At 66.0% G+C, this 87967-nt stretch carries 83 protein-coding genes (1 of these 83 running past the window's edge); 38 read left to right on the forward strand and 45 right to left on the reverse strand.

Annotated elements, in window-relative coordinates; all coding sequences use genetic code 11:
* Positions 1 to 6 carry the 3' end of a histidine kinase gene (locus ACQR1F_RS10550; protein ID WP_434912978.1) on the forward strand. It extends 1353 nt beyond the left edge of the window, so the window shows 6 of its 1359 coding nt (coding positions 1354-1359); its start codon lies beyond the left edge, outside the window; its stop codon occupies positions 4 to 6.
* A gap of 10 nt (positions 7 to 16) precedes the next feature.
* The gene (locus ACQR1F_RS10555; protein ID WP_316183103.1) at positions 17 to 664 is read left to right on the forward strand and encodes a response regulator transcription factor; all 648 of its coding nucleotides are present in this window, start codon (positions 17 to 19) and stop codon (positions 662 to 664) included.
* Positions 665 to 749: 85 nt separating this feature from the next.
* Here the strand turns inward: ACQR1F_RS10555 and ACQR1F_RS10560 are convergent, their stop codons facing one another.
* Together ACQR1F_RS10560 and ACQR1F_RS10565 are read right to left on the reverse strand one after the other, a co-directional pair.
* Complete coding sequence (locus tag ACQR1F_RS10560; RefSeq protein WP_316183102.1) at positions 750 to 1337, reverse strand: TetR family transcriptional regulator; 588 nt, start codon at positions 1335 to 1337, stop codon at positions 750 to 752.
* Entirely contained in the window at positions 1334 to 1507 is a 174-nt protein-coding gene (locus ACQR1F_RS10565) for a hypothetical protein (RefSeq protein ID WP_315801167.1), read from the reverse strand. Before ACQR1F_RS10565 ends, ACQR1F_RS10560 begins: the two co-directional genes overlap by 4 nt.
* 281 nt (positions 1508 to 1788) lie before the next feature.
* Between ACQR1F_RS10565 and purB the strand changes: the two genes are divergently transcribed.
* Positions 1789 to 3096 (forward strand): adenylosuccinate lyase, encoded by a 1308-nt coding sequence (purB, locus tag ACQR1F_RS10570; protein ID WP_434886567.1) that lies wholly within the window; start codon positions 1789 to 1791, stop codon positions 3094 to 3096.
* Positions 3097 to 3123: 27 nt separating this feature from the next.
* Here purB and ACQR1F_RS10575 read toward each other — a convergent pair whose 3' ends face one another.
* Both ACQR1F_RS10575 and ACQR1F_RS10580 read right to left on the reverse strand, forming a co-directional pair.
* Complete coding sequence (locus tag ACQR1F_RS10575) at positions 3124 to 3888, reverse strand: hypothetical protein (protein WP_434912979.1); 765 nt, start codon at positions 3886 to 3888, stop codon at positions 3124 to 3126.
* A 132-nt stretch (positions 3889 to 4020) separates the two neighbouring features.
* Entirely contained in the window at positions 4021 to 6453 is a 2433-nt protein-coding gene (locus ACQR1F_RS10580) for a DUF2235 domain-containing protein (protein WP_434912980.1), read from the reverse strand.
* A 275-nt stretch (positions 6454 to 6728) separates the two neighbouring features.
* Here ACQR1F_RS10580 and ACQR1F_RS10585 point away from each other — a divergent pair, with 275 nt between their 5' ends.
* A complete protein-coding gene (locus ACQR1F_RS10585; protein WP_316183097.1) occupies positions 6729 to 7271 on the forward strand; it encodes a cytochrome b in 543 nt (180 codons plus the stop codon).
* Positions 7272 to 7352: 81 nt separating this feature from the next.
* Here ACQR1F_RS10585 and ftsH read toward each other — a convergent pair whose 3' ends face one another.
* Positions 7353 to 9200, reverse strand: a complete 1848-nt coding sequence (ftsH, locus tag ACQR1F_RS10590) for an ATP-dependent zinc metalloprotease FtsH (protein WP_434912981.1) — start codon at positions 9198 to 9200, stop codon at positions 7353 to 7355.
* A gap of 67 nt (positions 9201 to 9267) precedes the next feature.
* Positions 9268 to 10221: a lipid kinase gene (locus ACQR1F_RS10595; protein ID WP_434912982.1), complete on the reverse strand. Its 954-nt coding sequence runs from the start codon at positions 10219 to 10221 to the stop codon at positions 9268 to 9270.
* A gap of 573 nt (positions 10222 to 10794) precedes the next feature.
* On the opposite strand from ACQR1F_RS10595, the gene ACQR1F_RS10600 reads away from it, so the two are divergent.
* From ACQR1F_RS10600 to ACQR1F_RS10625, 6 genes are all read left to right on the forward strand, one after another.
* Positions 10795 to 11772 (forward strand): TerC family protein, encoded by a 978-nt coding sequence (locus ACQR1F_RS10600; protein ID WP_434912983.1) that lies wholly within the window; start codon positions 10795 to 10797, stop codon positions 11770 to 11772.
* Positions 11773 to 11800: 28 nt separating this feature from the next.
* The gene (locus tag ACQR1F_RS10605; protein WP_316183095.1) at positions 11801 to 12754 is read left to right on the forward strand and encodes an exopolysaccharide biosynthesis protein; all 954 of its coding nucleotides are present in this window, start codon (positions 11801 to 11803) and stop codon (positions 12752 to 12754) included.
* Between the two features lie 240 nt (positions 12755 to 12994).
* Positions 12995 to 14740, forward strand: a complete 1746-nt coding sequence (locus tag ACQR1F_RS10610; protein WP_434880720.1) for a CHAD domain-containing protein — start codon at positions 12995 to 12997, stop codon at positions 14738 to 14740.
* An 84-nt stretch (positions 14741 to 14824) separates the two neighbouring features.
* Entirely contained in the window at positions 14825 to 15037 is a 213-nt protein-coding gene (locus tag ACQR1F_RS10615; protein ID WP_315801177.1) for a hypothetical protein, read from the forward strand.
* A 193-nt stretch (positions 15038 to 15230) separates the two neighbouring features.
* Positions 15231 to 16403, forward strand: a complete 1173-nt coding sequence (locus ACQR1F_RS10620) for a M20 aminoacylase family protein (protein ID WP_434873131.1) — start codon at positions 15231 to 15233, stop codon at positions 16401 to 16403.
* 368 nt (positions 16404 to 16771) lie between these two features.
* The gene (locus ACQR1F_RS10625; RefSeq protein WP_434912984.1) at positions 16772 to 17686 is read left to right on the forward strand and encodes a DMT family transporter; all 915 of its coding nucleotides are present in this window, start codon (positions 16772 to 16774) and stop codon (positions 17684 to 17686) included.
* An 84-nt stretch (positions 17687 to 17770) separates the two neighbouring features.
* On the opposite strand, the gene ACQR1F_RS10630 is transcribed toward ACQR1F_RS10625, so the two are convergent.
* A complete protein-coding gene (locus tag ACQR1F_RS10630; RefSeq protein WP_434912985.1) occupies positions 17771 to 18784 on the reverse strand; it encodes a zinc-dependent alcohol dehydrogenase family protein in 1014 nt (337 codons plus the stop codon).
* Positions 18785 to 19123: 339 nt separating this feature from the next.
* Complete coding sequence (locus tag ACQR1F_RS10635) at positions 19124 to 20071, reverse strand: sensor histidine kinase (protein ID WP_315801181.1); 948 nt, start codon at positions 20069 to 20071, stop codon at positions 19124 to 19126.
* 409 nt (positions 20072 to 20480) lie between these two features.
* On the opposite strand from ACQR1F_RS10635, the gene ACQR1F_RS10640 reads away from it, so the two are divergent.
* From ACQR1F_RS10640 to ACQR1F_RS10655, 4 genes are all read left to right on the forward strand, one after another.
* Positions 20481 to 20894 (forward strand): hypothetical protein, encoded by a 414-nt coding sequence (locus ACQR1F_RS10640; protein ID WP_315801182.1) that lies wholly within the window; start codon positions 20481 to 20483, stop codon positions 20892 to 20894.
* 153 nt (positions 20895 to 21047) lie between these two features.
* Entirely contained in the window at positions 21048 to 21242 is a 195-nt protein-coding gene (locus ACQR1F_RS10645; RefSeq protein WP_316183092.1) for a hypothetical protein, read from the forward strand.
* Between the two features lie 152 nt (positions 21243 to 21394).
* Positions 21395 to 21931 (forward strand): thermonuclease family protein, encoded by a 537-nt coding sequence (locus ACQR1F_RS10650; protein WP_434913008.1) that lies wholly within the window; start codon positions 21395 to 21397, stop codon positions 21929 to 21931.
* 99 nt (positions 21932 to 22030) lie between these two features.
* Positions 22031 to 23128, forward strand: coding sequence for a D-alanine--D-alanine ligase family protein (locus tag ACQR1F_RS10655; protein WP_434912986.1), 1098 nt, complete (start codon positions 22031 to 22033; stop codon positions 23126 to 23128).
* 25 nt (positions 23129 to 23153) lie between these two features.
* Here ACQR1F_RS10655 and ACQR1F_RS10660 read toward each other — a convergent pair whose 3' ends face one another.
* The 8 genes from ACQR1F_RS10660 to ACQR1F_RS10695 form a co-directional block, all read right to left on the reverse strand.
* Complete coding sequence (locus ACQR1F_RS10660; protein WP_434912987.1) at positions 23154 to 24353, reverse strand: efflux RND transporter periplasmic adaptor subunit; 1200 nt, start codon at positions 24351 to 24353, stop codon at positions 23154 to 23156.
* 2 nt (positions 24354 to 24355) lie between these two features.
* Positions 24356 to 26722, reverse strand: coding sequence for an ABC transporter permease (locus tag ACQR1F_RS10665; protein ID WP_434912988.1), 2367 nt, complete (start codon positions 26720 to 26722; stop codon positions 24356 to 24358).
* On the reverse strand, positions 26716 to 27477 hold the full coding sequence (locus tag ACQR1F_RS10670; protein WP_315801187.1) for an ABC transporter ATP-binding protein: 762 nt from the start codon (positions 27475 to 27477) through the stop codon (positions 26716 to 26718). Before ACQR1F_RS10670 ends, ACQR1F_RS10665 begins: the two co-directional genes overlap by 7 nt.
* 164 nt (positions 27478 to 27641) lie before the next feature.
* Positions 27642 to 27920 (reverse strand): hypothetical protein, encoded by a 279-nt coding sequence (locus ACQR1F_RS10675; protein WP_315801380.1) that lies wholly within the window; start codon positions 27918 to 27920, stop codon positions 27642 to 27644.
* A gap of 20 nt (positions 27921 to 27940) precedes the next feature.
* A complete protein-coding gene (locus tag ACQR1F_RS10680; RefSeq protein ID WP_434840331.1) occupies positions 27941 to 28345 on the reverse strand; it encodes a thiol-disulfide oxidoreductase DCC family protein in 405 nt (134 codons plus the stop codon).
* 164 nt (positions 28346 to 28509) lie between these two features.
* A complete protein-coding gene (locus tag ACQR1F_RS10685; protein ID WP_315801189.1) occupies positions 28510 to 28923 on the reverse strand; it encodes a GFA family protein in 414 nt (137 codons plus the stop codon).
* A gap of 10 nt (positions 28924 to 28933) precedes the next feature.
* Positions 28934 to 29413, reverse strand: coding sequence for an SRPBCC family protein (locus ACQR1F_RS10690; RefSeq protein WP_434912989.1), 480 nt, complete (start codon positions 29411 to 29413; stop codon positions 28934 to 28936).
* On the reverse strand, positions 29410 to 29739 hold the full coding sequence (locus ACQR1F_RS10695) for an ArsR/SmtB family transcription factor (protein ID WP_434912990.1): 330 nt from the start codon (positions 29737 to 29739) through the stop codon (positions 29410 to 29412). Before ACQR1F_RS10695 ends, ACQR1F_RS10690 begins: the two co-directional genes overlap by 4 nt.
* A gap of 1014 nt (positions 29740 to 30753) precedes the next feature.
* On the opposite strand from ACQR1F_RS10695, the gene murI reads away from it, so the two are divergent.
* The 6 genes from murI to ACQR1F_RS10725 all read left to right on the forward strand — a co-directional run bounded on the left by murI (position 30754) and on the right by ACQR1F_RS10725 (position 36109).
* On the forward strand, positions 30754 to 31551 hold the full coding sequence (gene murI, locus ACQR1F_RS10700; RefSeq protein WP_434912991.1) for a glutamate racemase: 798 nt from the start codon (positions 30754 to 30756) through the stop codon (positions 31549 to 31551).
* 12 nt (positions 31552 to 31563) lie between these two features.
* Positions 31564 to 32337, forward strand: a complete 774-nt coding sequence (locus ACQR1F_RS10705; protein ID WP_434912992.1) for an HpcH/HpaI aldolase family protein — start codon at positions 31564 to 31566, stop codon at positions 32335 to 32337.
* Positions 32338 to 32554: 217 nt separating this feature from the next.
* The gene (locus ACQR1F_RS10710; protein WP_315801194.1) at positions 32555 to 33379 is read left to right on the forward strand and encodes an acyltransferase; all 825 of its coding nucleotides are present in this window, start codon (positions 32555 to 32557) and stop codon (positions 33377 to 33379) included.
* 217 nt (positions 33380 to 33596) lie between these two features.
* The gene (rpsD, locus tag ACQR1F_RS10715; RefSeq protein ID WP_315801195.1) at positions 33597 to 34214 is read left to right on the forward strand and encodes a 30S ribosomal protein S4; all 618 of its coding nucleotides are present in this window, start codon (positions 33597 to 33599) and stop codon (positions 34212 to 34214) included.
* 200 nt (positions 34215 to 34414) lie between these two features.
* Positions 34415 to 34969, forward strand: coding sequence for a hypothetical protein (locus ACQR1F_RS10720; RefSeq protein WP_316215933.1), 555 nt, complete (start codon positions 34415 to 34417; stop codon positions 34967 to 34969).
* A gap of 72 nt (positions 34970 to 35041) precedes the next feature.
* The gene (locus ACQR1F_RS10725; protein WP_434912993.1) at positions 35042 to 36109 is read left to right on the forward strand and encodes a threonine aldolase family protein; all 1068 of its coding nucleotides are present in this window, start codon (positions 35042 to 35044) and stop codon (positions 36107 to 36109) included.
* A 52-nt stretch (positions 36110 to 36161) separates the two neighbouring features.
* Here ACQR1F_RS10725 and ACQR1F_RS10730 read toward each other — a convergent pair whose 3' ends face one another.
* Both ACQR1F_RS10730 and grxD read right to left on the reverse strand, forming a co-directional pair.
* The gene (locus ACQR1F_RS10730) at positions 36162 to 36731 is read right to left on the reverse strand and encodes an O-acetyl-ADP-ribose deacetylase (protein ID WP_434913009.1); all 570 of its coding nucleotides are present in this window, start codon (positions 36729 to 36731) and stop codon (positions 36162 to 36164) included.
* Complete coding sequence (gene grxD, locus ACQR1F_RS10735; protein ID WP_006609190.1) at positions 36728 to 37066, reverse strand: Grx4 family monothiol glutaredoxin; 339 nt, start codon at positions 37064 to 37066, stop codon at positions 36728 to 36730. The genes ACQR1F_RS10730 and grxD overlap by 4 nt, the downstream gene beginning before the upstream one ends.
* 306 nt (positions 37067 to 37372) lie before the next feature.
* Between grxD and egtB the strand changes: the two genes are divergently transcribed.
* Together egtB and egtD are read left to right on the forward strand one after the other, a co-directional pair.
* On the forward strand, positions 37373 to 38623 hold the full coding sequence (egtB, locus tag ACQR1F_RS10740; RefSeq protein WP_315801198.1) for an ergothioneine biosynthesis protein EgtB: 1251 nt from the start codon (positions 37373 to 37375) through the stop codon (positions 38621 to 38623).
* A 54-nt stretch (positions 38624 to 38677) separates the two neighbouring features.
* On the forward strand, positions 38678 to 39649 hold the full coding sequence (gene egtD, locus ACQR1F_RS10745) for an L-histidine N(alpha)-methyltransferase (protein ID WP_434912994.1): 972 nt from the start codon (positions 38678 to 38680) through the stop codon (positions 39647 to 39649).
* Here the strand turns inward: egtD and ACQR1F_RS10750 are convergent.
* Together ACQR1F_RS10750 and ACQR1F_RS10755 are read right to left on the reverse strand one after the other, a co-directional pair.
* On the reverse strand, positions 39625 to 40827 hold the full coding sequence (locus tag ACQR1F_RS10750; RefSeq protein ID WP_315801200.1) for a low temperature requirement protein A: 1203 nt from the start codon (positions 40825 to 40827) through the stop codon (positions 39625 to 39627). The two genes, egtD and ACQR1F_RS10750, sit on opposite strands and share 25 nt — an antisense overlap.
* 39 nt (positions 40828 to 40866) lie before the next feature.
* Positions 40867 to 41106 carry a BolA family protein gene (locus tag ACQR1F_RS10755; RefSeq protein ID WP_315714834.1) on the reverse strand — a complete coding sequence of 80 codons (240 nt, stop codon included), beginning with the start codon at positions 41104 to 41106 and terminating at the stop codon, positions 40867 to 40869.
* Positions 41107 to 41361: 255 nt separating this feature from the next.
* On the opposite strand from ACQR1F_RS10755, the gene ACQR1F_RS10760 reads away from it, so the two are divergent.
* Positions 41362 to 41727, forward strand: coding sequence for a DUF427 domain-containing protein (locus tag ACQR1F_RS10760; protein ID WP_316238806.1), 366 nt, complete (start codon positions 41362 to 41364; stop codon positions 41725 to 41727).
* An 80-nt stretch (positions 41728 to 41807) separates the two neighbouring features.
* Here ACQR1F_RS10760 and ACQR1F_RS10765 read toward each other — a convergent pair whose 3' ends face one another.
* Positions 41808 to 41981, reverse strand: a complete 174-nt coding sequence (locus ACQR1F_RS10765; RefSeq protein WP_009031962.1) for a DUF1328 domain-containing protein — start codon at positions 41979 to 41981, stop codon at positions 41808 to 41810.
* A gap of 429 nt (positions 41982 to 42410) precedes the next feature.
* On the opposite strand from ACQR1F_RS10765, the gene ACQR1F_RS10770 reads away from it, so the two are divergent.
* Positions 42411 to 43607, forward strand: a complete 1197-nt coding sequence (locus tag ACQR1F_RS10770) for an acyltransferase family protein (protein ID WP_316183080.1) — start codon at positions 42411 to 42413, stop codon at positions 43605 to 43607.
* Between the two features lie 293 nt (positions 43608 to 43900).
* On the opposite strand, the gene purL is transcribed toward ACQR1F_RS10770, so the two are convergent.
* Positions 43901 to 46111, reverse strand: coding sequence for a phosphoribosylformylglycinamidine synthase subunit PurL (gene purL / locus ACQR1F_RS10775; protein ID WP_434846387.1), 2211 nt, complete (start codon positions 46109 to 46111; stop codon positions 43901 to 43903).
* A 198-nt stretch (positions 46112 to 46309) separates the two neighbouring features.
* Here purL and ACQR1F_RS10780 point away from each other — a divergent pair, with 198 nt between their 5' ends.
* Positions 46310 to 46792 carry a PaaI family thioesterase gene (locus ACQR1F_RS10780; protein ID WP_315801205.1) on the forward strand — a complete coding sequence of 161 codons (483 nt, stop codon included), beginning with the start codon at positions 46310 to 46312 and terminating at the stop codon, positions 46790 to 46792.
* A 100-nt stretch (positions 46793 to 46892) separates the two neighbouring features.
* Here the strand turns inward: ACQR1F_RS10780 and ACQR1F_RS10785 are convergent, their stop codons facing one another.
* The 6 genes from ACQR1F_RS10785 to purC all read right to left on the reverse strand — a co-directional run bounded on the left by ACQR1F_RS10785 (position 46893) and on the right by purC (position 51499).
* The gene (locus tag ACQR1F_RS10785; protein WP_434912995.1) at positions 46893 to 47630 is read right to left on the reverse strand and encodes a tetratricopeptide repeat protein; all 738 of its coding nucleotides are present in this window, start codon (positions 47628 to 47630) and stop codon (positions 46893 to 46895) included.
* A gap of 236 nt (positions 47631 to 47866) precedes the next feature.
* Entirely contained in the window at positions 47867 to 49198 is a 1332-nt protein-coding gene (locus ACQR1F_RS10790) for a DUF1236 domain-containing protein (protein ID WP_434912996.1), read from the reverse strand.
* Positions 49199 to 49310: 112 nt separating this feature from the next.
* Positions 49311 to 50012, reverse strand: a complete 702-nt coding sequence (purQ, locus tag ACQR1F_RS10795; protein ID WP_172131014.1) for a phosphoribosylformylglycinamidine synthase subunit PurQ — start codon at positions 50010 to 50012, stop codon at positions 49311 to 49313.
* Position 50013: 1 nt separating this feature from the next.
* Positions 50014 to 50472, reverse strand: coding sequence for a hypothetical protein (locus ACQR1F_RS10800; RefSeq protein WP_434846391.1), 459 nt, complete (start codon positions 50470 to 50472; stop codon positions 50014 to 50016).
* 3 nt (positions 50473 to 50475) lie between these two features.
* Positions 50476 to 50718, reverse strand: coding sequence for a phosphoribosylformylglycinamidine synthase subunit PurS (gene purS, locus ACQR1F_RS10805; RefSeq protein ID WP_006614499.1), 243 nt, complete (start codon positions 50716 to 50718; stop codon positions 50476 to 50478).
* Positions 50719 to 50731: 13 nt separating this feature from the next.
* Positions 50732 to 51499, reverse strand: a complete 768-nt coding sequence (gene purC, locus ACQR1F_RS10810; RefSeq protein ID WP_008974302.1) for a phosphoribosylaminoimidazolesuccinocarboxamide synthase — start codon at positions 51497 to 51499, stop codon at positions 50732 to 50734.
* Between the two features lie 310 nt (positions 51500 to 51809).
* On the opposite strand from purC, the gene ACQR1F_RS10815 reads away from it, so the two are divergent.
* Complete coding sequence (locus ACQR1F_RS10815) at positions 51810 to 52133, forward strand: DUF1476 domain-containing protein (RefSeq protein ID WP_316183078.1); 324 nt, start codon at positions 51810 to 51812, stop codon at positions 52131 to 52133.
* 67 nt (positions 52134 to 52200) lie between these two features.
* Here ACQR1F_RS10815 and cynS read toward each other — a convergent pair whose 3' ends face one another.
* The 7 genes from cynS to ACQR1F_RS10850 form a co-directional block, all read right to left on the reverse strand.
* Positions 52201 to 52689: a cyanase gene (gene cynS, locus ACQR1F_RS10820; RefSeq protein ID WP_315779742.1), complete on the reverse strand. Its 489-nt coding sequence runs from the start codon at positions 52687 to 52689 to the stop codon at positions 52201 to 52203.
* 47 nt (positions 52690 to 52736) lie between these two features.
* Positions 52737 to 53642: an ABC transporter ATP-binding protein gene (locus ACQR1F_RS10825; RefSeq protein WP_316215928.1), complete on the reverse strand. Its 906-nt coding sequence runs from the start codon at positions 53640 to 53642 to the stop codon at positions 52737 to 52739.
* A 246-nt stretch (positions 53643 to 53888) separates the two neighbouring features.
* Positions 53889 to 54728 carry a nitrate ABC transporter permease gene (ntrB, locus tag ACQR1F_RS10830; protein ID WP_316183076.1) on the reverse strand — a complete coding sequence of 280 codons (840 nt, stop codon included), beginning with the start codon at positions 54726 to 54728 and terminating at the stop codon, positions 53889 to 53891.
* A 178-nt stretch (positions 54729 to 54906) separates the two neighbouring features.
* Entirely contained in the window at positions 54907 to 56292 is a 1386-nt protein-coding gene (locus ACQR1F_RS10835) for a CmpA/NrtA family ABC transporter substrate-binding protein (protein WP_434912997.1), read from the reverse strand.
* Positions 56293 to 56388: 96 nt separating this feature from the next.
* A complete protein-coding gene (locus ACQR1F_RS10840) occupies positions 56389 to 57264 on the reverse strand; it encodes a sulfurtransferase (protein WP_434880736.1) in 876 nt (291 codons plus the stop codon).
* Positions 57265 to 57311: 47 nt separating this feature from the next.
* The gene (locus ACQR1F_RS10845) at positions 57312 to 58433 is read right to left on the reverse strand and encodes an acyl-CoA dehydrogenase family protein (RefSeq protein WP_434840338.1); all 1122 of its coding nucleotides are present in this window, start codon (positions 58431 to 58433) and stop codon (positions 57312 to 57314) included.
* Between the two features lie 33 nt (positions 58434 to 58466).
* The gene (locus ACQR1F_RS10850) at positions 58467 to 59009 is read right to left on the reverse strand and encodes an OsmC family protein (RefSeq protein WP_315801216.1); all 543 of its coding nucleotides are present in this window, start codon (positions 59007 to 59009) and stop codon (positions 58467 to 58469) included.
* A 257-nt stretch (positions 59010 to 59266) separates the two neighbouring features.
* Here ACQR1F_RS10850 and ACQR1F_RS10855 point away from each other — a divergent pair, with 257 nt between their 5' ends.
* On the forward strand, positions 59267 to 59947 hold the full coding sequence (locus tag ACQR1F_RS10855; RefSeq protein WP_315801217.1) for a TetR/AcrR family transcriptional regulator: 681 nt from the start codon (positions 59267 to 59269) through the stop codon (positions 59945 to 59947).
* A 30-nt stretch (positions 59948 to 59977) separates the two neighbouring features.
* Here the strand turns inward: ACQR1F_RS10855 and ACQR1F_RS10860 are convergent, their stop codons facing one another.
* From ACQR1F_RS10860 to ACQR1F_RS10875, 4 genes are all read right to left on the reverse strand, one after another.
* A complete protein-coding gene (locus ACQR1F_RS10860) occupies positions 59978 to 60202 on the reverse strand; it encodes a hypothetical protein (RefSeq protein WP_434912998.1) in 225 nt (74 codons plus the stop codon).
* Positions 60203 to 60232: 30 nt separating this feature from the next.
* Positions 60233 to 61351: a DUF2336 domain-containing protein gene (locus ACQR1F_RS10865; RefSeq protein ID WP_316183072.1), complete on the reverse strand. Its 1119-nt coding sequence runs from the start codon at positions 61349 to 61351 to the stop codon at positions 60233 to 60235.
* Between the two features lie 155 nt (positions 61352 to 61506).
* Positions 61507 to 62352, reverse strand: coding sequence for a hypothetical protein (locus ACQR1F_RS10870; protein WP_434890952.1), 846 nt, complete (start codon positions 62350 to 62352; stop codon positions 61507 to 61509).
* Positions 62353 to 62608: 256 nt separating this feature from the next.
* The gene (locus tag ACQR1F_RS10875) at positions 62609 to 63808 is read right to left on the reverse strand and encodes a TrmJ/YjtD family RNA methyltransferase (protein WP_434912999.1); all 1200 of its coding nucleotides are present in this window, start codon (positions 63806 to 63808) and stop codon (positions 62609 to 62611) included.
* Positions 63809 to 64110: 302 nt separating this feature from the next.
* Between ACQR1F_RS10875 and ACQR1F_RS10880 the strand changes: the two genes are divergently transcribed.
* Positions 64111 to 65325, forward strand: a complete 1215-nt coding sequence (locus ACQR1F_RS10880) for an NADP-dependent isocitrate dehydrogenase (RefSeq protein WP_316215922.1) — start codon at positions 64111 to 64113, stop codon at positions 65323 to 65325.
* Between the two features lie 99 nt (positions 65326 to 65424).
* A complete protein-coding gene (locus tag ACQR1F_RS10885) occupies positions 65425 to 65931 on the forward strand; it encodes a DUF3455 domain-containing protein (protein ID WP_316183068.1) in 507 nt (168 codons plus the stop codon).
* Positions 65932 to 65937: 6 nt separating this feature from the next.
* On the opposite strand, the gene ACQR1F_RS10890 is transcribed toward ACQR1F_RS10885, so the two are convergent.
* Together ACQR1F_RS10890 and ACQR1F_RS10895 are read right to left on the reverse strand one after the other, a co-directional pair.
* Positions 65938 to 67596 carry a copper resistance D family protein gene (locus tag ACQR1F_RS10890; protein WP_434913000.1) on the reverse strand — a complete coding sequence of 553 codons (1659 nt, stop codon included), beginning with the start codon at positions 67594 to 67596 and terminating at the stop codon, positions 65938 to 65940.
* 2 nt (positions 67597 to 67598) lie between these two features.
* Positions 67599 to 67964 carry a copper resistance CopC family protein gene (locus ACQR1F_RS10895; RefSeq protein ID WP_434913001.1) on the reverse strand — a complete coding sequence of 122 codons (366 nt, stop codon included), beginning with the start codon at positions 67962 to 67964 and terminating at the stop codon, positions 67599 to 67601.
* Between the two features lie 314 nt (positions 67965 to 68278).
* On the opposite strand from ACQR1F_RS10895, the gene ilvD reads away from it, so the two are divergent.
* Together ilvD and ACQR1F_RS10905 are read left to right on the forward strand one after the other, a co-directional pair.
* Positions 68279 to 70120, forward strand: a complete 1842-nt coding sequence (gene ilvD / locus ACQR1F_RS10900) for a dihydroxy-acid dehydratase (RefSeq protein ID WP_316183065.1) — start codon at positions 68279 to 68281, stop codon at positions 70118 to 70120.
* A gap of 286 nt (positions 70121 to 70406) precedes the next feature.
* Positions 70407 to 70910: a hypothetical protein gene (locus ACQR1F_RS10905; protein ID WP_316183064.1), complete on the forward strand. Its 504-nt coding sequence runs from the start codon at positions 70407 to 70409 to the stop codon at positions 70908 to 70910.
* A gap of 105 nt (positions 70911 to 71015) precedes the next feature.
* Here the strand turns inward: ACQR1F_RS10905 and ACQR1F_RS10910 are convergent, their stop codons facing one another.
* Together ACQR1F_RS10910 and ACQR1F_RS10915 are read right to left on the reverse strand one after the other, a co-directional pair.
* Positions 71016 to 72044 carry a fatty acid desaturase gene (locus ACQR1F_RS10910; protein WP_434913010.1) on the reverse strand — a complete coding sequence of 343 codons (1029 nt, stop codon included), beginning with the start codon at positions 72042 to 72044 and terminating at the stop codon, positions 71016 to 71018.
* 626 nt (positions 72045 to 72670) lie between these two features.
* Positions 72671 to 73753, reverse strand: coding sequence for an AI-2E family transporter (locus ACQR1F_RS10915; RefSeq protein WP_316238789.1), 1083 nt, complete (start codon positions 73751 to 73753; stop codon positions 72671 to 72673).
* Between the two features lie 1060 nt (positions 73754 to 74813).
* On the opposite strand from ACQR1F_RS10915, the gene ACQR1F_RS10920 reads away from it, so the two are divergent.
* The 7 genes from ACQR1F_RS10920 to ACQR1F_RS10950 all read left to right on the forward strand — a co-directional run bounded on the left by ACQR1F_RS10920 (position 74814) and on the right by ACQR1F_RS10950 (position 82357).
* Positions 74814 to 75989 carry a transporter substrate-binding domain-containing protein gene (locus tag ACQR1F_RS10920; protein WP_434913002.1) on the forward strand — a complete coding sequence of 392 codons (1176 nt, stop codon included), beginning with the start codon at positions 74814 to 74816 and terminating at the stop codon, positions 75987 to 75989.
* Between the two features lie 14 nt (positions 75990 to 76003).
* Complete coding sequence (locus ACQR1F_RS10925; RefSeq protein ID WP_172131072.1) at positions 76004 to 76627, forward strand: ANTAR domain-containing response regulator; 624 nt, start codon at positions 76004 to 76006, stop codon at positions 76625 to 76627.
* Positions 76628 to 76867: 240 nt separating this feature from the next.
* Positions 76868 to 77743, forward strand: coding sequence for a nitrilase family protein (locus ACQR1F_RS10930; RefSeq protein WP_434880746.1), 876 nt, complete (start codon positions 76868 to 76870; stop codon positions 77741 to 77743).
* A gap of 46 nt (positions 77744 to 77789) precedes the next feature.
* Positions 77790 to 78953: a substrate-binding protein gene (locus tag ACQR1F_RS10935; RefSeq protein WP_434913003.1), complete on the forward strand. Its 1164-nt coding sequence runs from the start codon at positions 77790 to 77792 to the stop codon at positions 78951 to 78953.
* Between the two features lie 62 nt (positions 78954 to 79015).
* Complete coding sequence (locus ACQR1F_RS10940; protein ID WP_434840350.1) at positions 79016 to 79852, forward strand: branched-chain amino acid ABC transporter permease; 837 nt, start codon at positions 79016 to 79018, stop codon at positions 79850 to 79852.
* 43 nt (positions 79853 to 79895) lie between these two features.
* Positions 79896 to 81659: a branched-chain amino acid ABC transporter ATP-binding protein/permease gene (locus ACQR1F_RS10945; protein ID WP_316183054.1), complete on the forward strand. Its 1764-nt coding sequence runs from the start codon at positions 79896 to 79898 to the stop codon at positions 81657 to 81659.
* On the forward strand, positions 81656 to 82357 hold the full coding sequence (locus ACQR1F_RS10950) for a branched-chain amino acid ABC transporter ATP-binding protein (RefSeq protein ID WP_315801237.1): 702 nt from the start codon (positions 81656 to 81658) through the stop codon (positions 82355 to 82357). Before ACQR1F_RS10945 ends, ACQR1F_RS10950 begins: the two co-directional genes overlap by 4 nt.
* On the opposite strand, the gene ACQR1F_RS10955 is transcribed toward ACQR1F_RS10950, so the two are convergent.
* Entirely contained in the window at positions 82354 to 85476 is a 3123-nt protein-coding gene (locus ACQR1F_RS10955; RefSeq protein ID WP_434913004.1) for an efflux RND transporter permease subunit, read from the reverse strand. The two genes, ACQR1F_RS10950 and ACQR1F_RS10955, sit on opposite strands and share 4 nt — an antisense overlap.
* Before the next feature lie 42 nt (positions 85477 to 85518).
* Positions 85519 to 86757, reverse strand: coding sequence for an efflux RND transporter periplasmic adaptor subunit (locus ACQR1F_RS10960; protein WP_434913005.1), 1239 nt, complete (start codon positions 86755 to 86757; stop codon positions 85519 to 85521).
* Between the last annotated feature and the right edge of the window lie 1210 nt (positions 86758 to 87967).

Raw genomic sequence — 87967 nt, forward strand, 5'->3', positions numbered from 1 at the left:
GCCTGAGATAACGCGGATGCCCGAGCGCACAGGCATTTCGATCCTGCTGGTCGACGACCACCCGGTGGTCCGCCAAGGCTATCGCCGCGTGCTGGAGAGCCAGGAGGGATTTCGCGTCATCGCCGAGGCCGACAGCGCCGCGGCGGCCTATGCCGCGTTCAAGGCGCATGCGCCCGACGTGGTCGTGCTCGACATCTCGATGAAGGGCGCCAGCGGGCTGGAGGCGATCCGCAACATCCGTGCCCGCGACAATCGCGCCTGCATCCTGGTGTTCTCGATGCATGGCGAGGCGCCGCTGGTGAAGGCAGCGTTCGCCGCCGGGGCCGGCGGCTTCGTTACCAAGAGCAGCGAGCCGTCGGCGCTGGTCCGCGCCATCCGCATGGTGATCAGCGGCGGGCGCGCGCTCAGCGACGACGTCGCCCATGTGCTGGCCGCCGACAGCCTCGATCCGCAGCAGACCGTGCTGGACCGGTTGGGCGAACGCGAGATCGAGATCCTGCGCCAGTTCGCCTCGGGCCTGACCACCGAGCAGATCGCCGCGAACCTGCACCTCAGCGTCAAGACGGTGCAGAACTATCATTATCTGGTGAAGGCCAAGACCGGACTGCAGACCGATGCGCAGCTCGTGCGGCTGGCGGTCACCAGCGGGCTGACGGATTTGTAGTCCGGATGAGCGCAACGATATCCGGGGTCTCACGCACTCCGCGTCTGAACCCGCATGTCGCTACGCTCATGCGGGCTACGCTTGGCTAACGCGCCGCAAGCCCGCGCAACAACAACGTCAGCACCGCATCGGCTCGGGCCGAGCAGGTGCACTCGCTCCACTCGTCGGCATGGGCCGGATGATGAAAACTTCTCGTCGCATCGAAGATCGCGGCGGCCGCAACTTTTGGATCGGCGACGTCGAACGCGCCCTGCGCGACGCCCTCCGCGATCATGCCCTCGACCTGGGCGATCAGGTTCTGCTTGTGCGCCTTGACCACCGAGCACGCCTCGCGCGCCAGGGTGAGATAGGTCGCGAACATCTCCGGATCTTCGCAGACCCGCTTCTGCTTGGCGCCGAACAGCTCGCGCAGCCAGCGCTCCAGCTTCGCCGGCGCGGGGCCCGGCTCCGCCGCGATCTGCGCCAGCGGCGCGCTGACCCGCTCGAGCCAGCGCTTGGCAACCGCCTCGCGCAGCGAGGCCTTGCTGGGAAAGTGACGATAAACGGAGCCGTGGCTGACATCGAGCGCTCTCGCGACGTCGACGACCGTCGCTTTGGCGAGCCCGTACCGGCGCAACACATCCTCGGTGACTTCGAGGATGCGCTCGGATGTCAGAACCACGGCCTCATTCATGCGTGCACCATATCGGCGTCGGACGTATGCGCCTTGATCTGGATCGTCTCAGCCCGATCGGCGGACGACGGCGCGCGGAACTTGGCGGCCTGGGCCTCCAGGTGACGCGCGACCTGGAGATTCAGCCAGTCCTGAAATTGTGAGTGCAACAATCGCTTTTCAATCTTCATCGAAGCGGTCCTTCGCAGTTGAAACCGCTGAACCCAAGGTCAGACAGTGCAGGTTGGTCTTAAGCACGGTGGCACAATCGATATACATCATCGCGCTGACAGATTTCAATATCTGTCAGCACGATTTTTGAGAAATGGTATTATAGTCTTGAATTGAGCCGCCAGCTCGCCGGAAAGACCGCCGTTTGTGTCGATCCGGCCGCTCTGGTAAAGCGCGGCGTAAAATGTCGGCGCGGACGCTTGGTCCCGCCCACCTTCCCTCCCGCCTCGGAGCGCCGTCGATGATCCCCCGCTATTCCCGTCCCGAAATGGCCTCGATCTGGGAGCCGCAGACCCGGTTCAAGATCTGGTTCGAGATCGAGGCGCATGCGGCGGACGCCCTGGCCGAGCTCGGCACGATCCCGAAGGACGCCGCCAAGACGATCTGGGCCAAAGCCAAGGACGCCACCTTCGACGTCGCCCGCATCGATGAGATCGAGCGCGAGACCAAGCACGACGTCATCGCCTTCCTGACCCATCTCGCCGAGATCGTCGGCCCCGAGGCGCGTTTCGTGCACCAGGGCATGACCTCCTCCGACGTGCTCGACACCTGCCTCAACGTCCAGCTCACCCGCGCCGCCGACCTGCTGCTCGCCGATCTCGACCGCGTGCTGGCGGCGCTGAAGACGCGCGCCTTCGAGCACAAGATGACGCCGACCATCGGCCGCTCGCACGGCATCCATGCCGAGCCGGTCACGTTCGGCCTCAAGCTCGCTTATGCCTATGCCGAATTCTCTCGCGCGCGCGAGCGCCTGGTCGCCGCCCGCAAGGAGGTCGCGACCTGCGCGATTTCCGGCGCCGTCGGCACCTTCGCCCAGATCGATCCGCGGGTGGAAGAGCACGTCGCCAAGGCGATGGGCCTGTCGCCAGAGCCGATCTCCACCCAGGTGATTCCGCGCGACCGCCACGCGATGTTCTTTGCGACCCTCGGCGTCATCGCTTCGTCCGTGGAGCGCCTGGCGACCGAAGTGCGCCATCTGCAGCGCACCGAGGTGCTCGAAGCCGAGGAGTTCTTCTCGGAGGGCCAGAAGGGCTCGTCGGCGATGCCGCACAAGCGCAACCCGGTGCTGTCGGAGAACCTTACCGGCCTCGCCCGCATGGTGCGCGCCTATGTGACCCCGGCGATGGAGAACGTCGTGCTGTGGCACGAGCGCGACATCTCGCACTCCTCCGTCGAGCGCATGATCGGCCCCGACGCCACCGTCACGCTCGACTTTGCGCTGATGCGCCTCGCCGGCCTGATCGAGAAGCTGCTGGTCTACCCGGCCAACATGGAGAAGAACCTCGACAAGCTCGGCGGCCTCGTGCACTCGCAGCGCGTGCTGATCGCGCTGACCCAGAAGGGGGCGAGCCGCGAGGACTCCTACAAGCTCGTCCAGCGCAACGCGATGCCGGTCTGGCGCGGCGAAGGCGACTTCCGCACCTTGCTCAAGGCCGATGCCGAGGTGAAGAAGTATCTCACAGATGCCGAGATCGACGAGCAGTTCGACCTCGGCTACCACCTCAAGCACGTCGACACGATCTTCAAGCGCGTGTTCGGGGAGGCGTGATCCCGTGTCGGGCAGGCGGACGTCGCGTCAGTCCGCCTCCTCGCACTTGTCCTGCTTGACCTTGAACATCTTCCGAAACTGAGTCTCGAGCGCGCTCCGCATCGCCTCCATCTTCTTGGCGCCGGTGTTGCGGAGGTTGTAGTTGACAGCGCAATTGGTCCAGCCGAAATTGACGAGGTAGATCCGCATGCGCTCCTGCCCGTCCACCTTCTGGGCTTCGGCAGAATAGCGGGCGTTGCAGGCCTGCGGGCTGGCGTTGTTGGCGCAGCCCTGCGCGACGGTCTGGCGAAACATCTGCTGCAGGTCGGTCTTGCCCGCGATCGCGTCGACGAAGCGTGCGCAGGCGGCGGCAGGCTGATAGTCGCGCAATGCCGAGGGCGTCTTGAAGCCGCGGGTCTGTGCCAGCTCGAAATCGCAGCTGTCCTTCAGCTCCGCCACCCTGGCGCGGCGATAGTCGTCGACGCCGGGCAGCGCGATGAACTCCAGCCGGGCGGCGACGTCGAGCGCAGCCTTGCAGGCGCGATCGATCTTATCGGGGTCGAGCGCGGCGACCGCCTTCGGCTCGAACGCCGGCAGCGTGCCGGGGGACTCGAAATCGGACGGGCCGAACAGCAGATGCACGGTATTGCGCAGCCGAATCTCGTCCTGCTTGGCGGGATCAAACCGGACCGTGAAACGGCAGCCGCTGTCCCAGGACATCGTTCGCTCGGCGGCATCCGCGCTGGCGCCGGCGAGCGTGACGGCGGTGAGCGCCAGGCTTGCGATCCATCCGGTCCAGCTTCGTCGGGTCATGGCACTCCTCGCAGGCGACCTTTGCCTGCATCCTACTCTGTCCCCGCGCCGACGCCAGTCCGTGCCGCACACATCCGCAGCGCGACGTCGTCACGCTCGACGTGGCGATGCCAGACCTGGCGGCGCGCGCAGCTACAGTTTCTTCAACGAGACGATCGCACTACCCTTGTTGTTGAAGTAGAATCGATACAACAGCCAAGGAAACAGGATGGACGTGTCGTTGACATAGACGAACACCTCCCCATCGCTGCGGGCCGTGAACCTGGCTGTCCAGCGGCGGCTGCCGGGCGTTTCCTGCTGGAAAGCCGGGAGATGCTCCTCGAGCCCCGTGCTCCCCACCCGCACGATCGGCGCGAACCAGTTCGACCAGATCAGACGCTTGAATGGTATCCCGGGTAGCTGGGTCCAGGTGCCGTAACCGAAGCCGGCCGGAGTCGCAGGGATGCCGCCGTCGCTCCATGCCTCCCCGACGTCGAGCACGATCTGATAGGTCTCGCCCTGCGCCACGGTCAGCGCCGTCGGATAGCAATGGTGCCGCGTCTCGAACACTGGCCGAATGCTTCCACCAGGGTATGCGCCGATCTCTGTCTGCTCGACCTCGGTCGGCCTCAACGTCTCCTTGCAGAACAGCCCGGCCGTATTGGCCGCGCCGAACCCCAGCCACCAGAACAGCCAGAACATGATGGCGAACGGGAATATCCACGTTTTGAGCAGATAGAAACCGGCAACATACCAGCCCTGGCGACGCAGCGAATAGACGGTCGCGCGCCAGCCGGTCACCCGCGTGTGCCGTGACGGATCGTTCCAGGCGATGCGTGCGGCGTCGCGGATCGTTCGCTGCAGGGAGGTGCCCCACGCCGTCAGGCCGAAGGCCACGGCTACTCCGATCAGCAGGAACCCTGGGGAATCCCGGAATGCGACGAACCAGGGATCGAGAAACTTTGGCAGGAACGCAGCGGCCGCGTTGACCACCGGATCGCCCACCACGTGCAGCGGTACGTAGAGGAATCGCGGCCAGTAGATGACGAAATAAGGGATCGCCGCGACGAACAGCAGCGCGAACATGGTCGTGAAATAGACCACGCGGCGCAGCCACACCCAACTCCAGACATCATCCTGGACACGTATCCGCGCGCATCCCTGATCGCACGGATGCAGACCATCGACTGATGTGCCCGAGTCGTCGGTCACGCGGTAGCTGGCCGGCACGACGACCGGTGCATAATGATCGGTGCCCGACCGGATGCGTTCGAACACGGTGTGGTGGATGACAGGCTTCACCGGCGGCAACGGCGGCTGTGGCAGGCTCGGATGCAGATCGCCGGCCAGAAGCTCCGTCTGCGGCTTGAACGGCGAATGCAGCAGCCATTTCATGCGCCTGATATCGTAACGCAGCGAGAGCTTGTACGGCGGCGCGTCGTAGATCTCGCGCAGATTGCGCGGCTTATAGCGGTAGTAGGCCGCAAGCCCCTTGCGGGAGTCGTTGAGCTTATCGAGCGGATCGATCTCTGGGTCGTAGAGCAGGCTGCGCCGCTCCTCGAGATAGACCAGGCCATAGGCCTGAGCCCGGTCCAGCATCCAGTCGAGCGTCACATAGGACAGACCATCCTGCGGATAGCCGCCGCCGATGTCGGAGTGCACGCCGGTGAACCACACCTGGCTGATGCGCTCGCGGTCACTGGCCGGCAGATCGGTGCGCAGATGCGGCGGCGGGTCGGCGCGTTTCGCGGCCTCGCTGCGTGGATCGTGATCGATGCCGAACAGCCAGTCCTTCTTGTCACTCCGGCCGGGCACCGCCTCGTCACGCCCCCACACGTAGCGCTCGTCCCAGATCACCGGGCGGAACGCATCGCGCTCCTCCTCGATCGCGAGCGCATGGCAGGCGCGATGGACCTTCGAGCTCATGAATTGGTCTGGCATCGACAGCGGCCAGATCCAATAATCGATGGCACGGGTCATCTCCTCGATCGGACCGCCATAGGCGTCGACCGTGTCCCAGATGCCGACGAAATGGATGCTCTCCACCTGAATGGGCGGCGGCTCGGGGGGCAGGTTACGCCAGCTGCGCAGCTTGCGGATTCCCCAATCGCGGATCCCGCGGAGATCGAGGCCGATCCTGCCGAGATAGCGGAGGATGCCGCTGTTGTAGCGCCGGCGGTAGCGGCGATAGGCATCGGCGGCGAACCGTGCCAGATCAGCGTCATTGTTGTTGTAGGGAACGAGCCCCTGCCCCGCGATCATCGCCGCCACGATGCGGATCGTGAAAGCGCCGCGGCTGAAGCCGAAGCAGTAGATGCGATCGCCAGGCCGGTAGTTGCGGCAGCAGAAGCTATAGAGCGCAATGACGTTGCGCTTCAGGCCGAAGCCAAAGATGCCGCCGAGCGCCGCGAACAGCTTGAACGACGAGGTGCCGACGCCGTCGTCGTAGAACGCGATCTGCCGGCTGGGATCGCGCAGATCGAGCAGTTGGAACAGCCGCCAGACATTCGTCTTGAACAAGGCCTTGGCACTGTTGCCGGTCCCATCCGACAGCAGCACGATGTTTCTCGCAGCAGAGTTGGACATGAGGCCCCCCGACCAGAATGCCGGAGCGGAGCTTGGGACCCAATTGTAATAAAAGCAAGGCGCAATCCCCGCGCGAGCGACTTGGGCTGCTCGGCCTGTCAGATTGCTCTCGGGATCGCAGCAGCGACCGTCTCCGCGCAGCTCGCATCACCCAGAAATGATCGAGAGAGACCCTCATCCAGTTGTCGTGCGAGAGGACGTCGACCTCTGATCCTTCGACATCGCGCCAGCGTGGTCTTATGCAGGCCGCTCCTTTGCGCGTGCGAGACCCGGATATGATCGAGACGACGACCGCCTATGATCCCCTGCTGCGATGGATTCACTGGGCCACCGCCCTGCTCTTCATCGCGGCCATGCTGATCGGCCTGTATTGCGGGCTGCAGCCGGCGGGGACGTCGCCACGGCGCGAGCTCCTGGAAATCCACAAGTCGCTCGGCATCACGCTGTTTCTGCTGGCGATCGCCCGGCTGATCGTGCGGGCCCGCACCAGCGCCCCGCCCGCACCCGCGGCGTTCGGTCCGGTTGTCCGCGCGCTGTCGCAGCTCAATCACTGGGCGCTCTATGCCGTGCTGCTGGTGATGCCGGTGACCGGCTACATGTTCTCGTCGGCCGGCGGCTATTCGCTGCGTTATTTCGGAACCTTCAGCTGGCCGCGGCTGTTCGCCGGCGACAAGGCGATCGCCCATGCCGGCGAGGTCACGCACGATACGCTGGCCTATCTGGTCTATCTCGTGGTCGGCCTGCACATCGCGGCCACGCTCTGGCACGCGTTCGTCAAGAAGGACGAGACCTTGGCCCGGATGTGGCCGCGGCGGTGAGCGTAGGCGCGTCGCATCTCGTCGTAGAATGATCACTCTCGCCCGTCATGCTCATCGATCGACCGACGAGCAGGAGACCCATTAGATCGGCTTCGCTGCCACGACGAGATCGCCGGCGCGCTGGTCCTGCTTCAGCAGCGCGGCCAATTCGCTCTCATCGAGCGTCTCCTTGACCAGCAGCCGGCGCGCGGCGCGCTCCAGGACGTCGCGCTTGTCCTGCAGCAGCTTGCGGGTGCGCTCGAGCGCTGCGGTCACGATGGTACGCACCTCGGCGTCGATCGCGTCGCCGGCCGCCTCGCCATAGTCGGCGCTGCGCGAGGCGCCCGGCGCCAGGAACGACTGGTTGTCGCGCTCATAGGCGACCGAGCCCAACTGCTCCGACATGCCGTAGCGCGTCACCATCGAGCGGGCGATGTCGGTGACGCGGCGGAGGTCGTCCGCGGCGCCCGTCGACAGATGGCCGTAGACCACGAGCTCCGCGGCGCGGCCGCCGAGCAGCACCGCCATCTTGTTCTCGAGCTCCTCGCGCGTCATCAGGAAGCGGTCCTCGGTCGGACGCTGGATGGTGTAGCCGAGCGCGCCGACGCCGCGCGGAATGATCGAGACCTTGTGCACGGGATCGGTGCCCGGCAGGCTCATCGCCACGATCGCATGCCCCATCTCGTGATAGGCGACGATCTCGCGCTCCTTCGGATTGAGCAGCCGGTTGCGCTTCTCGAGCCCTGCGACGATGCGCTCGATCGCGTTGTTGAAATCGTCGAGCGAGACTTCATTGGCGCCACGCCGCGTCGCCAGCAAGGTGGCCTCGTTGACGAGGTTGGCGAGATCGGCGCCGGTGAAGCCCGGCGTCAGCGCCGCCACCTTCTCCGGATCGACGTCGGCGGCGAGCTTCGCCTTCTTCAGATGCACGTTGAGGATCTGGATGCGGCCCGGCTTGTCGGGACGGTCGACCAGCACCTGGCGGTCGAAGCGGCCGGCGCGCAGCAGCGCCGGATCGAGAATCTCCGGCCGGTTGGTCGCCGCGAGCAGCACGAGGCCGGTGGAGGAATCGAAGCCGTCGAGCTCGACCAGGAGCTGGTTGAGGGTCTGCTCCTTCTCGTCATGGCCGCCCGCGAACGGGCCCATGCCACGGGCGCGTCCGAGCGCATCGAGCTCGTCGATGAAGATGATCGCCGGCGCCTTGGCGCGCGCCTGCTCGAACAGGTCGCGCACGCGCGCCGCGCCGACGCCGACGAACATCTCGACGAATTCGGAGCCCGAGATCGAGAAGAACGGCACGCCGGCCTCGCCCGCGACCGCCTTGGCGAGCAAGGTCTTGCCGGTGCCGGGCGGGCCGACCAGCAGCACGCCCTTGGGCATGCGGCCGCCGAGCCGGCCATAGGATTTCGGATCCTTCAGGAAGGACACGATCTCGCGCAGCTCGTCCTTGGCCTCGTCGACGCCGGCGACGTCCTCGAAGCGGACGCCGGTGTTGGCCTCGACATAGACCTTGGCCTTGCTCTTGCCGATCTGCATCAGGCCGCCGCCGAGCCCGCCAGCGCCGCCCATCATCCGCCGCGAGAGCCAGTACCAGACGCCGAAGAACAGCGCGATCGGCATCACCAGCGAAAGGATGTCGCCGAGGATGTTGCTCTCGACCCGGCCGGTGAAGGTGACATTGGCCTTGGCGAGCTCCTTGGCGAACTCCTGGTCGACGCGGGTGGTCGCGAAGCGCGTCTGCCCGCTCGGCAGCGGCTCCTTCAGCGTGCCTTCCAGATAGTTCTCGGAGACGCCGACCTCCTTCACCTTGCCGGCGTTGAGCAGATCCTGGAATTGGCTGTAGGGAATGACGGCGACCTGGCGATAGCTCGTCCACGCATTGTGGATCATCATCGCGACGAAGATCGCGACAACAGCGTACCAGAGATTGAAGCGGGTCTGCTTGGTCATGGGTCTCTCGATCGGTGATCAGTCGAAAACGGGCGGCCGCAAACCTGCGGATCATCCGGCGCCGCCCTCAGGTGCGGTCCTGCGCTGCGGCCTTGGGCACGAACACCGCCACCGCGCGCGGCAGCACGGAGAAGCGCGCCGGCGTGAAGGTGACGAGCTCGCCGTCGGCATTGATCGGGCGCGGCCGCCGGGTGCGGATCTCGAATGATGTGTCGCGCGATGCGCGCACCTCCTGCCACAGGCCGTGGCGGCCCCTGCGGAAGTCATAGGCCATCGCCAAGAGCTTCCAGACGCGGCCGATCTCCAGCGAATAGAGATCGAGGTGGGAATCGTCGATCTCGGCACGGTGGTCGACCGCCATGCCGCCGCCGTAGTAGCGGCCATTGCCGACCGCGATCTGCAGCGTCTTGACGCGCACCGCGCCGTCGGACGACACGATCATCGCGCGGAACGGCCGTGCATTGGTCAGCACCTTCAGCGCCGTGACCGCATAGCCGAGCCGACCGAACCTGCGCTTGGTCTCCTTGGTCAGTTGACGCGCGAGCTCGGCGCTCAGGCCGAGGCTGGCGACGTTGAAGAACGGATGGCCGTTGACCTCGCCGAGATCGATCCGGCGGCGATGGCCGGCGGCGATCACGTCGACCGCGGCCTCCATCTCCTGGGGCAGGCCGAGCGTACGGGCAAGGTCGTTGGCGGTGCCGGCCGGAATGATGCCGAGCGGCAGGCCGGTCCTGACCAGCGCCGGCGCAGCCGCGTTCAGGCTGCCGTCTCCCCCGGCGACGACGACCGCCTCCGCGTCGTCGGCATGGGCCTCGATCCACGGCGCCACCTCGCGCGGACTATGCGGTGCCGAGATCACGAGATCATAGCCGGCCGCGCTCAGCCGCGACACGGCAATGCCGGCCGCCTCACCGCCGGAGCGGCTGCCGCGGTTGATGATCATCAGGAGGCGGCGCGTTGCCACGGCGGGGCGCGACGGCGGCGCCTTCGCGATCGATACCTGGTCACCCCCCGTGGTCACGATTGTCTCCCGTACACAAGATGCCAGCGCGCCTCGGCGCGCGGGTTCCATACAAAGTGGCGAGCAGGCACTCCGGTTCCATCACGATCCCGGCCCCAATCGGAGGATTCCGGAAGGCATGCGGATGACGATTGTCGGGATGGTGAAGTGGGGGGCGAGAGCCGCGAGGGCCGATAGCTACAAGCGACGCGTGTGGCCGCATCTCGTCAAACTCCTCCGCGCTCCAAAGCGCGCAATACCGTCAGCGGTATCGGTCATGAAAGAGAGTCCGACATCATAGTCCCGGGGACTATCAGAGGGGCCCGGATCTCCGGTCCTCTGGAATTAGTTGACCGACGCCCGCCTGCAAGACGCCTGCCGGGGTGGCAGACACTCTGTCGCACCTCGCCGTTCATCTTGCTGAACGTTGACGCAAACCGCGGGCTCTTGAAAACCGCGGGCTCTTGAAAACCAATCGGCACACACCCACGTCCGTCGCCTACCCCTGGTCCGGGCCCCTCTGGTGAAGCTGCCGGTGCGCTCACGATGTCGGACCTGACATCAATCTCACCGGCCTGATTAAGAGGACCCGTCGTGGAATTCCTGTTCATCGCGTTTGCCGGCAAGCCCGTCTGGATGTGGCTCGCCTTCCTCGCAATCGTGCTCGCCCTCCTCGTCTTCGACCTCGGCATCCTCCATCGCAAGACGCGCGAGATCTCGGTCCGCGAGAGCCTCGTCATGAGCGCCGTCTACATCATGCTCGCCCTGGCCTTCGGCGCCTGGGTGTGGTGGCAGCTCGGCGCCGAGGCCGGCACCGCCTATCTCACCGCCTTCACGATCGAGAAGGCGCTGGCGATGGACAACGTCTTCGTCATCGCCATGATCTTCAGCTATTTCGCGATCCCGCGCGCCTATCAGCACCGCGTGCTGTTCTGGGGCATCGTCGGCGTGATCGTGCTGCGCGCGATCATGATCGGCCTCGGCGCCGCGATCGTCGCCCAGGCGAGCTGGGTGCTGTATCTGTTCGCGCTGTTCCTGGTCGCGACCGGCGTCAAGATGCTGGTGTTCAAGGACAAGCCGCACGACGTCGGCGCCAATCCGGCGCTGGCCTGGATGCGCCGCCGCTTCGACGTCACCGACCGCCTGCACGAGGAGCGCTTCTTCGTGCGCCAGCACGACGCGCGCGGCAAGCCGACCTGGTTCATGACGCCGCTGTTCCTGGCGCTGATCCTGATCGAGTTCGCCGACGTCATCTTCGCGGTCGACTCGGTGCCCGCGATCTTCGCGATCTCGACCGACCCGTTCGTGGTCTACACCTCGAACATCTTCGCGATCCTCGGCCTGCGCGCGCTCTATTTCGCGCTCGCCGCGATGGTCGATCGCTTCCAATATCTCAAGCTGGCGCTGGCGGCGGTGCTGATCTTCATCGGGTCGAAGATCTTCCTGGCCGACCTGCTCGGGCTCGAGAAGTTTCCGCCCGCCATTTCGCTCGGCATCACCTTCGGTCTGCTCGGCGCGGGCATCGCCTACTCGCTGTGGAAGACGCGGCCTGCGGTCGAGCCGATGAAGTGAGGCAGGTCAGAGGACATGAGGTTGCTGCGTGGCAATGAATGATGTCACATCCGACGATGAGGACTCCTCGGCGCCGCGCCGTCACAACGGGCCGATCAGCCGCCGGCTGCTCGCGATCGCCCGCACGGTGCGGTCCGAGGAGCCGTCGATCGGCGAGTTGTTCGACCGGCTGGAGTCGGAAGGTCTCGGCCTGACCCTGCTGCTGCTGACCCTGCCGGCGCTGATCCCGTTGCCTGGCCCGTTCGGCATGGTGTTCGGCACGTTTGTCGCGCTGGTCGCGTTGCAGATCCTGTTCGGCGCCGAGCGGCTGTGGCTGCCCGAGCAGTTGCGCCGCCGGCCGGTGCCGCAGCGGCTGCTGCGCAAGATCATCCGCGCCGGGCTGGACTGGGCGGGCTATGCCGAACGCGGCCTGCGCGAGGACCGGCTGGTCTGGCTGACCGGCCGGCCGGCGCGGATGCTGCTCGCGCTGCCGCTGCTGCTGATGGCCGTCACCATCATCCTGCCGATCCCGATGGGCAACGTGATGCCGGCGCTGGCGCTGATCGCCGCCTCGATCGGCTTCATGGCCGGCGACGGCCTCGCGGTGCTGGTGTCGATCCTGATTGCAATGGCCGCCGTGGTCTGGACGGCCGTTCTGCTCTACACCGGCGCCGCGGCGGCCGATTATGCCGCAACTCTCCTGGCACGGCTTGCGGTGCAACTGCGGGCCATGCTGGAAAGCATCGGTGTCGATCTCGGCTTTGCCGCCGGCGTGACAACCGTGTTTGCAGTGGCAACCGGCATCGCCGCGCTGGCCCTCTGGGTGCAGGCGGTGCGCCACCGCCGCAGCCGGCGCGCATCCTACGATCCGGCGCAGGATCCCCGCGAGCGCTCCCGCGCGCTGGCGCGTCGCGGCCGCGGCCTCGTGGCCGCCGCGAGCATTGCGACCACCGCAGCCGCCGTCTTCGTCGCCACGCGCTTCATGCTCACCGGCTCGATCTGAAGTTCCCGCTGTGGCAGCGCGGCCGCGCGACGGTGCATTGCGGCTGCGACGGACATATCTCCGTGAGCGCCTGTCCGCGCAAGCGCGAGCACTTGTCATTGAAGCGGCAACAAAAAATGCGACCGGTAAGCGCCGACGCGTCGCGTATCATCGACGCCCTGCGAGAAATGCCACTGTCCCTTTGTGCCGGCTGCAGCTATACGAGAGATGACTGTCACTAAACGGTTACAGAATCGACACATGCCCGATTCGAACGCACCGGCGTCGATCCACGGCGATGGCCATGCGGTCGGCGTGCGGGAGGGTGGCGAGTCGGCGAGCAGCGATCCCGGCGGCGCCGCCGACAGCTTGACTGCGCAGCACCTTGCCGATCATGCGGTCACGCAGGGTGATGCCACGGCGCCCAGCGTGGACGCCGCAGCGCCGTCCTTGCCGGATCCGGCGGCCGGCAGCGGCCACGAGATCGAGCTGAAGCTTCTCGTCCCACCCGATCAGCTCGCCGGCTTCAACAACGCGCCGGTCGTCATCGCGCATGCGCGCAACAAGGGCTCGCGCAAGCATCTGACCTCGGTCTACTACGACACGCCGAAGCGCACGCTGTGGAAGAACGGCTTCACCTTGCGGGTGCGCCAGAGCGGCTCGCGCTTCGTGCAGACCGTGAAGGCGCAGCACTGCGACGATCCGCTCAAGCGCGGCGAATGGGAGGCGAATGTATCTTCGCTGGCGCCCGATCCGGCGCTGGCGGCCGCGCTGCTGCCGGAGGAGCTGCGCGCGACGCTGGCCGATGCAACGCTCGAAGCGGTGTTCACGGCCGACGTGCATCGCCATGCGCGCATGCTCGACGTGCCCGGCGCGACCATCGAGATCGCGTTCGACAGCGGCGTCATCAAGGCCGCCGAGCACAGCGAGATCGTGAGCGAGATCGAGCTGGAGCTCAAGAGCGGCAACCCCGCCGCCATCTACGAGATCGCACAGCGCATCGGCGATCACGGAGCGATCCGGCCTTCGATCCGCAGCAAGTCGGCGCGCGGTTTCGATCTCGCCACGGGCAAGGCTCCCGGCGCCGAGAAGCCGCGCAAGCCGTGCCTCGATCCAGCGGTGTCGCTGGACGAGAGCTTTGCGATCGTCCTGCGCGGCAGCCTGCATCATCTGTTGCAGGCGATGCCTGCGGCGGAGGACGGCCGCGATCCGGAAGGCGTGCATCAGTTGCGGGTGGCGCTGCGCCGCCTGCGCGCCGCGCTGCATCTGATGCGGCCGCTCGGGACCTCGGCGAGGCTCGACGGCCTCGAGGCGGATGCGCGCTGGCTGGCGCAGAGCCTCTCGGCAGCGCGCGACCTCGACGTGTTCCTGACCGATACGCTGCCCGAGATCGCCGAGGCCTGCCCGACGGTCGCAGGCTTCGACTCCCTTCGCGCGCTCGCCGAGCGGCGGCGCGAGCTCGCCTATCGCACGCTGCGCATCGCGATTGCCGAGCGCCGCTGCGCCGCTTTCGTGCTCGGCCTCGGCGAATGGATCGAGACCCGCGGCTGGCGCAACGACGTCTCCCCCGACGATCTCCGACGCCTCGCCGCGCCCGCGATCGATTTCGCCGGGCCCGTCCTGTCGGAGCGCCATCAGAAGGTGCTCAAGCGCGGTCGCCGCTTCAAGAAGCTGCCGGCCGAGCGCCGCCACCGGCTGCGTCTTGCGCTGAAGAAGCTGCGCTACAGCATCGACTTCCTGCTGCCGCTCTACGGCGCCAGCAAATCGGCGAAGAAATACGCGAGAACGCTCGCCGGCTTCCAGGAGCAGCTCGGCCACTACAACGACATGGCGGTCACCGCCGGCGTGATCGAGACCCTCGGCACCACCTCCACCGACGCGGCGATCGCGGCCGCCGCGATCACCGGCTGGCAGTCGCATGCCATGGCGGGCGTGGAGGAGCCACTGCGCGAGGCGTGGCGCGCCTTCACCAAGGCGCCGACGCCGTGGGAGGCCGAGGAGGCGTGACGACCGGAGGCCGATGACGTCGGTTCATGGACCGCATTGATCTGGTTCAAGACATCCGGGCGAGAGATGTAGGAGCGTGATCCCATGAAGATATCCAGCGTGACGTGTCCTCATTGCCGTGCCGCCTACGAGATCGCGGAATCGACATCCGCGGTCGGCTCGGCCGGCCGGTTCGACTGCGGCGTCTGCGGGACGCCATTGGCGGCGTGGGACGAGCCGAAGCTGCGGGCCTTCCGGCTGGAGGTGCCGCCCGAGCACAAATACCCGCGCGTGCCGGCCCCCGCCCCGCTCGCCTGACTCCCGTTCCGAAATCCGGAACGACCGGCATGGTCGGTCGAGATGACCGCGCATCTGCGCATGGCACTATGGCCGGGCGCAACTTGCCTGGCTTTTTTGACCGGGTCATAGTCGGTGACAGCGCGGTGCTGCCGGCCGGTCTGGCCGCATCACTGCAGCGTCCCATTCCACTTCAGCGAGTCATCCGGTCCTCATGCCCATCCTCAACAGCATTGCCGCTCTCTCCGACGAAATGGCCGCCTGGCGCCACGATTTCCACGAACATCCCGAGCTGTTGTACGAGGTGCATCGCACCGCCGGCATCGTCGCCGACAAACTGCGCGAATTCGGCTGCGACGAGGTGGTGACCGGCATCGGCCGCACCGGCGTGGTCGGCGTGATCCGCGGCCGCAAATCGGCCTCCGGCAAGACCATCGGCCTGCGCGCCGACATGGACGCGCTGCCGATCGAGGAGACCTCGGGCGTGCCCTACGCCTCGAAGACTCCGGGCCTGATGCATGCCTGCGGCCATGACGGCCACACCGCGATGCTGCTGGGCGCCGCGAAATATCTCGCCGAGACCCGCAATTTCGATGGCACCGCCATCGTCATCTTCCAGCCGGCCGAGGAAGGCGGCGCAGGCGGCAAGGCGATGGTCGATGACGGCCTGATGACGCGCTGGGGCATCCAGGAGGTCTATGGCATGCACAACATGCCGGGCGTCCCCGAAGGGCATTTCGAGATCTCGCCCGGCGCGATGCTCGCCTCGGCGGACGCGATCCACATCAAGGTCACCGGCAAGGGCGGACATGGCGGCGCCGGCCCGCACCGGGCCGTCGACAGCATCCTGATCGCCTCGCAGATCGTCAACGCGCTGCAATCGATCGTCGCCCGCAACGTCGACCCATTGAAATCCGCGGTCATCTCGGTCTGCTCGATTCACGGCGGCACCACCTTCAACGTGATCCCCGAGACGGTCGAGATGCTCGGCACCGTGCGCACGCTCGATCCGGAGATCCGCGATCTCGTCGAGAAGCGGATCGTCGAGGTCACCGAAGCCACCGCGCGCGCCTATGGCGGCTCGGCGGAAGCGATCTACGAGCGCAAATATCCGGTGACGATGAACCACCCTGCGCAGGCGGCTTTCGCCGCCGACGTCGCCCGCGAGATCGCTGGCCAGGAGCGCGTCAACGACCGCGCCATTCCGCTGATGGGCGGCGAGGACTTCGCCTTCATGCTGGAGGCCCGCCCCGGTGCGTTCGTGTTCCTCGGAATGGGTCCCGGCAACGAGTGCCACCATCCGGCCTACCGCTTCAACGACAACATCCTCAGCGCCGGTGCGTCGTACTGGGTGAAGCTGGTCGAGAAGAGCATGCCGGCGAACTGATCGGCTGACGAAAACGTAAGGTGGGCAAAGCAGCCGCCGAAGGCGGCAGCGTGCCCACCGTCGCGCGGCATTCTCCGCGGCGAGATGGTGGGCACGGCGCCACCACGATCTCACGCGACGAAACAGCACGGCCGCGCCTTTGCCCACCCTACAGACTGGATTCCTTCGCTCGCAATGACGCCGGTGGTGGGCACCGGAAGCCCTCCAAGCTCCGACATCGCGAGCGCCAGCGAAGCGATCCAGGGGCGCAGTGCGCGAACCAGACTGGCGTGCGCTTCGAACTCCAAGGGAACAGTTCGCTCCCTATCGAAACGTCGCGCGCGGCCAGCGGCTAGGAGAAGGGCTCCCTCTCCGTCCGCGAGGCCCATATGCAGCGCAGCTCCGACCTCCCCCGAGACCTCGCCCTCCTGCTTCTGCTCTCCACCCTGTGGGGCGCCTCCTACACCCTGATCAGGATCGGCGTCGAGACGATCCCGCCACTGACCCTGATCGCCGCGCGCACGCTGATTGCGGGGCTGCTGCTAGCCGCGATCATCCGCAGCCGCGGCCTCGCCTGGCCGCGCGAGCGCAGGATCTGGCGACGCTTTCTGATCCAGGCCGGCCTCAACAGCGTCGTTCCATTCACGCTCATCGCGTGGGCCGAGCGCACCATCGAGGCAGGCCTCGCCACGATCCTGAACGCGACCTCGCCGATCTTCACCTTCCTTCTGACCGCGCTGGTCACGCGCCACGAGCCCGTCACGCTGCGCAAGCTGATCGGCGTCGCGGCCGGCCTCGCCGGCACCAGCCTCATCGTCGGCGTCGAGGCGCTGCACGGGCTTGGCCAGCAATTATGGGCCCAGCTCGCGATCGTCGCCGCCACCATCTGCTATGCCGGCGCTGCGATCCTGGGCAAGAGCTTCAAGGGGCTCGATCCGATGCTGCCAGCCGCGGGATCGCTGCTGTCGGGCGCCGCGGTGCTGATACCAGTCGCGCTCGTCGTCGACCATCCATGGGCGCTGGCACCGTCGCTGCGCTCGGTGCTGGCGCTGAGCGCGCTCGCGACCGTCTCGACCGCCGCCGCGATGGTGATCTATTTCCGCCTGGTGCAGACGCTCGGCTCGATCGGCGCGACCGCGCAATCCTATCTGCGGGTGCCGATCGGCGTTGCGATCGCCGTCGCCGGCCTCGGCGAGCACCTCGCGCCGACGACGTGGATCGGGCTCGGCTGCATCATCATCGGCGTGCTCGCAATGACGATGCCGGTGCGCAAGGCGGTCACGAAAGATCGGGAAGCGTCGTAGCCCGCATGAGCGCAGCGACATGCGGGGACGGTTGCCCGGGGTCGCTTCGCTCGCCCGGGCTACGCGGAGCGAGCAAACCACGCCTCACCCGATCTCAATCGTCACCTTCCCGAGATGCGCGCCGCTCGCCATGTAGTGGAACGCCTCGCGTGCCTCGCTGAACGGAAACACGCGATCGACCACCGGCTTCACCTGATGCAGCGCCAGCGCGTTCGCCAGCGCCTGGAGATCATCGACCGCGCCGACCGTGACGCCCTGCAGCCGCTGCTGCTGCATCACCATCAGCGGCAGCCGCAGCTCCGAGGCCGGCGCGCCGGCGAGCACGCCGATGAAGGCGATGGTGCCGCCGATCCGGGTGGCGCGGATCGATTCGTTCAGCGTGCCGACGCCGCCGACCTCGACCACGAGATCGACGCCCTGCCCGGTGATCTCGCGCGCCTTCTTGCCCCAGTCCGGCACCTGCTTGTAGTTCAGCGTCACGTCGGCGCCGAGCGCCGCCAGCCGCGCGATCTTGGCCTCGCTCGACGACGTCGCGATCACCCGCGCGCCGGCGATCTTCGCGATCTGCAGCGCGAAGATCGAGACGCCGCCGCTGCCTTGCGTCAGCACGGTCTGGCCGGGCCCGATGCCGCCGAGCTTGATCACCGCACTCCAGGCGGTAACGCCGGCGCAGGGCAAGGTCGCAGCCTCGATGTCGGTGAGATGCGCCGGCGTCCGCACCAGCGCCTGCATCGGAAACACCCGATACTGCGTCAACGTGCCGTCGACGGCGCCGCCCAGCGCCGCGCGCATCTTCGCCTCGCTCGGCTCGCCGCCGGTCCAGCTCTCGAAGAAGCTGCCGATGACACGGTCGCCGGCCTCGAACGCCGCGACGCCCTCGCCGACCGCCTCGACCACGCCCGCACCGTCGGACAGCGGCACCAGCGGAAATTTCTGCCGCGAGCCGTAGCCGCCCCTCACCGTGAGCAGGTCGCGATAGTTGATGCTCGCCGCCGTCAGCCGCACCAGCACCTCGCCTCTCCCCGGCTGCGGCACCGGTTTGTCGACCAGCGCCAGCGCATCGATTCCGCCGGGCCCCTGCAGCTCGTAACATTGCATCGGATGTCTCCCGCCCCTGCGGCGCCGCCTTGTTGTTCTGACGGGAATGGTGAAGCGTTTCGTGCCGGCGATCAAGCCGAGTGCGTTCCGCGCGACGGACAAACGACGCGGCCCTCAGTCATCGATCAGCGGGATCACGACATGGTTCAGCACATACTCCGTGCCAACCCAGGTGATGGTGATCGAGAGCAGCAGCAATCCAGCCAGCAGCAGCATGTCGCGTCGTTCCATCGAACACATACGCGGCAGCGCTGCTGCGCGTTTCGCATCGCAGCCATGCCGCGCGCCGCGAGACATGCGACGCCTGCGAGGAACCGCACACCGACCGACGACACGCCGTCACATCGCCGCTTCGAACCTGATCCGGCAGACCAGACCTTCGTCGCGATAATCCTGCTCGATGCTGCCGCCGATCGCCGCAAGGCTTGCCCGGATCATGCGCGTGCCGAACCCCTCTTTCCCGGGCGGCTCGATCGGGTGCGGACCGAGTTCGCGCCAGGCCACGGTGCCCCGGCCGCCTTCCTGCGCGATCTGCAGCTCGAGCCGTCCGCCCGGGCCGCGCAGCGCGCCGTATTTGACGGCGTTGGTCGCGAGCTCGTGAAACACCAGCGCGAGGTTGCGCACCGCCTCCGGCCCCAGCGGCATGTCCGGCCCCTCGACCGTCACCGCGCCGGAGGCGCGATACGGCTGCAGCTCGACGTCGAGCAGCATGCGCAAGGTCATCAGGCGGTGATCCGACCAGGCCAGACTGTTGGCGCGCGCGACGGCATCGAGCCGCAGCGCGATCGCTTCTCCCTTGGCGCGATCCTCGCCCGACAGGCTCGATCTGACGATCGCCTGAAACAGTGCGAGCTGATTGTTCACGCGATGCCTCAGCTCGCCGAGCAGCAATTCGCGCGCATGCTCGCTGCGCTTCAGCTCGATCAGCGCGCCGCGACAGAGATGCGCAAGCCAGATGATCAGCGCCGCAGTGCTCAGGAACCCGACGAGGTTGACCGCCTCGGTATGATCAGGACGGTCGGTGAAGCCCACCAGCACCACCGTGGCCGAGAGCCAGGCGGCAAAAATGGCCGCGGGAATGCCGCCGAGCAGCGCGGCGAACACGACCGCGGGATAGAAGGTCGCGTAGGGCAGCGTCGCGCCGGCGAAATCCAACCCGATCCGGCCTGCGGTCGAAATCGCGACAGCAAACGTGGTGAGCAGAAACGTGGTCGCCGACCACTGTCTGCCCCGACCGATCCAATCTGAGAAACGCTGACCCACTCGCACGACTGACCCCGAGCGCAACGTCTATCGCCCGACGCCGCCGGGAACAAGCTGAAGGAACTGCCACTCAGGTGCAAAAATTTTAGGAACTTTTGCAGTGTCGTTGCGTTCAGCCGTCCCTTTTACCATCGCCGGACCGCATCATGCCGCGCCGTGGGAGAAGCCACCATTCAATCGTGACAGACATGCGTCACTGCATAGCGTGAAGCGCGCTGCATCGGGGCTGCTCGAGGGCATCGGTGCTACTCCGCGTCGCGTCCGAGTAGCACGAATGCCGGACGTTGCACGATCAGTTCGTCGCAGGCCGCGCCGACGAACTGATTGGCGATGGTATCGGAGCGCTGCACGTAAGAGAGCTTGTATCCAGCGCCTCTTGTTGCGCTAATCCTAGCGGCTTGCCGCTGAGCGCCGCAGCGTCGATCATGCGACCATGACGACGAAATCGCGCGAGAGACTCTACGGTGCCGGCATCCGCATCGCGCAGGAGCAGGCCGCGCGCGCACGCAAGGAAGCGGATCGTCTGGCCTGCGACGCCTGGAACAAGCGCATGCTCGGCTACAAGGGACCGGCGCAGCCGTCGCCGCTGCTCGGCGATGCGCTGAACGCGGGCTACTACTATCTCGAAGTGCGCTGCCTCGGCTGCGACACCAATCAGACGGTCGCGCTCGACGTCATCAGGCGCGCCAAGACGACGCCGATCCATGAGCTCGAGCGCTACATGCGCTGCCAGGACTGTTCGCGGCTTCGCGGTCATCCCTACAAGCGCAGCGCGCTGGTGGCATTGCGCGAGACCAAGATCTCGGCCGCACATCCGGCCTCGACATGGTGGCCCGGTGAACGATAGACAGTCGAACCGCGCGCGTCGTGTGTCGCCTCTGATCCGCGGAGGTACTCCGATCAGGACCGAGCGCTGCACTCGCAAAAATACATCGACACCCGGAACAAACATGAAGATCCACCGTTCTGAACTGTTGCCGGCGCGGCAGGGAAGCGGAACATGTCAGAGTTTATGACCCAGCCGGACAAGCTGCGGGCCGACGCGGCAGAATGCGCCCTCATTCGTGATCTCGCCACCGACCGCGACAAGCGCGAGCTGTTCGCGCGCCTGGCCGAGCATCTGAGCATGCTCGCCGCCGAGGTCGAACGCGCGGCGCGCGCACCCGACAGCCGCGCGGACGCCGGCCTTCGCTGAACCGCTCTCGCGACGACCTGCTCCGATTGCGCTCCGCTGCTGTCGCGGTGCTCGCCACACAATCGCGCAACTCCACTTCGCTATAGATCGGGATGATCCGCGATCGATTCGCGCAGCGAGCGATCACGCCCCTCTCAGCGCCACAGGTGCCGATCTTGCGACGTCTCCTCCCCCGCCTCGCCTGCCTCGTTCTGCCGCTTCTCCTCAGCTTCCCCGCCGCAGCCGCCGAGCTCGTCGGCCGCATCAGCATCGTCGATGGCGACACGCTGGTCATTCATGGCGAGCGGATTCGCCTGTGGGGCATCGACGCGCCCGAAAGCGCGCAGCTCTGCCGCGGCCGCGACCGCAAGCCATATCGTTGCGGCGCGCTGGCCGCCAACACGCTGGACACGTTCACGCGCGGCAAGGTTCTGCGCTGCCTGCCGGTCGATGGCGATCGCTACGGCCGCATCGTCGCGCGCTGCGCAGCCGGCGCGACGGATCTCGGCCAGTTCATGGTGGCGCGCGGGCTCGCGGTCGAGGAGCCGCAATATTCGCGCGGCGTTTACACCGCCGATCAGCGCGCCGCCCGCCGCGCCGGCCGCGGCATCTGGTCGGGCCGCTTCACCGAGCCGCCGCTCTATCGCAGCTGCATGCATTCAGGTGGAACGACGGCGGTGTGCTCGGACGGCGGGATCGGCTGGCGTTGAGTGGCGCCGCCTTGTCCACCGGCACAACAGCTCAATTGCCACGCCTCGGCGTCTCGCTGTACGGTCGCGCACCGCAAGGACAAGGGCTGGACGAGGACGATGACAGAGACAAAGACGCGCGTGGCGATCCTGTTCGGTGGGCGCTCGGCGGAGCACGACGTCTCGCGCGCCTCGGCGGCCAACATTGTCCGCTCGCTCGATGCCGGCCGCTACGCCGTCACGCTGATCGGCATCACCACCGAGGGACGCTGGGTGCTGGCCGACGCCGCGAATGACGGCACAGGCGCGGCCCTGACCGTACCCGCGGACGGCCCGCAGATCGTGCTGCTGCCGGCCGGCCGGGGCCGCGCGCTGGTCATCGGCGACGGGCCCCTGCGCGAGCTCGCCTTCGACGTCGTCTTCCCGGTGCTGCACGGTCCGAACGGCGAGGACGGCACCGTGCAGGGCGCGCTGGAGCTCGCCGATGTCGCCTATGTCGGCGGCCGCGTGATGGGATCGGCGTCGGCGATGGACAAGGACGTCGCCAAGCGCCTGCTGCGCGACGCCGGCCTGCCGATCGTGCCGTTCGTCACGATGACCGCCGCATCGGCGGTGAGCTATGAAGCGGCGGTCGCCGCGATGGGCTCGCCCGAGCTGTTCGTCAAGCCGGCCAATCTCGGCTCCTCGGTCGGCATCTCCAAGGCGCGCAACGAAGCGGAGTTCGACGCTGCCTGCCGCCTCGCGCTGCGCTTCGACGGCAAGATCCTGATCGAGCGCTGCATCAGCCCGGTGCGCGAGATCGAATGCGCCGTGCTCGAGCATCCCGACGGCAAGGTCGCCGCTTCCGAGCTCGGCGAGATCGTGCCCGCCGACAGCCACGGCTTCTATTCCTATGAAGCCAAGTACACCGACGCATCCGGCGCCTCGCTGCACGTCCCGGCGCAGGTCGAACCTGCGCTCGCCGCGCGCATCCGCAAGATGGCCACCGAGGTGTTCGGCGTGCTCTGCTGCGAGAGTCTCGCGCGCGTCGACTTCTTCGTCCGCGGCGAGGAGGTCTATGTCAACGAGGTGAACACCCTGCCGGGCTTCACCAACATCAGCATGTATCCGAAGATGTGGGAGGCCACCGGCCTGCCCCAGCCGGCGCTCATGGATCGTCTGATCGCGCATGCGCTGGCGCGTCATGCGCGGCTGAGAGAATTGGCGTCGCAGCGCTGAGGAACGCTTCTGCGGCGGCCGCAGGTCAGCGTGGCGCCACCTTGACGCCGGCGGCGACCCGGTCGCTGGGATAGATGATCACGACATCGCCGCCGGCGACGCCGTCGGCCACGGCGGCGAACCGGCCCGAGCGCCGGATGAGCCGGACGGTGCGCAGCTCGGCGCGCCCATCCTTCAGCGCAAACACCGACCAGTCGTCACCGCGCTTGAACAGCGCGCCGGTCGGAACGATGGTCGCGTCCTCCTGCGTGAAGACGACGATCTGCGCATCGAGCTGATAGGCATCGCCGAGCCGCTGCCATTGCTCGGCCGGCGAGACGATGTCGATCAGCACGTTGACGCGCTGCTCCTCGACACCCAGCGTGGAGATCTTCGTGAAGGCCGCCGGCTCGACCCGGCGAACCCGGCCCGACAGGCGGCCTGCCCCGCCCCAGCGATCGATCGTGACCTCGGCGCCGGGACGGATCTCGACCGCGTCGGTGCTGAGCACGTCGATGACCACTTCGAGATCACGGGGATCGCCGAGCTCGAGCAGCGCCTCGCCTGGCTGCACCGTCGTTTCGCTTTCCTGGGTCACTTTCAGCACCAGCCCGCCGACCGGTGCGGTCACGTTCCAGCTATCCGCGGGCGCGTCGGTATCCGTGTTGCTCCCGTAGCGCGCCAGCATCGCCCTGAGCTGGCTGAGCTCGTGCTCGGCGGCATGGTCGGCATATTCGGCGGCGCGCAGGTCACGTTCGGCAATCCGCATCGCGAGCTCGGCGCGCTCCCGCGCCTGCGCCGTCGCAGCGCCGCTGGCGGCCAGCGCCATGGTGCGCGCAAGATCAGCGCTCGCCTGCGCGCTCTGCGCCTGCGCCCGCGCCACCACCTCCTTGGCCCGCTCGACATTGGCTTCGGCCGCGCCGAGCTGCTCCTCGACCTCGCGGCGGGAGCGCGGATCGAGCAGCGGTGCCGGCGCCGGCGTGATGGTGGCGACGACGTCGTCGGCCTTGACCTGGTCGCCGGCCTTGAAGCGGATGCGCCCGAGACGGCCGGCGAGCGGCGCCGCCACGACGTAGCGCTGGCGCACCCGCGTCTTGCCGTCGTCATCGACGGTGGCAACGAACCGCCCTTTCGTCACCGCGGCCGTCTCCACCGGGACCGGACCCGGCATCATCATCCAGGCGATGACGGCGGCCGCTGCCAGAACGCTCGATACGATGACGACGCGGCGCAAAACGGGTGGCATGCTCATTCCCTGGTCTTGAGGGCCGCGACCAGATCGAGCTGATCCACCCTCCTGCGGACGATGATGGCGCTGATCGCGGCGCTGGCCAAGACCACCGCCGTCGCGATCAGGTAGGTCTGCGGCGCGATCACGCCCGGGATCTGGAAGCTCTCGCTGGAATGCAGCCGCGCGATCAGCCCGATGATGGCGTGCGACAGCAACAGGCCGAGCGGAATCCCGACCACGATGTCCAGCGCGAACTCGCCGAACAGGATGCCCGCGACCTCGCCGCGGGTGAAGCCCAGCACCCGCAGGCTCGCGAGCTCCCAGGCGCGCTCCTGCAGGCTGATACGGGCGCTGTTGTAGACCACGCCCACGGTGATGATCGCGGCGAAGCCGGTGAGGATGCCGGCGGTGACGAACACGAGGCCCGCGATCTTCTCGATGAAGGATGCGAGGGTGTAGGCCTTCATGGTGACGGATTCGATTTTCGGCATGCTCTTGAACCTCGCGCCGAGCGCGGCCAGCGCCGCCGGCTCGACATGGAGGCTCGCCGCCGAGATCACCGCGCCTTCGCCGGTGAAGCGATTGAGCGTGTCGATATCCATGTAGGACGCCATCCCGATCGCCTCGTCGACGATGGCGCTCACCGGCAGGTCGCGTCGCCGGCGGCGGCCTTCCATCGCCTCCACCGTCACGACCTGCCCCGCGCCCAGCGCCAGCCGCTCGGCGAGGCGCCGGGTCAGGGTGATGCCGTCGGGCGCCGCGACGATCGGGCGACGTGCGGAATCGTGCGGCCGGCGCAGCTCGTCGGTGGCCGCCAGTCCGATCACCGAGGTGAGGTAGCTCTGATGCCCGGCCCGCAGCCGCACCGGAACGATGCGCTGGCCTTCGATCGCGAGCACGCCGGGCTGGCGCGCCAGGTCACGCAGGATCGCGCGGTCCATCGGATGGATGAACGTGATCGTGGCGTTGCCGCGCTCGACCAGGTTGAACTGCAGCTCGATCATCTCGCCGATGGCGTCGCGCCAGAAGATCCCGAGCACCATCATCGGCACCGCGAAGGCGATGCCGATGATGGTGAACAGCGAACGGAACGGCCGCCCCGCGACGTTGCGCAGCATCATCATCCGCCGCGCGCCGAACGCCGTGCCGGGCACGATGCGCTCGATCCAGGAGCGGCGGAACCCCAGCGGCATCGCGGGCCGCATCGCCTCTGCCGGCGCAAGGCCGACGACCTCCTGAAGCGCCGTGACCACGCCGAGCGCGCCCGCCGCGACGCTGATCGCGACGCCGGCCACCGCCGCCCAGGGCGCCAGCCGGAATGGCAGCTCGGGCAGACGGAAGAATCCCTGATAGCTCGATATCATGGCATGGCCGAAGCCGACGCCGCCGGCGATGCCGAGCGCCGATCCGATCAGCACGATCACCAGCATCAGCTTGAGATAATGGAAGGTGAGCCGCAGCGTCGGAAAGCCGAGCGCCTTCAGCGCCGCGATCTGCTCGCGCTGCGCGGCGACCAGCCGCCCGAGCGCGCCGTTGAGCAGGAATGTGGCGACACCGAAGAAGATGATGGGGATGGTGATCGACATCACCTTCTGCTGGTTCAACTCGTCCTCGAGAAAGCGGTTCGACGGCTGGTCGCGCCGCGCGATCGCGCCGATCGAGCCATAGGGCTCGAGCAGCCGATCGAGCTCCTCGATCACGGGCTTGGGATCGACGCCCGGGGCGAGCGCGATCACGGCGTCGTTGAACGCCCCTTTCATATCGAAGGCGGCCTCGGCCGCGCTCCGGTCGACCCACAGGATGGCGTAGAGACGATCGTCGGGGATCGGCAATCCCGGCTTCACCGCGTAGACATATTCCGGCGACAAGGCGATGCCGGAGACCCGGAAGCCCTGCACGCGGCCATTGAGCAGCACGCGGATGTCGTCGCCCGGATTGACGCCATTGGCCTCGGCAAACGCCTCATTGACCGCGGCGCTGCGCGCGGTCCCCGGCTCGGGCGCCGTGCCGCGCCGCAGATGCAAACGCGCCAGCGCTTCGTCGCCCGCGCGGCTCAGCGACACCAGGCGCGCCGAGACCGGCTGCGACGCCGCCGGCCAGTCGACGATCACCTCGCGCACGATGCGCGGCTCGACCGCGACCACGCCGGCGATGGAGCTCAGTCGCGGCACCAGCGCCAGCGGCGCCCGCTTCAGCGTGACGAAGATCTGCGGAAACCGGCCATCGGCATAGAACTGCTCGCAGCCGTCGCGCAGGGACAGATAGGTCGAGACCGAGCCTGCGAACACCGCGACGCCGGCCGCCACCAGCAGCGCGATCGTGATCACCTGCCCGCGCATCGCACCGATGTCGCGCCACAGCTTGCGGTCCAGCAGGCTCACCAATGCACCTCCTCGGCCGACAGCCGCCGTGCATTGCGCTCCTCGCCGACGATGCGCCCGCCGCCGAGCCGCAGCACGCGATCGGCCATGCCGGCGATCGCCGCATTGTGCGTGATGATGATCGTGGTCGTCCCGAGCTGCGCGTTGGCGCGCGCGATCGCGGCGAGCACCACCTTCCCGGTCTCGTAGTCCAGGGCGCCGGTCGGCTCGTCGCACAACAGCACGTCGGGCGCCTTGACCATGGCGCGGGCCACCGCGACGCGCTGCTGCTCGCCTCCGGAGAGCTGCGAGGGAAAGTGGTCGATCCGCCGCTCGAGCCCGACGAGCTTGAGCACCTCGCGCGGATCGAGCGGCCTGTCGGCAATCTCGGTGACCAGCGCGACGTTCTCGAGCACCGTCAGACTCGGGATCAGGTTGTAGAACTGGAACACGAAGCCGACATGTTCGCGCCGGTAGCGCGTCAGCTCGGCATCGCCGGCGCCGACCAGTTGATGATCGCGCCACTGCGCCTCGCCCGAGGTCGGGCTGTCCAGCCCGCCGAGAATGTTGAGCAAGGTCGACTTGCCGGATCCCGAGGGGCCGAGCAGCACCACGAACTCGCCCTCGTAGATGTCGAGATCGACGTCGCGCAACGCATGCACCTCGACCTCGCCCATGCGGTAGGTCTTGGAGAGCTTGCGGGCGCGAAACACGGGTGCGGCACCCGGATGCTCCGGACGCGCGGCAGCGCTCGCGTCGTTGATCGTGGTCGGACTCATGAGGCCGCAGTTCCTGTCCGGCGAAGGCCTACGCAGAACGCCCGAGACAGCTCCATGCCATCGAGGCCGGACGACTTCATAGCCCACAATCGGTCAGCAGCCGTCTTTGCCGGTTGATGCATATCAAGCGACCGACAACATCGGGGCGCGTCACACACATCTGCTCACGTCCATCCCAACGTCGAGACCTCGTAGATCAGCACGGCGGCCCCGAGACAGCGGCGCCAGGGATTGACGCCGCGCACGAGCTCATCGACGGCCCAGACGACGAGACCGGCCTTCACCAGACAATCCAGATTCGCGCCCGTCCGACCCGGCGGGTGCAAGGCCCAGCCCACGAGGCTTCCCACCAGCACGATCCACAGCGCCGGGTTCGGCATCTGGGCGATCGTGATCTCGCCGGTCGCGCGATTGCGGAAGAACCAGTTGAGAAAGCGCGACATCGTGCCGCCAGCCTGCCCGGTCACGCTCCGCGTCCCTCCTGCTTCCCACGCTGCAGGATGCGGCCCAGGCCGCGCGAGATCAATGGCCGCACGGGAAGAAACAGCCTGTAGCCGAACTCCAGGACCGCCAGCGCGCCCGGCATCGAGGCCACACGCGCCGCCCAGCGCCAACGCGGCAGACGGCGCCAGATCTCGACGAACGCCGCAGCGCCCGAGAGCAGGCGCCCGTCACTGGCACGCACATGAAACCGCGCCATCGCCTGTTGCTGGGTCACGCCATCCGGCGTTTCCGCGCCTGGTTCGGAGACGTCGACGAAACACAGCGCACCCGCCTGATCGGTCCGGCCGTAATAGCCGATCTCCGCTCGACACAGCGGACAGGATCCATCGAAGTACACGGTCGACTGCGCACACTCTGGCGCCATGCGGATCTCCTCCAAAACACCCGCTCCAACCTCAGATCCCTGAACGTCCGTGCCGGGGTTTTGGGTCTGTGGCTGGTTGGATTTCGGTCGGAGGATTTCGGTGACGGTCTTGGGCCGTCACCGAAACGACCACGCTCCCAAGTCTCGCATCCCGCGTGGTAAACTCACCGCGGCGGCATCTTCTCGAATTTCGGCAGCGCCGGATCGAGGTGATCCCAGGGATGTCCGGCGGCGGTCCACGACACCAGTTGCGGCCGGTAGCGGCTGGGATCGTCGAGGCTTGCGGGCGTGACGATGAACACATCGGGCATCGCCGGAAACGTCAGGTGCATCGACGAGCCGCAGGTCTGGCAGAACGCCCGCCGCTTCACCGTACCGCCATCGCCGATGGTCTGGAAATGCGACACCTCGCCGTCGACCTTCACCTCCGCCGCGACGAAGGTCAGGTGCGACTGATGGCCGGTGCCGCTGTCGCGCTGGCATTGCCGGCATTGGCAATCCAGCATGACCGCCGGCTCGCCCTTGATCTCGTAACGCACCGCCCCGCAGGCGCAGCCCCCGACATAGGAATTGGTCATGTTGCTCTCCTCAGTGCGGCCGCTGCGATGACGCCTGCTCGGCGACGATCTGATCGAGCTTCTCGACCACCGTCTTCCAGCCCTCGCCCATCTTGCGATACGCCGTCTCGTTGGCCGGCAGCACGAAGCCGGAATGCACGAGGCGAAGGCGCGTGCCCGTGTCCGCTCTGGACAGGCTGAAGGTGACCACCGTCTCCAGCTTCGCGCCGTAGCCGACATTGCTGTCATGGCCGCCCCTCCACGCGTAGGACAGCCGCTCGTTCGGCACGACCTCCAGCACCTCGCAGTGGATGGTGCCGTCCCATTGGCCCGCCGGCGTGGTCTGAAAGGTGAAGCGATTGCCGATGACGGGCTCAAAACCCTTGGGCGCCATCAGCCAGCGGCCGATCAGCTCGCCATTGGTCAGGGCTTTCCAGATGACCTCCGGCGCATGCGGGAAGATGTCCTCGACGACAATGGCCTGCGTGTCCGCGTTCACGGCCTGGTTCATGGATCGATGTCCTTCAGCAGTTTTTTCAGATTGGCGAAGCGGTCGCACCAGAACACGCCGTAATGGCTCATCCAGTCGGCCAACGGCTCCAGGCCGCGTGGCTCGGCGCGGTAATAGACCTTGCGGCCCTCGGGGCGCTCGCAGACCAGGCCGGCCTGCTTCAGGGATTTCAGATGCTGCGAGATGGCGCCCTGCGTGACGGTGCTGCCGCGCGTGAGCTCGACGACGGTGATCTCGTCGGCCGCGACGATGCGCTCGAACACCGCGCGCCGGGTGGGATCGGCCAGCGCGCGCATGACGGCCGTGATGGGTTCAGACTGGATCATGCGAAAGCAATAGCAACCACTAATCAATCAGTCAATACTAATGTTATACGTGACGCCAATCGCGGCTCGTATGCTCCCGCTGGACGGTGCCGCCAGAAAATCCGAATTTTCATCTTCCGTTTTTCAGAATTCAATGCTATGGTATCGCGTCCCGCCCCGATTGAGGGGCGCATCGCGATCGTCACGAGCGTTGGGTGCGGGATGCGGTGGGCGTGTCGGGTTGCAGCGTGAGCGATCATGCCGACGAACGATCCGATGCGTACGGCGAAGTCGTGTGGTCCTGGCATCCCGGTGCTGATGCCAAGCTGGCGCTGCAAGTTCGACGAGCGCGCTGGCGACGGGGGCAAGAAAGCCGATCCCCGGGGAGATCACGTATAAGCCGTTCAAACCATTGCGCGGGGAAGGCCGGGATGATCCGGCCCGTACCTGTGGTTCCTGCCGCCTGCATTTTTTTCGCAGGCGGGCCATGGGTGCGACCGGCACCCGGCCTTTCCCGCGCCCTCATTGTTAGGAGGGCGACCAGATGAGCAACACTCGGACGCGAAAGCGGGTGCGAGAATGAGAATGCATGTTTTGCCCATGTCTCACCGCCGTCCTTGCGAGGAGCGCAGCGATTGATCTGCGCGACCCCACAACTGTCAACTATGTCCCCGAACACCCGTCAGCGACGTCTCCGGGCTGAACACTGCGCTCGCAATGTCGCTTTCATTTCCGCTGTCGTCCGGCAAGCTGCGGCAACGCGCAAGCGTTGGCGCGGCGCCGACCCGGGACCCCTACGCCGCGGCGGTTGTTTGAGGCACGCTGGAGCGGACGGCCTTGGCGCCAATTTCCGCCGGTGGTCATGGATCCCGGCGTTCGCCGGGAGGACATCGGTTTCTGGATGGCCAGCTTGGCCCACATGCGCGTTTTTGAACCTTCCCTTCTGCCGCGGGAACACACCCAAGCGCCTCACTGCCGCCAAACCCCGCAGAAAAACCGACTGAATCGCCCCTCCCATTCCGGTACACTCGCTGCGTGACCCATCGCCCTACGATTCTCGTGTTCGACTCCGGCCTCGGCGGCCTGTCCGTGCTGCGCGAGGTGGTGCGGGCGCGGCCTGACGCCCACTACGTCTATGTCGCCGACGACGCCTTCTTTCCCTACGGCCATCACAGCGAGCAGGCGCTGGTCGCCCGCGTGGTGCCGCTGATGGGCGAGCTGATCGCCGCGCACCGGCCCGACCTCGTCGTGATCGCCTGCAACACCGCCTCCGTGCAGACGCTGGCGCCGCTGCGGGCCGCCTACCCGACGCCCTTCGTCGGCACCGTGCCGGCGATCAAGCCGGCCTGCGCGCAGTCAAAGACCAGGCGCGTCTCCGTGCTCGGCACCAAGGCGACCGTGCAGCGCGAATACACCCACGCGCTGATCCGCGATTTTGCGCAAGGCTGCAACGTCACCCTGGTCGGCTCGCCGGAGCTTGCGTCACTGGCGGAGGCCGCGCTCAGCGGAACGCAGGTCAGCGACGCGGCCATCGCCGCCGAGATCGCACCCTGCTTCGTGGGCGACGCCGCCGATCCCGCTGATCGAACCGACACGGTCGTGCTCGCTTGCACGCATTATCCGCTGCTGCTCGACCTGCTCGAACGCCTGGCGCCCTGGCCCGTCACCTGGATCGATCCGGCACCGGCGATCGCGCGCCGCGTCGTCGACCTGCTGGGCCCCCCGGCTGGCGACGCCGACGATGGCGGCGCCACCATGATCTTCACCTCGAACAAGCCACATCAGCTCGGCCGCGCGCTCACGCCCTATTTCGGCGGCCGCGTCCCGGCCTGACGGAGACCGCCGATGTCCGCACCGCCCCAACCGCTCAACCGCCTCAAGCAGGCCTGGCGCGACAGGCGGCCGACGTTCGGCGCCATCGCCACCATCCCGAGCATCCAGACCGTGCGCATCATGGCGCAACAGCTCGACTGGATCATCGTCGACCTCGAGCATGGGCCGATCGATCTCTCCACCGCGCACGCGATGATCACCGCCACCGCGGGCACGCCCTGCGTGCCGCTGGTGCGGATCGCCGCCAACGAGCCGCATCTGGCGAAGGCGCCGATGGACCTCGGCGCGCTCGGCATCAACTTCCCGATGATTTCGAGCCGAGCGGACGCCGAGAAGGCGGTGCGCAGCGTGCGCTACCCACCCCGCGGCGACCGCCTGTGGGGTCCGTTCCACGCGCCGTTCCACTGGAACGTGTCGATGGCGGATTACATGGCGACGGCCGATGACGACATGATCTGCATGGTCACGATCGAGCATGTCGAAGCGGTCGAGCGCATCGACGAGATCATGGCCACGCCCGGCATCGACATCGCGGTGATCGGCCCGGGCGATCTCGCGACCTCGATCAACAAGCGCGGGCAACTCGATGATCCCCTGGTGAAATCCCTCATCGCCCGCGCCGAGGCCGGCATCCTCAGATCGGGCGTGCCGATCGGCGGCGCCGCGCGCAGCTCCGATCAGGCCAATGCGATGATCGCGCGCGGCTACGTCGCGCTGGCGCTCGGCTTCGACTGGTCCCTGTTCCAGCGCGGCATTGCCGCAAGCTTCGAGGGGATCAAGCGCTGATTCAGGGCCGCTTCACGTTCCAAACGAAAAACAGGATTGGGGGAGAAGCCCATGACGAAGAAGACGATTTTGGGCACGTCGCTGGCCGTGTTCGGGCCGCTGGCCGCACCGGCGCCCTAGAGCGGCGCTTCCGTAACCCGGCCTGCGGTGTTAACAGCAGCCGCCGCCGGGGAGCCGGATCAGGCCAAGCACAACAAACGGGAGCGACAGGTTCAGGATGCGCGGAACGACCAGGCCGATTTCGCTGCACCGCCGTCTGATCATCGATCTGATGCATGCCTCGCGCGGCGTGCCGTTCGTGTCGCTGGCCCGGACGATCCAGATCGGTCCGCTGCTGGAGGCCCGCGCCGCGGCCGTCCACCCGCCCGGTTTCGCCGCGATCTTCGTCAAGGCGTTCGCCCTGGTCGCCCGTGACGAGCCGGTCCTGCGCACGCTCTACACCGGGTGGCCGCGGCGCTGCCTTTACGAGCTGCCGCGCAGCGTCGCCACCGTCACCATTGCCCGGGTCGAGAATGGCGAGGATTGCGTGCTGCCGCAGCGCGTCTCCGGGCCTGAGGCCATGTCGCTGGCCGAGATCGACGCCCTGATCCGCCAGGGCAAGGAGGCGCCGGTCGACGACGTCGCCATGTTCCGCAAGATCATGCGCGCGACCCGGCTGCCGCTGCCGCTGCGCCGGTTCGCCTGGTGGGTCGGGCTGAATTTCGGCCGCCAGCGCGCCAACTGGTTCGGCAATTTCTCCGTCACCAGCATCGCCGCCTGCGGAGGCGGCCAGTTGCACGCCCTGAGCCCGGGACCGTTCATCATCAATTACGACGTCGTCCAGCCCGACCAGACGATTCCCATCCTGATCCGCTGGGACCACCGGGTTACCGACGGCGCCATGATCGCCCGGACCGCGATCCGACTCGAGCAGGTGCTGAATGGCGAGATCGCAGCCGAGCTGCGGGCCTGCCCGGTTCCCGGGCGCAGTCCGGCGGAAGCCGACCTGGGATGCGAGGCGGGGCGGCGGAAAATGACCGTCCTGAAGGGGCCGAAAGGGTGATTTTGCCGGCAAAAGCGGCCGTTGCGGTTTGACAAGCCGGCAGTTTCTCGCCTAAGAACCCCCTGCTCGCGGGCCGCTTTCGGCCCGCGTTGCGTTTCGCGACCCGTGGCCTTCTCCCTTCATGCTTTGGGGAGGGGTCTGTCGGTGGACCGGATTTCCCGGACACACAGGAGGGCGCGTTTCCTCAAACCCGAACGAAAGACTTGAAGAGGACGCGATGACTAAGCGCAGTGAGGCGAAGTACAAGATCGATCGCCGCATGGGCCAGAACATCTGGGGCCGCCCGAAGAGCCCCGTCAACCGCAGGGAATACGGCCCCGGCCAGCACGGCCAGCGCCGCAAGGGCAAGCTGTCCGATTTCGGCGTGCAGCTGCGCGCCAAGCAGAAGCTGAAGGGCTATTACGCCAACATCTCCGAGCGCCAGTTCCACGGCATCTATGTCGAGGCCGGCCGTCTCAAGGGCGACACCGGCGAGAACCTGATCGGCATTCTCGAGCGCCGTCTCGACACCGTCGTGTTCCGCGCCAAGTTCGTGTCGACCATGTTCGCCGCGCGCCAGTTCATCAACCACGGCCACATCAAGGTGAACGGCCGCAAGGTCAACATCGCGAGCTACCAGGTCAAGCCGGGCGACGTGATCGAGGTCAAGGAAGCCTCGAAGCAGCTCGCCGTGGTGCTGGAAGCGAGCCAGCTCGCCGAGCGTGACGTGCCCGACTACATCGAGGCCGATCACGGCAAGATGACCGCGAAGTTCATCCGCATCCCGGCGCTGTCGGACGTGCCGTTCGCGGTGCAGATGGAGCCGCATCTGATCGTCGAGTTCTACTCGCGCTGATCTTGACCGGACCGCGGTCCGGCACCATCTGATAATCCGAAGGCCCTGGCACGCGCCGGGGCCTTTGCTTTTTGGGGTTTCGGATGCGGCGAACCGATTCCCGAATGCCACACTTGCCACGAATTCGCCCCAACCTGGGCTGACAGGGAATCCGTCCCGTGATTCACTGTCTGCAGTTGTAAAGTAGCGGGGCGTTCGCCATGGAGTTCAACAGGCGCAATATCATCTTTGGTGCGTTGCCGACCGATGCGGTCGGTGCTCCGCCTCTGCCGCCGTTGCGGGCGCCGCCGCTCACCGCTCCGCCGTTACGCGCACGGACCTCCGGCGTCCGCTATCGCTTCAACGACGGCCTCTATCCCTCGACCGTCTTCGACATCCTCGAACGCTCCTGCTGGCACGTCCAGTCCGATGCGACAGCCCATGTGATCCGCCATGTCGGGACCGGGCTCACCTTTGCCGATGCGCAGCTTCGCCACGATCCCTACGCGCTCGAGCTTCTCCACTGTTTCGACGACTCGCGCGAGCTCACCGACGAATGGCACACCATGCTGGTGGGCTGGGCCGCGGTGAACATGGGCTGGAACGTCAAGCGGCAGCGCCCGGGCGCCGCGCTGCTGCTTTCACCGTCGCGGCAGAGCCCGCTCGAACCCTGGGTGTTCGACTGCACCGCGGCGCCGCCGCTGGTCGCCGAGCCGATCGAGAGCAAGCCGTTGCGGCGGCCGGACATCTGGCTCAACCCGCCGCGCGCGGCGTAGTCGAGGAGGCGTTTTGCGGGAGCGTTGCGAGTTGGGTAAGGTCGGGTCGTGATAAGCGAACGAGGACTGCTGATGTATTACACCCCGCCCCCGCGCGATCCCAAGGCGCCGCCCGTGCGCGTCAATCTGCTGTCGGACACGCAGACCCGCCCGACGCCCGCAATGCGCGAAACCATGGCGCGGGCCGAGGTCGGCGACGAGCAGATCGGCGACGACCCGACCGTGCACGCGCTCACCGCCCGCGTCGCCGCCCTGCTCGGCAAGGAGGCGGCGGTGCTGATGCCGTCGGGCACGATGTGCAATGTCGCGGCGACCTTGGTGCATTGCCGGCCGGGCGACGAGATCCTGGCGCACGAGACCGCGCACATCATCTCGCGCGAGGGCGGCGCGCATGCGGCGCTCGGTGGTTTCCAGGTGACGCAGCTGAAGGGCCCCGACGGGCAGTTCACTCCGGAGACATTCCGGGCGGCGCTGCATCCGCGCTCGCGCTATCAGCCGCCGCAGACCGTCGTCAGCGTCGAGCAGACCGCCAATATCGGCGGCGGCACGATCTGGAAGAAGGCTGATCTCGACGAGATCGTCGAGATCGCCAAGGCGAATGGCATGGCGACGCATATGGACGGCGCGCGGCTGCTCAACGCGACCGTCGCCACCGGCATTCCCGCGGCCGAGATGACCGCGGGCTGGGACTCGGCCTGGATCGATTTCTCCAAGGGACTGGGCGCGCCGATCGGCGGCGTGCTCGCCGGCAGCGCCGCCTTCATCGACGAAGTGTGGCGCTGGAAGCAGCGGCTCGGCGGCGCGATGCGCCAGGCCGGCGTCGTCGCGGCGGCCTGCATCTACGCGCTCGATCATCACGTCGGCCGGCTCGCCGAGGATCACGCCAATGCGCGGGCGCTGGCGCGCGGGCTGTCGCAGATCCAGGGCGTCGAGGTGCAGGAGCCCGAGACCAATCTGGTGTTCTTCAAGCCGGATGGCGCCGGCGTGTCAGGCGACAAGATGGTGAGTGAACTACGCAAGCGCGGCGTGCTGCTGGCGATGATGGACGGCCGCATCCGTGCCTGCACGCATCTCGACGTGTCAGCCGCTATGATTGAGGAAGCGATCGGCCATGTCAGGGAGATCGTGCGCGGCGCATGACGATCATGACGCGAGGGCTGCGTAAACCAGCCGGCCACACAGGCGGCCGCCGTTATCGCGGCGCCCCCTTGCGAGCGCGGCTCTCGATCGCCTTACTCAACGCCTCGTCGTGCAGCTCGGCGCTCGCCTCGGAGAAGCAGCAGAACACGATCTGCGACAGCGAGGTTTCGCCGCTGATGGCCTCGATCGTAGTGGCGACCGCAATCGAGGCGGCGCGATCAGCGGGAAAGCGAAAGATGCCGGTCGAGATTGCGGGAAAGGCGACGGAACACAGCAGGTGGTTGTGACACAGCTCAATCGAGCGGCGGTAGCACGAGGCCAGCAGCTCCGGCTCACCGCGGTCGCCGCCCTGCCAGACCGGGCCGACCGTGTGGATCACATGACGGGCGGGCAACCGGTAGCCCTTGGTGATCTTGGCCTCGCCAGTCTTGCAGCCATGGAGCATGCGGCATTCCATGACGAGGTCCGGTCCCGCCGCACGGTGGATCGCGCCGTCGACGCCACCACCGCCGAGCAGAGACGTGTTCGCGGCGTTGACGATGGCGTCAACGCCGAGCTTGGTGATGTCGGTGACGACGACCTCGAATCGGGTCGCGCCGATCTTTCGGACCGGGTAGCTCAGGCGGAGGCCGCCGTGCCGACCGGGATGCCCTTGTCGGTGAACAGCTGCTGCAGCTCGCCGCTCTGGAACATCTCGCGCACGATGTCGCAGCCGCCGACGAACTCGCCCTTCACGTAGAGCTGCGGAATCGTCGGCCAGTTCGAGAACGTCTTGATGCCGTTGCGCAGCTCGGCGGATTCGAGAACGTTGAGGCCCTTATAGCCGACGCCGACGTGGTCCAGGATCTGCACGACCTGGCCCGAAAATCCGCACTGCGGAAACTGCGGCGTCCCCTTCATGAACAGGACGACGTCGTTCGACTTCACTTCATTGTCAATGAATTGCTCAATGCTCATCTTCGCTTCCTCTAGGGCGCCTCAAGGAACGCCTGGGGCTCGGTCCGCGCTGATCGCCATCGGACGGATTTCGCCCGCAGCCGATCGCCACTCTTCTATATGTAGCGCAAACCGTTGTTCAGCCAAAGTAAAATGCCGAGGATCGGCCCGCGACCCAGGCCCCCCCGGCCGGACCATAGGCTGACGGCAGCAATATTATAGCCGCCACGAGGGTTTCATCCCGTAACCAAGCCCCTATTTAGGACGAACTGTCGAAAGGAACTTGTTCCGTCGAACATCGTTTTCTGCTGGCAAACGGAGACCCTCGTGACCAGTTCTGCCTCCGCTACGGCCTCCATCCCCGACACTGATACGCTTCAGACCGGGTCCGGCTCCCTCGCCGGGCGCCTGACCGAGGCGTACCTCGCCGTTCGGGGCGAGACCGAGCGGCGTGCGGCGCCGCTGAGCCCGGAAGATCAGGTCATCCAGTCGATGCCGGACGCCAGTCCGGCCAAATGGCATCGCGCCCATACGACCTGGTTTTTCGAGCAGTTCGTGCTGGGCGAGCACTGCCGGGGATATATCCCTTTTCACGCCGATTACGCGTTCCTGTTCAATTCCTATTACGTCAGTGCCGGCCCGCGCCACACGCGGGGCGAGCGCGGCCTGATCACCCGGCCGGGCGTGGCCGACATCACGGCATATCGGCAACACGTCGACGCGGCGATGGCGGACTTCCTGGGCAGCGCCGAGCCTGCCACATTGGCCGCTGTGGCGCCGCTGGTGGAGGTCGGCCTCAATCACGAGCAGCAGCACCAGGAGCTGATGCTGACCGACATCCTGCACGCATTCGCGCAGAACCCGACGGCCCCGGCCTATGATCCATCCTGGACCTTTCCTGCCCCGGCAGGCCGGGGCGCGGATTGGATTCACCTCCCCGAGGGCATCCATACCGTCGGACACGCCGGTGATGGTTACCATTTCGACAATGAGGAGCCAGCCCATCGCGCACTCGTCGGGCCGGTGGGCATCGCGCGCAATCTCGTCACCAATGCCGAGTGGCTCGCTTTCATGGATGACGGCGGCTACCGGACCGCCACGCTCTGGCTCATGGACGGCTTCGCCGCCGCCAGTCGCGAGGGCTGGCAGGCGCCCGGCCATTGGTACAAGGTCGAGGGCGAATGGCGCATCATGACGCTGGGAGGGCTGCGGCCGGTCGATCCGGATGCACCCGTGTGCCACGTCAGCTACTATGAGGCCGACGCATTCGCACGCTGGCGCGGCAAGCATCTGCCGACCGAGATGGAGTGGGAGGTCGCCGCGCGCGGCAACCAGCTCAGCGACGCCTTCGGCATTGTCTGGCAGTGGACCCGCAGCGCCTACAGCCCCTATCCCGGCTATCGTGCCACGGAAGGCGCGCTCGGCGAGTACAACGGCAAGTTCATGGTCAATCAGCTGGTGCTGCGCGGCTCATCGCTCGCGACGCCGGCGGGCCACAGCCGCGTCACCTATCGCAACTTCTTCTATCCACATCATCGCTGGCAATTCACCGGGCTCCGGCTCGCGGACTATGCCTGAGCTATCAGCATTCGTTGCCCGACAGTCGCGCGTGTGCGCGTCCAGGAGAGTATCATGAACGTGCACGTCAACGCGCTGCTCGATGCCCATCTCCCCGACGACAAGACGTCGGCCTTTGCGACAGACGCAGTCGCAGGCCTCACCCAGCAGCCCAAGCAGCTATCGCCGAAATATTTCTACGACGCCGCCGGATCAGACCTGTTCGAGCAGATCACGCGCCTGCCGGAGTACTACCCGACGCGCACCGAGCTCGGCATCCTCAGGGATCGCGGCGCCGAGATCGCGGCGGTCATTCCCGACGATGCTGCGCTGATCGAGTTCGGCGCTGGCGCCACCACCAAGGTACGGCTGCTGCTGGAGAGCTGCCGCTTCGCGGCCTACGTGCCGGTCGATATTTCCGGCGAGTTCCTGACCGCACAGGCCGACAGCCTGCGCCGCGACTTCCCGCAGCTGGCCGTGCACCCGGTCATCGCGGATTTCACCACCGCATTCAAACTGCCTGATGCCATCGAAGGCAAGCCGAAGGTCGGCTTCTTTCCGGGATCGACGATCGGCAATTTCGAGCCGCATGAGGCGTGCCGGTTCCTGCGCTCGGCACGCGAGATCCTGGGGACCGGCGCGCTGATGATCGTCGGGGTCGACCTGGAGAAGGACGAGCGCGTCCTGCATGCCGCCTACAACGACGCCGCCGGCGTGACCGCGTGTTTCAATCTCAATCTGCTGTTGCGGATCAACCGGGAGCTCGGCGGCAATTTCGACCTGTCCGCCTTCGTTCACCGCGCGATCTACAATCGCGAGCAGCACCGCATCGAGATGCATCTGGTGGCACGAAAGCCGCAAACCGTGCGGCTGCTCGGCACCACTCTCTCGTTCCGGGCCGGCGAGAGCATCCACACCGAGAACAGCTATAAATACAGCATCGAGCGCTTCGGCGCGCTGGCCCGCGGCTCCGGCTGGAAAGTCCAGACCGTGTGGACGGATGCGGAAAAAATGTTCTCGGTTCAGGCGCTCGTCGCCGAAGCGTGAGGCTCCGGCTTCGACCGCAACGACAGCGTCTCCCATAGCGCGACGATCGCCAGCAGCGCGCTCGTCAGCGCCGACAACACGAGCGGCGACAGTTCGGTCGCGAACCAGCCGAGCCCGATCAGCGCCAGCAGGCCAGCGCCGTGCGACAGCTGCAGGAAGCCGCGGATGTTGAACTTGAAGAGGATGGTCCCGAGCAGAAACACGAACGGACCGCCGATCGTTGTCGCCGCCGTATTCAGGCCGGTATGCCCGAGGGGGTGCTTCAGGATGATCTCGTCCGATACCGCCGAAACGATGATGCCGGCGACGATCGGCATGTGCAGGTAGGTGTAGGCCGAGCGCGCCATCAGCCCGGATTGCGCCGACTGCGAAATCACCTCCGATCCCGCCTCAGCGCCGCGGTTGAAATACACCGCCCACATCGCCACCGTGCCGATGAAGGCACTGGCAAAGGCGGCAATGTTGGCTCCGGTCCAGTCGAGCTCGGCAAAGGTCGCGCCGGTGACGACGATGGATTCGCCGAGCGCGATGATGATGAACAGCGCACAGCGCTCCGCCATGTGGCCGCCTTCGACCATCCAGTCCTCGACGGTGGATGCACCCAGCCCGGGGACCCAGAAGCGGACGGCCGGCGACACATATTCCAGGGTGAGCGCCGCCCCCCACAGCCCCATCCGCGCCGGGCCCTCGGCAAGGCCGCCGAGCAGCCAGAGCACTGCGGAGGCACTGAGCCAGGAGAGAATGCGGGCGGCGTTGCGACGGACGGCCAATCGCTGCGGCGGCGTCGCGGTCAGCCAGAACGCGGTCCGGCCGACCTGCATGGCGGCGTAGGCCATGGCGAACCACAGGCCGCGGTCCTCGAACGCCCGCGGGATCGACATCGACAGAACGAGGCCCGCCAGCATCAGCGCGAACAAGAGACCTCGGACGAGCGCCTTCTCGGGATCGAGCCAGTTGGTCACCCAGGCGGTGTAGACCCACACCCACCAGACCGCGAGAAACAGAACGGCCGTCTGGGCGGCGCCGAGCGGCGAGAAATGGCCGATCAGATAGTGCGAGATCTGCGTGACCGCGTAGACGAAGACGAGATCGAAGAACAGCTCGACGAAGGTGACCCGGCTGTGCCGGTTCGGCTCGATGACGCGAAACAGCGCACCACGCGGATTGTCCACCGCCATCTCCCCCGGATGCGTGCTGCGCGATCTGCCCCTGAATGGTCAGCGCTGGTCCGGCACCCCGGTCTGCAGCGCCAGAGCATGCAGCACGTCACCCATCTGGCCGCGCAGCGATTGATAGACGAGCTGGTGCTGCTGCACGCGGGATTTGCCGCGGAACGATTCCGAGATCACCGTCGCGGCGTAGTGGTCGCCGTCGCCAGCGAGATCGCGAATCGTCACCTGGGCGTCAGGGATGGCAGACTTGATCATCTGCTCGATATCGTGGGCATCCATGGGCATCCCGGTGCATCTCCTTGTGTCGGGCCGGCGCCGCATCCCGTAGACGATGTAGCCCGCAGGGCCCGCGGCTTGGCTGCAGCTCCCATCAGTGGCCCGCCGAGCACGGCGAATCAAGGCATTCTCGCGGGACCGTGATATTGAAATCTAGCGCGAACCGCTTTCGAGGTCACGCGCGGAACCACTATATACCGGGATCAGACGAGATACGTCGGACTGGGTGACGCACCCAAAAGGCCGAATCGTGAGGACGACGACATGAAGCTTCCAGGACCGGATCATCCGATCACCGTCACCCCCAACCCGAAACGCGTACGGGTGATCGCCGACGGCGTCGTGATTGCCGACACCGCCCGTGCGTTGACGCTGAAGGAAGCGAGCTACCCCGCGGTTCAATACGTGCCGCGGGCCGACGCCAACATGGCGGCCTTGCAGAAGACTGATCGTGTCACCCATTGTCCGTACAAGGGGGATGCGAGCTATTTCAGCGTCGTCGCCAACGGCAAGACATTGGACAATGCGATCTGGAGCTACGAGGCGCCCTTCCCGGCGATGACCGAGATCTCGGGCCACCTGGCGTTCTATCCGGACAAGGTGCGGATCGAGGAGGTCGCAGCTGATTGAACCCGGTGACAGCCCGCCGCGCGGCGGGCGCGAGGCCATACCGGCGCGGCGGTCGTTTCGATCACTGACCTGATGGCGTGCTACACTCTGAAAATCGTAAGCCCGAGAATCAGGAGCACGAGGAAGATCACCAGGAAGATATAGAACAGGATCCGCGCAATGTCGGCGGAAGCTGCCGAGATGCCGGTGAAGCCGAGAATACCGGCCACCACCGAGATCACGAAGAACAGCAGCGCCCATTTGAGAAGTGTCACGGTATGGTCCTCCGGTTCTGCGCCGTGCCGGCGCGGCGCCTCACTAACGATGAGGCGGGGAACCGGTTCCTTCGGCCATCGGTCCCGGCGCCGAAGAAATGCGCAACCCACGACCGTCCCGGCCGTAACTTCATAGGTCGTCGGTTCGTAAGGATATCGGGAGCGGAAATCGGCATGTGTGAGAAACCGGCTTGCGGACCGCGGCACTTGCTGATTTGCAGCACCAAAGACGACATCTGGTAGTCCGGCGCCGTCATTCGCCCGCTTGCGGGCGACTCCAGCGAATGACGGTGCCATAGGTCACACGAGCTCATCCACTCATTCCGGCTCGCGCAGCCTTGGACGACGTTTGCATGACGCCCCGCGGCGAGGGGGATGCGAACGTCCCATCCGCTGCACGGGCCGGGCAGCAGCGACGCCGGGGGGCGTATGGTCATATCGGTTACACAATCGGCGGCGGCCGCGAAGATCGAGCTTCAGGCCCGCCCGCGCGCCCGGGCGCGCAACGCCGCGCTCGATCACGCCCGGACATTCCTGACGCTGGTGGTGCTGCTCCACCACGCCGTGATTCCCTATACCTATTTCGGGCACACCGATCCGACGTTCTTCCTCGGCTTCGATGCCATCGTGCTGGCCACCGACAGCTTCTTCATGGCCATGTTCTTCTTTCTGTCGGGCCTGTTCGTGTGGTCGGGCCTTGCTCACAAGTCGACGCTGCAGTTCCTGCGTGACCGGCTATTGCGCCTTGGCCTGCCGTTCGCCATCGCAGCCCTGACCGTCATTCCGCTTGCCTATTACGCGATCGAGCTGCGCGCCAATCCGGACGCCACCTTCGCTGCCTTCTGGTGGAAGACGGTCACGGTCGGTCCATGGCCGAGCGGGCCGATCTGGTTCATCTGGGTGCTGCTGGCGTTCGACACCTCGGCAGCCCTTTTGTACCGCGTCTCGCCACGCCTGCTGGATCCGATCAATCGGCTGTCGCAGCGCGCCTTCGAGCATCCGCGCGACTTCTTCTTTGCCTTCCTGCTGATCACAGGCGGACTCTACATCCCGTCCCGGCTCTATTTCGGCCCGACGTTCTGGTTTGAAGCCGGACCGCTCTCGGTGCAGGCCAGCCGCGTCCTGCTCTACGCCGCCTATTTCTACGTCGGGGCTGGCATCGGCTCGGCCAATGTCGAACGTGGCCTGCTGGCCGCAGAAGGGCAGATGTCGCAGCGCGGACTCGGGGCCTGGATCGTGGTCACGCTGGTGCCCTATGCGCTGCTCTGGGTGCTCATCACGATCAAGCGCCAGGTGCTGGGCAATCCCCCCGTGTTGCCGCAATGGTACGAGGCAGCCTATGGCTTCCTGTTCGTCATCTTCAGCGCCGCGATCCTGTTTGCGATCCTGTCCTATTTCCTCAACAACCGCCGCTCGGAATTCTCCGTGCTCGATCGCATGCAGGCCGACGCCTATGGCATGTTCCTGGTGCACTATCCGATCGTGCTGTGGATCCAGTACTGGCTGTTCGACTTCGGCCTGCCCGCCATCGCCAAGGCGACGATCGCCTTTGTCGGCAGCATGCTGCTGAGCTGGGGCGCGACCTGGGTGCTCAGGCAGATTCCGGGGGCGAAGAACGTGTTGTAGGACGGTCCTGCCTCCTCCGTCATTGCGAGGAGCGCAGCGACGACGCAATCCAACCTCCCGCCGGAGCTCTGGATTGCGTCGCTGCGCTCGCAATGAGCGCGTGGAAAGGCACCGCGCTGACAACGGACTCCGCTGTCGTTCTGCGAACGCAGGGACCCATAACCGCAAGATCTTGTTGTTGGCGCAGGTCAACGACCAGTCCCGCCGACTACTCCGTACACCGAGTGGGTCCCGGATCGGCGCCACGTCGGCGCGGTGCGCCGCCGTGGCTTGTCCGGGACGACAACGGTGTGTCAGGCAGCCGCCCCGCCCATATATTCTGGTAGCCAGCTCTCGAACCGGCTCTTCAGCGTATCCACTTCCACCGAGGCCTCGCCGGCGATCGCCAGCGCAGTGCCGCCTGTCGTGCCGATGCGCGTGCACGGCACGCCGGCGCCGCGCATCTTGGCGAGCACGCGGCCAGCCTCGGTCTCCGGCACCGTCACGAGATAGCGCGCCTGGTCCTCGCCGAACCAATAGGCATGTGGCACGATCGAGGCAGGCGCGGCCAGCAGCCGCGCGCCGATGCCGGAGGCCATCGCCATCTCGGCGAGCGCGACGAGCAGACCACCGTCGGCCAGATCATGCGCAGCCGTCGCCGTGCCCGCATGGATCATGCCGCGCACGACATCGCCGATGCGCTTCTCCGCGGCCAGGTCGACCGGCGGCGGAGCGCCCTCCTCGCGGCCGCAGACGTCGCGCAGGTAGACCGACTGGCCGAGCCAGCCATGGGTCTCGCCGATCAGCAGGATCGCCTCGCCCTCGGCCTTGAAGGCGATGCTCGCCGACTTGGTGAAATCATCGAGCAGGCCGACGCCGCCGATCGAGGGCGTCGGCAGGATCGCGCGGCCGTTGGTCTCGTTGTAGAGCGAGACGTTCCCGGAGACGACGGGGAAGTCGAGCGCGCGACAGGCCTCCGAAATGCCCTTCAGGCAGCCGACGAACTGGCCCATGATCTCGGGCCGTTCCGGGTTGCCGAAATTGAGATTGTCGGTGATCGCAAGCGGCCGGCCACCGACCGCGGTGATGTTGCGCCAGGCTTCGGCGACGGCCTGCTTGCCCCCCTCGAACGGGTCGGCCTCGCAATAGCGCGGCGTGACGTCGACGGTGAGCGCCAGCCCCTTCGGCCCGTCCTGCACGCGCACCACGGCGGCATCGCCGCCCGGGCGCTGCACGGTGTTGCCGAGGATCACATGGTCGTACTGCTCCCAGATCCAACGCTTGGAGCACAGATCGGGCGTTGCGACGAGCTTCTCCAACGCCGGGATGATGGCCAGGGGCGGCTTGACCTCGCGGGCGTGGATCACCGGCAGCGCCGATGAGGCCACGTGCGGGCGATCATACAGCGGCGCCTCGTCGCCGAGCTCCTTGATCGGCAGGTCGGCCATGACGTCGCCGCCATGCTTCACCACGAACCGCTTGCTCGGCGTGGTGTAGCCGACCACCGCGAAATCGAGCCCCCACTTGCGGAAGATCGCTTCCGCCTCCTTCTCCTTCTCGGGCTTCAGCACCATGAGCATGCGTTCCTGACTCTCGGAGAGCATCATCTCGTAGGCGCTCATGCCGATCTCGCGGGTCGGCACGGCATCGAGATCGAGATCGACGCCGAGGTCGCCCTTGGCGCCCATCTCGACCGCCGAGCAGGTCAGCCCGGCCGCGCCCATGTCCTGGATCGCGATCACGCAGTCGGCGGCCATGATCTCGAGGCACGCTTCGAGCAGCAGCTTCTCGGCGAAGGGATCCCCGACCTGCACCGTCGGGCGCTTCTCCTCCGAGGAGTCGTCGAATTCGGCCGAGGCCATCGAGGCGCCGTGGATGCCGTCGCGGCCGGTCTTGGAGCCGAGATAGACGATCGGCATGTTCACGCCGGAGGCGGCCGCATAGAAGATCTTGTCGGCGTCGGCGAGGCCGACCGCCATCGCGTTGACCAGGATGTTGCCGTCATAGCGGGTGTGGAAGCGGGTCTGGCCGCCGACCGTCGGAACGCCAAACGAGTTGCCATAGCCGCCGATGCCGGCCACCACCCCGGACACCAGATGCCGCGTCTTCGGATGCTCCGGCGCGCCGAACGACAGTGCGTTCAGGCAGGCGATCGGGCGTGCGCCCATGGTGAACACGTCGCGCAGGATGCCGCCGACGCCTGTCGTGGCACCCTGGTACGGCTCGATGTAGCTCGGATGATTGTGGCTCTCCATCTTGAACACGACCGCCTGGCCGTCGCCGATGTCGATCACGCCAGCATTCTCACCCGGGCCCTGGATCACCCAGGGCGCCTTGGTCGGCAGGCCCTTGAGATGGATGCGGGACGATTTGTACGAACAGTGCTCGTTCCACATCGCCGAGAAGATGCCGAGCTCGGTGAAGGTCGGGACCCGCCCGATCAGCTTCAGGATGCGCTCATATTCGTCGGGCTTCAGGCCGTGGGCGGCGACGAGCTCGGGGGTGATCTGCGGTTCATTGCGCATGGAGAAATGCCTTTGCCCCGTGGGCCGCTGGTCCCTTAAACCCTGCTTCATAGATACAGAGGCAGAAGCGGAAAAGGCCTTTTACGGCCCTATTCCGCCCTGTCCAGAGCTTTGGCCCGGACCCGCCAAGCGGGATATTTGCAGATTGGCGGCCAATCGGATTTAAGACGGTAAATCAACAGTTAAAGGCCCTGACACGTGCACGACCTGACCCGTTCCGCCTTCGAGAACCGTCCTGGCATCCACATCGCGACCGACGGCGAGTTCGCCGGCTGGCGGACCTGGATGCGCGACAGCTACGAATCCCATACCGGGCCGTTCTGGCACCGGATGGAGGACGACGGTTCGATCCGCTGCGCCTTCCGGGTCGAGAAGAAGCATTTGAACGGCGGCGGCAACGTCCATGGCGGCTGCCTGATGACCTTCGCGGATTACTGCCTGTTCGCCTTCGCCGCGCCGATCATGCAGGGCCCGGGCGTCACGGTCTCGTTTTCGTCCGAATTCCTCGACGCCGCGCGCGAGGGTGAATTGATCGAGGCCACCGGCGAGGTCACCCGCGCCGGCGCGTCGCTGATCTTCCTGCGCGGCATGCTGCATTCCGGCACCAAGCCGCTGTTCTCGTTCTCAGGGACCATCAAGCGCGTCAAGCGGCGGACGCCGGAGGCAGCGAACTCGCCGTAGCCTGATTTGATTTGTAGCCCGGATGAGCGCAGCGATATCCGGGATCTCACGCGCTCCCTCGGTGAACCCGGATGTCGCTGCGCTCATCCGGGCTACGGCCTCACCCCGCGAGCTGCTTCTCGGCCATCGATATCCACTCGGCCTGCGCCTTGCGCACATGGCGCGGGGCGCGCTTCATCTGGATCAGCAGCTCGGTGAATACGATCTTGGCCTCGTCGATGCGGCCGGCCAGCTTGAGCAGCAAGCCGTAGCGGACCTTCGCCTCGCTGCCCGGCGCGTAGTCCAGCAAGGCCTGGTACTCCTCCAGGGCCTCGTCGGTGCGGCCGGCTTCCTGCAAGGCGCGAGCATAGAGCAGATGCGCCTCGGCCGAATTGTAGTCCGGCCAGGTCTTCTGCAGCTCGTCGAGCGTCGCCAGCGCATCCGCGGGGCGGCGGCGCGCGAACTGCGCCTTGGCCTTGCCGAGCGCGAACAGCGGCTCGTGGCCCATCGGCAGGCTCAGGATGTGATCGTAATGCTGCTCGGCCTCGTCATAGCGACCGACGGCGACGCATTCCTCGGCGAGCGCGGCGCGGTTGGCAATCGTATCCGTCACGGCGACGCGATCCGACAACTCACGATAGTATTTCTCAGGGTCCAGCTTGTTGGCGACGCGCTTGCGCGCCTTCTGGACGTCGTGGCTGCCCAGCCATTCCGGCACCAGCTCGACGACGATGTAGGCGAGCGCGCCGATCAAGGGGACCAACAAGATGATGAACGCCCAAGGCTGCATCCGCCCGGTCCGCGACGCATGATAGATCAGCGAGATCTGAAGAAGTATAATGACGAGTGCAACCGGCACGGCGGTCCCCACGGCCAATCCCTACACGCCAACGTTGATAGCGTGGCCGCGCGCGGCCGACAATCCCGTCCGAGCCAGCTCAATTGACGATGCCGGTTTGACGCATGAGGACAACGGCCGGTTCAAGCAGCGGAGCAAGGCTCGTTCGATGGCCGTACGGAAGGCGATCCTGTCGCGAAGAAGGGCGGAAGCGCGTCGCGCCCCCGCCCTCGAGCCGCCGTCGTATCGCCACGCCGCTATTGCTGCTGGTCGATGACCTGCACCACCTTCTGATCGCGCGGGTCGACCAGCACGACCTGCTCGCCAATCGCCAGATACTGGTAGTTGGCGAGCTCCGGATTGCTGCGCGCGAGCTCATCGGGCACGCGTCGCAGGCTCAGACAGCTCGTTCCGGACGAGGTCGACGACGATGTCGTCGATCCGACGGTGCCGGTCTCGGTCGCGGCGCGGCGCAGGATCTGGCGCTGATCGTCGGACAGCACGATGCGGGTCGAGCTCACGCCGTAGCCGCCGCGCTCATAGCCGCGATCGGCGCGCATGCCGTTCTGGGGGATGACATCGACGATCTCGCGGCTGCGCGGATCGATGATGGCGATCTCGTCATGCACGACCGTGTATTCGTAGCCGCGATATTCCGGAACGATGGTGACGATGTCCGACGGCAGCGGACGCGGCCGCACGCGCTCGGGCAGGCGCTCGCCGACGTTGATGCGGATGTCGATGTCGGTGCGGGCACGGTCGAAGTCGTGATCACGCTTGAGCTGGTCGACCACGCGGGTCTTCTGTTGCGCGTTGACCGAAACCTGCGTGCTGGAGCGGGTGCCGTTGGTCTGGGTCTGGTTGCTGGCCTGCCCGGTCGCGTCCGGCTTGCCCGCAGCGGCGCCGGCCGGACCGGTCTGCTGGTTCTGCTGCGCGGTCGTGCTCTTGCTGTCCGTTGCACCCGGCTGATTGGCCTGCTTGCTGCGGCCGGTCTGCTTGTCGGCCGCCTGGTCCGACGTGCCGGCCTTGCGCTCGTCCTGGCTTTGCCGGCTCTTGTCGCTGCCGCTGCGCTCGGCCTCGCGGTCGGACTTGCGATCCGTGGCGCCCGACTTGGTTTCGGCGGCGCGATCCTCGCCCTTGCGCGGCTCGTCGGCGCGTCCCTGCTGTTGCTTCGACTCAGCCTTGCTCTTGCTGTCAGACTGCTTGTCGGCCTGCTTGCTGTCGGCCTGCGACTTGCTCTCGGCGCTGTCCTTGGCGTCGCGCTCGCGCTGTGCCGAGTCCGGCCCGCGCTCGCCCTTGCTCTGCTCCGCGCTCTGCTTCGCATCGTGCGCCGAGCGCTCCTGAGCCTGCTCGCGCGCGGCCGATGACGGCTCGCTGCGACCCTGCGCGCTCTGCTTCGCCTCCGACGCGCCGTGTTCCACGGCCGCGCCAGCGCTCTTGGCCTCGCTGCCGGGCCGGATCGCTTCGCGTGCGGTCGGGGCAGCGGCGCCACCCTCGCGCTTCATCTCGGACTGCGCCGATGCGGCACCTGATGCCGTGCCGATCGCCAGAATGATCGCGGCCGTTCCCAGCCAATGTTTCGTCGTCATATGAGAACCTCCTTGGTTCCTGTCCCGTGGAATCGGGCGGACAACGCAAACAGCCGCCCGGCGTTGCCGGACGGCGCGAGAAAAAACTACGGAACGATTTCGATGAACGGCGTCAGGCCGCGCGGTCGAGATGGGCGACGAGGCCGGCAAACAGGCCACGGCCGTCGGTGCAGCCCATGATGTCTTCGACGTGATTCTCGGGATGCGGCATCATGCCGAGCACATTCCCGTTCTCGTTGACGATGCCGGCGATCGAATGCGCAGCGCCGTTGATGTTGCTGAGGTCGCCAACCTCGCCATCGGCCGAGCAGTAACGATAGAGCACGCGCCCATCGCCATTGAGCCGCTTCAAGGTCTCCTCGTCGGCCGCATAATTGCCCTCGCCGTGAGCGACGGGCACGCGGATGACCTGTCCCGCATTGTAGCCGCGGGTGAACGGAGAATCGGAGCGCTCGACCCGCAGATGCACGTCCTTGCAGATGAATTTCAGCCTGTCGTTGCGCATCAGCACGCCCGGCAGCAGGCCGGACTCGCACAGGATCTGGAAGCCGTTGCAGACGCCGAGCACGAGGCCGCCCTTGGCGGCGTGATCGCGCACCGCATCCATGACCGGCGCCCGCGCCGCGATCGCGCCACAGCGTAAGTAATCGCCATAGGAGAAGCCGCCGGGGACGACGACGAGGTCGGTGCCCTTCGGCAGCGCCGTCTCGGCGTGCCAGACCATCGCCGGCTCATGGCCGGAGATCATGCGCAACGCGCGCGCCATGTCGCGCTCGCGATTGATGCCGGGGAAGACGAGGACGGCGGATTTCATGTCAGTGATTTTCGAATTCTGTTAGCGAGGTTTGGTACTCAAGAGCGGCATAGAGCTCTAAAAGATACTGATCAATCGCATCTTCAACTTCCAGATACTTTACGCCGAGCTCCGTAACGCGTCGGATCTGTCGGTCGAATTCTGCACGAAAGTCCGGATCCTGCATCAAGTACGTGCGCGACCCCTTGGCTTTGTACGTGGCCCTCAGATTGTTGGTCAGCCGGCGCGCTTCCTTAAAGGCGAATGTTGCGCTGTAGTGGCTTTTATCCCGGTGGCCCCGAATACGCTGTCGCAGCTTGCTTGTACGACCGACGTGAACGGGTTTTCCCAATTCGACGAACACATAGACCGCAGGAATCTCGGGGTAGATGGTCCCGACCAGCGGAAGAACGTTTCTGCGGTCAAGGTCGTCAAAGAGCTGTTGCACCCTACCGACCCTGTCCGCAAAAACCTGATTCATGCCCTACCCCAGCAATTCCACCCGGTAATTCTCGATCACCGTGTTGGCGAGCAGCTTGTCGGCGGCGGCCTTCAGGGCCGCCTCCGCCTGGGCCTTGTCGGCGCCGGCGAGCTCGATGTCGAACACCTTGCCCTGACGAACGGACGCGACGCCGTCGACGCCGAGCGATTTGAGGGCGCCCTCGATCGCCTTGCCCTGGGGATCGAGGATGCCGGTTTTCAGTGTCACCGTGACTCGCGCTTTCACGTCTTGCTTCCCTTTAGCTCTTGACCAGGACCGGGCCGGAGCCCGCCGGACGCTCGTTCTCCATGAGGATGCCGAGCCGCTTGGCGACCTCGGTATAGGCCTCCAGAAGGCCGCCAAGATCACGACGGAAGCGGTCCTTGTCGAGCTTCTCGTTCGACTTGATGTCCCACAGCCGGCAGGAATCGGGGGAAATCTCGTCGGCGACGATGATCCGCATCATCTCGTTCTCGAACAGCCGGCCGCACTCCATCTTGAAGTCGACCAGGCGGATGCCGATGCCGAGGAAGAGCCCGGTCAGGAAGTCGTTGACGCGGATGGCCAGCGCCATGATGTCGTCGATTTCCTGGGGCGTGGCCCAGCCGAACGCGGTGATGTGCTCCTCCGACACCATGGGGTCGTTGAGCTGGTCGTTCTTGTAATAGAATTCGATGATCGAACGCGGCAGCTGGGTGCCTTCCTCGATGCCGAGGCGCTGCGACAGCGAGCCCGCCGCCACGTTGCGCACGACGACCTCGAGCGGGACGATCTCGACCTCGCGAATCAACTGCTCGCGCATGTTGAGCCGGCGGATGAAGTGAGTCGGGACCCCGATGTCGTTGAGGTGCTGAAACAGGTACTCCGAGATCCGGTTGTTGAGGACGCCCTTGCCTTCGATCACCTGATGCTTCTTGGCATTGAAGGCGGTGGCGTCGTCCTTGAAGTGCTGGATCAGGGTGCCCGGCTCGGGGCCTTCGTACAGGACCTTGGCCTTGCCTTCATAAATGCGACGCCGACGGCTCATTGGGATGTACCGTGTTTTGTTGAAATCCATGAAATGGTGGGCTCCGGATGACTTTGGACAGGACCACGACGGAGCTGCCGCGAGGGCCCGGACGGACGGAAACAGAACAGGAACCGGGCCTGTGGGAAACCTATCTCATTGGTGTCCCGAGCACAATCGATCCAGACCTCGGGGGCGGAGTTTTACCGCCCTTCCCTGCGGCCTCGTACCCGTTGTATTGGCAAGATGTTCCAATTATTTAGGCGTGCGGCCACCGCCCCGCAACCGCCTGCGCGGTTAACCCTCTTCGGCAACACTGGAAGTTCCGACCATGACCACGTTCGACAAGCGCGAGGACGCCTTCGAGAAGCAATTCGCCCATGACGAGGAATTGAAGTTCAAGGCAGAAGCCCGCCGCAACAAGCTGCTCGGCCTGTGGGCCGCCGAAAAGCTCGGCAAGTCCGGCGCTGACGCCGACGCCTACGCCAAGGAGGTCGTCGCGGCCGATTTCGAGGAAGCGGGCGATGCCGACGTGCTGCGCAAGGTGCTGGGAGACCTCAACGCCAAGGGCGCCGCCGTCACCGAGGCGGACGTGCGCGCGAAGATGAGCGAGCTGCTGTCGACCGCCGTGGCGCAGGTCAAGGCGGGACAATAACGGGCGAGTTGCGAATGGCGAGTAGCGAATAGGGCAAGAAGATCCCTATTCGCCACTCCCTATTCGCTTATTCTTCCTTGAATCCGTACTCCGGCACGTTGCCACTGGCGCCGTAATATTTGTACGGCAGGAACTTGCCCGACATCGTGATCTTGACGCGGTCGCCCTTGGCATTGGGCAGGCGCTCCATCACCATGTCGAAATCGATCGCCGACATGATGCCGTCGCCGAACTCCTCCTGGATCAGCTCCTTCCAGGCCGGGCCGTTGATCATCACCAGCTCGTAGAAGCGATAGATCAGGGGATCGGTCGGCGGCATCTGCACGCCCTCGCCGCGCATCGGCGTCTCGTTCAGCATCGCGATCTCGGACTTCGACAGGCCGAACAGCTCGCCCGCATTGGCGGCCTGCGGCTTGGTCAGCTTCATCTGGCCGAGAATGGCGCCGACGATCAGCACCTCGGAATAGCCACCGATCGTCTCGCAGATGTACTTCCAGCTCCAGCCCTTCTCGCGCTTGATGTCGAGCAGCTTCTCGGTGAGGTCGGATCGCTTCATGCTTGGTCTCCCTTGATGGATCTTCGTTGATGGGTTTCTTCCGAGCCTCAGCGGGCGACCGCCAGCGGCGTATCGCTCTCGACCGGCTTGGACGCTACGATCGCCGGCTCGGTGCGCCCGATCTTCACCACCGGCACCTTGCGCGGGTCGTGATCCGGCGTCTCGGCAGTGAAGGTCCTGCTGCGGCTAACCAGGAAATCGATGATGTGATTGCGTAGCGCGTAGTACAGCGGATGACGATGCAGGTCGCCGCGCAGCCGGTCCTTCGGCAGCGGGTTCTCGACGATCTCCGCCAGCACCGCGCCGGGACCGTTGGTCATCAGCACGATCTTGTCGGCGAGATAGATCGCTTCGTCCACGTCGTGGGTGATCATGAACACGGTCTGCCCGGTCTCGACGCAGATGCGGCGGACCTCGTCCTGCAGGGTGCCGCGCGTCAGTGCGTCCAGTGCCGAGAACGGCTCGTCCATCAGCATGATCTTCGGCGTGATCGACAGCGCCCGGGCAATCCCGACGCGCTGCTTCATGCCGCCGGACAGCTCCGAGGGACGCTTGTGCTCGGAGCCGGCAAGCCCGACCAGCTCGATATATTTCAGCGCATGCGCCTTGACCTTGGCGCGATCCCATTTGCGCCATTTCGACGAGACGGCATAGGTGACATTGCCGAGCACCGTCCGCCATGGCAGCAACGCATGACTCTGGAAGATAACCGCGCGGTCGAGGCTCGGGCCTTCGATGGCCTGGCCGTCGACGATGACGGCGCCTTCGCTCGGTGCGTCGAGGCCGGCAAGAACATTCAGCACCGTGGTCTTGCCGCAGCCGGAATGCCCGATCACGCAGACGAACTCGCCGCGCGCCATCGCGAGCCACAGGTTCTCGAAGATCGTCGTGCTCCGCGCCCCGTCGTAGCGCTTGGCGATGCCCTCGATGGAGATGAACTTGTCTGAGGTCATCGAGCAGACTCCGCGAGGACGGTGCGCTCCCTCTCCCCGTTCTTCACGGGGAGAGGGTTGGGGTGAGGGGCAGCCGCACGAAAGGTGCCTATGGAAAGAGATGATTCGGGGCACACGCGCCGGGAGTGTCCGTGGATGGACCTGTACCCCCTCACCCGGATTGCATCTACGATGCAATCCGACCTCTCCCCGCAAGCGGGGAGAGGTAAGACGGCCGCTCTGCTTGGGATCACGACCGTCATCCCCCTACTCCGGAAACGTCACAAGCCGCGCGACACGGGCCAGGATCTGATCGAGCATCATGCCGACCAGACCGATCATCAGGATCGCAATGATCACGTTGGTGATCGAGAGGTTGTTCCACTCGTTCCAGACGAAGTAGCCGATGCCGGTGCCGCCGACGAGCATCTCGGCGGCGACGATGACGAGCCAGGCGATGCCGATCGATATCCGCATGCCGGTGAGGATCGTCGGCGCCGCCGCCGGCAGGATGACCGTGAAGGCGCGGCGGAAATTCCCGACCTCGAGCGTGCGGGCGACGTTGATCCATTCCTTGCGCACGCCGGCGACGCCGAAGGCGGTGTTGATGAGCATCGGCCACACCGAGCAGATGAAGATCACGAAGATCGCCGACAGGCTGGAATCCTTGATCGTGTAGAGCGCCAGCGGCATCCAGGCGAGCGGCGAGATGGGCTTGAGAATCTGGATGAACGGATCGAGCGCCTTGCTCATCAACGGCGACATACCGATCAGGAAGCCGAGCGGGATCGCGACCGCGACCGCGATCAGGTAGCCGAGCATGACCCGCCCCAGCGAGAAGGCGAGCTGGATGCCGAGCCCCTTGTCGTTCGGGCCATTGTCGTAGAACGGCCGCCGGAGATGCTCCCACAGCTTGGCGCCGACATCGAGCGGCCCGGGCATCGCCGACTTGCCCTGGGTGGCCGTCATGCCCATCAGCTTGGCGTATTCCGGGCTCATGTTGGCAGCCGTGCCAGTGCTGCGCGTGGCGATGTGCCAGGCGCCGAGGAAGACGGCGAGCAGCACGATTGAGACGACGGCGGCGCGCAGACGAAGTGAGGCGGTCATGCCGTCGCTCCACCACCGGCGTCATCCCTGCGAACGCAGGGACCCATAACCACCGAAATCAATGGATGGATAAGATTGTCGCGACCAGCCCTGCCACAAGCCAGGTTACGGCGTATGGGTCCCCGCGTTCGCGGGGACGACACCGGTGGTGTGGCCGGCAGCGTGCCCATCGCTCCCATCACGACGCCTTCTTGATCTTGAAGCTGGCAACGTAGTCGTCCGGCTTGGTCGGATCGAACGGCTTGCCCATCACCGAGAACGATTTGTAGGAGTCCTTCGGCGGCGAGAGCCCCATGTCGGTCATGACCTTGCGGGTGTCGGTGGCGAGATAGATCTGCTCGGCGACCGCCTTGTAGTCGACGTCGCCCTTGATCTGGCCCCAGCGCTTCATCTGGGTCAGCATCCACACCGCGAACGACTGCCACGGGAACGGATCGAAATCGACGCGCTTCGGATCGGTCTTCACGCCGCCGAGGCCGTCGGCATAGGTGCCGGTGAGGACCTGCTCCATGACCGTCACCGGCGCATTGATGTAATTCGCCGGAGCGATCGCCTCCGCGATCTGCTTGCGGTTCTCGGCCTTCGACGCGTACGCGGTGGCATCGACGATGGCGCGGGTGAGCGCCGCGAAGCTGTTCGGCGCCGTCGTGATGAACTCGCGGCTCGCCGCGAAGCTGCAGCAGGGGTGACCGTCCCAGATCTCCTTCGACAGCACGTACAGGAAGCCGACGCCGTCGAAGATCGCCCGCTGGCAGATGTTGTCAGGCGCGAGAAAACCGTCGATGTTGTCGGCGCGCAGGTTCGCGACCATCTCCGGCGGCGGCACCGAGCGCAGCTGCACGTCGGTGTCGGGATCGATGCCGTGCTCGGCGAGATAGTAACGCAGCAGATAATTGTGCATCGAATAGTCGAACGGAATGGCGAACTTCATGCCCTTCCAGTCCTTCGGGTCACGCTTGTCCTTGTGCTTCATCGCCAGCACGATGCCCTGCCCGTTGATGTTCTCGATCGCGGGCACGGTGAACGGGATCGGCTGTGCACCGAGGCCGAGCGAGATCGCGATCGGCATCGGCGCCAGCATGTGCGAGGCGTCGTATTCCTTGTTGATGGTCTTGTCGCGGATCACGGCCCAGCCGGCGGTCTTGACGACCTCGACGTTCAGCCCGGCCTTGGCATAGAAGCCGAGCGGCGCTGCCATGATGATCGGCGTGGCGCAGGTGATCGGGATGAAGCCGACCTTGAGATCCTTCTTCTCCGGCGCGCCCGCTTCGGCGAAAGCTTCAGTCGCCGTCTTCAGCGGAAAGAATTGCGAGACGGCAGCGAGCGCGGTGGCGGCGCCGACCGACTTCAGGAACGCGCGGCGGGTGGCAGCTTGCGGCAACACCGCGCGCAGCACGGCGGACGCGACCACGTTCTCGTAGCGCTTCTCGGTGGACTCCGCCACGGGCTCGCAGCGCAGCGCCAGCATGGCGTGCTCATGTTCGGCCGGGCTGCGATGCTGGCCGCAGATACAACCGGCATTCACGCGTGAATCGGCATCGAACGGATCATCGAAAATCGACATGTGCTGCGCCCCTTTGTCACACCTGCGCTATCAGCGCCTTCGAACTGCTCATCCGGCCGCGTTTTTCAGCGGCCGGACGTGCTCAACATGCAGCTTCTATGCCGCCTTGCTGGTCATCGCCGGCATCGGAAGACCTTCCTCGATCGGCAGCGACGGATCGCGCGACCACTCGTTCCACGAGCCGAAGTACATCCGCACATCCTTCACGCCGGCGTTCTTCAGCGCCAGGAAGGTGTTCGAGGCCCGCGCGCCCTTGAAGCAGTAGAGATACACCGGCGTGTCGACCGTGATGCCGACGGTGGCGCATTCGGCGAGGATCTCGTCCTTCGACTTGAAGCGCGGCCCCTCTCCGGTCGGCTTCATCATGCGGTACCATTCGAGCCAGACGGCGCCGGGGATGCGGCCCTTGCGCGGACAGAAATCCTTGCCGTAGGGCGAGGAGGAATCACCGATCCATTCGTCGACATCGCGGACGTCGAGGATCGCGATCGCGGGATTGCCGACGGCGGCCAGCATCGCCTTGGCGTCGATCAGGATGCTCCCCGCCTCCGGAACGATGCTGAACGATGCCTTCGCCGGCGACGGCACGTCGGTCGTCACGGGCATGCCGGCGGCGACCCAGGCGTCGTAGCCGCCATGCAGCACCTTGATCTTGGGATAGCCGAGCATCGTGAGCAGGAAATAGCCGCGGCACGACTGGCCGAAGCCGGAGTTCATCGACTGCTCGTAGACCACGGCGGTCTCCGCACCCGACAGGCCGGCGGCGCCGAACGCATCGGCAAACTTCGTCTTCAGCTCCGTGATGCCTTCCGGCGTGGAGGTCGCGAGATAGGTGAAGATCTCGTGGACGTTGACCGCGCCGGGAAGATGTCCCGCGGCATAGGCATCGGGATTGCGGGTGTCGATCACGACACACGGCTCGGTCTTGATGAACTCGGCGAGTTCACCGGCAGTAATCAGAACGTCCGTCATGGCAGGCCTCTCCTGGTGGGATTTGTTGGTTGCCGTTCTCGCCGGCGTCAGCCGTCGGCGAGCATCTTGCGGAGCTGCTTGGTCGCGGGGGTCACGATCGCGACGAAATAGGCCTCGCGCAGGCGACGTTCGGCGCGATTGCCCTTGAGGTAGCCGCGGGCTCCGCAATGGAGCATCGCGGCATGAGCCGCAGCGACGCTGGCCTCGCCGGCCCGCAGGCGCAGCGCGACGACCTTGCGCCAGTAGGTCTCGTCGGTGTTGAACGGATCGCTGGCGAGGATGGCGGTCTCCCGTGCGAGCTCGTCGGCGAGCGCGCTGAAGTCGACCGGCTGTTGCGGCAGATAACGGTTGACGTGGCCGAGCGGCGCCTCGACCTCCTGCATGATCTTGATGCAGTCCTTGATCAGGCCGAGCGCCATGCCGGCCTGCAGCAGGATGAATCCGGCGCGGATCTTCTTGACGAAGGGACCGGCGGGGTCGGCCAGGATCAGTTCGTCCGGAACGAACAGGTCGCGGAACTGAATGCCGTAGGTGCCGGTGCCGTCCATCGCCAGGAACGGCTGGCAGGGCTGCAGGGTCACCGCCGGATCGGCACAGTCGGCGATGAACATCACGATCTCGCCGGGCGCGTCCTCACGCTCGAAGATGGTACCGAACATGTGGTCCGGCCCGAGGTTGGAGACCCAGGGCAGCACGCCGCGCACGACGTAGCCGCCCTCGACCTTGCGGCCCTTCAACTTGAGCTTCTCGATGCCGAAGAAGCTCTTCATCGGGTTCGAGAGCCCGGTGCCACCGAGCAACCGGCCGCTCGCGGCGTCGTCGAGAAGACGGTCGACTAGCGCCTTGTTGGGTGAGTTGGCGATGTACCAGACCAGCGTGTTCTGGCACCACGCCATGAAGGCAGAGGCGCCGCAGACCTCGCCGATCGCGCCGATGGCGTCGATCGCGCAGTTGAGATCCGCCGCGCCATTGTCCGGCACGTGGCTGCTCCACGCGCCGACCTCGCCGAAGCGGCGGAGCACGTCGGCCGGGTACACCGTCCCGGCGTCGATGCCAGAGGCCAGCGGCGCGAGCTCCTTGCGCGCGATCGCCGTGACCTGCTCCACGGTCGACGGCACGGGCATCACGCCCGCACCGTCGACTGCCAGATGCTGTCCGAGTGAACCCATGACGTCCTCCGCTACTCGCAGGCCCTCGGCCGATCAGATTCCGACTTCGAGATTGACCGGGCGGGTAAACGTGTTGGCAACCGGCGACCACTTCTTGACGTGATCGATCAGCGCCTTGACCTCCTCCTGCGGAATGCCCTCGCACTCCATGTCGACCTTGACGCGGACGTCGGTGAAGCCGACCGGCTTCTCGCTGACGTCGCCGGTGCCCCAGACTGCGGTGATGTTGAGATCGCCCTCGAGCTCCAGCTCGAGCTTGTTGACGATCCAGCCGCGATGCACCGCATTGGCGTGCAGGCCGACGGCCAGGCACGAGCCGAGCGCAGCGAGCGAGGCTTCCGACGGATTGGGCGCGGTGTCGTCACCGAGCAGCCCCGGCGGCTCGTCGACGATGTACGGCGCGAGGTTGCGGATGTAGTTGGCGTGGCGGAACTTGCCCTCGGCGACGGTCTTGCACTTCAGGGTCTTGATGACCTTGGGGTTGGCCTTGCCGTTGACGATGAGCTGCTCGAGCCCACCTCTGTCGATGGGCGCGAGGCAGCCCGTCAGCGCCGTCTTCTGAACCACAGCGGTCATCTCATTTCTCTCCCTGGGATGAGGATACCGAACGGTCTGTATCCTGCACGAAGCGTGCCAGGGAGGCCGAAAATCAAAAGCCGGAGTGATCCTCGCGGCTTACGCGATCATCGCGGCAAGCGGCGACCCGCTGCGTCCCCTCCGCTGCCCAAGCGCGGTGCAGAATGCCGCCCTCGGAGATCAAATTGCGCGCAACGCTGCCTCGCGCACGTCAGCGGTCTTGCTGACTCACGCGCACAGCGATTAAGCTTGCAGGCATGGCAAAGTCAGTTGCGGGCAAACAAACCGGCAAGAAGCAGGCGATCGCGAGGACGATCGCGGCCGGCGATGACGAATCCGCGCGCGGCCGTCTGCTCGGCGCCGCCACGCGGCTGTTCTGCAAGAACGGAATCAATGCCACCGGCATCGATGCGATCATCAGCGAGGCCGGCACCGCGAAGACCACGCTCTACAAGCTGTTCGGATCGAAGACCGCGCTGGTCACCGCCGTGCTCGAAAGCGAAGGCAAGCAGTGGCGCGAATGGTTCATCGCGGAAATGGAGAGCGGCGGCGGTGACGCCGAGACCAAGCTGGCACGCATCTTTCCGGCGCTAAAGAGCTGGTTCGGCGAGGAGCGCTTCTACGGTTGCCCCTTCATCAATGCGGTCGGCGAGCACGACAAGGATCAGAAGCAGTTTCGCACCATCGCGATGCGCCACAAGAAGGTGGTGCTGGCGCATATCGAGAGGCTCGCCCGCGAGATGGGCGCCGCCGAGCCGGAGAGCTTCTCGCATCAGCTCGCATTGCTGATCGACGGCGCGATCGTGGCGGCAATGGTGTCACGCAATCCCGAGGTCGCGGACACGGCCGGCCTGGCCGCGAAGGCGCTGATCGAGCCGGCGAAGCTGAAGGCGGCACAGCGCAACAGCAAGGCAAACCCGCAGCTCGCGACGGCGTGAGCCGCCCTGCTCCGCGACCGAGCGTCTGGATTAGCGGAAATACTCCGTCACCAGCTTCAGGTCGGCCCGGTCTGCGCACGCGCCGTTGAGGCTGGCATCGATGACGCGGCGGCAGGCCGCGACCGCAGCCTCATCACCGAGCTCGTTGGCCGCTTCGAGTACATGCCAGGCCGCATCGGCCGCCGCGCGGTCCGCAGGCGTCTCGCGATGGCCGATCCGCTGCTCTCTGCGAAGAGGGAGTTCCGTGCCGTTCATCCGCGATCACCTCCGTCCGTCGCTGCAGGTTCAATACGCCGCCGCGCGCGGCGTGGACGCCTTGCCGCCTTTGCCCGGATTCTTGCGGGACTGATAGAATTCGAGCACGCTGCGCGACGTCTGCGACTGGAGCTTGGCATAGTCACGCTCCAGCTCCTGCAATTCACCGGCCGTGATGCGATGTTCGCGGGCACCGAGGAAGGCGAGCGCCATCATCGTATCCCAGGTGAAGCCGAGCGCCTTGGCGAGCATCAGCAGCATCTCTCGGTTACGGTCGAACAAGGCGCGCTCGACGACGTCGACCGGCAGTCCCGACAGCAGCGCGAGGCCGATCGTCACCTCCTCGACCTTGTGCGCCGTCGCATAGCTGGCGATGGTGCTCTCGTGCAGATTGCCGAGGCGGTGCTGGATCGTCACGGTGCGCTTGGCGACGAAGTAGTTGCGCGAGCCGGGTCCGAACTTCGACTGGAGGTCGCCGGCGATGTTGGCGACCGAGCTGTTGATCTCGCCGAGCAGTTCAGGGCGCTCGCCGGCCAGCCGCTTGCCGACATCGTCCGAGGCCTTGGCGATGAGCTGCTGGAACAGATGGCGCGGGATGTCGAGCCGACGGCCGAGATGCTCGGCGAGGATCGAGTCGTTCTCGGCGCGCTTGACCATGTGCAGGAATCCGGCGCCGGAGAACTGGGCGCCCTGGTTGCGCGCCACCGCCGTGGCGACGGCGCGGTTGCCGCGCGTCGCCAGCACATCGGTCACCGCCGGGCTCAGCGTTCGGCGTTCGGCGATCGCGAGCAGATGGTCCTGGCTCTTGGTGCTGGCGTTCTCGACCAGCGTGGCGTCATCGAGCCGCTCGGATTCGCGCAGCACCGGGCCGGCGACCCAGATCTCGTCGTCGAAGGCGAGCTTGCGGATGACGCTGGCCGGTGAATATTCGATCCTGGCGAGGCGATCGGCGAGTTTGGCGCGCGCTTCGACCTCGATCTCGTCAGCCAGCCGGCCGATGACCTCGCCGAAGGTGGCGATCTCCTCCTCGCAGTACCGTCCCGCGATCAGCAGGTCGGTCGCATGCCACAGCGCGCGCTCCCGGCTGTCGGCGGTCCCCCGCGCGATCGCATCCTCAAGGTCCCGCAACACCGATCTGGTTTCGTTCATGATGAAAGGCCGCACCGCTGCAACAATGGAAGGGCAATGCGCAGATCATACCGTTCGAACCCGAGCGTTCCGTAACCCGCCGCGTGCGGATTTGACCGGGCATTTTCACTCAAATGCGCGCGTGCGCGTTAAGCATGCGCGCACGCGCATGCTGTCTACGGCATGACGTGGAGCGCGCGCGCCTCGGCCTCGGCGACCGACCGTTCGCGCGACGTCCACCGGCACTCGGCGAGAGCCCGGTCGATCAGCTGCATGGCGTCGCCCTCGCGACCCTGGTGGAGCATCAACTCGCCGGCGAAGAAGCTCGCCTCGCAGCGCCGTGCCTGGCGCGTGGCGGGAGCACCGCGGTCCGCCGCCGCAAGCACGGCCTCTGGCGTTTCCTGGCCGAGAAACAGGCGGACGATCGGCGCCGGCCATTTGCCCATGTCGAGCCGCTTGGCGTGGTCGGCAAGCTCGCTCGCGAGCCCGGCACGGCGGCGCGCCAGGTCCAGCCACAAGGCCGCATCGGCATTGTTGGGATCGATCTCGCTGAGCCATCGGAAGTCGTCCTGCGACTGCTCCAGGAGACCCGCCTGGAAGCTTGCGATCCCCAGCGCGCGATAGGCTTGCGCGCGGTAGCCATTGCGACCGAACGCCCGCCCGAAACCCGACCCCGGCTGCGGCTCGCTCTCGCGCAGATCGGGGCCGGCGCGATCGAATGCGGCAAGAAGACCGGCCGAGGACTGCTCGATGACGATCTTGTAGTCGTCGATCGCATGCTCGACATCTCCCTTGCGGAAATAGGCGCCGGCGCGTGCGAAACGGGCTTCGATCACCTGCGGCGTCGCCGGCTTGCCGTGCTTGATCACGACAGTGCAGCCGGCGATGCGCTCGTCGGCGCCGAGATCGGCCGCGGTCGTACACCGCTTCGGTGCCGCCGCCTCGGCGCTCGCCGACAAGCCGAAGATCGAACCGATGATCAACGCACCACTCAAAAACGAGCGCCATCGTCGCGTAGCCATGAATGCCCCCTTAGGTCTTGCTCTTTGTGCTGCGATCTAACCAGAACCGATCGGACGAACCACAATCTGGAATTGCGTTCGCAAATCATCGTTCAGCCGGTGTAAACGGGATCGCAGACTCGAGGCCCGCCGGGGCGCGGATGAATTGCCAGGGCCGTGTGAGCCGCGCGACAACTCAATCGACAATTGCGCGCGATGGACGGATGCGCGAAGCCATTGATAGCCGCCACGCGGCACGCGATGCGACCGTCGGCGACTACTTGGCTGCGCCGATCAGCGCCTGCAGCCGCACCAGCTCGGCCTCCAGATTCGCCTCGACATCCGCGGCCTTCACCTCGGTGACGCGATAGTCGCGGCTTTCCAGCCATGCCCGCCGTGCTCTGCGATCGGCGACGACGCCCTCGCTCTCGTCGGGGCCGACGAGCTCGATGGCCAGGCGGTGGATGAAGGAGACGAAATCGGGGATGTGGCGGCCGACTGGGGTCTGGCGCTTGAACTGGCCGGCGAAGCGGCGGTCGCGCGACAGCGCGTGCCACAGCGCCCGCTCGGCGTCCGTGGGATTGCGGCGGAGCAGCCGCGCCAGCCCGCGCAGCGAGCCGCGCGAATCCGGCAGGTTGGCGACGGTACCCTGCTCGGCGATCAGCGCGCGCAGCCGCGTCGCCTGCTCGCTGTCGAGCACGCCGCCCTTGGCCGGTCCCTTGCGTCCCTCGGCGATCGCCATCACCACGCCGTGCAGGGTGTGGATGTCCTGCCGCGACGGCTCCATGCGGAAGAAGATGTTGCGCAGGTTGACCAGCATGGTCTCGCGCTTCTCCGGCGGGCGCAGGAATTCGACCCGGTCGAGCTCGCGCACCAGGTTCTCGAAGAACGCCTCCATCTGCCCCTGGCTGGCGCGCTCCGAGCGTTCGGGCATGGCGAAGGGCAGCGCGCCCGACGTCACCAGCTTGAACCACTCATAGCCCATCAGCAGCACGGCCTGCGCGAGGTTCAGCGAGGCGAAGCCCGGATTGACCGGATAGGTGATGATGCGGTTGGCGCGGGCGACCTCCTCGTTGGTCAGCCCCGCCCGCTCGCGGCCGAACAGGATGCCGGCGCGGCCGCCGGCGGCAATCTGGCCCTGCATCTCCCGCGCGGCCACCTCCGGGCCCATCACCGGCTTGGCCTGGTCGTGGGCGCGGGCGGTGGTGGCAAACACCAGGTCGAGGTCGGCGATCGCCTCCGGCAGGGTGTCGAACAGCCGGACGTGATCGATGATGTGGTCGGCCCCGGCGGCCGCCCGTTGGGCGGCGATGTTCGGCCAGCCGTCGCGCGGGTTGACCAGGCGCAGCTCGGACAACGCAAAATTGCCCATGGCGCGCGCGGCCATGCCGATGTTCTCGCCGAGCTGCGGCTCGACCAGGATCACCACCGGGCCAGCGATCTCCAATCCCGCCTTCGTCTTGTCGGTGCCCGACACGGTCAATCCTCGACTTCCAGATCCGGTTGAAGCGCGCGCCCGCGCGCCCTGCCCGCTCCGTTGGCCCGGCTGGCGAGAATTCTCAAGCAAAATAATCGGCTTAGCCAAGAATTTTACGGTTTGCGCGAAACCGCAGCCGGCCGCCTCGCCGCCGTTGCCCAGCGCATGAGCGGGCTGCGAAAATCACCACCGTGGGCCCACCGGGTGCGCTTCCGCCCGCGGTGCAGCAGTGCTATGACGCGCTTGATTTCACAAGCGCTTTCCATTCCTGGCGCGCTGTTCCCAAGAAGGCCCCATCGATCATGGCAAAAATCAAGGTGACCAACCCGGTCGTCGAGCTCGACGGCGACGAGATGACGCGGATCATCTGGCAGTACATCAAGGACAAGCTGATCAACCCGTTCCTTGACATCGATCTGCAGTATTTCGACCTGGGGATGGAGAGCCGCGACAAGACCAACGACCAGATCACGATCGATGCCGCCAACGCCATCAAGAAGGTCGGCGTCGGCGTGAAGTGCGCCACCATCACCCCGGACGAGGCCCGGGTGAAGGAGTTCGGCCTCAAGGAGATGTGGAAGTCGCCGAACGGCACCATCCGCAACATCCTCGGCGGCGTCGTGTTCCGCGAGCCGATCATCTGCAAGAACGTGCCGCGCCTGGTCCCCGGCTGGACCAAGCCGATCATCATCGGCCGCCACGCCTATGGCGACCAGTACCGCGCCACCGACTTCAAGTTCCCCGGCAAGGGCGTGCTGACGATGAAATTCGTCGGCGACGACGGCACCGTGATCGAGAAGGAAGTCTTCAGGGCGCCCGGCGCCGGCGTCGCGATGGAGATGTACAACCTCGACGAGTCGATCTACGACTTCGCCCGCGCCTCGCTCAACATGGGCCTCGCCAAGAACTACTCGGTCTACCTGTCGACCAAGAACACCATCCTGAAGGTCTATGACGGCCGCTTCAAGGACATCTTCCAGGAGGTGTACGACAAGGAGTTCAAGGACAAGTTCGAGGCCAAGAAGATCACCTATGAGCACCGCCTGATCGACGACATGGTCGCCGCGGCGCTGAAGTGGTCGGGCGGCTATGTCTGGGCCTGCAAGAACTATGACGGCGACGTGCAGTCCGACACCGTGGCCCAGGGCTACGGCTCGCTCGGCCTGATGACCTCGGTGCTGATGACCCCGGACGGCCAGACCGTCGAGGCTGAGGCCGCCCACGGCACGGTGACCCGTCACTTCCGCGAGCACCAGAAGGGCAAGGAGACCTCGACCAACTCGATCGCCTCGATCTTCGCCTGGACCCGCGGCCTGTCGCATCGCGCCAAGCTCGACAACAATGCCGAGCTGGCGAAGTTCGCCTCGACCCTGGAGAAGGTCTGCGTCGACACCGTCGAGTCCGGCTACATGACCAAGGACCTCGCGCTGCTGGTCGGCGCCGACCAGCGCTGGCTGTCGACCACCGGCTTCCTCGACAAGATCGCCGAGAACCTGACCAAGGCGATGGCGGCGTAAGTTTCCCCACTTTCGCCTTCTGGTTTCGTCACCTATCAACGGGCCGCGCCGCCAGCGCGGCCCGTTTTCGTTTCACTCCTGCCGTCGAGGAACCTGATCATGCGCTTGACCTCATCGCTCGCTCTGCTGGTGCTCGGTGCCCAGATCGGCTCCTCCCACGCCGCAGAGACCACGATTCCCGACGCGCTGGTCGCCGCCGGCGAAAAGGCCGTGCTGACGCTGCATGCCGAAGGCGCGCAGGTCTACGACTGCAAGGCCGACAAGGACGGCAAGCTCGCCTGGACCTTTCGCGAACCGATCGCCAGCCTGTTCGAGGACGGCAAGACCGTCGGCCGGCACTACGCCGGCCCGAGCTGGGAGCATCAGGACGGCTCGATCGTCGGCGGCCGCGTGCAGGGCACCGCGGTCGGCGCCACCGACAACGACATCCCCTGGCTGAAGCTCGAGGTCGTCTCCCATCGTGGCGCGAAGGGCGTGCTCTCGGATGTGACCACCGTGCAGCGGATCAACACGGCCGGCGGCAAGCTGGCAGGCGCCTGCGACGCCGCCGGGCAACTCCGCAGCGTCGCCTATTCCGCGGACTACGTGTTCCTGCGGAAGCAGTAAGGCGCCTCACGCTTCGCGATAATCCAGCAGGATCAATCCCACCAGCACGAACGCCACCGGCCAGACCCAGGCGGCGACGCGGCTGATGCGGCCGTCCATGCGCAGCTCCAGCCAGCGCGCCCAGCCGGCGGTGATGCCGCACAGCGCCAGCGGCGTGTGGCTCATCTCGATCAGGAGCTGGTCCTTGATGTTGGCGATGGCGTGCGAGTGCGTCAGCAGCAGCGCGCCGCCGGCGGCGACCGTCAGCGGAAACACCAGCGCCGCCCGCCCCGCCTGCTGCCCGCGCAGCCGCACCCGCCATTCGAACAGGCCGAACAAGATGATCAGCACCACGAACAGCCGGTGCTGCGCCACTTCCGGATCGCGCCACGAGGCCCAGAAACCGATCGGGCCGAGCGGCCAGGCCATCTCGTCGGCGCGCAGGAACAGGAACGCCGCCATCACCAGGAACAACAGCGGCCAGTGCCGCGCCCACCTGCCCCAGGCAAAGCGCTCGATCAGCGCGAGCAGGCCGATCAGCACGACGAAGATGCCGGCCCAATGGTGGTTGTATTCCGACCAGGCGATGTCGGCGGCGCTGCGCGGCAGGATCACGCCCTCGCCCGGCACATAGGCTTGCGGCGCCGTCAGGCGCTGCGCGTCGGCGGCGTCGATCCTCGCCTGGAGCTGCGAGATCGTGAGCTGGTCGACCGAGGGGCTCGTCAGCCGCGGCCATTGCGGCGCGGCGCGCTCGACGATCTCGCTTAAGCTCAGCCGGTCCTGGCTGAGATCGATGCCGGGCGGCAGCGAGGTCAGCGAGCCCGCGGTCAGGAGCACCGTCAGCCCGATGCCGAGCTCGACCTCGACGAAGCGCTTCATGCGCGAGAGCGGTGCTGCGGGATCACGGCGGCGCAAACGTTCGACGGCGAAGAAGTTGCCGGCGCCGAGCGCCAGCAGCATCAGCAGCATCGCGACCTTGGCCGACATCATCACGCCATAGGCGGTGCCGTAGATCGCCTCGAACGAGCCGAGATAGGCGATCGCCATCACAATGCCGCCGAGCACGATCGCCGCCACCGAGACCATCGACATCAGCGAGTAGCGCCGTCCGATCAGGCGCTGATCGTCATCCGCCTTGCAGCCGTGCAGCGCCATCAGGAAGTACGGCAGGCCGCCGATCCAGATTCCGGCGCCGAGCATGTGCAGGAAGTCAGCGCCGAGCAGCGGCCAGCGCACCTCGAGCCGGCTCGCGGCGTGCGTCAGGTTGAGCTGCAGCAGCAGCGCTGAGACGGTCAGCACGGCCAGCGCCACGACGCGCCAGGCGGCCCAGCTGCCGGTCCGGGCGAGCGCCGCGATGCCGAGCGCGCAGGCGGCAACGGCCATGCCGGAGCGCGCGAAGTCGGCGCCCGCCGCCGCGCCGAGCGACAGGTCGAGCGTCCCGATCAGCGCCGCCATGTTGACCGCGAGCGAGGCCAGCACGACCGCGAACCAGCCGAACGCGCTTCGGCGCAGGAAGCGCTGGCTGCGCTTCCCGACCACGATCGCGTCAGCGGACAGCCCTTGCCGTAGCGGGCGCAGCAGCAACAGCAGAAATGCCAAGCCGCCGATGGTGAAGGACTGGGCCAGCAGGGTCAGGCCGCGCAGCACCACCGAGAGATAGCCGAAGATGTCGAGCAACAGCGACACGGCTAGCGCACGGTGAAGGGAATGTCGCCACGGGTGATGTGGCCATCGACGCTGAGCACCTGCCATTGCAGATGCCAGGCGCCGGGGCTCAGCGCCCTGGCCTCGGCGTCGATCTCGTCGGCCGGCGCGTCGCCGGCCGGCGTGAGCGCCTGCTCGGCGCCGTCGGGCGCGCGCAGCTTCAGCCGCGAGCGGGCGTGATCGATGCGGCTGTTGAAGCGCAGCCGGATCAGTGTCGGCTGCTTCTCGATGGTCCCGCCCGCCGCGGGCTGCGACGAGACGATGACGGCATGGGCCGAGGCGGCGCCAGGGGCGACCAGAAGCAGCGCGGCAAGGGTCGGCAGGTGACGGAATCGGATGACGGACGACATGGGACGCGCGGGCGGAGGCTGCGGCGGGAACGTTCGGGCTGGACCGGGTCGAACAAAACTCTACCGTTCAAATCTAAGCGCCCTTCCTGTTCCCCGCGTAGCCACAAAGTCGTGACTGCGCCGAACGGGGACCTGCGGCTGTGGACAGCCGCGCGCCGGCCCTGCCCGCGGAGCATCCCGGAACGGCGAAATTTAGGGTCGAATCATCAAGCACTTCGCTGTATGCCTCGCCGCATCATTGCCGTCTGTCCGGCCCGGCCTGCCGGCCCGCGGACCAAACATTGCCTTTCGAGGAACGCCTGAGGAAACCCGTCATGCCCGCCTATCGCTCCCGCACCTCCACCCATGGCCGCAACATGGCCGGCGCCCGCGGCCTGTGGCGCGCCACCGGCATGACCAACGAGGATTTCGGCAAGCCGATCATCGCCGTCGTCAACTCCTTCACCCAGTTCGTGCCGGGCCATGTCCACCTCAAGGACCTCGGCCAGCTGGTCGCCCGCGAGATCGAGAAGGCCGGCGGCGTCGCCAAGGAGTTCAACACGATCGCGGTCGATGACGGCATCGCGATGGGCCATGACGGCATGCTCTACAGCCTGCCGTCGCGCGAGCTGATCGCCGACAGCACCGAATACATGGTCAACGCGCATTGCGCCGACGCCATGGTCTGCATCTCCAACTGCGACAAGATCACGCCCGGCATGCTGATGGCCGCGATGCGCCTCAACATCCCCGCGGTGTTCGTCTCGGGCGGCCCGATGGAGGCCGGCAAGGTCAACATCGAGGGCAAGCTGCGCAAGGTCGATCTGATCGATGCGATGATCGTGGCCGCCGACGACAAGGTCTCGGACGCCGACGTCGAGGTGATGGAGCGCTCGGCCTGCCCGACCTGCGGCTCCTGCTCCGGCATGTTCACGGCCAACTCCATGAACTGCCTGACCGAGGCGCTCGGCCTGTCGCTGCCCGGCAACGGCTCGGTGCTGGCGACGCATGCCGACCGCCGCGGCCTGTTCGTCGAGGCCGGTCACCTGATCGTCGATCTCGCCCGCCGCTATTACGAGCAGGACGATGCGTCCGTGCTCCCGCGCTCGATCGCCAACTTCAAGGCGTTCGAGAACGCGATGAGCATGGACATCGCGATGGGCGGCTCGACCAACACCGTGCTGCATCTGCTCGCCGCCGCGCATGAGGGCGAGATCCCGTTCACGATGACCGACATCGATCGCCTGTCGCGCAAGGTCCCCTGCCTGTGCAAGGTCGCTCCCGCCGTGGCCGACGTGCACATGGAGGACGTGCACCGCGCCGGCGGCGTGATGGGCATCCTCGGCGAGCTCGCCCGCGCCGGCCTGCTGCACACCGAATTGCCGAGCGTGCATTCGGCCTCGCTGGCATCAGCGCTGGAGCGCTGGGACATCCGCAGCACGGCGAGCGAGAGCGTCAAGAACTTCTACATGGCCGCCCCCGGCGGCGTGCCGACGCAGGTCGCGTTCAGCCAGGACCGCCGCTACCAGGAGCTCGATCTCGACCGCGAGAAGGGCTGCATCCGCGACCTCGCGCATGCCTATTCCAAGGATGGCGGCCTGGCCGTGCTGACCGGCAACATCGCGCGCGACGGCTGCATCGTGAAGACCGCGGGCGTCGATGCCTCGATCCTGAAGTTCTCGGGTCCTGCGCGCGTGATGGAGAGCCAGGACGCCGCGGTCGAAGCGATCCTCACCAACAAGATCAAGGCCGGCGACATCGTCGTCATCATCTATGAGGGCCCGCGCGGCGGCCCAGGCATGCAGGAGATGCTGTATCCGACCAGCTATCTGAAGTCGAAGGGCCTCGGCAAGGCGTGCGCGTTGATCACCGACGGCCGCTTCTCCGGCGGCACCTCGGGGCTGTCGATCGGCCATGTCTCGCCGGAAGCCGCCGAGGGCGGCCTGATCGGCCTGGTGCAGGACGGCGACCGCATCGAGATCGACATCCCCAACCGCACCATCCATCTCGCAGTGTCGGATGAGGAGCTCGCCCGGCGCCGCGCCGCGATGGAGGCCCGGGGGGACCAGGCCTGGAAGCCGGCCAAGCGCGCCCGCAAGGTCTCGACCGCGCTGAAGGCCTACGCCGCGTTCGCCTCAAGCGCCGCGAAGGGCGCCGTGCGCGTGGTGAGGGATTGAGCCTTTAGCCCGCAGGACGGAGAAAGCATCTGCCTTCGCTCGACAGAGTGAAGGCAGATGCGTGCCTGCCGTCCTACTATGAGGCCGATGACTACGACCGACGGGCGGTGGGCACGGCGCGTCCGCTGACACTCCGCACCAGCCTTTTACTCAATCTGAAATTGCATTCAACTCGTGATGGTTGATTCAGGTCAACGCCCGATCTAGCGCCGTGCCGATACTGTGTCAGCATAGGGCCGCACGCGTCCCGGCGGTCACGTCCGGCCCGCATGGATGGGAGACGATCATGTCACAACAGCCGCTCCTCGACGAGCCGCGCCTCGCCTACCAGATCATCGTCACTGCGCCGGGCACGAAATCGCAGAACTGGCACGGCGTGCTGTACGATCAGAAGGGCGAGCCCGTGACGATCGCCGCCGGCGCGACGGTCAAGACCGGCGTCGGCGTGTTCGTCGGCGTCCCCGAGGACCGTCCTTTCCATCCCTTTGGTGCGATCCACGCCGACACCATTGCCTGGATGAAGACGGCGCAGGGCAACGTCATCATGGACACCGAGCCCTGGGCCTACCGGCTTCATGTCGGCGCGGAAGGCTCCAAGAACGAAGGCTGGCAGGGCGAGTTGCTGCATGGTCGGGGCGTGGTCGGGCCCCAGCCCGGCAAGTTTGAAACGCCGATGGGACCGTTCATCTGGTTGGAACGGACTCACCCCTGGGGCCTCGGCGGCTGGTTCCACGCATCCTGGTCGGCGGCCCAACGACAGGCACCGGCCAAACAAAGCGGCGCGGCCTGAGACGCGCGCGGTCGGCGCGCCTTGGCTTCCATCTGACGGCTCAACCCGCCGGGTCAGAACTTGTATGTGGGCAGGTCGCTCGCGCGCCCCTGCCTAATCGACGTACTATGGCTGTGACCCAGTGAGCTTCGGTGTCCTTGTCCGAAGCTCCAATGCTCCGGCTCCCGCTCCGGCGTCGCGGAACGACACCAGCCGGCGCTGCTTTTCGTCCCACAGCACCAGTCGGACGCAGCGCAGGCTCTCGGGCAGCGTGATGCGGCCGATCTCGCGCAGCTCGGGATGATCGCGCAGCACGACCGGCAGCCGGTAATAGGGAATTCGGCTCGAGAGATGGTGGACGTGGTGGATGCCGATGTTGGCGGTGAGCCAGTGCAGCCATGCCGGCAGGTCGTAATGTGAGCTGCCGTAGAGCGCAGCCTGCTGCTGCGTCCAGCGCTCGCCCCGCTCCCAGACGGTGTGCTCGAACTGATGCTGGACGTAGAACAGCCACACCCCGGCCATGGCGGCGAGCAGCATGATCGGGAGATGCACGACCAGGAACGCCTGGATGCCGATCAGCCACATCAGCCCGGCGACCACCAGGGCGATGCCGAGATTGGTGGCCATCGTGCTGACCCAGGGCGACCAGCCAGCCCGCATGAGACCGAACGGAAGACGGTGCTGCAGGAAGAACAGGTAAGCGGGACCGGCCACGAACATGACCAGGGGATGGCGGTAAAGCCGGTAGCGCAGCCGGGCCCAGGTCGACCGCGCCTGATATTCCCGCACGGTCAACGTATCGATATCGCCGATGCCGCGCCTGTCGAGGTTGCCGCTGCTGGCGTGGTGGATCGCATGCGTGCGCCGCCACCAGTCGTAAGGCGTCAGGGTCAGCACGCCCAGGATGCGGCCGACCCAGTCGTTCGCCTGACGCCCGGCGAAGAAGGTGCCGTGGCCGCAATCGTGCTGGATCATGAACAGACGCACCAGAAAGGCGCCGGCAGGAATCGCGATGAGCAACGACGCCCAGGCATGGCCGAGCGAGAACGCGAACCAGGCGGCCGTCCACAGCGCCACCAGCGGCACGGCCGTGATCACCAGCTCGGTCACGCTGCGCAGGCGGTTTGGCGTGCGATAGCTGCTGAGAATCTGCATCCAGTACCTTGCGTCGGCCGCCGCGCGGCCCTCGTCGTCGCCGGCGCGCAGCGTGGCGCGGTCCTTGGGCGGCACAGTCGCCATCGCGACTGGCTGATCGAACTGCAATGTCGTCTCCACCTTATGTTCTTGGCGATCGCGCATGGCGCGACCGCGGCCAAATGGACCCCTGCGGACCGCCGCAGGCGTTCGAAACCAGAGCTTTCGCGGATTCAACCGGGGGGTCGAAGCCAAATGATTCATCGCGCGCCCGACGATGAGCCGGTCTGGAAGAGCAGTCTGAGACATGCCCGCAGGAGAGAGGTCAAGGGCGCGCAGGACAGGTCGTACAACGTAACCCGGCGGACTCCGCATTGCTAGGAGATGGCGGATTACGATCCGTTAATTCCCTCTTGTTTGCCGCGCCGATATGGCGCTGCGCTGTTTTCTCCGGGTTATTGCGGGGTGGGCCCGGGCTCCGTAGCCACCACTGCACGAGATGAGACGAGCGCAGCGATGATCCCGCCAATGACGGCCTTTTGGTGGTCATGAATCCGGGCCGGCCCCTGGCGCTTCTGCCCGGGAATGACGGGAGCAGAATTCGAGTCATCCTCACGGTGGCGGTCATCGGCCCATCGTGACGTGCCTCATCGTCCAGTACCCTGCGTGGTGTCGTGCACGAACGCCCCATCGCCGCGCGCGTCGGAGAACATGTTCCAGATCGCGATAAACATTGCGGCGATGACCGGCCCGATGATGAAGCCGTTCAGACCGAACGCCTCGATCCCGCCGAGGGTCGAGATCAGCACGACATAGTCGGGCATCTTGGTGTCCTGGCCGACCAGGAGGGGACGCAGCAGATTGTCGACAAGCCCGATCACCAGGGCGCCATAGGCGATCAGGATCACGCCATGCCAGACCGATCCGGTGGCCAGCAGATAGAGCGCGACCGGAAACCACACCAGCCCTGCTCCGACAGCCGGAAGCAGCGACAGAAACGCCATCACGACGGCCCATAGCAGCGGCGCGGTGATGCCGAGGAACCAGAAGATCAGACCGCCCAGAGCGCCCTGCGCCAGCGCCACGACCAGATTGCCCTTCACCGTCGCGCGAATGACGACCGTGAACTTGCCCAGCAGCGCGTGCCGCTGCTCCGCGCGCAGCGGAATGGCGTTGGCGATACGCGCCGACAACGCCTCCTGATCGCGAAGCAGGAAGAACAGCAGATACAGCATGAGGAACAGATTGACGAAGAACTCGAACGTCCCTTGGCCGATGTTCAGCGCCTGGCCCGCAATCATCTGGCTGCCTTTCAGCAGGCCGGCCGACAGCCTGTCCTTCAGTCCGGCCAGGCTGCCAAGTCCAAAACGGTTGAGGAGATCGACCACCCATGTCGGAAGCGCCTCCAGCATCTTCTGGAAATACTGCCCGAGGTCCAACTGGCCCGACTGCGCCTGGCCGTAGACACCGGAGGCCTGCTGCGCCAGCGCCGCCCCGATCAGCGACAGCGGCAGAATGACGATCAGGACGACCAGCAGTACGGCGACGGCTGCGGCAAGCCCATCTCTGCCGTGCATCGACCGCGACAATCGGCGGTGGAGGGGAGAAAACACGATGGCCCCCACGACTCCCCACAGCACGGCGGGGTAGAATGGCAGCAGGATCCAGCCGAGCATCAGCGTGATCACCACGAGCAGGAACAACAGAACTCGGTCTTCGAAGCTGCGCATGTCAACTTTCCAGTCTGGCCGCGACATCTGGACGCGTGCCGTGGTCTTTCGAGCATCGCGAGTCGGCTATCGCCGAATCCAACAGGGGTCAACGCGCGAACGCGCCATTCGGGCTCCAAGCTGGTCGCGAGATCGATGCGGCACGTTGCATGACATCCATCATCGCGTCGCAGTCCATATCACGCTCTGCGCCGGTCGACCGAACCCGACGTCAGCGACTCCGATGTCGCCTGCCCTATCGCAGCAGACAGTGCGAGCCCGGACTACGTAACCACGACAGTTCGAGATGAAGCGAGCTGGGCGTGGGCTCGCCTCATCCTCGCAGGGGCCATTCTGAATATGGATTCCGGCTCAGCCACTGGCGCGGCTGCCCCGGAATACCCTGGAATGACGACAGATTACGTGGTCACTCGCTGCGGCAAAACACCGATTTTGCCCACGCGATCAACCACAAGACCGGTTTCAAGAGCCCTCGTCCAAAATAAATCGCTTCCGAAAATCAGCAAATCAGGCGTATGCTGCCCGCGTTCCGGTCCGGATGAGGGACGTACGCGTCGTCACGATACGTTGGGCCGGCAATGCGGTGGACGTGAGGGCATCGGCGCGCATCATGTGCGGACGAACGATGCACTTGCGGACGTGAAGTCGCGTGGTCCTGACACCCCGAAGCTGGTGTCCCCGCGGCGGCGTGCGAGAAGCGCGTCGTCGCGTACGGTGGCCAACAAGCCCGGTGCACCGAGGAGAGCGCGTATAAGCGTTAAAACCTCCGCGCAGGGAATGCCGGGATGTCTCGGCTGACCTGTGGTGACTGCCGCCTGCTTTTTTTCTGCAGGCGGGCCATGGGTGCGGCCAGCGCCCGGCATTCCCTGCGCCCTCATCATGTCACGAGGGCCCGCCTATCGCATGACCCGGACGCACTGGGCGTCGCGGCGATGCTGCGGCTCGTCCTGATCCCGATCCTCGTCTGCGGCCTCCGCCCCGGTTGCCAACCGCGCGATGAGTCGCAATAAACAGCGCTTCCGAGCCGGCGCGACCGGCCCGTCGACCTGGAGGCATGATGATGACGACGAGACCGACCGCAAAATCATCCGACAAGGATGTCTGGCGCGTCGGCGTGCTGTTCTCGCGCAGCGGCCTGATGGAGGTCACGGAGTCCGAGCATTTCTTCGGCACCGCGCTGGCGATCCAGGAGATCAACCGGGACGGCGGCGTGCTCGGCCGCGAGATCGAGGTCATCGCCTATGATCCGGGCTCGCAGCCAGAGACGTTCCGCAAGCTCGCCGATCGGCTGCTGACCGAGGACGGCGCCTCCGTCATTTTCGGCTGCTCGACCTCGGCCGAGCGCAAGGCGGTGCTGCCGGCGATCGAGCGTCGTAACGGCCTGCTGTGGTATCCCTCGCTCTACGAGGGTTTTGAATATTCGCCGAACGTGATCTACACCGGGCCGGCGCCGAACCAGAACGCGTTCCAGCTTGCCGAATACATCGTGCGCAAGCATGGCCCGCGGGTCTACCTGATCGGCTCGGACTACATCTATCCGCGCGAATCCAACCGCATCATGCGCGACCTCGTCGAGTCCTATGCCGGCCGCGTCGTCGGCGAGCAATATGTGGCGATGGAGGCGACCGATGCCGAGCTCTCGCGCGGCCTCGATGCCATCAGGGATGCCGCGCCCGACGTCGTGTTCTCGACCATCGTCGGCCGCACCGCGCAGCGCTTCTATCGCATGTATGCGCAGGCCGGCTTCGATCCGATGCGGCTGCCCATCGCCAGTCTCACGATGGCCGAGGGCGAGGTCCGCGCCATCGGTCCCGAATATTGCGCCGGCCACCTCACTGCGGCGAGCTATTTCGGCACGCTCGCGCGCGACAGCAACGACCGCTTCAAGGCGGCGTTCGCGGCCGCCTTCGGCGCCGACAAGCCGGTCAGCATGTGGAGCGCCTCGGCCTATGCGCAGATCAAGCTGTTCGCGCTGGCGTTGGCGCAGGCGGGCAGCCTCGATACCCAGAAGCTGGTCGAAGCCGCGCTCGGCCTCAGCCTGGAGGCGCCGGAGGGACCGATGCGGATCGATCCCGACAACAACCACGTCTGGACCACGCCGCGCATCGGGCGCGTGCGCGCCGATGGGCAGTTCGACATCGTCTGGGAGAGCAAAAGCCCGATCAAGCCGGACCCGTATCTGTCAGTCTCGCCGATCGGTGGCCGCTGGCTGAGCGAAGAGGCGCTCTCAGCATGAGACCGGATGACCGCATGAAGCCGGGGGTGCGCCGGCTGATCGAGGAGCTGCGCGGCGCGCGCGTGCTGGTGATCCATCCGCGCGATGCCGAGGGCGATGCGCTGATCGACCAGCTCAAGCGCATCGGCTGCAACGTGCGCGGCGTGTGGCCGCCGCCGGCCGCGATCCCGCACGACATCGACACCGTGTTCCAGCTGATCGAGACCTCGGAGGAGATGATCTTTCCGGAAGGCACCAGCGAGCATCCCCTCACCTTCATCGCCATCGTCGACTACGAGAATCCGACCATCCTGAAGCGGCTGCTCGACAGCAACGCGCATGGCGTCGTCAACAAGCCGATCCGCTCGTTCGGCATCTTGTCGTCGCTGGTGCTCGCGCGCTCGCTGCGCGGCTACACGCGCAGGCTCGAGGGCAAGGTGCAGAAGCTGGAGGAGACCTTGAAGGCGCGGCGCGACGTCGACAAGGCGGTGAAGATCCTGATGGGGCTGAAGCAGGTCGGCGAGGTCGAGGCCTATGAGCTGATCCGCGCGCAGGCGACGCAGAAGCGCGTCGCGATGGCGGATATCGCGATCTCGATCATCAATGCGCAGGAGACGCTCGGCGGATTGGGTGTGCTGGATGCGCCGGCCTCGCGCTGAGCGGGTGTTTCCGCGCTCATGCGCTGGGCAGCCGCGGCCCGAAATTTTTGCAGCCGATGGCGTTGACTTCGTATCAAGCATGGGAATTACTTGAGGACGTCGCGGACATCGGATGTCCGCCAATGGCCGGTCGGCCATTTCACATCAGGCTATGCAGCCCTCGCATTGCGCCGCAAGGCGCAGTCGGGGGCTTTTTGTTTGGCGCGCGCGACCCTCGCGAACGCAACGGAGACTCGTGCCTTGACGACGGATGACGACAGCAAAGTGCGGATCGCCTGCATCCAAATGCAGCCGATGGTCGGCGAATTGGCAACCAACCTCGCCCACAGCCTCGATCTGATCAAACAGGCGGTGGCGCAAGGCGCCAGGCTCGTGGTGCTTCCCGAGCTCGCCTCCTCCGGCTACGTATTCAAATCGCGCGAGGAGGCCTTCGCCGCCTCCGAGACCATTCCAGGCGGTCCCGCAGTGACCGCCTGGAGCGAGATCGCCGCCGAGCACGGCCTGCATCTCGTGGCAGGGATCTGCGAGCGCGACGGCGCCAAGCTCTACAACAGCGCCGTGCTGATCGGACCGAACGGCTATATCGGCACGTTCCGCAAGGTGCACCTGTGGAACGAGGAGAACCTATATTTCGAGCCCGGCAATCTCGGCTTCCCCGTCTACCACACCGAGATCGGCCGCATCGGCATGGCGATCTGCTACGACGGCTGGTTCCCCGAGAGCTATCGTCTCAATGCGCTGCAAGGCGCCGACATCGTCTGCGTGCCGACCAACTGGGTGCCGATCCCCGGCCAGGCGCCGGGCCGCGAGGCGATGGCCAACATTCTCGCCATGGCCGCCGCACATTCCAACTCGATCTTCATCGCCTGCGCCGACCGTGTCGGCATCGAGCGCGGCCAGCCGTTCGAGGGTCAGAGCCTGATCGTCAGCTACACCGGCTGGCCTGTCGCCGGTCCCGCGAGCCGGGACAAGGAGGAGATCGTGGTCGCCGACGTCTCGCTCGGCGAGGCCCGCCGCGCCCGCAACTGGAACGCCTTCAACCAGGTCCTGCGCGACCGCCGCTCCGATGTCTATGACGAGATGCTCGGCAGCGAGGTCAAACGGGGGTGGTACTGACTGCTCCACGGCAATTTTCATCTCGACCATTCACGGAGGACAATCGATGACGTCGCGTTTGATCACCACCTCGCTGGCGCTCGCCCTTGCGGCGGGAACGGCACTCTCGCCTGCTCTGGCCGCCGATCCGATCAAGATCGGCGTTCCCGTCGGCCTGTCGGGCGCCAACTCCGTCGTTGCACCGTCGGTGGTGCAATCCGCCGAGCTCGCGGTGGAGGAGATCAACGCCAAGGGCGGCGTGCTCGGCCGCAAGCTCGCGCTCGAGGTCGCCGATGACGCCTCGGGCGCGGCCGGCGCCCAGAAGGCATTCGACGCGCTGATCTTTCAGAAGAAGGTCAACGTGCTGATCTCGATGGAGACCAGCGCGGCCCGCAACGCCGGCCTGCCGATCGTCGCCCGCGGCAAGACGCCCTACATCTACACCTCGTTCTACGAGGGCAAGTCCTGCAGCCCCTATCTGTATGTCAACGCCTGGGTGCCGGACCAGCAGGTGCCGCCGATCGTCGACTACTTCAACAAGGAGAAGAAGGCGAAGAACTATTTCCTGATCGGCTCCGACTACGCCTTCGGCCGCGGCATGCTCGGCTTCACCAAGAGCTACATCGAGAAGACCGGCGGCAAGGTGGTCGGCGAGGAATATCTGCCGATGGACGGCTCGGACTGGACCTCGATCATCTCCAAGCTCAAGACTTCCGGGGCTGACGCGCTGATCACCTCGACGGCGGGCGGCGCGCCGAACGTGACCCTGACCAAGCAACTGCGCGCCGCCGGCGTGAATCTGCCTTACGGCAACCTCGCCGTCGACGAGGGCACCGCCAAGGGCATGGGTGCTGATGCCGCCGGCATCTATCTGTCGGCCTCGTACGTCACGGGCATCGACACCCCTGCCAACAAGACCTTTTTGGCGGCGATGGCCAAGAAGTTTGGTGCCGAGCTGAAGACGCCGAACGATCTGTCGGTTCCGGAGTATGAGGCGGTGTACGCCTACAAGGCGGCGGTCGAGAAGGCCGGCAGCACCGACCAGGACAAGGTGCTGAAGGCGCTGGCCGAGGTCTCGGTCGACGGCCCGCGCGGCACGATCAAGATGGACAAGCAGCGCCATGCGCCGCTGACGATGTATCTCGGCCGGGTCCAGGCCGACGGCAGCGTGAAGGTGATCCAGAGCTTCCAGAACGTCGATCCCGGCGCACAGTGCCCGGGCAAATCCTGATCGCGTATGCTCCCGCGGGGCGGACGCGCGTCCGCCCCGCAACCTCTCGACCGGGAATGACCATGCTGACCGTCGCCCTCGATGCCGTCACGACGGCCGCCATGCTCTTCATCATCGCCGCCGGCCTTCTGATCGTGTTCGGCGTGATGAAGATCATCAACTTCGCCCATGCCGCCTTCCTGACCGTGGGCGCTTATGCAGCCCTGGTCGGCGCGCAACTGGGCCTGCCGTGGTTTCTGATCCTGCCGCTCGCCTTCGTCGCCGGCGCGGTCTGCGGCGGCGTGACGGAGATCGTGATCGTCCGCCGGCTCTACAAGCGTCCGCTCGATGCGATCCTCGCCACCTGGGGCCTCGGCATCGTGCTCGGGCAGCTCATCACGCTGATGTTCGGCCGCGAGGTGCAGTTTGTGCAAGCGCCGATCTCGGGAACGGTGCATCTGTTCGGCGCCGATTATTCGGCCTACCGGCTGGTGATGATCGCCGCGGCCATCGTCGTCGGCCTGCTGTTCACCGCTCTTCTCAACGGCACGCGGCTTGGTCTGTCGACCAAGGCCGTGATCATGAACGAGATGCTGGCGCAGGGCCTCGGCGTCGACTCCTCACGGGTCAGGCTGATCACCTTCGCACTCGGCAGCGGGCTCGCCGCGCTGTCGGGCGCACTGATCACGCCGCTGTCGAGCGTCGACCCGAACATGGGCGTGCCTTGGCTGATCGGTGCGTTCATGCTGGTCATGGTGTCCGGCGGCTCGCTGCTGGCGCTGGCCGGCTCCTGCGCGGTCCTCGGCACCCTTCAGGTCCTGGTTTCGACCTTCGTCAATCCGATCCTCGGCGGTCTCACCATCGCGATCTGCGCCGCCGTCGTGCTGCGGATCCGCCCGGAGGGTTTTGCCCGTGCCTGATGCGCGCCCCCTCGCCTCTCCTGCGTCCCCAACGAAGCGCGCGATGCCGCTCCTGATCGTCCCCGCGTTGCTGGTCGCGCTCGCCGCCGGCGTGATCGTCGTGGCGCCGCTGCTGCTCGATACCTACCTCGTGAACATCCTGGTGCGCGCCTGCTTCGTCGCCATCGCGGCGATCACCGTCGACATCATGTGGGGCTATTGCGGCACGCTGACGTTCGGCCAGTCCGCCTTCTTCGGCATCGGGGCCTATGCGCTCGCGATCATGTTCACCGAATATGGCTTCGGCCCCTGGCAGATCTGCGCCGCGATCGGCGCAGCCGTGGTGGTGGCGGCCGCTGTCGCCGCCTTCACTGGCTGGCTGTCGTTCTACCCTGGCTCGACGCCGCTCTACGCCTCCGTGATCTCGCTGGTGGTGCCGATCGTGCTGGTGCAGATCCTCTATTCCGGCGGCACATTCACCGGCTCGTCGAGCGGACTTGTCGGCTTCGAAAGCTTCGATCTGGAGATCGAGACCTGGCTGCGACTCGCTGGTTTCGGATTGCTGGCGACGGCGACGCTCGCGCTCGTCGTGATGCGCAGTGACACCGGACGTCTGCTGGCGGCGCTGCGCGACAACGACGCACGCTGCACCTATCTCGGCATCGACACGTCGCGGCTGCGTATCACGGTGCTGGTATTGTCCGCGATCGTCTCCGCGCTGGCCGGATTCTTTTATGCCGGATTCGGCGGTATCGCCGCGCCCGAAAACGCGAGCTTCAGCTTCGGAACCAACCTCGTGATCATGGTCGCGCTCGGCGGCCGCGGCACCGTGATCGGTCCGGTGATCGGCGCGCTGTGCATCGAGGTGGCGAGCGCCTACCTTGCCAATAGCCTCCCCTATGTGTGGGAGCTGATCGTCGGGCTTGCGCTGATCATCGTGATCCTTGTATTCCCGGACGGTCTGCTTGGCGCTGTGATGCGCCTGGTCAAGCGCGGCGGTTCGGGACGGCGCACTGCGACGACGCTGCGCCCGGCCGCTGCCGCCACGGCGGTCAGCAATCCGGACGCCGTTGCCATCGAAGTTCGCGCGCTCGGCAAGCATTATGGCAGTCTCGCAGTGCTGGATGGCGTGCAGTTCACGGCATATCGCGGCGAATTGCTGAGCCTCGTCGGTCCCAACGGGGCTGGCAAGACCACCTTGATCCGCTGCCTGTCCGACGGCCGCGAACGCTCGACCGGCGACGTCGCGATCGCCGGCCACGACATCGTACGGCTGCCGCCGGATCGCGTCGTTCGGTTTGGCCTGGGACGCAAGTTCCAGACGGCATCGGTGTTCGAGACGCTGACCGTCGCAGAATGCCTGCGCGTCGCGCGGACACATGCTGATCCTCCCGCACTGACCTCGCGCGCGGTGACGCTGGCGCTGCCGCCTGCAGCCATGTCGGTCGTCGAACGCTCCGGGCTCAGCGAGCGGCTCGATGAGGAAGCGCGCAATCTGAGCCACGGGCTCAAGCAGGCACTCGAGCTCGCGATGGTGCTGTCGCTCGAGCCCGACGTGCTGCTGCTGGATGAGCCAACCGCCGGACTGACGCGCGCGGAACGGCAGAGCTTCGCCGACATCCTCACCGCCCTCGCCCGCCGCGACCGGCTCTGCATTCTCCTGGTCGAGCACGATCTCGATTTCGTGCGCGAGATCTCCTCGCGCATCATCGTGCTGCACCAGGGACGCCTCGCGCTCGACGGCTCGGTCGACGAGGTCGTGAACAGCGAGCTGGTGCGCGAAATATACACCGGACAGCATGTTCCGCATGCGGAGGCCCTCGCATGAGCAGCGTTCTGGATGTTCACGAGCTGGCAAGCGGCTACGGCTCGTCGGAGGTGATCAGCAATGTCGGTTTTGCGCTCGGCAAAGCCGAAACCCTCGCCATCGTGGGCAAGAACGGCATGGGCAAGACCTCGCTGCTCAAGGCCATCGTCGGCTTCCTGCCGGCCTGGCGCGGCCGAGTGAGACTTGCAGGCAAGGACGTGACGCGGATAGCGCCGCATCTGAAGCGGAAGATGGGGCTGGTCTATGTGCCGCAGGAGCATGCGCTGTTCCAGGATCTGTCGGTGCGCGACAATCTCAGGCTCGGCGTGCTCACGGACGACGACATGACCGCGCGTTTCGAGCAGGTCGGCGGCTGGTTCCCCGTGCTCACCAAGCGGCTGAGCCAGCGGGCCGGCACACTGTCCGGCGGCGAGCAGAAGATGCTGATCGTGGCGCGCGCGCTGATGGCGAAGCCCGACGTGCTGCTGCTCGACGAGGTCACGGAAGGTCTGCAGCCGTCCGTCGTCGACCGGCTGTCCGAGGTGCTGGTGCGGGCTCGCCGCGAGATCGGCACCTCGATGATCGTGGTCGAGCAGCATCTGCCGTTCGCGCTCTCGATCAGCGACAGATACCTCGTGTTCAAGCGCGGCGAGATCGTCGATGCCGCCGCTGTCGACCGTGACTCCGCCGCGCGCATCGACGAGCACATGCGGATCTAGCGAACGCCTCGGCGGGAGAACAGCGAGATCAGCACCGGCAGCGTGATTAGGATGACCATCGGGGCCAGCATCATGCCGGTGACCACGACGATCGCGAGCGGCTTCTGCACCTGCGAGCCGATGCCGGTCGACACCGCGGCCGGCATCAGGCCGATGCCGGCGACGACGCAGGTCATCAGCACCGGACGCAACTGCAATTCGCCGGTGCGGATGACGGCCTCGATGCGGTCGACACCCTCGTCGATCAGCTGGTTGAACTGCGACAGGATGATGATGCCGTCCATCACGGCGATGCCGAACAAGGCGATGAAGCCGATCGCCGCCGAGACGCTGAACGGGATTCCTGTCAAGACGAGGCCGACCACGCCGCCGAAGATCGCCATCGGGATCACGCTCATGGCGAGCAAGGTATCGGCCATCGAGCCGAAATTGAACCACAGGAGCACGCCGATCAGCGCGAGGCTGATCGGCACCACGATCGACAGCCGCTTGATCGCATCCTGCAGATTGCCGAACTCGCCGACCCACTCGACATGCGAGCCCGGCGGCAACTGCACCTGCTCGGCGACCTTCTGCTGCGCCTCCTGGATCGCGCTGCCGAGGTCGCGCTCGCGCACCGAGAACTTGATCGGCAGATAGCGCTCCTGCTGCTCGCGATAGATATAGGCCGCGCCCGACACCAGCTTGATGGTGGCGACCTCGCTCAGCGGAATTTGCGTAATGCCGTTCGGCCCCTGCGCACCGATGCGCAGATTCTCGATCGCCTCCGCGCTCTTGCGATATTCCGGCGCCAGACGAACGATGATCGGGAAATGCCGGTCGGAGCCGGGCTCGTAGAGATCGCCCGCGGTGTCGCCGCCGATCGCGACCTTGATGGTGGCGTTGATGTCGCCAGGCGCGAGCCCGTAGCGCGCCGCCTTGGCGCGGTCGATGTCGATCTGCACGGTCGGCTGTCCGAGCGAGGTGAACACCGCGAGATCGGTGATGCCCTGCACCGTCGACAGCACCTGCTTGATCTTGTTGGCGGTATCCGTCAGCGCCTGCAGATCATTGCCATAGAGCTTGATCGAGTTCTCGCCTTTCACGCCGGAGACGGCTTCGGAGACGTTGTCCTGCAGATATTGCGAGAAATTGAACTCGACGCCGGGGAAGCGGTCGTCGAGCTGCTTCAGCAACTCCGCGGTAAGCTGATCCTTGTCCTTGGTGCCGGGCCAGTCTTTCACCGGCTTCAGCGGCGCGAAGAACTCGGCATTGAAGAAGCCCGCGGCATCGGTGCCGTCGTCGGGACGGCCGTGCTGCGAGACCACCGCATCGACCTCGGGCCGCGCGCGGATGATCTTGCGCATCTCGTTGACGTAGGCGTTGCCCTCCTGCAGCGAAATCGTCGGCGGCAGGGTCGCACGGATCCAGAGATTGCCCTCCTCCAGCTTGGGCAGGAATTCGAGCCCGAGCAGCCGGCCGACCACCACGGTCAGCAGCACGAGACCGATCGCGCCGGTCATCACCAGATTGCGGTTGCCGACCGCCCAGCGCAGCACCGGCGAATAGATCGCGTGCAGCAGCCGCATCAGCCGGGTCTCGGTCTCCTCGACATGTGCGGGCAGGATGATCGCGCTCAGCGCCGGCGTCACGGTGAAGGTCGCAAGCAGACCGCCGGCGAGCGCATAGGCATAGGTGCGCGCCATCGGCCCGAAGATGTTGCCCTCGACGCCGCTCAGGGTGAACAGCGGCAGGAACGCGGCGATGATGATCGCGGCGGCAAAGAAGATCGAGCGCGACACGTCGGCGGCCGCCGACAGGATCGCGTGGCTCTTCATGCCCATCATCGTCTCGGGCGAGATGTGGCTCTCCTCGGCCTCGGACAATGGCGTGGTTTGCGTCAGCCGGCGGAAGATCGCCTCGACCATGATGACGGTGGCATCGACGATCAGGCCGAAATCGATCGCGCCGACCGACAGCAGGTTCGCCGACTCGCCGCGCAGCACCAGGATGATGACGGCGAAGAACAGCGCAAACGGAATCGTGGCGCCGACGATCAGCGCGCTGCGCAGATTGCCGAGGAACACCCATTGCAAGAGCACGATGAGGCCGATGCCGACCACCATGTTGTGGAGCACGGTGTGCGTCGTGGTATCGATCAGGTCCTTGCGGTCGTAGATGCGCTCGATCCGCACGCCCGGCGGCAGGATGGTGGAGTTGTTGATCTGGTCGACCAATTGCTCGACACGGGCGATGGTCGGCGAGCTCTGCTCGCCGCGCCGCATCAGCACGATGCCCTGGACGATGTCGTCATTGTTGTTGAGGCCGGCGATGCCGAGCCGCGGCTTCTCCGCCACCGTGACGTTGGCGACGTCCTTCACCAGCACCGGGTTGCCGCCGCTCTGCGACACCATGGTGTTGGCGAGGTCGTCCATCGAGCGGATCAGGCCGACGCCGCGGACGACTGCCGACTGCGTGCCGATCTCGACCGTGTTGCCGCCGACATTGATGTTGGAATTGCCGACCGCCTGCAAGAGCTGCGGCAGGGTCAGGCCGTTGGCAACCAGCTTGTTGAAGTCGACCTGGATCTCATAGGTCTTGGTCTTGCCGCCCCAGCCGGTGACGTCGATGACGCCAGGCACGGCGCGGAAGCGGCGCTGCAGCACCCAATCCTGCAGGGTCTTGAGGTCGAGCACGCTGTAGCCCGGCGGACCGCGCAAGCGATAGCGATAGATTTCGCCGACCGCACTCAGCGGCGAGATCTGGGGCGTGACATTGCCCGGCAGCGGCGACAGTTGCGACAGGCGATTCAGCACCTGCTGCAAAGCTTCGTCATAGGTGTAGTCGAACGAAAACTGCAGCTTGACGTCGGACAGGCCGTACAAGGAAATCGTGCGGATGGTGCGCAGGTTCTTGATGCCGGCGACCTGGGTCTCGATCGGGATCGTGATGTAGCGCTCGATCTCCTCGGCCGAGAGGCCGGGGCTCTGCGTCACGATGTCGACCATCGGCGGGGTCGGATCGGGATAGGCTTCGATGTTGAGCTGCCGGAACGCGATCAGGCCGCCGATCAGGACGGCGACGAACATTCCGACCATCAGGAAGCGCCGCTGAACGGCGATGGCGACGAGACGGTCCATTCAGATCGGCACTTTCAGGAAGGCAGGCAGGAGAAGCGCATGTCAGCTGCCCGAGGCTGCGCGATCGATGAACAGGCTGCCCTTGGTGACGATCTGCTCGCCCGCGCTCAGATTGCTTTCGACCGCGACCTGGTCGCCATTGATCAAACCGGTCTTGATCTTGCGCAGCTCGATCGACTTGTCGGGACGGGCGACCCAGACCCGGACCTGGCTGCCTTCGTAGATCAACGCCTGTCGGGGCACCGCGACGGCGGGCTGTTCGCCTGGCGAATAGATCGTCACATTGGCGAACATCTCCGGCTTCAGCAGCCCGTCCTTGTTGTCGATGGTGGCGCGGACGAGCAGCCTGCGGCTCGTCGGGTCGATCGAAGCGGCGACGTAGTTGATGCTGGCCTTGAGCGGCCGGCCGGGCAGCGCCAGCACGTTGACGAGGATCTCCTCGCCGACGTTCACCAGCGCCGCGTCGCTCTCGCGGACGAAGGCGGTGAGCCAGACCGTGGAGAGATCGCCGATCACGAAGACCGGGTCGCTCGCGCCGGAATTGACATATTGTCCGGGGCCGACCTTGCGCTGCACGACCGTGCCGGCGATCGGCGAGTAGATGGTGATCTCGCGGTCGATCACGCCCTTGCTCTGGAAATCGGTGATCGCGGCATCGGTGAAGCCGAGAATGCGCAGCTTGTTGCGCGCGGCCTCCAGCGCCGTTTGTGACGACCGCATGTCGTTCTGAGCCTGAACCGAGGTCGCCTCCGCCTGCTGGAAATCCTTCAGCGGAATCGCCCGGCCTTCGAACAGGTCCTTGGCGCGCTTGTACTGGATGTCGGCGAGGTCGAGCGCGGACTTTGCCTTGTTCATCGCGCTGATGGCGGCGATGAAATCGTTCTGGGCCTGCACCGTGTCGGCGGCCTCGATCACGAACAGCGGCTGGCCCTGGCGCACGGTTTCGCCGGGACGGGCGAGCAGCTTGGTGACGCGGCCGGCATAGGGCGAGAAAACCGGTGTCGAGCGATCCTCGTCGACGGCAACCTTGCCCTCGGTAATGTGCTCGGCACGGAAAATCTTGTCGCAGACCGGCTCGATCGTCAGCGTCGCCCATTCCGCCGCCGATGGCGTGAAAGTGGTGCCGTTGCGCTTGGACTGGCTGGAGAGCTCGATATTGTCTTTCGCAGCCGATCCCGACTGGAATTGCGTATAGCCATAGCCGCCCGCGCCGGCCACCGCCAGGGCAGCCAGGCCGATCAGCAGCCGCTTGGTGCTGAGCATCTGCGGGGATGGGTTCATGTCAGACGCCATGGCTGGTCAGATAGGCTCGCTTTATCTGTCGACGATTCCGGCTCTGGCGGTCTCATCGTGGCGCTAATAGTGCGGAACTGGAGCTTTAAACAACCTAAAAATCGCCCAACTCGTCCCTGTTTTGCTTTAAAAATTTGAAAGTTCAACGACAGCCGTTCAGCTTGCATTCAGCTCGTTCCGGGCAATCGCGGTTGCACCGCGGCGCACCATGGACGCATCAACGGCGCCGCGGATCGCCGGGACGGTGTCGCCGGTCGATGAGCCAACCTCCGCGGGTACGCCCCTACTCCGGCCTCACCTTTTGCGCTCCGGCTCGGGCGAGATCGCAACGTCGTGCGTGTTCGCGAAAATCGAGTCATGGTTTCCATGGCCCTGCGATGGCTGACGGCCATGCGATCATCGATGGCAGCCTCGATCAGGTGACTGTGACGCGCACATGAAGACGCCTCTCGCGGCGCAGATGCGTCCGAGTCTTGCTGATTTTCTTGCCGATCGCTTCACCCTCTCGTGAAGAGGGCGCAGGGAAGGCCAGGCGCCGGCTGGCGCCTGCGGCCCGCCTGCGAAAAGAATGCAGGCGGCAGGTACCACAGGTGCAGCCGAGAACGCTCGGCCTTCCCTGCGCGATGGTTTTCACGGTTATAGCGCGCTCTCCCCGGTGTCCGGCTGTTAGCCACCGTCGTCGGCGGGAGCATCATCCCCCGCGAACTTGACGCCAGCATCGGGGCGTCAGGACCACACGCCTTCACGTCCGTGTCACGCCGTTCGTCCACGTAGGCCAAGCTACGCTGCGGCATGACCACGGCCATCGCTCCCCGCCCCGCGTGTCGTGACGATCGCGCGCTACGCCCCTTCTTCATGGAGCGGGATGCGCGGAATAGAGCATGATTTCTGAAAAAATGAAAGAGGAATTTTGGAGTGGAGCGAAGTTTTCCGGATTTCTGAATTCCAATGATGCGACCTCTGCCGGTGGGTCGCGCAGCGCCGTTATCAGCTTAAGTTAGGTCCTGGATGCGCTGTGAGATACAGCGCCCTCTCCCCTTGTGGGAGAGGGCATCTCCGACCTGTCCACAAACGCGATTGGGTGAGGGGTATCTGTCCGAAAGCAACGACCGTGGAGACAGACCCCCATTGGCGCTAACTTACCATTTTGCTGCCGGAAATGGATGATTCCTCGGTCGAGTGACTGACGAATCGCTTT

It is taken from the genome of Bradyrhizobium sp. HKCCYLS3013 (genome assembly GCF_051167615.1).
In the GTDB taxonomy this organism is placed as follows: domain Bacteria; phylum Pseudomonadota; class Alphaproteobacteria; order Rhizobiales; family Xanthobacteraceae; genus Bradyrhizobium.

Coding starts and splice junctions, on each gene's coding strand:
- ACQR1F_RS10555 (WP_316183103.1), top strand. CDS start 17: ATGCCCGAGCGCACAGGCATTTCGATCCTGCTGGTCGACGACCACCCG.
- ACQR1F_RS10935 (WP_434913003.1), top strand. CDS start 77,790: ATGACGTCGCGTTTGATCACCACCTCGCTGGCGCTCGCCCTTGCGGCG.
- purQ (WP_172131014.1), bottom strand. CDS start 50,012: ATGAAATCCGCCGTCCTCGTCTTCCCCGGCATCAATCGCGAGCGCGAC.
- grxD (WP_006609190.1), bottom strand. CDS start 37,066: ATGAGCATTGAGCAATTCATTGACAATGAAGTGAAGTCGAACGACGTC.
- ACQR1F_RS10870 (WP_434890952.1), bottom strand. CDS start 62,352: ATGGCTACGCGACGATGGCGCTCGTTTTTGAGTGGTGCGTTGATCATC.
- purB (WP_434886567.1), top strand. CDS start 1,789: ATGATCCCCCGCTATTCCCGTCCCGAAATGGCCTCGATCTGGGAGCCG.
- ACQR1F_RS10800 (WP_434846391.1), bottom strand. CDS start 50,472: ATGAATCAGGTTTTTGCGGACAGGGTCGGTAGGGTGCAACAGCTCTTT.
- ACQR1F_RS10695 (WP_434912990.1), bottom strand. CDS start 29,739: ATGATCCAGTCTGAACCCATCACGGCCGTCATGCGCGCGCTGGCCGAT.
- rpsD (WP_315801195.1), top strand. CDS start 33,597: ATGACTAAGCGCAGTGAGGCGAAGTACAAGATCGATCGCCGCATGGGC.
- ACQR1F_RS10960 (WP_434913005.1), bottom strand. CDS start 86,757: ATGAACCCATCCCCGCAGATGCTCAGCACCAAGCGGCTGCTGATCGGC.
- ACQR1F_RS10760 (WP_316238806.1), top strand. CDS start 41,362: ATGAAGCTTCCAGGACCGGATCATCCGATCACCGTCACCCCCAACCCG.
- ACQR1F_RS10860 (WP_434912998.1), bottom strand. CDS start 60,202: ATGAACGGCACGGAACTCCCTCTTCGCAGAGAGCAGCGGATCGGCCAT.
- ACQR1F_RS10690 (WP_434912989.1), bottom strand. CDS start 29,413: ATGAACCAGGCCGTGAACGCGGACACGCAGGCCATTGTCGTCGAGGAC.
- ACQR1F_RS10565 (WP_315801167.1), bottom strand. CDS start 1,507: ATGAAGATTGAAAAGCGATTGTTGCACTCACAATTTCAGGACTGGCTG.
- ACQR1F_RS10750 (WP_315801200.1), bottom strand. CDS start 40,827: ATGGCGGTGGACAATCCGCGTGGTGCGCTGTTTCGCGTCATCGAGCCG.
- ACQR1F_RS10845 (WP_434840338.1), bottom strand. CDS start 58,433: ATGGGTTCACTCGGACAGCATCTGGCAGTCGACGGTGCGGGCGTGATG.
- ACQR1F_RS10950 (WP_315801237.1), top strand. CDS start 81,656: ATGAGCAGCGTTCTGGATGTTCACGAGCTGGCAAGCGGCTACGGCTCG.
- ACQR1F_RS10790 (WP_434912996.1), bottom strand. CDS start 49,198: ATGACGACGAAACATTGGCTGGGAACGGCCGCGATCATTCTGGCGATC.
- ACQR1F_RS10585 (WP_316183097.1), top strand. CDS start 6,729: ATGATCGAGACGACGACCGCCTATGATCCCCTGCTGCGATGGATTCAC.
- ACQR1F_RS10560 (WP_316183102.1), bottom strand. CDS start 1,337: ATGAATGAGGCCGTGGTTCTGACATCCGAGCGCATCCTCGAAGTCACC.
- ACQR1F_RS10835 (WP_434912997.1), bottom strand. CDS start 56,292: ATGTCGATTTTCGATGATCCGTTCGATGCCGATTCACGCGTGAATGCC.
- ACQR1F_RS10945 (WP_316183054.1), top strand. CDS start 79,896: ATGCCGCTCCTGATCGTCCCCGCGTTGCTGGTCGCGCTCGCCGCCGGC.
- ACQR1F_RS10630 (WP_434912985.1), bottom strand. CDS start 18,784: ATGCAATGTTACGAGCTGCAGGGGCCCGGCGGAATCGATGCGCTGGCG.
- ACQR1F_RS10725 (WP_434912993.1), top strand. CDS start 35,042: ATGTATTACACCCCGCCCCCGCGCGATCCCAAGGCGCCGCCCGTGCGC.
- ACQR1F_RS10770 (WP_316183080.1), top strand. CDS start 42,411: ATGGTCATATCGGTTACACAATCGGCGGCGGCCGCGAAGATCGAGCTT.
- ACQR1F_RS10640 (WP_315801182.1), top strand. CDS start 20,481: ATGACGACGAAATCGCGCGAGAGACTCTACGGTGCCGGCATCCGCATC.
- ACQR1F_RS10615 (WP_315801177.1), top strand. CDS start 14,825: ATGAAGATATCCAGCGTGACGTGTCCTCATTGCCGTGCCGCCTACGAG.
- ACQR1F_RS10855 (WP_315801217.1), top strand. CDS start 59,267: ATGGCAAAGTCAGTTGCGGGCAAACAAACCGGCAAGAAGCAGGCGATC.
- ACQR1F_RS10610 (WP_434880720.1), top strand. CDS start 12,995: ATGCCCGATTCGAACGCACCGGCGTCGATCCACGGCGATGGCCATGCG.
- ACQR1F_RS10815 (WP_316183078.1), top strand. CDS start 51,810: ATGACCACGTTCGACAAGCGCGAGGACGCCTTCGAGAAGCAATTCGCC.
- cynS (WP_315779742.1), bottom strand. CDS start 52,689: ATGAAGCGATCCGACCTCACCGAGAAGCTGCTCGACATCAAGCGCGAG.
- ACQR1F_RS10655 (WP_434912986.1), top strand. CDS start 22,031: ATGACAGAGACAAAGACGCGCGTGGCGATCCTGTTCGGTGGGCGCTCG.
- ACQR1F_RS10825 (WP_316215928.1), bottom strand. CDS start 53,642: ATGACCTCAGACAAGTTCATCTCCATCGAGGGCATCGCCAAGCGCTAC.
- ACQR1F_RS10670 (WP_315801187.1), bottom strand. CDS start 27,477: ATGAGTCCGACCACGATCAACGACGCGAGCGCTGCCGCGCGTCCGGAG.
- ACQR1F_RS10940 (WP_434840350.1), top strand. CDS start 79,016: ATGCTGACCGTCGCCCTCGATGCCGTCACGACGGCCGCCATGCTCTTC.
- ACQR1F_RS10625 (WP_434912984.1), top strand. CDS start 16,772: ATGCAGCGCAGCTCCGACCTCCCCCGAGACCTCGCCCTCCTGCTTCTG.
- ACQR1F_RS10920 (WP_434913002.1), top strand. CDS start 74,814: ATGACGACGAGACCGACCGCAAAATCATCCGACAAGGATGTCTGGCGC.
- ntrB (WP_316183076.1), bottom strand. CDS start 54,728: ATGACCGCCTCACTTCGTCTGCGCGCCGCCGTCGTCTCAATCGTGCTG.
- ACQR1F_RS10915 (WP_316238789.1), bottom strand. CDS start 73,753: ATGCGCAGCTTCGAAGACCGAGTTCTGTTGTTCCTGCTCGTGGTGATC.
- ilvD (WP_316183065.1), top strand. CDS start 68,279: ATGCCCGCCTATCGCTCCCGCACCTCCACCCATGGCCGCAACATGGCC.
- ACQR1F_RS10850 (WP_315801216.1), bottom strand. CDS start 59,009: ATGACCGCTGTGGTTCAGAAGACGGCGCTGACGGGCTGCCTCGCGCCC.
- ftsH (WP_434912981.1), bottom strand. CDS start 9,200: ATGACCAAGCAGACCCGCTTCAATCTCTGGTACGCTGTTGTCGCGATC.
- ACQR1F_RS10720 (WP_316215933.1), top strand. CDS start 34,415: ATGGAGTTCAACAGGCGCAATATCATCTTTGGTGCGTTGCCGACCGAT.
- purC (WP_008974302.1), bottom strand. CDS start 51,499: ATGAGCCGTCGGCGTCGCATTTATGAAGGCAAGGCCAAGGTCCTGTAC.
- ACQR1F_RS10895 (WP_434913001.1), bottom strand. CDS start 67,964: ATGTCGTCCGTCATCCGATTCCGTCACCTGCCGACCCTTGCCGCGCTG.
- ACQR1F_RS10680 (WP_434840331.1), bottom strand. CDS start 28,345: ATGGCGCCAGAGTGTGCGCAGTCGACCGTGTACTTCGATGGATCCTGT.
- ACQR1F_RS10865 (WP_316183072.1), bottom strand. CDS start 61,351: ATGAACGAAACCAGATCGGTGTTGCGGGACCTTGAGGATGCGATCGCG.
- ACQR1F_RS10880 (WP_316215922.1), top strand. CDS start 64,111: ATGGCAAAAATCAAGGTGACCAACCCGGTCGTCGAGCTCGACGGCGAC.
- ACQR1F_RS10905 (WP_316183064.1), top strand. CDS start 70,407: ATGTCACAACAGCCGCTCCTCGACGAGCCGCGCCTCGCCTACCAGATC.
- ACQR1F_RS10685 (WP_315801189.1), bottom strand. CDS start 28,923: ATGACCAATTCCTATGTCGGGGGCTGCGCCTGCGGGGCGGTGCGTTAC.
- ACQR1F_RS10885 (WP_316183068.1), top strand. CDS start 65,425: ATGCGCTTGACCTCATCGCTCGCTCTGCTGGTGCTCGGTGCCCAGATC.
- ACQR1F_RS10580 (WP_434912980.1), bottom strand. CDS start 6,453: ATGTCCAACTCTGCTGCGAGAAACATCGTGCTGCTGTCGGATGGGACC.
- purL (WP_434846387.1), bottom strand. CDS start 46,111: ATGCGCAATGAACCGCAGATCACCCCCGAGCTCGTCGCCGCCCACGGC.
- ACQR1F_RS10755 (WP_315714834.1), bottom strand. CDS start 41,106: ATGCCCATGGATGCCCACGATATCGAGCAGATGATCAAGTCTGCCATC.
- ACQR1F_RS10705 (WP_434912992.1), top strand. CDS start 31,564: ATGTCCGCACCGCCCCAACCGCTCAACCGCCTCAAGCAGGCCTGGCGC.
- ACQR1F_RS10660 (WP_434912987.1), bottom strand. CDS start 24,353: ATGCCACCCGTTTTGCGCCGCGTCGTCATCGTATCGAGCGTTCTGGCA.
- ACQR1F_RS10675 (WP_315801380.1), bottom strand. CDS start 27,920: ATGTCGCGCTTTCTCAACTGGTTCTTCCGCAATCGCGCGACCGGCGAG.
- ACQR1F_RS10955 (WP_434913004.1), bottom strand. CDS start 85,476: ATGGACCGTCTCGTCGCCATCGCCGTTCAGCGGCGCTTCCTGATGGTC.
- ACQR1F_RS10840 (WP_434880736.1), bottom strand. CDS start 57,264: ATGACGGACGTTCTGATTACTGCCGGTGAACTCGCCGAGTTCATCAAG.
- ACQR1F_RS10925 (WP_172131072.1), top strand. CDS start 76,004: ATGAAGCCGGGGGTGCGCCGGCTGATCGAGGAGCTGCGCGGCGCGCGC.
- ACQR1F_RS10710 (WP_315801194.1), top strand. CDS start 32,555: ATGCGCGGAACGACCAGGCCGATTTCGCTGCACCGCCGTCTGATCATC.
- ACQR1F_RS10910 (WP_434913010.1), bottom strand. CDS start 72,044: ATGCAGATTCTCAGCAGCTATCGCACGCCAAACCGCCTGCGCAGCGTG.
- ACQR1F_RS10620 (WP_434873131.1), top strand. CDS start 15,231: ATGCCCATCCTCAACAGCATTGCCGCTCTCTCCGACGAAATGGCCGCC.
- egtD (WP_434912994.1), top strand. CDS start 38,678: ATGAACGTGCACGTCAACGCGCTGCTCGATGCCCATCTCCCCGACGAC.
- ACQR1F_RS10645 (WP_316183092.1), top strand. CDS start 21,048: ATGTCAGAGTTTATGACCCAGCCGGACAAGCTGCGGGCCGACGCGGCA.
- ACQR1F_RS10575 (WP_434912979.1), bottom strand. CDS start 3,888: ATGACCCGACGAAGCTGGACCGGATGGATCGCAAGCCTGGCGCTCACC.